117 protein-coding genes (1 of these 117 cut by a window edge) are annotated in these 114,931 nt (G+C 52.7%); 64 read left to right on the top strand and 53 right to left on the bottom strand.

Going from position 1 to position 114,931, the window contains the following annotated elements; translation table 11 throughout:
* Positions 1–820 carry the 3' portion of an alpha-D-ribose 1-methylphosphonate 5-triphosphate diphosphatase gene (locus TH30_RS04895; RefSeq protein ID WP_114096972.1) on the top strand. 323 nt of this gene lie to the left of the window's left edge, so only the last 820 of its 1,143 coding nucleotides appear in the window; its start codon lies off the left edge, out of view; its stop codon occupies positions 818–820.
* Positions 817–1,422 (top strand): phosphonate metabolism protein/1,5-bisphosphokinase (PRPP-forming) PhnN, encoded by a 606-nt coding sequence (gene phnN / locus TH30_RS04890; RefSeq protein WP_114096971.1) that lies wholly within the window; start codon positions 817–819, stop codon positions 1,420–1,422. The genes TH30_RS04895 and phnN overlap by 4 nt, the downstream gene beginning before the upstream one ends.
* Positions 1,423–1,481: 59 nt before the next feature.
* Here the strand turns inward: phnN and TH30_RS04885 are convergent, their stop codons facing one another.
* From TH30_RS04885 to TH30_RS04860, 6 genes are all read right to left on the bottom strand, one after another.
* Positions 1,482–2,180, bottom strand: a complete 699-nt coding sequence (locus tag TH30_RS04885; protein WP_114097186.1) for a DUF1045 domain-containing protein — start codon at positions 2,178–2,180, stop codon at positions 1,482–1,484.
* Between the two features lie 135 nt (positions 2,181–2,315).
* Positions 2,316–2,963 carry an LbetaH domain-containing protein gene (locus TH30_RS04880; protein WP_114096970.1) on the bottom strand — a complete coding sequence of 216 codons (648 nt, stop codon included), beginning with the start codon at positions 2,961–2,963 and terminating at the stop codon, positions 2,316–2,318.
* Between the two features lie 4 nt (positions 2,964–2,967).
* On the bottom strand, positions 2,968–3,780 hold the full coding sequence (gene phnE / locus TH30_RS04875) for a phosphonate ABC transporter, permease protein PhnE (RefSeq protein ID WP_114096969.1): 813 nt from the start codon (positions 3,778–3,780) through the stop codon (positions 2,968–2,970).
* Positions 3,781–3,849: 69 nt separating this feature from the next.
* On the bottom strand, positions 3,850–4,866 hold the full coding sequence (phnD, locus tag TH30_RS04870; protein WP_114096968.1) for a phosphonate ABC transporter substrate-binding protein: 1,017 nt from the start codon (positions 4,864–4,866) through the stop codon (positions 3,850–3,852).
* Positions 4,867–4,934: 68 nt separating this feature from the next.
* On the bottom strand, positions 4,935–5,780 hold the full coding sequence (phnC, locus tag TH30_RS04865) for a phosphonate ABC transporter ATP-binding protein (protein WP_114096967.1): 846 nt from the start codon (positions 5,778–5,780) through the stop codon (positions 4,935–4,937).
* Positions 5,781–6,082: 302 nt separating this feature from the next.
* A complete protein-coding gene (locus tag TH30_RS04860) occupies positions 6,083–7,078 on the bottom strand; it encodes an Ldh family oxidoreductase (protein WP_114096966.1) in 996 nt (331 codons plus the stop codon).
* A gap of 279 nt (positions 7,079–7,357) precedes the next feature.
* Between TH30_RS04860 and TH30_RS04855 the strand changes: the two genes are divergently transcribed.
* Positions 7,358–7,813: an META domain-containing protein gene (locus TH30_RS04855; protein WP_181850154.1), complete on the top strand. Its 456-nt coding sequence runs from the start codon at positions 7,358–7,360 to the stop codon at positions 7,811–7,813.
* Positions 7,814–7,917: 104 nt separating this feature from the next.
* On the opposite strand, the gene TH30_RS04850 is transcribed toward TH30_RS04855, so the two are convergent.
* From TH30_RS04850 to kduI, 6 genes are all read right to left on the bottom strand, one after another.
* Positions 7,918–9,588, bottom strand: coding sequence for a BCCT family transporter (locus TH30_RS04850; protein ID WP_114096964.1), 1,671 nt, complete (start codon positions 9,586–9,588; stop codon positions 7,918–7,920).
* A 66-nt stretch (positions 9,589–9,654) separates the two neighbouring features.
* Entirely contained in the window at positions 9,655–10,068 is a 414-nt protein-coding gene (locus TH30_RS04845; protein WP_114096963.1) for a universal stress protein, read from the bottom strand.
* A gap of 324 nt (positions 10,069–10,392) precedes the next feature.
* Entirely contained in the window at positions 10,393–11,337 is a 945-nt protein-coding gene (locus TH30_RS04840; protein WP_114096962.1) for an alpha/beta hydrolase, read from the bottom strand.
* Positions 11,338–11,409: 72 nt separating this feature from the next.
* Positions 11,410–12,342: an L-lactate dehydrogenase gene (locus tag TH30_RS04835; protein ID WP_114096961.1), complete on the bottom strand. Its 933-nt coding sequence runs from the start codon at positions 12,340–12,342 to the stop codon at positions 11,410–11,412.
* A 318-nt stretch (positions 12,343–12,660) separates the two neighbouring features.
* Positions 12,661–15,129 (bottom strand): hypothetical protein, encoded by a 2,469-nt coding sequence (locus TH30_RS04830; RefSeq protein ID WP_114096960.1) that lies wholly within the window; start codon positions 15,127–15,129, stop codon positions 12,661–12,663.
* 3 nt (positions 15,130–15,132) lie between these two features.
* Entirely contained in the window at positions 15,133–15,963 is an 831-nt protein-coding gene (gene kduI, locus TH30_RS04825; protein WP_114096959.1) for a 5-dehydro-4-deoxy-D-glucuronate isomerase, read from the bottom strand.
* Between the two features lie 192 nt (positions 15,964–16,155).
* Between kduI and TH30_RS04820 the strand changes: the two genes are divergently transcribed.
* Positions 16,156–17,178 (top strand): LacI family DNA-binding transcriptional regulator, encoded by a 1,023-nt coding sequence (locus TH30_RS04820; RefSeq protein ID WP_114096958.1) that lies wholly within the window; start codon positions 16,156–16,158, stop codon positions 17,176–17,178.
* A 41-nt stretch (positions 17,179–17,219) separates the two neighbouring features.
* Here the strand turns inward: TH30_RS04820 and kduD are convergent, their stop codons facing one another.
* The 3 genes from kduD to TH30_RS04805 are packed head-to-tail and all read right to left on the bottom strand — an operon-like array spanning position 17,220 to position 19,829.
* A complete protein-coding gene (kduD, locus tag TH30_RS04815) occupies positions 17,220–17,960 on the bottom strand; it encodes a 2-dehydro-3-deoxy-D-gluconate 5-dehydrogenase KduD (protein ID WP_220150274.1) in 741 nt (246 codons plus the stop codon).
* A 41-nt stretch (positions 17,961–18,001) separates the two neighbouring features.
* Positions 18,002–19,324, bottom strand: a complete 1,323-nt coding sequence (locus TH30_RS04810; protein ID WP_258548610.1) for a TRAP transporter large permease — start codon at positions 19,322–19,324, stop codon at positions 18,002–18,004.
* 1 nt (position 19,325) lies between these two features.
* Positions 19,326–19,829, bottom strand: coding sequence for a TRAP transporter small permease (locus TH30_RS04805; protein ID WP_114096957.1), 504 nt, complete (start codon positions 19,827–19,829; stop codon positions 19,326–19,328).
* A gap of 446 nt (positions 19,830–20,275) precedes the next feature.
* On the opposite strand from TH30_RS04805, the gene TH30_RS04795 reads away from it, so the two are divergent.
* Both TH30_RS04795 and bglB read left to right on the top strand, forming a co-directional pair.
* The gene (locus TH30_RS04795) at positions 20,276–21,250 is read left to right on the top strand and encodes a TRAP transporter substrate-binding protein (protein WP_114096955.1); all 975 of its coding nucleotides are present in this window, start codon (positions 20,276–20,278) and stop codon (positions 21,248–21,250) included.
* Positions 21,251–21,299: 49 nt separating this feature from the next.
* Positions 21,300–22,388 carry a beta-galactosidase BglB gene (gene bglB, locus TH30_RS04790; protein WP_114096954.1) on the top strand — a complete coding sequence of 363 codons (1,089 nt, stop codon included), beginning with the start codon at positions 21,300–21,302 and terminating at the stop codon, positions 22,386–22,388.
* Positions 22,389–22,604: 216 nt separating this feature from the next.
* On the opposite strand, the gene TH30_RS04785 is transcribed toward bglB, so the two are convergent.
* From TH30_RS04785 to TH30_RS04765, 5 genes are all read right to left on the bottom strand, one after another.
* Positions 22,605–23,672, bottom strand: a complete 1,068-nt coding sequence (locus tag TH30_RS04785) for an ATP-binding protein (RefSeq protein ID WP_181850153.1) — start codon at positions 23,670–23,672, stop codon at positions 22,605–22,607.
* Positions 23,662–24,366, bottom strand: a complete 705-nt coding sequence (locus TH30_RS04780; RefSeq protein WP_220150273.1) for a response regulator — start codon at positions 24,364–24,366, stop codon at positions 23,662–23,664. Before TH30_RS04780 ends, TH30_RS04785 begins: the two co-directional genes overlap by 11 nt.
* 112 nt (positions 24,367–24,478) lie before the next feature.
* Positions 24,479–25,873 (bottom strand): efflux transporter outer membrane subunit, encoded by a 1,395-nt coding sequence (locus TH30_RS04775; RefSeq protein ID WP_114096953.1) that lies wholly within the window; start codon positions 25,871–25,873, stop codon positions 24,479–24,481.
* Positions 25,874–25,875: 2 nt separating this feature from the next.
* Positions 25,876–27,822: a MacB family efflux pump subunit gene (locus TH30_RS04770; protein WP_114096952.1), complete on the bottom strand. Its 1,947-nt coding sequence runs from the start codon at positions 27,820–27,822 to the stop codon at positions 25,876–25,878.
* Positions 27,819–29,012: an efflux RND transporter periplasmic adaptor subunit gene (locus tag TH30_RS04765; protein WP_114096951.1), complete on the bottom strand. Its 1,194-nt coding sequence runs from the start codon at positions 29,010–29,012 to the stop codon at positions 27,819–27,821. Before TH30_RS04765 ends, TH30_RS04770 begins: the two co-directional genes overlap by 4 nt.
* Before the next feature lie 857 nt (positions 29,013–29,869).
* Here TH30_RS04765 and TH30_RS04760 point away from each other — a divergent pair.
* Genes TH30_RS04760 through TH30_RS04725 form a run of 9 tightly spaced genes read left to right on the top strand, consistent with a single transcriptional unit; the run spans position 29,870 to position 35,681 of the window.
* Complete coding sequence (locus tag TH30_RS04760; RefSeq protein ID WP_147251935.1) at positions 29,870–30,247, top strand: hypothetical protein; 378 nt, start codon at positions 29,870–29,872, stop codon at positions 30,245–30,247.
* On the top strand, positions 30,244–30,480 hold the full coding sequence (locus TH30_RS04755; RefSeq protein WP_114096949.1) for a helix-turn-helix transcriptional regulator: 237 nt from the start codon (positions 30,244–30,246) through the stop codon (positions 30,478–30,480). Before TH30_RS04760 ends, TH30_RS04755 begins: the two co-directional genes overlap by 4 nt.
* Complete coding sequence (locus TH30_RS04750; protein ID WP_114096948.1) at positions 30,467–31,210, top strand: P-loop NTPase family protein; 744 nt, start codon at positions 30,467–30,469, stop codon at positions 31,208–31,210. The genes TH30_RS04755 and TH30_RS04750 overlap by 14 nt, the downstream gene beginning before the upstream one ends.
* Positions 31,210–31,650 (top strand): hypothetical protein, encoded by a 441-nt coding sequence (locus TH30_RS04745; protein WP_114096947.1) that lies wholly within the window; start codon positions 31,210–31,212, stop codon positions 31,648–31,650. The genes TH30_RS04750 and TH30_RS04745 overlap by 1 nt, the downstream gene beginning before the upstream one ends.
* An 18-nt stretch (positions 31,651–31,668) precedes the next feature.
* The gene (locus TH30_RS04740; protein WP_068518714.1) at positions 31,669–31,983 is read left to right on the top strand and encodes a TrbC/VirB2 family protein; all 315 of its coding nucleotides are present in this window, start codon (positions 31,669–31,671) and stop codon (positions 31,981–31,983) included.
* A complete protein-coding gene (locus TH30_RS04735) occupies positions 31,980–32,279 on the top strand; it encodes a hypothetical protein (protein WP_114096946.1) in 300 nt (99 codons plus the stop codon). The genes TH30_RS04740 and TH30_RS04735 overlap by 4 nt, the downstream gene beginning before the upstream one ends.
* Positions 32,276–34,666 carry a VirB4 family type IV secretion system protein gene (locus tag TH30_RS04730; RefSeq protein WP_114096945.1) on the top strand — a complete coding sequence of 797 codons (2,391 nt, stop codon included), beginning with the start codon at positions 32,276–32,278 and terminating at the stop codon, positions 34,664–34,666. Before TH30_RS04735 ends, TH30_RS04730 begins: the two co-directional genes overlap by 4 nt.
* The gene (locus tag TH30_RS21970; RefSeq protein ID WP_147251933.1) at positions 34,648–34,833 is read left to right on the top strand and encodes a hypothetical protein; all 186 of its coding nucleotides are present in this window, start codon (positions 34,648–34,650) and stop codon (positions 34,831–34,833) included. The genes TH30_RS04730 and TH30_RS21970 overlap by 19 nt, the downstream gene beginning before the upstream one ends.
* A complete protein-coding gene (locus TH30_RS04725; protein ID WP_114096944.1) occupies positions 34,830–35,681 on the top strand; it encodes a hypothetical protein in 852 nt (283 codons plus the stop codon). Before TH30_RS21970 ends, TH30_RS04725 begins: the two co-directional genes overlap by 4 nt.
* 11 nt (positions 35,682–35,692) lie before the next feature.
* Here the strand turns inward: TH30_RS04725 and TH30_RS04720 are convergent, their stop codons facing one another.
* On the bottom strand, positions 35,693–36,112 hold the full coding sequence (locus TH30_RS04720; protein WP_114096943.1) for a hypothetical protein: 420 nt from the start codon (positions 36,110–36,112) through the stop codon (positions 35,693–35,695).
* Positions 36,113–36,124: 12 nt separating this feature from the next.
* A complete protein-coding gene (locus TH30_RS04715; RefSeq protein WP_147251931.1) occupies positions 36,125–36,604 on the bottom strand; it encodes a hypothetical protein in 480 nt (159 codons plus the stop codon).
* On the opposite strand from TH30_RS04715, the gene TH30_RS04710 reads away from it, so the two are divergent.
* From TH30_RS04710 to traI (TH30_RS04640), 15 genes are all read left to right on the top strand, one after another.
* Entirely contained in the window at positions 36,588–37,709 is a 1,122-nt protein-coding gene (locus tag TH30_RS04710) for a hypothetical protein (RefSeq protein ID WP_258548609.1), read from the top strand. The genes TH30_RS04715 and TH30_RS04710 overlap by 17 nt on opposite strands.
* Positions 37,706–37,999 carry a hypothetical protein gene (locus TH30_RS04705; protein ID WP_114096941.1) on the top strand — a complete coding sequence of 98 codons (294 nt, stop codon included), beginning with the start codon at positions 37,706–37,708 and terminating at the stop codon, positions 37,997–37,999. Before TH30_RS04710 ends, TH30_RS04705 begins: the two co-directional genes overlap by 4 nt.
* Complete coding sequence (locus TH30_RS04700) at positions 37,990–38,175, top strand: hypothetical protein (protein ID WP_114096940.1); 186 nt, start codon at positions 37,990–37,992, stop codon at positions 38,173–38,175. Before TH30_RS04705 ends, TH30_RS04700 begins: the two co-directional genes overlap by 10 nt.
* Positions 38,163–38,891 (top strand): VirB8 family type IV secretion system protein, encoded by a 729-nt coding sequence (locus TH30_RS04695; protein WP_114096939.1) that lies wholly within the window; start codon positions 38,163–38,165, stop codon positions 38,889–38,891. The genes TH30_RS04700 and TH30_RS04695 overlap by 13 nt, the downstream gene beginning before the upstream one ends.
* Positions 38,888–39,970, top strand: a complete 1,083-nt coding sequence (locus tag TH30_RS04690; RefSeq protein WP_114096938.1) for a TrbG/VirB9 family P-type conjugative transfer protein — start codon at positions 38,888–38,890, stop codon at positions 39,968–39,970. Before TH30_RS04695 ends, TH30_RS04690 begins: the two co-directional genes overlap by 4 nt.
* On the top strand, positions 39,967–41,058 hold the full coding sequence (locus tag TH30_RS22615; RefSeq protein ID WP_114096937.1) for a TraB/TrbI/VirB10 family type IV secretion system protein: 1,092 nt from the start codon (positions 39,967–39,969) through the stop codon (positions 41,056–41,058). The genes TH30_RS04690 and TH30_RS22615 overlap by 4 nt, the downstream gene beginning before the upstream one ends.
* A 4-nt stretch (positions 41,059–41,062) precedes the next feature.
* The gene (locus TH30_RS04680) at positions 41,063–43,273 is read left to right on the top strand and encodes a hypothetical protein (protein WP_147251929.1); all 2,211 of its coding nucleotides are present in this window, start codon (positions 41,063–41,065) and stop codon (positions 43,271–43,273) included.
* Complete coding sequence (locus tag TH30_RS04675) at positions 43,273–44,226, top strand: ATPase, T2SS/T4P/T4SS family (protein ID WP_114096935.1); 954 nt, start codon at positions 43,273–43,275, stop codon at positions 44,224–44,226. Before TH30_RS04680 ends, TH30_RS04675 begins: the two co-directional genes overlap by 1 nt.
* Entirely contained in the window at positions 44,226–46,019 is a 1,794-nt protein-coding gene (locus tag TH30_RS04670; protein WP_114096934.1) for a type IV secretory system conjugative DNA transfer family protein, read from the top strand. The genes TH30_RS04675 and TH30_RS04670 overlap by 1 nt, the downstream gene beginning before the upstream one ends.
* Positions 46,016–46,264, top strand: a complete 249-nt coding sequence (locus TH30_RS04665) for a hypothetical protein (protein WP_114096933.1) — start codon at positions 46,016–46,018, stop codon at positions 46,262–46,264. Before TH30_RS04670 ends, TH30_RS04665 begins: the two co-directional genes overlap by 4 nt.
* On the top strand, positions 46,257–48,413 hold the full coding sequence (locus tag TH30_RS04660) for a zincin-like metallopeptidase domain-containing protein (protein WP_220150272.1): 2,157 nt from the start codon (positions 46,257–46,259) through the stop codon (positions 48,411–48,413). The genes TH30_RS04665 and TH30_RS04660 overlap by 8 nt, the downstream gene beginning before the upstream one ends.
* 76 nt (positions 48,414–48,489) lie before the next feature.
* Positions 48,490–48,762 (top strand): XRE family transcriptional regulator, encoded by a 273-nt coding sequence (locus tag TH30_RS21965; RefSeq protein WP_147251926.1) that lies wholly within the window; start codon positions 48,490–48,492, stop codon positions 48,760–48,762.
* Positions 48,763–48,766: 4 nt separating this feature from the next.
* Positions 48,767–49,756: a hypothetical protein gene (locus TH30_RS04650; RefSeq protein ID WP_114096930.1), complete on the top strand. Its 990-nt coding sequence runs from the start codon at positions 48,767–48,769 to the stop codon at positions 49,754–49,756.
* Between the two features lie 11 nt (positions 49,757–49,767).
* A complete protein-coding gene (locus TH30_RS04645; protein ID WP_114096929.1) occupies positions 49,768–50,142 on the top strand; it encodes a plasmid mobilization protein in 375 nt (124 codons plus the stop codon).
* On the top strand, positions 50,139–51,263 hold the full coding sequence (gene traI / locus TH30_RS04640; protein WP_114096928.1) for a TraI/MobA(P) family conjugative relaxase: 1,125 nt from the start codon (positions 50,139–50,141) through the stop codon (positions 51,261–51,263). The genes TH30_RS04645 and traI (TH30_RS04640) overlap by 4 nt, the downstream gene beginning before the upstream one ends.
* Before the next feature lie 16 nt (positions 51,264–51,279).
* Here the strand turns inward: traI (TH30_RS04640) and mcrC are convergent, their stop codons facing one another.
* The 6 genes from mcrC to TH30_RS04610 all read right to left on the bottom strand — a co-directional run bounded on the left by mcrC (position 51,280) and on the right by TH30_RS04610 (position 62,329).
* Positions 51,280–52,440 carry a 5-methylcytosine-specific restriction endonuclease system specificity protein McrC gene (gene mcrC / locus TH30_RS04635; RefSeq protein ID WP_114096927.1) on the bottom strand — a complete coding sequence of 387 codons (1,161 nt, stop codon included), beginning with the start codon at positions 52,438–52,440 and terminating at the stop codon, positions 51,280–51,282.
* On the bottom strand, positions 52,440–54,299 hold the full coding sequence (locus TH30_RS04630; RefSeq protein WP_114096926.1) for an AAA family ATPase: 1,860 nt from the start codon (positions 54,297–54,299) through the stop codon (positions 52,440–52,442). Before TH30_RS04630 ends, mcrC begins: the two co-directional genes overlap by 1 nt.
* Positions 54,292–55,530 (bottom strand): GIY-YIG nuclease family protein, encoded by a 1,239-nt coding sequence (locus TH30_RS04625; RefSeq protein ID WP_114096925.1) that lies wholly within the window; start codon positions 55,528–55,530, stop codon positions 54,292–54,294. Before TH30_RS04625 ends, TH30_RS04630 begins: the two co-directional genes overlap by 8 nt.
* Positions 55,523–57,574, bottom strand: coding sequence for a DEAD/DEAH box helicase (locus TH30_RS04620; protein WP_114096924.1), 2,052 nt, complete (start codon positions 57,572–57,574; stop codon positions 55,523–55,525). The genes TH30_RS04625 and TH30_RS04620 overlap by 8 nt, the downstream gene beginning before the upstream one ends.
* Before the next feature lie 343 nt (positions 57,575–57,917).
* The gene (locus TH30_RS04615; RefSeq protein ID WP_114096923.1) at positions 57,918–59,570 is read right to left on the bottom strand and encodes an ATP-binding protein; all 1,653 of its coding nucleotides are present in this window, start codon (positions 59,568–59,570) and stop codon (positions 57,918–57,920) included.
* On the bottom strand, positions 59,567–62,329 hold the full coding sequence (locus TH30_RS04610) for a class I SAM-dependent DNA methyltransferase (RefSeq protein ID WP_114096922.1): 2,763 nt from the start codon (positions 62,327–62,329) through the stop codon (positions 59,567–59,569). Before TH30_RS04610 ends, TH30_RS04615 begins: the two co-directional genes overlap by 4 nt.
* Positions 62,330–62,854: 525 nt before the next feature.
* Here TH30_RS04610 and TH30_RS04605 point away from each other — a divergent pair.
* Both TH30_RS04605 and TH30_RS04600 read left to right on the top strand, forming a co-directional pair.
* Positions 62,855–63,430 carry a BRO-N domain-containing protein gene (locus TH30_RS04605; RefSeq protein ID WP_258548608.1) on the top strand — a complete coding sequence of 192 codons (576 nt, stop codon included), beginning with the start codon at positions 62,855–62,857 and terminating at the stop codon, positions 63,428–63,430.
* A gap of 76 nt (positions 63,431–63,506) precedes the next feature.
* Positions 63,507–65,132: a recombinase family protein gene (locus TH30_RS04600; RefSeq protein ID WP_114096920.1), complete on the top strand. Its 1,626-nt coding sequence runs from the start codon at positions 63,507–63,509 to the stop codon at positions 65,130–65,132.
* Between the two features lie 38 nt (positions 65,133–65,170).
* Here TH30_RS04600 and TH30_RS04595 read toward each other — a convergent pair whose 3' ends face one another.
* The 4 genes from TH30_RS04595 to TH30_RS04580 all read right to left on the bottom strand — a co-directional run bounded on the left by TH30_RS04595 (position 65,171) and on the right by TH30_RS04580 (position 67,738).
* Positions 65,171–65,761, bottom strand: a complete 591-nt coding sequence (locus TH30_RS04595; RefSeq protein ID WP_220150271.1) for an ATPase — start codon at positions 65,759–65,761, stop codon at positions 65,171–65,173.
* Positions 65,761–66,012, bottom strand: coding sequence for a hypothetical protein (locus TH30_RS04590; protein ID WP_114097180.1), 252 nt, complete (start codon positions 66,010–66,012; stop codon positions 65,761–65,763). The genes TH30_RS04595 and TH30_RS04590 overlap by 1 nt, the downstream gene beginning before the upstream one ends.
* 137 nt (positions 66,013–66,149) lie before the next feature.
* Entirely contained in the window at positions 66,150–66,746 is a 597-nt protein-coding gene (locus TH30_RS04585) for a hypothetical protein (RefSeq protein ID WP_114096918.1), read from the bottom strand.
* Positions 66,734–67,738, bottom strand: coding sequence for a helix-turn-helix domain-containing protein (locus TH30_RS04580; RefSeq protein ID WP_114096917.1), 1,005 nt, complete (start codon positions 67,736–67,738; stop codon positions 66,734–66,736). The genes TH30_RS04585 and TH30_RS04580 overlap by 13 nt, the downstream gene beginning before the upstream one ends.
* 438 nt (positions 67,739–68,176) lie before the next feature.
* On the opposite strand from TH30_RS04580, the gene TH30_RS21960 reads away from it, so the two are divergent.
* The 9 genes from TH30_RS21960 to TH30_RS04540 all read left to right on the top strand — a co-directional run bounded on the left by TH30_RS21960 (position 68,177) and on the right by TH30_RS04540 (position 74,866).
* Positions 68,177–68,542, top strand: coding sequence for a hypothetical protein (locus tag TH30_RS21960; RefSeq protein ID WP_143588750.1), 366 nt, complete (start codon positions 68,177–68,179; stop codon positions 68,540–68,542).
* Positions 68,543–68,754: 212 nt separating this feature from the next.
* Positions 68,755–69,468: a hypothetical protein gene (locus TH30_RS04575; RefSeq protein ID WP_063089295.1), complete on the top strand. Its 714-nt coding sequence runs from the start codon at positions 68,755–68,757 to the stop codon at positions 69,466–69,468.
* Positions 69,452–69,685, top strand: coding sequence for a helix-turn-helix domain-containing protein (locus tag TH30_RS04570; protein WP_063089296.1), 234 nt, complete (start codon positions 69,452–69,454; stop codon positions 69,683–69,685). The genes TH30_RS04575 and TH30_RS04570 overlap by 17 nt, the downstream gene beginning before the upstream one ends.
* A complete protein-coding gene (locus TH30_RS04565; protein WP_063089297.1) occupies positions 69,672–70,415 on the top strand; it encodes a nucleotide-binding protein in 744 nt (247 codons plus the stop codon). The genes TH30_RS04570 and TH30_RS04565 overlap by 14 nt, the downstream gene beginning before the upstream one ends.
* On the top strand, positions 70,415–70,852 hold the full coding sequence (locus tag TH30_RS04560; protein WP_063089298.1) for a hypothetical protein: 438 nt from the start codon (positions 70,415–70,417) through the stop codon (positions 70,850–70,852). Before TH30_RS04565 ends, TH30_RS04560 begins: the two co-directional genes overlap by 1 nt.
* Before the next feature lie 28 nt (positions 70,853–70,880).
* Entirely contained in the window at positions 70,881–71,219 is a 339-nt protein-coding gene (locus tag TH30_RS04555; protein ID WP_063089299.1) for a hypothetical protein, read from the top strand.
* 13 nt (positions 71,220–71,232) lie between these two features.
* Positions 71,233–71,538 carry a hypothetical protein gene (locus TH30_RS04550; protein ID WP_063089300.1) on the top strand — a complete coding sequence of 102 codons (306 nt, stop codon included), beginning with the start codon at positions 71,233–71,235 and terminating at the stop codon, positions 71,536–71,538.
* Complete coding sequence (locus TH30_RS04545; RefSeq protein ID WP_083952854.1) at positions 71,535–73,949, top strand: VirB4 family type IV secretion system protein; 2,415 nt, start codon at positions 71,535–71,537, stop codon at positions 73,947–73,949. Before TH30_RS04550 ends, TH30_RS04545 begins: the two co-directional genes overlap by 4 nt.
* Positions 73,931–74,866, top strand: coding sequence for a hypothetical protein (locus TH30_RS04540; RefSeq protein ID WP_143588749.1), 936 nt, complete (start codon positions 73,931–73,933; stop codon positions 74,864–74,866). The genes TH30_RS04545 and TH30_RS04540 overlap by 19 nt, the downstream gene beginning before the upstream one ends.
* A gap of 17 nt (positions 74,867–74,883) precedes the next feature.
* Here the strand turns inward: TH30_RS04540 and TH30_RS04535 are convergent, their stop codons facing one another.
* Positions 74,884–75,723, bottom strand: a complete 840-nt coding sequence (locus tag TH30_RS04535; protein WP_063089303.1) for a hypothetical protein — start codon at positions 75,721–75,723, stop codon at positions 74,884–74,886.
* Between TH30_RS04535 and TH30_RS04530 the strand changes: the two genes are divergently transcribed.
* The 7 genes from TH30_RS04530 to TH30_RS04500 are packed head-to-tail and all read left to right on the top strand — an operon-like array spanning position 75,722 to position 80,388.
* Complete coding sequence (locus TH30_RS04530; protein ID WP_063089304.1) at positions 75,722–76,900, top strand: hypothetical protein; 1,179 nt, start codon at positions 75,722–75,724, stop codon at positions 76,898–76,900. The two genes, TH30_RS04535 and TH30_RS04530, sit on opposite strands and share 2 nt — an antisense overlap.
* 19 nt (positions 76,901–76,919) lie before the next feature.
* On the top strand, positions 76,920–77,231 hold the full coding sequence (locus TH30_RS04525) for a hypothetical protein (RefSeq protein ID WP_063089305.1): 312 nt from the start codon (positions 76,920–76,922) through the stop codon (positions 77,229–77,231).
* On the top strand, positions 77,228–77,938 hold the full coding sequence (locus tag TH30_RS21955) for a hypothetical protein (RefSeq protein ID WP_063089306.1): 711 nt from the start codon (positions 77,228–77,230) through the stop codon (positions 77,936–77,938). The genes TH30_RS04525 and TH30_RS21955 overlap by 4 nt, the downstream gene beginning before the upstream one ends.
* The gene (locus TH30_RS04510; RefSeq protein ID WP_063089307.1) at positions 77,935–78,327 is read left to right on the top strand and encodes a hypothetical protein; all 393 of its coding nucleotides are present in this window, start codon (positions 77,935–77,937) and stop codon (positions 78,325–78,327) included. The genes TH30_RS21955 and TH30_RS04510 overlap by 4 nt, the downstream gene beginning before the upstream one ends.
* Positions 78,324–78,497, top strand: a complete 174-nt coding sequence (locus TH30_RS22065) for a hypothetical protein (RefSeq protein WP_168173425.1) — start codon at positions 78,324–78,326, stop codon at positions 78,495–78,497. Before TH30_RS04510 ends, TH30_RS22065 begins: the two co-directional genes overlap by 4 nt.
* Positions 78,485–79,279, top strand: a complete 795-nt coding sequence (locus TH30_RS04505; protein ID WP_063089308.1) for a VirB8 family type IV secretion system protein — start codon at positions 78,485–78,487, stop codon at positions 79,277–79,279. Before TH30_RS22065 ends, TH30_RS04505 begins: the two co-directional genes overlap by 13 nt.
* Positions 79,276–80,388, top strand: a complete 1,113-nt coding sequence (locus TH30_RS04500; RefSeq protein ID WP_232308418.1) for a TrbG/VirB9 family P-type conjugative transfer protein — start codon at positions 79,276–79,278, stop codon at positions 80,386–80,388. The genes TH30_RS04505 and TH30_RS04500 overlap by 4 nt, the downstream gene beginning before the upstream one ends.
* Positions 80,389–80,471: 83 nt before the next feature.
* Here TH30_RS04500 and TH30_RS22505 read toward each other — a convergent pair whose 3' ends face one another.
* On the bottom strand, positions 80,472–80,672 hold the full coding sequence (locus tag TH30_RS22505) for a hypothetical protein (RefSeq protein ID WP_232308419.1): 201 nt from the start codon (positions 80,670–80,672) through the stop codon (positions 80,472–80,474).
* Here TH30_RS22505 and TH30_RS04495 point away from each other — a divergent pair.
* The 8 genes from TH30_RS04495 (at position 80,671) to traI (TH30_RS04460) (ending at position 93,304) form a co-directional block, all read left to right on the top strand.
* On the top strand, positions 80,671–81,528 hold the full coding sequence (locus TH30_RS04495; RefSeq protein ID WP_232308420.1) for a TraB/TrbI/VirB10 family type IV secretion system protein: 858 nt from the start codon (positions 80,671–80,673) through the stop codon (positions 81,526–81,528). The two genes, TH30_RS22505 and TH30_RS04495, sit on opposite strands and share 2 nt — an antisense overlap.
* A 3-nt stretch (positions 81,529–81,531) precedes the next feature.
* Entirely contained in the window at positions 81,532–83,766 is a 2,235-nt protein-coding gene (locus tag TH30_RS04490) for a hypothetical protein (protein WP_063089310.1), read from the top strand.
* Positions 83,766–84,785 (top strand): ATPase, T2SS/T4P/T4SS family, encoded by a 1,020-nt coding sequence (locus tag TH30_RS04485; RefSeq protein WP_063089311.1) that lies wholly within the window; start codon positions 83,766–83,768, stop codon positions 84,783–84,785. Before TH30_RS04490 ends, TH30_RS04485 begins: the two co-directional genes overlap by 1 nt.
* A complete protein-coding gene (locus TH30_RS04480; RefSeq protein WP_083952850.1) occupies positions 84,785–86,674 on the top strand; it encodes a type IV secretory system conjugative DNA transfer family protein in 1,890 nt (629 codons plus the stop codon). The genes TH30_RS04485 and TH30_RS04480 overlap by 1 nt, the downstream gene beginning before the upstream one ends.
* On the top strand, positions 86,661–86,900 hold the full coding sequence (locus TH30_RS04475) for a hypothetical protein (RefSeq protein ID WP_063089312.1): 240 nt from the start codon (positions 86,661–86,663) through the stop codon (positions 86,898–86,900). Before TH30_RS04480 ends, TH30_RS04475 begins: the two co-directional genes overlap by 14 nt.
* Positions 86,893–89,718, top strand: a complete 2,826-nt coding sequence (locus tag TH30_RS04470; protein ID WP_168173424.1) for a zincin-like metallopeptidase domain-containing protein — start codon at positions 86,893–86,895, stop codon at positions 89,716–89,718. The genes TH30_RS04475 and TH30_RS04470 overlap by 8 nt, the downstream gene beginning before the upstream one ends.
* A gap of 68 nt (positions 89,719–89,786) precedes the next feature.
* Complete coding sequence (locus TH30_RS04465) at positions 89,787–90,146, top strand: hypothetical protein (RefSeq protein WP_063089314.1); 360 nt, start codon at positions 89,787–89,789, stop codon at positions 90,144–90,146.
* Complete coding sequence (gene traI, locus TH30_RS04460) at positions 90,143–93,304, top strand: TraI/MobA(P) family conjugative relaxase (protein ID WP_114096914.1); 3,162 nt, start codon at positions 90,143–90,145, stop codon at positions 93,302–93,304. Before TH30_RS04465 ends, traI (TH30_RS04460) begins: the two co-directional genes overlap by 4 nt.
* A gap of 23 nt (positions 93,305–93,327) precedes the next feature.
* Here the strand turns inward: traI (TH30_RS04460) and TH30_RS04455 are convergent, their stop codons facing one another.
* The 3 genes from TH30_RS04455 to TH30_RS04445 all read right to left on the bottom strand — a co-directional run bounded on the left by TH30_RS04455 (position 93,328) and on the right by TH30_RS04445 (position 96,332).
* The gene (locus TH30_RS04455; protein WP_063089316.1) at positions 93,328–93,882 is read right to left on the bottom strand and encodes a hypothetical protein; all 555 of its coding nucleotides are present in this window, start codon (positions 93,880–93,882) and stop codon (positions 93,328–93,330) included.
* Positions 93,883–94,048: 166 nt separating this feature from the next.
* On the bottom strand, positions 94,049–95,134 hold the full coding sequence (locus TH30_RS04450) for a phosphoribosyltransferase (protein WP_063089317.1): 1,086 nt from the start codon (positions 95,132–95,134) through the stop codon (positions 94,049–94,051).
* Between the two features lie 40 nt (positions 95,135–95,174).
* Positions 95,175–96,332, bottom strand: coding sequence for a hypothetical protein (locus TH30_RS04445; RefSeq protein WP_063089318.1), 1,158 nt, complete (start codon positions 96,330–96,332; stop codon positions 95,175–95,177).
* Positions 96,333–96,682: 350 nt separating this feature from the next.
* Between TH30_RS04445 and TH30_RS04440 the strand changes: the two genes are divergently transcribed.
* Positions 96,683–98,305 (top strand): recombinase family protein, encoded by a 1,623-nt coding sequence (locus TH30_RS04440; protein ID WP_147251924.1) that lies wholly within the window; start codon positions 96,683–96,685, stop codon positions 98,303–98,305.
* Positions 98,306–98,335: 30 nt separating this feature from the next.
* Here TH30_RS04440 and TH30_RS04435 read toward each other — a convergent pair whose 3' ends face one another.
* Both TH30_RS04435 and TH30_RS04430 read right to left on the bottom strand, forming a co-directional pair.
* Positions 98,336–98,572 carry a hypothetical protein gene (locus TH30_RS04435; protein ID WP_063089320.1) on the bottom strand — a complete coding sequence of 79 codons (237 nt, stop codon included), beginning with the start codon at positions 98,570–98,572 and terminating at the stop codon, positions 98,336–98,338.
* A gap of 32 nt (positions 98,573–98,604) precedes the next feature.
* Positions 98,605–99,198, bottom strand: coding sequence for a hypothetical protein (locus TH30_RS04430; RefSeq protein WP_063089321.1), 594 nt, complete (start codon positions 99,196–99,198; stop codon positions 98,605–98,607).
* Positions 99,199–100,039: 841 nt separating this feature from the next.
* Here TH30_RS04430 and TH30_RS04425 point away from each other — a divergent pair.
* The 6 genes from TH30_RS04425 (at position 100,040) to TH30_RS04400 (ending at position 106,178) form a co-directional block, all read left to right on the top strand.
* Positions 100,040–100,459, top strand: a complete 420-nt coding sequence (locus TH30_RS04425; RefSeq protein ID WP_063089322.1) for a LexA family protein — start codon at positions 100,040–100,042, stop codon at positions 100,457–100,459.
* Entirely contained in the window at positions 100,414–100,563 is a 150-nt protein-coding gene (locus tag TH30_RS04420) for a Y-family DNA polymerase (RefSeq protein ID WP_309471196.1), read from the top strand. Before TH30_RS04425 ends, TH30_RS04420 begins: the two co-directional genes overlap by 46 nt.
* 176 nt (positions 100,564–100,739) lie before the next feature.
* Positions 100,740–102,035 (top strand): tyrosine-type recombinase/integrase, encoded by a 1,296-nt coding sequence (locus tag TH30_RS04415; RefSeq protein ID WP_083952846.1) that lies wholly within the window; start codon positions 100,740–100,742, stop codon positions 102,033–102,035.
* Positions 102,028–103,884, top strand: coding sequence for a phage integrase SAM-like domain-containing protein (locus tag TH30_RS04410; protein WP_063089324.1), 1,857 nt, complete (start codon positions 102,028–102,030; stop codon positions 103,882–103,884). The genes TH30_RS04415 and TH30_RS04410 overlap by 8 nt, the downstream gene beginning before the upstream one ends.
* A 37-nt stretch (positions 103,885–103,921) precedes the next feature.
* Positions 103,922–105,787 (top strand): site-specific integrase, encoded by a 1,866-nt coding sequence (locus TH30_RS04405; RefSeq protein ID WP_147251922.1) that lies wholly within the window; start codon positions 103,922–103,924, stop codon positions 105,785–105,787.
* Between the two features lie 7 nt (positions 105,788–105,794).
* A complete protein-coding gene (locus TH30_RS04400; protein ID WP_143588746.1) occupies positions 105,795–106,178 on the top strand; it encodes a hypothetical protein in 384 nt (127 codons plus the stop codon).
* Positions 106,179–106,338: 160 nt separating this feature from the next.
* On the opposite strand, the gene TH30_RS04395 is transcribed toward TH30_RS04400, so the two are convergent.
* The 5 genes from TH30_RS04395 to TH30_RS04375 are packed head-to-tail and all read right to left on the bottom strand — an operon-like array spanning position 106,339 to position 109,472.
* Positions 106,339–107,010: a cytochrome c biogenesis protein CcdA gene (locus tag TH30_RS04395; RefSeq protein WP_231886908.1), complete on the bottom strand. Its 672-nt coding sequence runs from the start codon at positions 107,008–107,010 to the stop codon at positions 106,339–106,341.
* A gap of 32 nt (positions 107,011–107,042) precedes the next feature.
* Positions 107,043–108,470, bottom strand: a complete 1,428-nt coding sequence (gene merA / locus TH30_RS04390; protein WP_062959154.1) for a mercury(II) reductase — start codon at positions 108,468–108,470, stop codon at positions 107,043–107,045.
* Positions 108,463–108,738 (bottom strand): mercury resistance system transport protein MerF, encoded by a 276-nt coding sequence (gene merF, locus TH30_RS04385; protein ID WP_101270210.1) that lies wholly within the window; start codon positions 108,736–108,738, stop codon positions 108,463–108,465. Before merF ends, merA begins: the two co-directional genes overlap by 8 nt.
* Positions 108,739–108,741: 3 nt before the next feature.
* The gene (locus tag TH30_RS04380; RefSeq protein ID WP_062959155.1) at positions 108,742–109,071 is read right to left on the bottom strand and encodes a heavy-metal-associated domain-containing protein; all 330 of its coding nucleotides are present in this window, start codon (positions 109,069–109,071) and stop codon (positions 108,742–108,744) included.
* Between the two features lie 11 nt (positions 109,072–109,082).
* Entirely contained in the window at positions 109,083–109,472 is a 390-nt protein-coding gene (locus TH30_RS04375) for a mercuric transporter MerT family protein (RefSeq protein ID WP_062959156.1), read from the bottom strand.
* A gap of 75 nt (positions 109,473–109,547) precedes the next feature.
* Between TH30_RS04375 and TH30_RS04370 the strand changes: the two genes are divergently transcribed.
* Entirely contained in the window at positions 109,548–109,964 is a 417-nt protein-coding gene (locus TH30_RS04370; RefSeq protein WP_062959157.1) for a MerR family transcriptional regulator, read from the top strand.
* A gap of 64 nt (positions 109,965–110,028) precedes the next feature.
* Here the strand turns inward: TH30_RS04370 and TH30_RS04365 are convergent, their stop codons facing one another.
* The 9 genes from TH30_RS04365 to TH30_RS04325 form a co-directional block, all read right to left on the bottom strand.
* Entirely contained in the window at positions 110,029–110,220 is a 192-nt protein-coding gene (locus tag TH30_RS04365; protein WP_062959158.1) for a hypothetical protein, read from the bottom strand.
* An 85-nt stretch (positions 110,221–110,305) separates the two neighbouring features.
* Positions 110,306–111,046 (bottom strand): cytochrome c biogenesis CcdA family protein, encoded by a 741-nt coding sequence (locus tag TH30_RS04360; protein WP_062959159.1) that lies wholly within the window; start codon positions 111,044–111,046, stop codon positions 110,306–110,308.
* 142 nt (positions 111,047–111,188) lie between these two features.
* Positions 111,189–111,779 carry a thioredoxin domain-containing protein gene (locus tag TH30_RS04355; protein ID WP_062959160.1) on the bottom strand — a complete coding sequence of 197 codons (591 nt, stop codon included), beginning with the start codon at positions 111,777–111,779 and terminating at the stop codon, positions 111,189–111,191.
* A complete protein-coding gene (locus tag TH30_RS04350) occupies positions 111,776–112,225 on the bottom strand; it encodes a copper chaperone PCu(A)C (RefSeq protein ID WP_062959161.1) in 450 nt (149 codons plus the stop codon). The genes TH30_RS04355 and TH30_RS04350 overlap by 4 nt, the downstream gene beginning before the upstream one ends.
* Entirely contained in the window at positions 112,222–112,872 is a 651-nt protein-coding gene (locus TH30_RS04345; protein WP_062959162.1) for an SCO family protein, read from the bottom strand. The genes TH30_RS04350 and TH30_RS04345 overlap by 4 nt, the downstream gene beginning before the upstream one ends.
* A gap of 62 nt (positions 112,873–112,934) precedes the next feature.
* On the bottom strand, positions 112,935–113,195 hold the full coding sequence (locus TH30_RS04340) for a hypothetical protein (protein ID WP_062959163.1): 261 nt from the start codon (positions 113,193–113,195) through the stop codon (positions 112,935–112,937).
* Positions 113,188–113,604 (bottom strand): hypothetical protein, encoded by a 417-nt coding sequence (locus tag TH30_RS22460; protein WP_197467363.1) that lies wholly within the window; start codon positions 113,602–113,604, stop codon positions 113,188–113,190. The genes TH30_RS04340 and TH30_RS22460 overlap by 8 nt, the downstream gene beginning before the upstream one ends.
* A gap of 13 nt (positions 113,605–113,617) precedes the next feature.
* Positions 113,618–114,220, bottom strand: a complete 603-nt coding sequence (locus TH30_RS04330; protein ID WP_258548607.1) for a TlpA family protein disulfide reductase — start codon at positions 114,218–114,220, stop codon at positions 113,618–113,620.
* Positions 114,217–114,822 (bottom strand): DsbE family thiol:disulfide interchange protein, encoded by a 606-nt coding sequence (locus TH30_RS04325; protein ID WP_063093935.1) that lies wholly within the window; start codon positions 114,820–114,822, stop codon positions 114,217–114,219. Before TH30_RS04325 ends, TH30_RS04330 begins: the two co-directional genes overlap by 4 nt.
* Between the last annotated feature and the right edge of the window lie 109 nt (positions 114,823–114,931).

Here is a 114,931-nt window from a genome sequence, read left to right as displayed (position 1 = left end):
AGAACGTATCGAACGTCTGATTGAATCGGTCACCGCCCTTGAGCATGCCCTTGAAAACAAGTTGCTACGTGCAGATCACAAACTGCATCTGCGGTGTGAAACATCCTATGGCGGCTTGATCGAGGCACTTGATAATCTGGTTGATCTGCCTTTGGTCAAGATGCTCTCGGTGATGGATCACACCCCGGGTCAGCGCCAGTTCGTCAGCCTTGATGCCTATTACACCTATTATCAGGGCAAATACGGCATGAGCGACGAAGAAATGCGCAAATTCATCGCATCGCGCAAACGCGATTCCGAACTTTATTCCGTCAAGCATCGTCGTCATGTCGTCGATCTGGCACACGCCAAAAACCTTGCCCTTGCCAGCCACGATGATGCAACCGTCGAACATGTCGCCGAGGCCGTTCAGGACAAGATGACCGTGGCCGAATTCCCGACCACGCTTGAAGCCGCCAGGGCTTCGCACGAAGCCGGTCTTGGTGTGATGATGGGCGGGCCGAACCTTGTACGCGGCGGGTCACATAGCGGCAATGTCGCGGCGGGGGATCTGGCAAAGAATGGCTATCTTGACATCATTTCAAGTGACTATGTCCCGCACAGCTTGCTGCATGGGGCGATGAAACTGTTTGATGATTTTGATGGCTATGATCTGCCGCGTGCCATTCGCACTGTTTCGCTTAATCCGGCAACGCAAGTTGGTCTGACGGATCGTGGTGAAATTGCCGCCGGAAAACGTGGTGACCTGATCCGGGTGCATCATTCACCACACCATCCGATTGTGCGTGGTGTCTGGCGTGAAGGTGTGCGCGTGTCATGACCGATCGCCATGCACAGGATGGCATCGCAAAAACCGGACTTCTTGTCCTTGTCGTCGGCCCAAGTGGCGTTGGCAAGGACACCCTTCTTGATGCAGCACGCGAACGTCTTAAGGGCGTTGGTCATATCTGCTTTCCACGGCGCTGCATCACCCGTCCGGCCGGATCTGTTGGCGAGATCCATATTCCGGTCCGGTCCGAGGATTTCAGCCAGATGGCCCGACAGGGGGCCTTCCTTTTAAGCTGGAAGGCACATGATCTTTGCTATGGCATACCGCGCCATGTGCAGGACGATGTCGCACATGGCAAAACCGTAATCGTCAATGTGTCACGCAGTGTGATTGATGATGCCTGTGCATTGCTTGGACATGATCATGTTCGGGTTCTGAACATTCGGGCCAATCGCGATGTGTTGCGCAAGCGCCTTGAAGCACGAGGCCGCGAAGATGCCCTTGATATCGAACGTCGCCTTGCGCGTGCATCGGCCTATCAGGTTGATGGCAACAATATCGTTCATGTCGATAATGATGCCGACCTTGAAACCGGTATCGCCCGCTTCATTGCCGCGATCGAGATTGATCCGGCAATAGCCAATCGGGCATAGATCCTTCCGCGACGCACTGAACTTGCAAGAATGCTGCAGTTTTTGCTGCAGCATTTTTGTTATCCCCCAAGCGAAAATCTTTTCAGGAAACGGAACGGTTTTCCATCACCCGGATCGCCAAACAGGCAGATATCGGAAACGATAAACGGGTCCTGACAAAGCGGGGCAACAACCGGCCGCAAGGCTGTTTCAAATCTTTGCGCCTGCTCCGCATCAAGTTTGTTGGTCAGGGTCAGATGGAAACGGAATTCCTCCATCACATAGGGATATCCCCACTGCACCAGACAGGCTTCCTGCCGATCCGTAAGCCCAACCGCACGACGCTTGTTCATCGCCGCTTCGTCTTCGGGCTCGCGGAAGTCATCAAGGGCGCGCACCAGTGACGCCGCAAGTTCGCCAAGTTCCCCAACCGGTTCCGTTGGAACCAGCGCCAGAAACCGGCCAATTGCTTTCAGGGTCAATGGTCCGCAGCGAACCGGTGTGAGCCGCACGGCAAGATCGTTGATCGCGACCTCAAGACCAGATCGGGTTTGTCCATCCTTCAGCGCAAAGGGCGGTTTGAGCGTTCCATGAAATCCGTACCGCACCGGCGAGGTTGTTGCAGCAACGATCTCGCCCCCGTCCAGTCCGTCTATTGCAAGATGCGCAATGTCATTCCCCGTCTCCGCATCACGCCCCAGCCAGGTATCCCCAAACCGCCCAAGCGCACTTTGTGACGACGGAGCATAGTAAAGTGCGTAACGCTGATAATCGGACATGATTTCTCTTTGATAGATTGCGGGGCCAAGCCCCATCTTGGAAACAGTTACGACGCAGCGCAATATCAAGTTTCACGAAAAAGCGCCGAAGAATTCCTTCCCGGCGCGATCTCAAATTTTCCTGACTTTGCAACGTCAGACCATATCGTATTTCAGACAAAAATCGCGCACCGGAAGTGTTCGGAAATCGCTTAGTCGTTCACGCAACATCTCATGGGACCAGTCCCACCATTGAATGCGCAAAAGAGCATCAACGATATCGGCTTCGAACCGGGGACGCAGCGGACTGGCCGGAATGCCGGTCACGATGGTGTATGGCGCAACATCCCTGGTCACCACCGCACCTGATCCGACAACGGACCCGATGCCAATTGTGACACCGCCCTGAACAATCGCCCCATGCCCGATCCAGACATCATGTTCAAGTCTGACGCGCCTTTCACGGCGCCAGTCAAAGAAGGCCGGATCATCATCGCCAAGCTCATAGGCGCTTGATCGATACTGAAAATGATGCATCGACGCGCGGTCCATCGGATGCTGTCCGGGGTTGATCCGGGTATGGGCCGCGATATTCACGAACTTCCCGATATCGGAATAGATGATCTCGCTATCATTCACGACATAGGAGTAATCATCCATTTTCGTTTCGCGCATGGATGTCCGTGGGCCAACTTCGGTCCAGACACCCATTTCGCAATCCACAACCGTCGCACTGGCATCAATCGTCGGCGTTTCCGACAGGGACTTCATGGCAAGCTTGGCCTGCGAAATTTGAAATCTCATTTATTCAGGTCACCAGTTTACGCAGACGCTGGGAAACCATATCAAGCAGGCTGACCGAAATGATGATGATGATCATGACCGCAGCCGTTTCCGCATAATAGAAGCCGCGGATATATTCCCACAGCACCATACCGATGCCACCGGCGCCAACAATCCCCAGAACAGTGGCCGAGCGTACATTGGATTCAAAACGGTACAGCGAATAGGAAATCCAGAGCGGAAGCACCTGCGGGATCACCCCGAAAATAACTTCCTGCAGCGCATTGGCACCCGTTGCGCGAATGCCCTCGACCGGTTCGGGATCAATCGCCTCAACCGCCTCGGAGAACAATTTGGCAAGAACACCGGTCGTATGAATCCACAGCGCAAGCACACCGGCAAACGGCCCCAGACCAACCGCAACAACGAACAACATGGCAAAGACCATTTCGTTGATCGCACGGAAGGAATCCATCAGGCGACGCACAGGCTGATACACCCAGACCGGTACGATATTCTCAGAAGACAGAATTCCAAACGGGATGGAACAGACGATGGATAGCGCCGTCCCCCAGATCGCGATCTGGATCGTGATCCACATTTCTTCGACATAGGTCTTCCACATCAGGAAGTCCGGTGGAAAGAACCCCTCGGCAAAATCGACCATATTGCCACTGTTTTCAAACAGGGCCATGGGACGCATATCCGCACCTTCCCACGACATGGCCAGAAGACCAAGAATAACGGCCCAAAGCAGGAAGCTTGACGCAGACCGTTTCAAATCCCGCGGCGGGATGGCCGTCGCGACAGATGATGCGGAAGAAATGCTGCTGTTCATCGTGTTAATCCCGGATGGTAAATGCAAACAGGGAGCACACTTTGCGCGTGCTCCCTGTCAAAAGGCCGATTACTCGTAGGAAACGAGGATATCGAGTTCTGCCAGTTTCTTGTCGATATCAGCAACGCGGGCTGCTTTCTCGTCAGCGGACAGTTCTTCGGTGTTCTGGATTTTCAGCTTGTCTTTGTACAGTGCCAGCTGACGGATCGGGTAAAGCTGTGCATTCGAGCTTTCCATGAATTTGCCCATACCGTCCTGGATACCAGCCAGAACCTTGTTTGCACCTTCAACGTCACCCATACGACCATAACCAAGGAAGAATGCCTTGATTTCGGATTTCAGTTCGCGTGACAGGTCCTTGCGATAAACCATCGGATCAGACGGGATCAGCGGCGAGGTCCAGATGACTTTGACCTTGTCGGTGATTTCCGGCTTGTTCATGTTGGTACGGGCAAGCTGTTCGGAGTTGTTGGCTGCAACATCAACCTGCTTGTTGGCCGTCGCCATCAGATTGGTTTCATGGTTCGCATTACGAACGGTCTTGAAGCAATCTTTCGGATCGACACCGTTCTGGGCAAAAACGTAATAAGTCGGAACCAGGAAGCCCGAAGTCGAGTTCGGATCACCGATACCGAAATTCAGCGAACCATCACATTTCAGCATATCGGCAAGCGTATTGAGCTTGTCGTTATCTGCCTGGGTGATGATGTGGGAATAATAACCATTGGTGCCATCGGATTTCGAGGTCTGAACGAAAACTTCGCCACCCGCACGATCAACGGCTTCCATTGCCGATTTGTTACCGAACCAGCCAACATGAACCTTGCCAAAACGCATGCCTTCGATGATGCCAGCATAATCCGGCGCAAAGAATGCCTCGATCTCCTTGCCGAGTGCTTTTTCCATGTCGTCGATCATCGGCTGCCACTGGGCTTTGAGGTTGGAGCTCGACTCAGTCGAGATGAAACCGAATACCAGTTTCTCCGGGTCCTGTTCGAGCGGCTTGTACTCAACATCAGCCGCTGCAATACCGGATGCAAGCAAGGTTGCAGCCAGAGCTGCGGATGCAATTGTCTTACGGATCATAGGAAGTCCCCTGTCAGATATGAATTGGACGTGTTTCGATGAGGTAAGGCAGTCATAAGGTGACCCGGCTAGCTTTGCGCCACAGCCAGATCCTTTTTCGCAACCGGCTCAGCCGCTGGACGTTGTTCGTCCCCGGAACCATCTGCAAAAAGCTCGGAAGAATATTCGCCGTAAAGTTCGCGCAGGAATTCCGGCGTCAACTGGGTCGAAGGTCCGTCAAAAACGACAACACCATCGCGCATGGCGATGGTGCGTTTACAATAATCCTTGGCGTAGTCGACCTGATGAAGCGATACGATCACGGTGACATTGTCTTCGCGATTAACGCGATCAAGCGTGTTCATCACCTTGCGCGACGAGGCCGGATCAAGTGACGCAATCGGCTCGTCAGCAAGGATCAGGCGCGCACCTTGTGTGATTGTGCGTGCAATCGCTGCACGTTGTTGCTGGCCACCGGAAAGATTGCGGGCTTTTTTGGTCGCATGTGCTTCAATGCCGACACGATGCAAAGCTGCCATGGCGCGCATTTTTTCGGATTTGGTAAACAGACCAAGCGACCCGCGCCAGGCCGGCACCCGCCCCAAAAGCCCCATCAGCACATTGGTTAAAACGGACAGTCGGCTAACAAGGTTGAATTGCTGAAAGACAACGCCGATTTCTGCACGCACCTTGCGCGCACCGCGCGAAATCTTGCCATTTTCCTGAATGGTTTCGCCAAACACGACGATTTTTCCGCCATCGCGATCTCCGCGCAGCAAACCGGCGATGTGACGGATGAGTGTCGATTTTCCTGAACCCGATGCGCCAATCAGCGCCACCATTTCGCCTTCGCGTACCTGCAACCTGACGTCGCTTAGCGCGCGCTTGTCACGGGTAAAGCTTTTGTTCAGTCCAGAGATGTCTACAACCAGCATCAAGAAATCGCCTGCATGTGTTTCGCTGGATGAAGAAACTACGCATGAACGGCGACTCTACAGTGACACTGATGTTACAGTTCGATGATTACGAGGGCTAATTCCCGCCAACAACAATCAAACTTGTCTATACATCAAATATTAAATCAAATTATCACGTCATAACTAAAAATAAATACCGTCACAAATTGTGAAAATTTAAAAATTAAATTATCCCAAACAAGATTAGACGAAAATGTTTTTCATTTTCACCATGATAAACTTCGTAAAATTCACAAATTAATCGTCTGATTCCAACAGTATTATTTTATGTCATTGATCGCTGAAATCACGTCATCTTCGATTTCCAGGCCTTCGGTCTGGGCTGAAAGCTGCGCCAACTTGCCGCGACGCCCCGGAAGACGAACGCCATCTTCGGCCGCGATCTCGTTTGCAATCTCGGCAAGATGATCAACAACCCCAACACCGCCGGTTGCGATCGGGTCTATTGCGATAATCATCTGCCCAAGTGCTGGTGGCTTGCCCTTGTCATCAAACAGTGATGAAGACTGGTGACCAAACTGCGCCCCGGTCAAACCGGCGGCCAACAGTTCCACCATCATGGCAAGGGCCGCCCCTTTGACCCCGCCAGCCGGAACCATCGTACCGTCAAGTGCCTTGACCGGATCAGTTGTCGGGTTGCCATCAGGGTCGAGCGCCCAGTCATCGGGAATCTCGATACCTTTTTGTTTGGCCGCCATAATCTTGCCCCGCGCCACCTTTGACAATGCCAGATCAATGATGATCGGATCACCTGCATCCCCGACCGGGATACCAAAGGCGATCGGGTTGGTGCCAAACATCGGACGACGCCCGCCCCAGGCGGCCATTGCCGCCGGCGCATTGGCAAACATCATTGCGGCCAGGCCCTGCTCTGCCAGCCGTTCAACCGTCAGCCCCATCACCCCCGCATGATGGGACTTGTGAATAGAGGCAATAGCTATTCCCTGTGAGCGCGCCATGTCCGGCAAATGATCCATCATCAGATCAAGTGCGGGATAGGCAAACCCGTATTGGGCATCAATCCGCAGCACCCCGGGTGCCGTTTTCTCCATAACCGGTGTCGCTTGTCCGTCGACCTTGCCTGCACGGGCCTGTGCCGAATAGGCCGGAACACGTCTGAAACCATGCCCGCCCTGCCCGGACGCCTCGGCATTGACCAATGCAGTGGCAACCGATGCTGCATTTTTTTCAGCGACATTGCAGCGCATCAAAGTCGTACGGACAAGGGTGTGGGCATCTGCGAGTGATATCTTCATCGGGATCTGGACCTTGGATTACGGCTTGAGCAGCCAGTGGCGGGTACCCTGACAATAGTCGCAAGCCCCGCCATCAGGCAAAGAAGTTTTAACGGATGATCTTTGCCCCGATCCATTTTCTGTGGCTTATAAATATCTGACTTTGTGCTAAAATCTTGCCGCAAACGTGTTTCAGACTTCCCGAATAACGTGAATATTTACATTCCAGCCGTTCCTGTAACGGGCACAGTTCATTGACATGCAATGACACGGGACAACGATCAACACAGGATACCGAACATGCGCAACATCAAACCAATCATGTTTTCTTCCATGGCTGTGGCCGCGACATTGTTCCTGTCGGCCTGCAACACAACCGGACAAACCGACATGACAGCCGATTGGTCGAATGTAACCGGCAAGAACTGGCAACTGACCATGCTGACAAAAGGGGACAAGACCCTGACCCCGACAGCCCCGATCCAGCCAAGTGCGCTATTTGCGGCTGACGGCAAGGTAAGTGGATCGTCAGGCTGCAACAATTACTTCGGAACATACACCCAAACGGCGGATCAGCTGACTTTCTCCCCTCTGGGGGCGACCCGAAAGATGTGCATCAATGGTGCGATGGAAATCGAAACCGCATTTAATGCTGCAACCGGGCGGGTAGCGAGCTGGACCCTTTCAGACGGCAATCTTGTTCTGCTTGATGGCAGCGGAAAAGCTGTAATGACGTTTGCGCCGACGGCCCCCTGAGCCAATCAGCTTGCCGACGGTTTGTCGTTCATCATCCCCAAAAAGAAGGGCGCCATTTGGCGCCCTTCTGCATTGACTGGCAACATTCCCCAGACGCGACGGTCCTAGTCTTCGCTCGGAGTTGCCTCGGACTTCGGTCCGACCGCATGCGGCTCGCTTCGTAAGCCCTGAATAATCGAATAACAGGCCAGAAGCAGCACGATCGCAAACGGAAAGCCCGTTGACACAGCCATCGCCTGCAAGGAACCAAGCCCGCCGCCCAGCAACAATGCAATCGCCACCAGCCCTTCAAAGGTGCACCAGAAAACGCGCTGGGGCACCGGGGCGTCGACCTTGCCGCCTGCTGTGATGGTATCAATCACAAGCGATCCGGAATCTGATGACGTCACAAAGAAAACAATCACCAGAACGATGCCAAGAAACGAGGTGATTGCATGCATCGGCAATTGTTCAAGCATCGTGAACAGCTTGATCGGAAGGCCCGCCTCGGCAATTGCGGTGACACCTTCACTGACCATATGAACCGCTGTCCCGCCAAAAGCGGTCATCCAGAACACACACACCAGCGACGGAATGATCAGGACGCAGGTGATAAACTCACGCACCGTGCGCCCGCGCGAGACACGGGCAATGAACATGCCGACAAACGGCGACCAGGAAATCCACCATGCCCAGTAAAATGATGTCCAGCCTTGGCTGAAATTGGCATCCGTCCGCCCGACCGGATTTGAAAGGGCGGGCAAATATTCGACATAGGCCACAAGGGAGGTGAAGAACCCCTTGATGATTTCCATCGTCGGACCAACCAGAACAACAAACACCAGCAGCAGCGCGGCCAGCACCATATTGATTTCTGACAGCCGTTTGACCCCGGCATCGAGCCCCGCCAGAACTGAAATCAGTGCGACACCCGTGATCGCGATAATCAGAAAGACCTTTGATCCATCCGTAACCGGAATGCCAAACAGGAAATCAAGCCCGGCATTGGCCTGTTCTGCCCCGAAACCAAGCGATGTTGCCAGACCAAACAAAGTGGCAAACACCGCAAGAATGTCGATCACATGACCGGTCCATCCCCAAACACGCTCGCCAAAGATCGGATAGAATACCGACCGCATGGTCAATGGCAGCCCCTTGTTAAACGAAAACAGCGCCAGCGCCAGTGCAACGGTTGCGTAAATTGCCCAGGGATGAAGTCCCCAATGGAAAATGGTTGCCGCCATACCCAGATCAAAGGCTGCATCCGGATCACCGGCCGCCGCCCCCAGTGGGGCCCAGTCGGTACGCAAGCCGTCATCGCCAACCGCAACCCCACCCATAGAAGAGGTGAAATGCGAGATCGGCTCGGAAACGCCATAGAACATCAGACCAATGCCCATGCCAGCTGCGAACAGCATCGCAAACCAGCCGGAATAGGAATAATCCGGTACCGCATCTGCGCCGCCAAGACGCACACGTCCAAGCGGCGAAACAATCAGAAACAGACACAAAATCACAAAAACATTGGCTGCTGACAGGAAGAACCAGTCAAAAGTCGATGTCAGCCAGCCGCGTAGATCATTAAACATCGGCCCGACACTGCTCTGAAAGGCCAGAGTCAGGAAAACGAATGCGACAATGGCCAACCCGGAAACAAGGAATACCGGGTTATGCACATCAAGACCAAATGGTCCGATTTCGGTCTGAATATTGTCTTGCCCGATTTCATAATCGGTATCGATCGGGTTCGCTGCACCATCCGGGCTTTCAATGCCCGTATCAGCTTCTGACCCCATTTCAAACTCCCTAGATTGGTGAAGAAACAGCTACCCCTAGCCGTCTTTGCACAAAGGCTCGGTTGTTTAACGCACGAGGAACACAGAATGATCCGAGTGCGATGCGACATATCCGCCATGCGATGAAAAAATATGATCCGCAACACTTGGCACATGTGATGCCATCACAATGACATCCGCCCCCAATTCATCGGCCTTGCTGACGAGTATCTTGCCAAGGTCAACGGCCGGATCATGCGCGATTTCAGCAACAGCCGAGGTTGCAATACCCGACTTGCGGCTCACATCTTCTGCAAAGACCGAGATCTTCTGTTCAAATTCTTTGGGATTATGGGCAACCTCGGACGGGGTATTCGTCCCCACGGCAAGAAAGCAAATTTCTGCCTTGTAATGCGCTGCCAGATCAGTGGCCGTCTTTACGGCCTTGTCGAGTTTCTCGATATGGGCCAGATCAACAGGCACCAGCATCTTCTGATACATTCATTCCTCCGTTGTGCGCGCGCCAATATTGGCAAATGGCCTTCGGTCGAAATTACAGTCCAGAGATGATAACAGCTCGTTGAAAATAAATCAAAAATCCTCAAAATTCATGATAATTCGATAAAACTCTAAAAATACCCCGCCAGAGAACGGAATATAAAAGACATCTTTACCCCCGTTTATTTATCAAACATCACAATGAAATCTTGCACAAATAATCCATTAACCGGAAAGAAGCCGACAAAAAATTTTCTAACACCCAAAACATAAAAAAAGACCGGATTTCCGGTCCTTGTCTATTGTCGTGTTTCATTGCCTGAAAGATCAGCCTTGCGCCGCCATGGTCTGGATGGCTGCGCATAATCTGCTAAACGCGTCTTTTGCTCCGGCACTCATTTTTCGGGCCCGAAGCCAGCCATGAACCATTTGCGGCTCCTCGCGATATTGCACTGAAATCCCAGCACGGGCCAGTCTGGCCGCATATTCCCGCCCGTCATCACGCAACGGGTCAAAATAGGCCGCCGTAATGTATGTTGCGGGCAGTCCGCGCAAATCATCCACCGACAGGGCATGGGCATACGGATCATCCATCGGCGCCTTAAGCACATCACGGTAATAGATGACGTCATCCGTGCTCAGCCCCGGCGCATTGGCCATCTGGCCATAGCTTGGCCAGTTCAAATCCCCACCCAATGCCGGATAAATCAGGACCTGCCCCAGAACCCGATCACCAAAGCCATCCTCACGGGCACGGACAGCCAGTCCTGCGGCCAGCATGCCGCCGGCACTATCCCCGACAAGAACAATCTTCCTGCCCGCCATCAGAAAGCTTTGCATCACCCGATGACAATCTTCGTGCTGGGCCGGCCAGACATATTCCGGCGCCAGTCGATATTCGACCGATGTCAGCTCTGCCTCTGCGGCTTGGGCAATGTCGGCACAGATTGCATCATGACTGTCGCGGGAACCAACGACAAAGCCGCCACCATGCATATAAAGAATTCGATGCTCCGATGTGACCCTGGCCGGACGATAATGACGCACCGGAACATCCCCGATCTCATCATCCTCAACCTGCATGCCATCGGGATGAGGAAATGCAAATTGCGCGCATAGCGCGCCATACCACATCCGTTGCTGCTCTATACCGGCGGCAACTGCATCAGGCGGGAAAAAGCTGTCGCATTTGGCAATGAATGCCCGAATGCCGTCTTCTTCGGGCATCGGGTCATAACTGATATCAAATGAAACCGGGCCGGATTCCGACATCGGGAAACCTTTGCGAGTTGGGACATCTCAAAACTAGCGCGGATGCCCGATCATTAAAAGGTTTCTGTCTCCCTAAAGTGCAATGCTCTCGACTGAGCCTTTCAAAAGCCGTGCACTTTTTACCAGTCCTGCATGCTCGTCATCATTCAGATCGGGCATCAGATCGGCACAGATGCCATCTGCCCCGATCACACGCGGGATCGACAAGGCAACATCCCTGACCTCGCCGACCTCATCCGTCACGCAGGACACCGTCAGGACATCACGCTGATCACGTGCGATCGCCTTGACGATACGCGCAAGCCCCGCTCCGATGCCGTAATAGGTCGCCCCCTTGCCCTTGATGATCTTATAGGCCGCATTGCGCACACCATCATCAACCAACGCCCTGACATCCTGGGTGATGGGGGCACCAACCTGTGCAGCAATCTCGGCCAGTGACAACGACCCTACCTTGGCATTGGACCATGCCAGCACTTCGCTATCACCATGTTCGCCCAGTACATAGGCATGAACCGATTGCGGTGAAATCCCAAGATGCCGTCCCAAAAGACTTCTGAACCGCGCAGTATCAAGGATCGTCCCGGATCCGATCACCCGCCCTGCGGGCAATCCGGAAATGCGCTGGGTGATCTGGGTCATGATATCGACGGGATTGGACGCAATCAGAAGGATCGCATCAGGCGCGACACTCAACACCTTGCCAACCACATCCTTGAAGACAGCCGCATTGCGCTCAAGCAACGCCAGACGGGTCTCACCGGGTTTCTGACTGACACCCGCGGCAAGGATCACAATCTTTGCACCGACCAGACCGTCATAATCTGAGGCCTCGACAATTGTGGAAGACATGAAGGGCACGGCATGGGCAATATCCTGCGCCTGTGCAACGGCAAGATCATGGTTCTGATCAACCAACACAACCGAACTGGCAAGCCCCATCAATGCCAGCGCATATCCGGCCGAACTTCCCACCATCCCGGCCCCGACAATCCCGACTCTCATCACCTGCGCTCCTGATTCCCGATTTCTATCAATAACATAATGCCATTCTGCTCCTGAGGGGTCAAAAGAAGGGCAGGTTTTATTGTTGGTTGTGGAGGAGTGCAATTAACCCCTCCCCTTACATAACCGATATATGGTCTACAGTTTCCTATGTTCAGGAAACAAGCCCCGCTCCAACTATCTGGCTGACAACAATTCCGCTTTTATCGTTAGATCAAAAAATATGCCAAAATCTGCAAAGATATAAAAAAGGCAGGAACAGCACTTCTGCCATTCCTGCCTTCATCATTCAGGAGCCGCCGGGAGGCCACAGCTCCCTCACTGAACTATCGGCAATTCCTTGCGGTCGCCCTCAAGCGTCCATTCCGCAGGATCAAGGGTGCGACCTTCTGCTAACACAACGCCGTCCTGGTGGAACAGCACCGTGCCATATTGCGCATCTTCAATACGATATGTGCCGTTGGTATCGATGTGAACGCTGAGATCGTGATTTGCGGCAAACTTTGCCAAATCACGGGCATGCCCCAATCGAACAACCCATGTTCCATCACGGCCGGAAAGACGCAACTCGTGTCCGGCCGATCCGCCTGTTTTCACAAGCTCCAATGCCCCCGAAGCCGATACAAGTAACGCTCCGTCGCCCGAGCGTGCCCACGCACGATGTCCGTCAAGGTGCCATTCATCAAAGGCCAATGTGGGGAACCATGCATGGGTAAAATCGGGTTGCGGTGCAACCCCTTCAAACCGGACTATCGCAAGATCACGATATTGTTGAACACGTGGAACACTTGCTGATCCCCCCCAGAAAGACGGCCGTCCAAAACCGGACTGAACAATTTCGCCGGGATGGTTGATGAATATCTGGGCCCCCGCTTCACGTCCGATCCGGGCCTGAAGAAGCGTTTCCTGATATCCCCAGTCCCCCCAGCGATAAAGTGCCGCACTACCCATCGCTGTTTCACTGGTTTTGTAGTGATACAGCCGGCAAAACGCATTTTCGCCTTGCCAGAAAGTCCATTCCTGCGCGGTATCGCTTTTCTCCCAGCATGCAATATCGGCAAGATCTGGCAACTCAAGCCCGTGATCCCGCAATGCCAAAGCCATCTGGGCCAGACAATTCACATGTGCCCCAAACTGACCTTTTCCCCACAGTAATCTGGCAAGCCCGTTCAACTCCAAAGTATCAGCAACACAAAGTGAATGCTCATAACTTCGGCCTTGCGCCGCGGTAATAACGCCATGATGGGCCGAGTTGGCAATCATGGTGACCAGTCGCGTAATGGCTTTGGATGCCCGGTTTCGAATGACATCGTCAGGCGCAAGCGCAAACAGGGCTGCCAATCCTTTAAGGTCAATCGGGAAATAGGTTCCGGAATTGAATTCCGCCATTTCCGCCGCTTCGAAGTGATCGAACCACGCCATCAAGCGTTCAAGTCCCGCCTGTTTCTGTGCGATGCCGTTACGGTCAGCGCGCCTGAAATGAGACTGCGGCAACAGATCGCCGGCCAGATAGGCAGAAGTATGGAACAACAATGCATGGTTTTCCGAGAAGTACCATTGAACATCATTCCCCGGTTCATCCATCCAATAACGGAATTCCAGAATGGTGGCATCGATACGCTCAATCAAAGCGTCCGACAACCGGTCTGCAAAAACAATGCGGGTCCACAAAAGTGGAACAAGTGCAAAATCAGCACAATCAAAGCACTGCTCGATCCCGGGCAAAGCTTCTTCAATGATAGCCTCGGCGCGCGCCAAAGACATCTCATCCCCGACGGCAGCACAGGCAAGTGCGGTCTCGGTATCGGTTTCACCGTTCTTTGCAATCCATGCAAGGCTCTCGGCAATGCGCGCCTCAAGGCTTTCAGGTGCAGGCCCCGTCACAGAACGCCGACTGACCTCCGCGCCAAGCCGCGCTTCGGACTCAAAACCGCCGCATTGGAACGAAAATCCAAAATACCGATAATCGGCCGGAAAATTACTTGAAGACGCCAGCCGCACGCGATTGGCCCCCGCAGGAATTTCAAACGTCACATCATCATGATCATGCGACATGAAATGACCGGCAACCCTGACCCGGCAGCAAACCTTGTCAGGAAACGGCACTGGCATGACAAGCCAAATATCATCGTTGTCATAGAATTTTCGATCAAGATGCATGACATCAACAGCTGCCTCGACCGCAGACACGGTATCAGCTGCAGCCGGAAAACAATTTCCAGCCTCGGCCTTTGGTCCGCTAATCCAGACAAGGGCAATGCGAATAACCGCATCTCGCTCGCACAGGTCTTCAAACTGAACCGCAATCTCGTTATGGCCCTGCAACAGATTGGCCTCGAACTCGAACTCGTCCATTGCGTTACGGCTGGCAGGTGAAAGCCAGGCGACAGCCTGTTCATTCACATAAACACGCGCGGCCCCGCAAATTCCCAAGCGCAACCTGGCGGGTCCCGCATCAATGGCATTGATCGCCGTTCTGGCCCAACCCTGAATATGAGTTGCTCGAAACCAAAAACCCGAAAGATCAAGGAACGGTGATCCTCCTGGTAAAATGTTTCTCGCCTTGCGCCAGTCAGGAAAAGGTAATTCCACAATCTCTTTCCCCCGGCGTTCGGCAATATAAGCCGTCCGGCAAGGATAGGTATGCGGGATGAAATTCTTCTCCTTTGTGAGGAAGAATGTTGAATCCATCTCGCCTTCCATCGGCATGTCCGCCACATCATATGCCCGTTCCTCAAGTGACGTGACCTGCCAGTAAGGAACAGATGACCCGGATTTAAGCAGCATGACTTAACGCAGCTCCTTAATGGCAACCGGCGAAACATCAGTATATTCCTGATTTTCCCCGGTCATGCCCCACACGAAACCATAAGGTCCTGTACCGGCGCCCATGTGAATAGACCAGGCCGGAGACAAGACAACATCGCCATTAGCTACAACCAGATGGCGGGTATTATCAGGGCGCCCCATAAAGTGCATAACCCGATCTTCATCCGAAAGATCGAAATAGCAATACGCCTCCATACGACGCTCATGCAGGTGCGGCGGCATCGTGTTCCAGACAGAACCCTTTGCGGGATCGGTAATCCCCATCAGCAGCAGGCAGGATGGTGCTACCTCTGGATGAATATACATCGCCAGAGAACGGCGATTACTTTGCTCTGCATCCCCCATCTCAAGGACTTTGGCTTCGGCACGGGTGATCAGACGCGTCGGCACAGAGTGCCCGGCCGGGACAGAGTTCATGTAAAAGCGCGCCGGACTTTTTGCATCAATACTCCCCATCGTCACGACTTCCACACCGCGACCAACATACAAAACATCCCGGTTCCCAAGGTCATAGCGCATTCCATCGACTTCGACCCAGCCTGCACCACCAAGATTTGCGATCCCCATTTCACGTGCATCAAAGAACAAGCTCGTTCCGACATCTTTGCCATCACCAAAGCTAAGCGCCTTCTCTGTGGGCACGGCACCACCAACAACCATCCGATCAAAATGAGTATACGCAAAGCTGATCTGTCCCGGCGTAAAGAGCCGCTCGACCATAAAATTCTCGCGTAACTGGGTCGTGTTCATTCCATTGATCTGATCGGGACCGGCACCATAGCGTTGTTCCATAGCCACGAGATATCTCCTAAGGATGTTCCTGCACGTTCAGCCACTGTTTTTCTCAGCGGCGCACTTGTGAATTAGAAGAAACAGGAAGGTGGCTTCCTGCTCCATACAAGAAAAAAACATCACACCAAGAAATTTTTCGTGCAATATGTAAATAAATTCCACAAACTGATCGAAATCAGGAAAGGAAAGAACATGGCAGTCAGTGGACGCACCAAAATCAGTGACATCGCCTCGCGTCTTGGGGTTTCTACGGCAACTGTCTCACGTGCCCTAAGCGGCAACGGCTACGTCAGGGAACATCTCGCCTCCAGAATCCGCGCAGCTGCCATTGAAATGAACTATGCCGTTTCCAGCACTGCTGCCGGACAAAAAGTCCTTATTGTCTCCTCACAAGAGGCGATGATCGACTTCAAGCGCAGCCAATTCACCATGTATGTTCTCGAAGGGGTACGGGAACGCGCCGAAAGCCGGGATATACGGATAGAATCTTACATCTATCAGCCCAATCAACCCTTCGAAGATCTCTACAAGGCGGCGCAGGCTCCTGATTTGATTGGTCTGTTACTCGTCTCGGTCGATGACGCGACACTCGATTTTGTGCGCGTATCGGATATGCCCGCCGTATTGGTCAACGGTGATGATCCGGAAATGCAGCTAAGCTCGGTCACACCATGCAACCGATCTGCGGCATCTTTGGCAACCAAACATCTGATTAATCAGGGGCACCGCCATATCCTGTTTCTCAACCGTCCCGGCAGACGCACGATTCAGCGCCGCTTTGAAGGATGGCGCGATGCTATGGCCGAACATTACAATCCCGCCTATGTGATCGATATCGATGACTGGACCGCCGAAGCCGCAAGCCAACGCATTGCCGAGGTCATTGAGACCAACCTGTCCTTCAGTGCCATTGTCGCAGCAGGCGATATCCTGGCCGTGGGCGCTGTTTCCGCCCTGCAAGCCAAAGGTTACAACGTCCCCAAAGATGTTTCAGTGGTCGGCATTGATGGCCTGCCGCAAGGCCAGTACATGTCACCCGCACTGACATCTGTCAAAATTCCGATGCAATCAGTCGGTGCCCTGTCTTTGGACTTGCTAATTGAAACCTGCCGACTGACCAACGCCGATATTGATATGCCCGCACGCCGGATTGAACTGGCATGCGAACTGATCAGCCGCGAAAGCGTATGCCCGCCACCGGCAAAACTACGCTGACTGAGATGTCAGGTTAACCGCGATCAGCGCTGCAAACCGCACTAACGTGCAAGCCAACCGCCATCAACATTCAGGATTGCGCCCGAAACATAGTCTGATGCGGGGGCCGCCAGATAAACTGCGGTTTCCGCAATATCATCAGGACGCCCCCAACGACCAGCTGGAATACGATCCAAAATAGCCGCTGACCGCTGGGGATCGTCACGCAATGCTTGTGTATTGCTTGTGGCGATATAACCCGGCGCAATCGCGTTGACATTGATGCCGCGCGCGGTCCACTCGTTTGCAAGAATGCGAGTCAAACCGGCTACGCCGTGCTTGGACGTGGTATAGGACGGAACCCGAATGCCGCCCTGAAACGACAGAAGCGACGCGATATTCACAATCTTGCCCTGCCCTTCTCGCGCAAATATCTCTTTGGCGAACGCCTGCGAGGTAAAGAAGACAGCCTTGGCATTTACATCCATGACCGCATCCCAGTCCTCTTCCGTAAAATCGATACAATCGGCACGGCGGATGATGCCTGCATTATTGACCAGAATGTCGATATTGGCCCCTTCAAACAGGGCTGCACCTGCCATGGGATCCGCAAAATCGACAACAACCTCGCTTGCGACACCGCCCGCATCGCGAACCACCGAGACCGTTTCGCCACAGGTTCGCCGTCCCGCGCAGACAACTTCGGCGCCAGCGCGTGCCATTGCAACGGCAATAGCCTGCCCTATTCCAGCATTGGCACCGGTTACCAAAGCTTTTCGACCGCTCAGCGAGAACGCATTCATGATATAACTCCGCTTGAATAGGATTAGGGTTGGGTGAAGCGTCACATCAGCCCGAGGAAACGCGGCAATGCCAATGTGATCCACGGGACATACGTGGTCAGAAGCAAGGCTGCAGATGTCGCAAAGAAGAACGGCAAGATCGGCCTTACCACCTGATCAATTCTCAGATTGGCAACAGCGCATCCGACAAAAAGTACGCTACCGACCGGCGGTGTCATCGATCCAACCCCAAGGTTAAATATCATGATGATCCCCAAATGCACCGGATGAATGCCAATCTCGGTCGCAATCGGTAAAAAGATCGGGGTAAAAATCAACACTGCCGGTGTCAGGTCCATAAAGAATCCGATGATCAGCAGGCAGATATTCATCACCAGCAAGATCACGATGGGATTATCAAAAGTCAGAATGGCTTCTGCAATAACATTGGGAATACCGGCAATCGTCATGACATAGGACATTATGCCCGATGCCGCGATCAGAAACAGGATTGAGCAACTGGTAACCGCCGACGATTTCAAAGCTTCCAGATATTCCTGCAAGCTTGCCATCCGGTACATTAGCGACAAAACAAATGAATACAGAACTGCAACCGCGGCACCTTCTGTGGCGGTGAAAGCTCCTATCGCAATGCCACCAATGACCAGGATAATCATCAACAGTGGCGGCAGAGCCTGCCATATCACTTGCAGGACTTCCGACCAACTGACACTGCCTTCCGTGCGATAACCGCGGCGCACGGCAAAAAAGGTAATGACCATCATAACCGACAGTCCCATCAAGATTCCCGGAAGATACCCTCCAAGAAACAGGGCAGAAATCGACGTGCCCCCCGACACCAAGGAAAACAGGATCAACGGTCCGCTCGGCGGAATCAGAATGCCCGTCGGAGCCGATGCAATATTCACCGCTGCAGAAAAAGCAGGGTCATAACCCTCTTTTCGCTGCAAAGGTCCCATAACGCCGCCAACAGCGGCCGCAGCTGCAATAGAAGATCCGGAAATCGATCCAAACAGCATATTGGCCAACACATTCGTATGGGCCAATGCACCGGGCATACGCCCGCCCAGCAATTTCGCCAAATTGATCAATCGGATGGCAATGCCACCCTTGTTCATGATGTTACCTGCCAACACAAAAAACGGGATTGCCAAAAGCGTGAAACTGTCGATGCCCGAGAACATCTTTTGAGCACTGACAAAACTGATAACGCTCGACGGCAGATAGGCAAATCCCGTCACGACCGACGAAACACCGATCGCAATCGAAATCGGCGTACCCAAGGCTAAGAGACCGAAAAACAGAACAAACAGGACAATTGCCGCGCCCGCAGGATCAAGCATGAAATCAACAAGGACATCCATTTCAAACTGTCTCCTGCACGTCTTCAACCGGCGCCAGTTGCCCCAGACCGATCAGAACAATATTAAGGGCCTGCAACAAAATTATCAGCCCCGCCGATACCGGAACAGCAAGGTAAACCATCCCCATCGGGACCTGCATGATCGGTGAGAGCTGTGCCATCGCCGACATGCTTGCCCCCCAGCCGCCGATCAGCATCGTAAAACTGGCAAATGCAATGGAAATGATCCCATTCAGCATTGCCAATCCTTTACGCCACCACATCGGCCCCAGAAAAACCAACAGATCAAGTGACAAATGTTTACGGCTGCCAAAACAGTACGCCGCCCCCAGAAGCGCCATCCAGATCATTGTAAACCGAAGCGTTTCTTCCGTGAACAAGGCGGGCGTTGCCAGCACATAGCGGGTAAAAACCTGCCACAGCATCAGGACCACCATGCAGCACAGCGTGATTGAAATAATCACCAGCAGCAGGCGCTCAATACCATGCTTGAGAGATTGCAACACTTCGCGTTTCCTCCGTCGAAGTTACCTGGCGCACGTTCAGGTATTATTTTTATTTCGATTATCTCGAGACCATGCGATGTGAAAAAAGAATCTGCAATCTGAAAATTATTTTCACACCCAACTCATTGCCGGGTTCACACTTTAAAACTGGATGATACAACAGCATCCAAGAAACCATTACGCCCACCATCGCATTCACAACACGATGTAACTGCCTCAAATTTGCAGTCACAAAGATATTGGCGCGCTGCAGCCCATAAATTCGAATGCTGACTGCCGTTCTGAGCTGCTTCAATGCACCTCCTAGCACGCTCCAAAAATGAAAATTTATTACATATAGAAATTTTATTTTCATAGTGACAGTTTTATCCACATGCCATCGATGAAACGCGCTGGCATTTTCGTCACCGCCATTCAGGCGGAAAGAAGCCTAAGGGAGGAAAACAATGAAATATCAAAAACTTGCTCTTGCCTTAACCGCAGTCGCAACCCTTGTGACCGCCCAGGCAGAAGCCAAAACCCGCCTGACTCTGGCCAACTCGCTATCGGCAGACCATCCAACCAGCACGGCCCTGCAGCAATTCGCTGATGAAGTCAAAGAACGCACAGATGGCGAAGTAACCATCCAGCTGTTTTTGAACGCGGTTCTGGGTTCCGAGCGTGAGGTTCTTGAACAGCTTCAGAACGGTGCAGTTGACATGACCCGTGTCAGCGCCGGCAACCTCGAAAACTTCGATCCGGTATTCAAGGCATTCACCCTTCCCTATATCTTCAAGGGCGAAGACCATTTCTACCGGGTCATGACAGGACCGGTTGCAGATGAGGTCTATAACGCCACAAAAAGCAACGGCTTTGTCGGCCTGACCTTCTTCGACAGCGGCGCACGTTCCTTCTACACCGTCGACAAGCCGATCAACACGCCACAGGACCTCGCTGGTCAGAAAATCCGGGTTCTGAACTCCAACAGCTCGATCCGCATGGTTGAAATGATGGGCGGCACGCCCACTCCAATGCCCTATGCCGAAATCTATACTGCCCTGCAGATGAGCGTGATCGATGGCGCAGAAAACAACGTCACGGCACTGACTATCGGACGTCACGGCGAAGTTGCAAAATTCTATTCACAAGACGAACATCTTCGCATTCCGGATTTCCTTGTGATCTCCAAAGCGGCAGCCGAAAAACTCACCGATGAACAGAATACCATCGTCAAGGAAGCTGCTCTTCACGCAACAGAGTCCTTCCGTGCGATCTGGGGCCAAGCCGTCAAAGACGCTTCGGCAGAAGCCGAAAAAATGGGCGTCACCTTTGTCTCACCGGATCAGGCACCTTTCCGCGAAAAAGTCATGCCGTTGCTTGACGAGTATCGCAACGATCCAGATTTCGGCAGCCTCCTGACCCAGATCCTCGAAACAGAATAATTTTCCGCTCCGCGCCGACCAAATTCCTCAAAAAAAGCGAGACACAATAATGGGAACCGATACCGTCAGCCTTCGCGACGAATTGAAAGAGAAAATCTCTCAGATAGTGACAGGCTTGCGTAACCTGCGAGACGAAGGACAGTTCAACGAGCCGAACCTTGATGGAACAGCCGGTGATTATGTCAGTTTCGATAGTTGGGAATGGCCACAGGGTGTCGGTCTATACGGAATTGCGCAACTCTGGCTCCAGACCGGAGATGAAGAGGCGCGGAGCATTCTGGAAAATTGGTACGAAAAACAACTTTCCCTAGGTCTGCCGTCCCAGAATGTGAACACGACGGCCCCCATGCTGGCGCTTTCCATTCTATGGCATAAGACCCGGGATCCTCGCTGGGAACCTGTTCTTGACGATTGGGCCAACCGGCTGATTGCGGAAGCCCCGCGCACCACATCAGGCGGTTTCCAACATGACGTTTCGGACAAGATCAACGATGGGGAACTTTGGGACGATACCCTGTTCATGCTCGCCCTGTTTCTGGCGTCCTACGGTCAGGCTTCCGGTCGAAAAGATCTGGTCGAAGAAGCCAAATTCCAGTTTCTGGTGCACACTCACTATCTTTGCGAACCCGAAACCGGATTATGGTTCCATGGCTGGACCTTCGATGGACATCACAATTTCGCCCGTGCCCGCTGGGCACGTGGGAATTCTTGGATTTCCGCCGGAATACTGGATCTGATTGATCTTGCCGATCTCGATGCAGCAACACGCCGCTATCTACTCTGGGTTGTTAAGGCCCAACTATCGAGCCTGATAGAGTATCAGACGGAAAACGGCACATGGCATACCTTGGTCGATGACCCGACCTCATACGAGGAGATTTCTGCGACTTCTGCAATCGGCTATGCACTGCTCAAAGGATATAGGCTGGGTCTCGGGCCTCAAAGTTGGAAAACAGCCGGCCAGAAGGCTCTGCATGCTGTGCTGGACAACATCGACGGTAATGGTGTCGTGCAACAAGTCTCTTATGGTACCCGTATGGGACATGATCTTGAATTCTACAAAAATATCCCGCTGCACCCGACCGGTTACGGACAGTCGATGGCACTTTTATGCCTCGTCGAAGCACTCAATCACTGACGGCATGAACAAGCCCTGGTCCCTTGATGGAGCCAGGCGCCTTATCTGAAGGAAACGGGTTTCAACAGGACTTCGCGCCTGTTGCCCCTGCCCAACATATTCAGGTTGCCGAAGTGGTAGTTTCCTCTCTAGACGACTTGATACGTTTACAGATCACCCGTTCAGCAAGACCGGCATAGTCATCGGCGTAGTCAGGATTTTTGGACATTGGTACAATCAGACGACAGGTTGCACTTGGCAAGGCAGCCGGATTTCGACGGCAAGACCGGGTTGGTTGGCCGGGAATATCAACGCATCACCCCCATGCGCCTGTGCGATGGCCTTGACAATCGACAAGCCCAAGCCGGAGCCGCCGCTGCTACGTCCCCGCGAATCATCTGCACGCCAGAACCGCTCGAAGGCACGCGCGCGGCTCTCTTTGGAAAGGCCTGGCCCTGTATCCGTACAGCGGAAGAAGACATGCTTCTCGTCCATGCCGGTCTCGACATGAACCGTGCTTTGCGGTGCGTAACGGCAGCAGTTTTCAAGAACCGCCACGAAAGCCTGCCGCAACCGCGCGCGATCAGCACTCAGAACGGCACTGGATAATTGTCGCGTTACTGTAATCCCGGCTGCATCGAAATGCCCCTCAAGCGAAGCAAGTGCCGCCTCGGCCTCCGTCGCAATGTCCAGAGATGAATACTGCAGATCCAGCTGTCCCGCGTTACTCAGCGCCAGTGTTCGCAACTCCTCTACGATGGCCGACAGGTCATCCACATGGTTAATCAAACGACCATACAGTTCGGGACTGGGTGTAAAGGCGCCATCGAGCAATCCCTGTAACCTCCCGCGCAAAATGGTCAAGGGTGTTCGCAATTCATGTGCTATTGCCGAGTTCGAGTATTTCAACTCGGCTTCTGCCCGCTGCAGTCGCCCTGCCATCTGATTGAAGTCATCGACGAGGTCGCTTGCCTCTCCAAAGTTGCCCCGCCTCAATGAAGCGCGTGCCGAAAAATCTCCGTTCGCAACCTTGCGCGCAGCCGCAGCAACGGATTTCAGTGGATCGGCAATCCGTCGCGCAAGTACCCATCCCATCAATGAGGCGGTAAATAAACCGATCCCCAGCAGGAGGCCCAAGGTGACAATATCACCGGTGCGCAATACATCGTCGTCAGTAAATTCGGGATAAAGCCATTCATAAATGAAGAAAAAATATGCAATCAGCCCGAAATAAACGACGGCAAAAGCAAGCAGGGTAAGCATAATCATCGCGCGAACGATGCGGGAGTTCAGACTATTGGCCATGTGCGTTGTCCAGTCGGTAACCGACACCACGAACACCTACAAGCATGCCATCAGCCCCGGCAGCAGCCAGTTTGCGACGAAGATTGCTTACATGGCTGTCCACTGTTCGATCGAGAGCCTCGCCCTCCGGCAAGCAAGCATCGACCAGTTCCGAGCGCTCGAACACTCGACCTATCCTCAATGCCATAAACGCCAGAATACGAAATTCGGTTCTGGTAAGGCCAAGTGTAACCGCGCCGTCCGCGCTTTCGACCTCGACCCGATAGGCTTGCGGATCGATGGTTAACGGTCCAACGCGCAACATCTGCCCGGTATCGCGGGCGATGGTTCGCCGCAAGACCGCCTTTACGCGTGCGACAACCTCAAGCGGGTTGAACGGCTTAACCACATAATCGTCTGCACCAATGCGTAGTGCTTGTAACTTGTCGAGATCCTCCGCGAGCGCCGTGACCATGATGACGGGCGTATCGCCCCGGCGGCGTATCGTCGCAAGCACCTCATAACCGTCCTGCCCCGGCAGCTTGATGTCCAACACCACAAGGTCTGGTCGCAAGCGCTGGTGATGAGCAAGCCCGACAGTGCCATCACCAGCGGTGACCACCCGGAAACCTTCGCGTGACAGATACGTCCCGATAATTTCGGCAATCTCGGGTTCGTCTTCGATGATCAGGATTAAGGCATTGTTCATGACCATATTTTCAATCTTTGGCTTTCGACTCACAAGAATTCAATTGATTGAGGTGCGTTTCATTTCAAGGTTTTTGGCGTTGATACGATAAATTCTCTGTCTTGAAGAATGCACTTCATCACCGTGCCGCCGCAACCTCGTCATTAGCGACTGCTGTACTCCCCCCAAGAGCGCGATACAGGGTTGATGCGTTCACGAACTGCGCAAGCCGAACGTCGGCGAGAGCCACTTCAGCGGACCGACGACGTTCCTGTGCATCAAGCCAGATGCGCAGGGTTATCGCGCCTGCCCGATAACGTATCTCGGTCAGCTTCTCTACTCCCTTCGCGGCCTCATAGGCACTATTCAACCGACGTGACTGCTCGGCATAGTTTGAGCGCGCACCCAGCGTATTGGCAACGTCTGCAAACGCATTGAGCAAGGTGGTTCGAAACGTAGAGACAGCCTCTTCATATTGTGTTTGCGAAACCGCAATCGTCAGATTCATGTCCTTCAGGTTCAGGAAGGACAGAACAGTCCCTACCCCCAGTGTCGCGACCGGGTTGGAGATGAAAGATATGAGCTGATCGCTGCTCGTCCCCAAGCCACCAGTCAACGATATCCCCGGATAGAAGCTGGTCTGCGTCGCATCGACATTCTTCAACGCCCCCTTCAACCGTGCTTCTGCCGCACGAAGATCTGGACGGCGGGCAAGAAGATCAGCAGGCAAACCTGGCGTGATCTCTGGCAACTTCTGCCGTGGCAATCTGTGTAGTTCGGGAACCGGATTTGGCCCACCGTTCAAAAGAACCGTAAGCACATTTCGCAAAACAAGGCGTGCCTGCTGCAACTCGGATACGCGCGCAGCCTGTGTCTCGACTGTCTGTTCAACTTCCCAAAGCTCAAGTTCGGAAACCCAGCCAACAGCCATCTGTTTTCGGACGAGGTCCTGTATTTGCCTTACATAGTCAAGGCTGCTTTCGGCCGACGCAATCGCTTCATTCGCGTGAGCAATACGAAAATAGGTCTCGACGGTCATGCCGATAATTGCAAGGCGAGCCGCCTCATAATCCTCACGTGTTGCCTCGGCCTCAAAGCTCGAACTATCTCGCTGCGCTGCAAGTTTCCCCCATAAGTCAACTTCATAAGATAGCCCGATTGACGCAGACGAGGATGAGGTTGCAGCGACATTTCCATCGAGAGGCTTTGCTCTGGAACTGTTAAGATTCCCGCTCAATTTCGGGAACAGGGCATTCGCCGCAAGATCAGCTTGCAAGAGCGCTCTGCGCGCCCGAAGGGTCGCGGTGAAAATGTCATTGTTACGAGCGACCACCTCTTGGATCAGCGTGGTGAGTTCCCGATCTCCGAAAGCGATCCACCACTGATCTGTACTTACTTTGGCAGTGTCTGAGGAGATCGGGGCAGACCATGTCGGCCCTTCTGGCAAATCCGGGCGCAGATAGGCTGTCGACTGGCTCGTACAACCGACAAGAACAATAAAAAGACAAGGGATAATCAATCTGACGAAAACCATGACTACTCTCTGGAAAGCGCATCGACCGGATCGAGGCGTGAGGCATTGCGGGCTGGCAGAAAACCGAAAACGAGGCCGATGAGAAGCGCAACCAGACAGGCTGAAAGGATGGCGTCGAAAGAAATGATCATCGGGAACTGGCTGCCCTGTCCACCAAACGCAATGGCTGCACCAAGTGCCAGCCCAACACCGAGGAAAGAACCCGCAATACAAATCGTGACGGCCTCAATCAGGAATTGAAGCATGATGTCGATACGACGAGCACCGACTGCCATCCGCAGACCTATTTCACGGGTACGCTCGGTGACGGAAACCAGCATGATGTTCATGACGCCAATGCCACCGACGATCAGAGAGATCACCGCGACAGATGAAATCAGCAGCGTCATGGTCTGCGACGTCTTTTCCATGATCCGGCGCAACTGGTCACTATTGAATACAAAGAAGTCCTGCGTACCGTGACGGCGTGTCAGCAGGCCAACGATTGCACGTTCGGCAACGATTGTGTCGACATCGTCAGAGATACGAACAGTCAGCCCGGCAAGGCTTGTTGCCGCCCCAAGCAACCTGCCGGTCACGGCAGTATAGGGAAGGTAGATTTGCAGGGTTTTGCCGGACATCCCGGACCGCTGCGCAACCGTGCCAATGATCACCACCGGCACCCGATCGATCATGATAACCTTGCCAAGCGGAGATTCATCTCCCGGAAAAAGCGTAGATGCGGCTCTTTCCTCGATAACAGCCTCCTGCCGGCGTTCAGCGATACTGTCGGCCGAGAAGCCGGTGCCCAGCACGATTCTGAGGCCGTTTACCCGAAAGTAATCCTCACCAACACCGTCAACATTAGCTGACATGGTCGTGCGACCGAGCCGAATGCGCGTACTCGTCGATACCAGAGGTGTGACGCTGTCGATATAGTTTTGCGCAGACAACACCTCAGCATCGGCCACAACCAGAGAGGTAATGCTTTCGGCACGTTCATCGTCCCAGCCATGTCCGGGAAAAATCGAAAGTGTGCTGGCACCAAGTTCGCTGATCTCGGCAAGCACCCTCTGGCGCGTTCCCTCGCCCAAACCAACGACTGAAACCACGGCAGCAATGCCAATGATGATCCCGAGCATGGTAAGGAATGTGCGAACCCGATGTGCCGCCATGGAGCGCACCGCCATGGGAAAAGCTTCTGCAACCCGTCGATGGAAACCTGCCAGAACACCAACAGAATCTGAGTTTAAAAAGGAAGGTAAAGGCGCATCAACGACCGGTTCGCGGCACCGCTTGTCAGACAGAACAAGGCCGTCACGGATTTCTATAATACGATCGGCGTGGGAGGCGACCTCCATATCATGGGTAACCATAATGACTGTATGGCCGTCCCGATGAAGCTCCTTGAGGATCTCGAGAACAGTTTCACCGCTTTTACTATCCAGCGCACCGGTCGGTTCGTCGGCAAGGATGATACGCCCGCCATTCATAAGCGCGCGCGCAATGGACACGCGCTGCTGCTGACCACCGGAAAGCTGACCTGGACGGTGATCTATACGTTCACCAAGGCCAAGGCGCTCCAGAAGTAAATTTGCCCTCTCTCGTCGGGTCACAGAATCAATGCCTGCATAAACAGCCGGCATCGCCACATTATCGGCCGAGTTGAGCGTGCCTAGCAAATGGTAGCGCTGGAAGATGAAGCCGAAATGCTCTCTTCGCAATGCCGCCAGTTCGTCAGCGCTCAAACCGGCCACACTGTGGCCTCCGACACGGTAATCACCCGCAGTCGGCTGATCGAGGCAGCCAAGAATATTCATAAGCGTCGACTTGCCTGATCCGCTGGCACCCACAATCGCAACAAGCTCGCCGCTGTCGATACGAAGGTCTATCCCCTTGAGGGCGGAAACCGTCTCTTCGCCGGTTTGAAACAGCCGCGTGACGTTCTCTATTTCCAGTAAAGAGCTCACATCATCTCCATAGCGTTTGCGTTTGAGTCTGACGCCTGACCGTCGGCCGGAATGACAACTTCCTCGCCAATCTCAAGACCATCAATCACTTGCGCTTTGATCCGGTCCGTCAGTCCTACTGAGACAAGGCGTTCTGAAATTTCGCCGGAAGGAGAGCGCACTTGAATATGATAGCGACCGTTCTGATCTCGCTCGGTCAGTGCTGACCAGGGCACAAGCGGGACGTCCTCTGCATGCCCCACCACAATGGTTACAAGAGTTGTCATCATTGGGCGCAGTCGGCCATCAGGGTTTGGTGTTGTAAATAATCCGTTGAAATAAACAGCCTGTGCCACCTGCCCACCGGTTGTGGAGGCGGTCGCGGAATCCGTCGCGATCGATGTCGGGGCAGGCGCAATCTGCTCCAATCTGCCAACTGTCGGAAAATGGGTTTCGCCCATTATTGTGAAACGCACCGTCTGACCGGGTTTTACGCGGGTGATATCGGCCTCTGATATCCTTACCTTAACCTGCATCACGTTCAGCTGAGCCAGCACAATGATCGTCGGTACGGCCAGATTGGAGTTCAGGGTTTGGCCAGCCTTGGTCACGACCGCAACCACCACACCATCCATTGGTGCGACAACCTTCGTGTAGCCAAGGTTGGCTTTTGCATTCTCAACCTCCACCGCGGCTTGGGCGATCTGCGCTTCCAATGCCTCAATATCAGCCGCCAGGACATTGAACGCCGCCTCCGCCGTCTCAAGCTCAGCCACAGACGCAGCACGCTGAAGAGCCATACTCTTCTGTCTGTTATAGGCTTGCTCGGCGCGTTTGAATTCAAAGCCGCGGGCCTTGCGCTGGGCCTTGACGTTGGCAAGCGCTGCCTCTGCGATGCGCAGGGCGTATGCCTGCGCTGTCGGATCAATCTCGGCGATCAGGTCCCCGGCCTTGATTTTCTGGCCCAATTCAACGTGTAGCGCTTTCAACTGGCCCGAAACCTGTGCACCAACGCTTACGACCCGGACAGGTTCGAGTTCTCCGTTCGCAAGAACCGTTTCCTCGATCGTGCCGCGCGAGACACGTTCGGTAAGCACAGATGCCTGCGGCTCTTCTTCGAAAACACCACTGGCCGACGCAATTGCGACCAGTGCTACAACAATTATGCCTCCGATGATCAGAGGTCGACCAATGCTATCCAACAGTTTCATTCTTGCTGTTACCAACCGAAGTTTATTTACCAGGGAAAATGCCCATCGCCCCATCAGCTCCACTCTCGCCACGACGTGACTGATATGGCCAACTGTGGACCGGTCCTTTGCAAGATTTAAAAGTTCCCACGAAGATGATCACTTTCTTCACGCACCATCCCACGCCGCAGTGAAAGTTAGGTCGACATTGTGTGGAGATTTGGTGGACGCGCACTTATTCGCCCCGCCCACCAACTCCCAGGCTGGTGTCCTCAGGCGAAGAACCCAGGGTTTGGTCGACAACATTTGATGATCAATGTGCGGAGGAGAGGGCTTCAAGATTGAGAATATCCTGACGAGACCTGATATCTCGCGTCCTGGCAGACGCACCCGAAACTCAAACAGAGTATTTACGAACTGTGCAGCAAGCGCTGTTCAGATATCGATAGGCCTCTACTCTCGCAGACGAGAGCCCACACTTACACGTACAGGCACAGACATTTAAACCCCGCAACGAGGGCGAGCTGGCAACGGCTAGATATCTTGATGCCTCACGACCGCAGTCTGCGCACGGCTGTCGCCGTGCTCAACCTTCGAGCTAAAAAGGTGCCACTGGCACCTTTTTCATACGCTCTCAGCCTTCAGTTATGAGAAGGCTCACAACCAAGGAAAGCAACAGGTTCGAAGACTGTCTCTGCGGGCAATAAAAAAAGCGGCCCCATAAGGGACCGCCTTTTTTTATTGGTTGCGGGGGCACTCATTGTTGCCCAATTCTGATGATCGAGAGACAGACGCTGTCTGAACCTCTAACACAGAATTGAGACCATACATTTCCGATCCTTGTCAAGTGGTTAACGCTTATGACAAGGAGCGCGCCAATGCCCGCAGAATGGGGTCAGGCTAAGATCGAAATCCTTGCTTTGCGAGAAGAAATTCTCGGCAAGATTGAGCAAGGCATTCTGGTCCGAACAATCTACGAAGAACTAAGTGCTTCGGGACGTATCACGATGTCCCGCCGGTCGTTCTATGACCGGGTTAAACAACTGCGTTCTGGGCGTACCACAACAAAAACCCAAGTGCCTGCAAAAGCACTCAGCCAGTCTTCTGCAACTACCCCCACCCTACCGCCAAGCAACACTCAAGCCGCCAGTTTCTTGCCAACTCTCAAGGCGAAGGAACAAGCAGCATTGGATCGCCTATGGGGCGGGGATGACCCAGAAGACGATGCCTCCGACGAGACGGAGGAATCACAATGAGCTCCTGGCAATCAGATTACCTCACCCTTCACACCCGCCTGCGGCAAGCCCGCGAGAGTAAACACCTCACCCAAGCTGGTGCAGGTGAATGTATCGGCGTGTGCGAACGCACCTATCGAGACTTTGAGGCTGGCAGGACGGATCTGTCTGCAGCCCACGTGTTCCGCCTCGCCACTGTGCTGGGCATCAAAATTATCATTTCAGATGGAGTTATCGCCGATGGCGTTGATTAATCTTACCCTTCAGGGCAAGGGCGGGGTCGGCAAGTCGTTTGTCGCAAGCCTGCTCGCGCAGCATTACCTCAAACGCGAAACCCCGCTTCATTGCTATGACACGGATCCGGTCAACCAGACCTTTGCCGGATACAAGGCATTTCCGGTCGAGACCATTCGCCTGGGCGAACGTCCTGATGAAATCAACCCGCGTTATTTTGATGCGCTGATCGAACAGATCATGACTGGCCCGGAAAACGGTGTTGTGGTGATCGACAACGGTGCCAGCACCTTCTTGCCGCTACTTGGCTATATGGTCGAAGCACAGGCACTGCAGATGCTCGCAGGTGCCGGTCACGAGGTTCGCCTCCATACCGTGCTTACCGGTGGGCAGGCGCTGAATGACACGATGCAGGGGCTCCATCAGGTTCTGCAGAGCGTTCCCGATATTCCCGTTGTCGTTTGGCTTAACGAATATTTCGGGCGGATCGAACGCAAGAACGCATCTGGCGAAGTCGAGAGCTTCGAGCATTCCGGGCTTTATAAAAAGAACAAGAGCCGCATTCATGCCCTGGTGCGCCTACCCGAGGTTCGTAAAGAAACCTTTGGCCACGACATCGAGCAAATGATGCGTGCCCGCCTGACCTTTGATGAGGCAGGTAAACATGCCGACTTTCCCCTGATGTCGCGCCAACGCCTGCTGATGACCTGGCGCAGCATTGGGGCTTCCATGGAACAGGCGGTGCTGTGATGGCCAGCGTTCTTGACGAGGCTCCGCCGCCGCCCCTGACGATGGACAGCATTGAAGAACTGCGCACCCATTTGTGGAAAGTTCATCAGGTCACCGTTGAGGACGGTGACCCGGTGCTCATGATCTACACCATCCACAAGGTCGTGCTCGACGAGCATCGTCGCCTGATCGATCAGCATAACCGAACCCTATCCGGGATTATCCAGGCACAGTCAGAAACCTTCACCAACGATGTCACTGCCGCCATCGAGGACTTCAAGAATGAAGCTCTGACCGATGCCGTGCGGGAACGTCTTTCTGCCATGCAGGAAGCCGCCCGCCTTGCCGATACGGCTCAGGATCGCTTTCGCAAGATGGTCAAGCTGATCTCCATCCTCACCGCTCTCAATCTGGTCGCCGTCGTCTTCACGCTGGGCGTCCTCACCGTTTTGACGATTTGACGACAAGGAAAACAGAACATGGATAAACGCAACCTTCTCAAAATCGCTGTCATCGCGGGTCTTGCCACATTGGCAATGACCGAACCGGCTTTTGCGCAAGACACTACAGGTGGCAACTGGTGGGATCCGGTTGTCTCCTTCCTTGAACTTCTGGCCGAAGGCTTTGGCAAGATCTTCGCCATCGCTCTGGGTCTTGGTTTGGTCGTCTATGGCGGTTGGGGCGCTTTCACCGGCAGACTGGATCCGCAACGCGGCATCATGATGGTGATTGGCGGCATCCTGGTCACCGCAGGACCAGCCATTGCTTCGGGTCTTCTGGGGGTTCTCAAATGAAAGCCGCCAGTGCCGTTCTCATCCAGGTCCAGCGCCAGATGACGCTGATCGGTCTGCCGATCTCGCTTCTGCTTGTGGCCGGTCTCGTTGGCGTTCTGGGTTTTGTTCTTCCCGTCGTGTTCGACTTTCCTGCTCTGGTTATTCCAGGCGGGATCGTCGGCTTTGTCGTCGCATGGGTCTATCTCGTCAAACATCAGCGGATCAATCCGAACTATGACCGCGACCTGCTGGTGACCCCGATGTTTTGGGGCAGCCGCAAAGCCGAGCGCCTTCTGACCACAGGAGGACGCAAATGATCTGGACCGATGTGATCACCACCGGCCTTGTGACCGGTATGGCCGGGGGGCTGATCGTTCCGGCAGGTCGTCGCTTCTTGCTTGGCGATATTGAGCAAGACTGGCTGCAGGACGAACTTGAACTCGACGGGATTGATCCGGTCGATGGCGTCACGGTGCGTGGCAAGGACGGGTCGCTGTCGCGTATCTGGCACCTGCAAGGAACCAGCTATGACGCCCGTATCGAGAGCGAGCAGCAAACTTTGTTGCTCGGTCGTCAGTCTCTGTTCCAAGAGCTTGGCAAACGGTCGGTCACTGTTCGGCTTTTTGCTGTCAAACGCCAGCGCGAGATTGCTGCTCATGCTAAGTGGCCCAATAGCGTGCTTGATGAGATCGGCACGGCAGAAGCACGACAATATAAATCAAGTTACTTCATCGACTGGTATCTGATGGCAACGGCTCAGACCATGCAGCCTTTGCTAGATGCCGAAGAGAAGATCCCGGCCATTCTTTCGGAATATCGTCCAGAGCTTCTTGTGCGCTCTGATGACGACCAGCCTTGTTTGCTTTCCGGGTTTCTCAATGGATTGGTCAGTGGCGATTATCGCCGTGATCTTCCGGCGACCAGTCATAATCTATCTGCAAACCTTCCGGCATCTGACCTTCATTGCGACAAGGTGACCGGCACCATCACAACCCATGTTCCGGCCCGCCAGTTCCACAAGGTCATCACGGTTACACTCTGGCCGGAAACAGTGTCGGGCCATCTGATCGGCGAGATCCTCGCTCTGCAGGGTGATATCGAGATCTGCCAGATCTGTGATCCCTGGGGCAGTGATCAGGCGATGCTGGTCAATAAACGCCGCATGGCTGGTGAGTCTAATTCGTGGTTTGGCAATCCGGCAGCAGCGGCAGAAGTCTCGACCCTGCTCGACCTTTTGGCCGAAGGCAAAACGGCCCTTTTCGCCACGCAGTTTCAGATCATTCCACGCGCAGAAACCGAGGAAAAACTCAACAGTCTGATCCGCGAGATCACAGAGATCCTTGGCAACAAGCGGATCGGCTATGCCCTGCAAACCAAGGGCGCACCGGTTTGCTGGTTTAACCGCTTGCCTGTCGTCTCCAAACGCAAGATCAGATTGCCTGGCAGTCAGTTTATGGCTCCGCTGGATCTGCGCGATCAGAACATCGCAGCCCTTTGGGCTTTACCGCATTCCGCAACCGGCATGTTGGCCAGCCAGTTCGGCCCGGCACCAGTGCGCTGGTTTAAAACACCAACCGGGCAGTCCTATGCATTCCAGTTTCAGGTGGTGAACAAGCCGTTCTCGCTTGGCAACTTTCTGGTCTTTGCGCCGTCCGGGGTCGGCAAGTCCACCCTGATCATGCATCTGATGGGTGGCCTTGCGAAGTTTGAGAATGTGCGGTCTTACATCTTTGATTCCAAGGAAGGCACGCGCTTCATGGTCGAAGCCATGGGCGGTCTTTATCAAGCCTATGACGGATTGTCGCTTAACCCGCTGGATGTTGGGGACGACACGCCAAAGAACCGCGAACGTGTCTATGCGATCCTCAAGTCACTTGCCGGGATTGATCTCGAAGATGGCGACATCGATGCGCTTAATCATGCCGTTGATTTGGCGTTTCAGATTGAGCCACCACATCGCACGCTCAATGCGATCTATCCCTTTGCCTTTGCCCGTCGCTCCGCCCTTCGGCGTGCCTTCGCGCAGTGGGTGACTGACGACAAGGGAAACACCGGCCTTCGAAGCCACATCTTCAATGCACAACATGACAGCCTCGGCGGCCTTCTGAACCAATCCCACATGGTTGGCATCAATATGAACGAGGCACTGGCTGACCCGGCTCTTGGCGGGCCGGTGGTTGGTCATATCTCGGAGGCCATCAGTAAATCTGTTGCCGGGCGTAATGGTGGCTTTGTCATCTTCATTGATGAAGCGGCCAAGCTGCTGTCCAACCCCGGCTTCCGAGATCTCGGTGCCGAGATGTATCGCGAATACCGCAAGCTTGGTGGTGCGGTTGGCATGGCGTTTCAGGATCCGGCAGGTCTGGGCAAAACCGGGGCCGCTGAAGCGATCATCGAAAACACCGCCACAATGATCTTCTTCCCGAACTCCAAGGTGACGGAAGAAAGCCTCAAGCCGTTCAACCTCAATGAAGAACAAAAGCTGTTTGTTCAGGGCCGCACCCGCGCGCGCAAGAAAGATGATCGGCGTGTTCTGATCATCAAGCGTGACGAGGCCAGTGGCTTTGAGGAAAGCGCCATTCTTGATGTCGATCTGGCACCGCTTGGCGATGCCGTCCGTTTCTATCGCTCCGGGCCGGATGCCAATAACGATCTGGCCACCATTCAAGCCAAATGGGGGGACGCATGGCAGAGCCATCTGTAACCCCTACCAATCATCCGGACATGATGCAGATGCCTTTGGCCTCTATCGCCGTTGCCAGTTTCATTGGTGTCATCGGCCTGATTGGTATGTTGAACTGGCCAATCATCACCTGCGCAATCCTGATCCTTTTGCTTGTCGTCATTCTCCGTGCAGGAGGTGCGTCATGAACAGGCGTCTGCGTTCAGTAGCTCTGGCGGTCGGAATTGTTCTGGCAACACCGGCAATCGCTTATGCCACCTATCCGGTGATTGATGTGTCGGCCATCGCCAAACTGGGCGAGCAGTTGAGCAAAATGCAAAAGCAGATTGATCAGCTCAAGCAGCACACAGAATGGCTGACCAAACTCAGTGCCCAGGCACAGGGCACGATTGATGCCATCGGGGCAGCCGGACAAGTCGCCCTGCCGGTCCTCAACATGCAGAAGCTCACCAACCGGATCATGCGCGACATCCAGTGCCTGACACCAGATCTGTCGGGCCTGATGCCTGGCATCGATCTCGATGATCTTGACTTCTTCAGCATCTGCGAAGGGCGCAGCATCTATCGCAAGTCACTGTGGTTTGATCCGAACGATCCCTCGACCTGGACTTTCCCGGAAGGCAGCGAGTTTGCCGGTAGCAACAATGGCTCTGGTTCCGGCAGCGGTGTCTGGTCCAATCCGGATCACCCGGTCAACAAAGCCAAATGGCAAGCACAACAACAAGCCCGTGCCATGGTCGAAGCCAGACGTGAAGAACTGGCCAAAGACGCGGTTACAACCGGCTTGGCTCAGAGCGATCTGACCGTTCAAAGCGCAGAAGAAATTCAGCAGGCCATTGAAGAGCTCGAAGCTGGCACCAACGGTGCGGCGGATATGAAACGTCTTCTAATGGCAATTGCCAAATGGATGGCGATGTCAAACCGCCAGCAGGTTCAGCAACAACAACTCATGGCGCAGTTGGTCAAAATCCAGTCGACCATGTTGCTGCAATACCTGCCGCCCCAGCAGCGTGAAGGTGGGGAGGACGCAGAATGATCGTCCAGAAATTACAAATCCCCGCCCGTGTACCAGGGATAGTGACCAAAGGTCTTTTTGATCTTTCGTGCTCGCTTGATGCGAATTGGGTCTCCGTCAAAAAGCATAATCTCTGCTACGCGAGAGCCGGTTATCGGAACGGCATTTTTCTTGTCCGTTCCTGCATCGCCTTTTGTGGATTTTGGGGCTTTTACATTCTCACCCCTGTTATTCGCACCGTTCTTAATTTTTCCAAGGCCGAAGAGCAAAAGGCCTACGAGAAATATGACCGGAACAAACGGGTAAAGATATCCGACATAAATGCCTCCGGTAAAAATCGATGCTGCAATGAATACCCGCAGGGGAGTTTTTTTGTTCCATGCGTTCGTTATGAAAATGCTGAGAAAAAGAAGCCCTGTGATGCAGACGCCGTAAAGGACGAACTCAATCATCGTATTCACTCTCTACTGCTGTGTTTCGGTAAATATTGCGTTGTCCCGTTTCACATCATTTTTCGTGCGCCAATCAGGAAGATCACGACACGAATGCGTGAAAACATTGCGCTGCTCCATTACCCAGCACGACGCACCGGCTTTCCATTCGTTCCAGGCAAAGGCTTTGTCCTTGTAGGTTACAGCACGATAGACGTGTTTCCAAACCTCATAGACACGATGCAGATCGTGTCCACGTTTGATCAACTCTCCTTCTGGATGCTTCGCGAGGCTCTCAAGAATTTCCTCACGCGAGCCAGAAACGAGGGCTTTGTTCGCTTCATACGCGGGCATCACAAGATCCCATTCAGCGACAGCTTCTGCGCGGTCGTAACTTGTCCAAAGAGACACCGCGTAATCCCAGTCCAAGTAGTCAGACTTCTGGGAATAAATCTGCGCGCTAGCAGTTCCCCAAAAAACCAAAAGGAATACGGCGATGAATGACGACGACATCACATGCCTGACATGTGACGTGGTGACGGAGTATGTCGATCTGGCAAACAGTTTCACCCAGAACCTGAGCACTGTGCTGCTCGAACCCATGTGGTTCATCTATCTCTCCGTGGTTGGTCTGTGGATCGTCATTCATGGCGGCAAGATGATCATGGGTAAGGGCGATCTAATTGGATTCGCTCATGAATTCGCGTTCATCATTATAGCCGGTCTGCTGCTCGGCGGGCAAGGGCCCACTCTCGTAAATTCCATCTATCAGATGGCTTTATCAACGATGGGTAGTGCTGCTGGCGTCGTTCTGTCTGCCGGCATGGAAGGTGGGATTACTGCCGCCACAATACCGAGTGAAGCCACATCTCTTGGCGGCATGGCGCAGTTGGTCTATGTCGCAGAGCAAGGCTTGATGAGCGTACTTCGCATCGCCTTTGAGATCTGGGCGTCGATCTCGCTCGGCAATCTGATGGCCGGGGTCTACGGCGTCATGCTCGCCCTGCCCTACATCATCCTGATCATTGTCTATTTCAGCCAGGTTGTTGTCAGCATCTTCCGCGTGATGATGTTCTCCGCCCTCTCCCCGATCCTGATGCTTGCCGTTGGGTTTGGCTGGGGACGCGGCATGGCAATCACAGGGGTTCGAACCGTCTTTGCCGCCTTCATGGTGCTATTTGGCTCAACGCTGGCTCTGGCGTTGTGTCTCTATGGGGCCGCCTCCCTTGAAATCCATAATACCGAAAATGTACGCGAAATTACCTCGATCAATAATCCAGCGCTTTGGGTTGCCATCGTTCTTGGCTGGATGGGCACAGCCTTTATGGCCGAGGCTACCGGCATGGCCAACTCGATTGCCGGATCCCAACTGACCAATCAGGCCGCTGCCGTCATTACAGCTGGCATGACCGCAACAGGCCTATCTCTTGCGAAGGCTGCGAAAAAATATGCACCAGGTGGCGCTTCCACAGCCCTTGATGCCGTTCTCTATGGAGCAGGAGCTGCCCGCAACCCGGTTGGGGCTGCAGGGGCTGCCAAAGACAGTCTCGTTGCCGCCAAGAATGCCGTCATGGAACGCCTCAAGACACCGACCTTTGATCGGGGAGGCAAGCCATGAATCGTCTCAAGAAATTCCTGCGGGATGCCCTTGTGACCATCGCCGTATTTCCTCTCATTGCACTCTGGCTGCTGGTTCTGACCGGCATGTTTTCGCCAGAAAGCGTGATCGTCTTTGTCATGGCTCTTCGCGAAGTCGATGCGGACCAGTTGGCCGGTCTGATGCGCAGTGCCGTTCATATCTGGATCGCGCTTTCCATCACCCTTGCCCTTGCCAAGCTTGTTTTTGGCTTGGGCGGTTCATCCTCCCCGACCGCCACCAACCAGAAAGGATCGCAGCGATGCGCCTGATCCCCAAACATTTCGTCTCAATGCTTTGCCTTGCCGTTTTCCTGTCCGGCTGTGTCTCCGTTTCAAAAGACCGTGAAATCCCCAAAGACGGTACCGGAACCGATGAGATGAAACTCAGCCCCTGTGTTTGCGATCCGGTTGAGTTCAATGGCGAGGGCTTCTCATGGCTTGGCTAGGGCGCATCGGCAAACGCGATAACGGGCGCAAGTCGATGGTCAAAGCAGCGTCAACGCATAAAGCCACCGTTGCTGCAGATCCGTTCAGCTTTCAGGCCAGCCATCGCAGGCTCGCCTGGATGCTGCGCCTGTCTGCCGGGACCAACATTGTGCTGGGCGCTGGCGTCGTGGTTCTGGTGCAAACAGTTGCACATCTCGTACCGCTCAAGGAAACCGAGATTGCCCTGATTCGGACCTATGGCCCCGATGACCGCACCTATGTTGTCGAACCGGTCAGCAAGAAGGTCGAAGGTTTCGAGGTGTTTCTTGAAGCCCAAGCCAAGCGCTTTGTGCTGATCACCAACGAGATCGATCCGGTCACACAACAAGAACGCCAGCGCGAAGCCTCCCGGCTATCGGATGCCAGCTTCTGGGAACGCTTCAAACGCGAGCGGATCGATAGTGGCCTGATCACCGAGGCCCTTGAAAAAGGCATTGAGCGCGAAGTGCGGATCGTCTCCATCGATCCCATAGCCACCTTGTCCTCGGACCATAAATACGCGGTCGATTTCATCCAGGTCGACCATCGTCGCGGCAAAGAGATCTCGCGCAAAAACTTGCGCGCTTACCTAACGCTGGCCACCCGCCCGCAGAACGTCTCCGAAGCCGACAAATACACCAATCCTTTTGGCGTCACCGTGCTCGACATGGTGCTTAGAGAAAGAGGCGCGTCATGAAACGCCTGATCAATCTTGTTTTCCATCTCGTCTTTGGCAGCCTCATTCTGGCCGTCCTCGTTCTTGGCTATAAGCAGGCGAACGCGCAGACCGCTGCACGCCCGCCCATGCCAGGACAATCGCAGCAACCATTCTCTGGTGCACAAACCGCTCCGCAACAATCCGCATCAGCCATGCCGGTGCCCGATAGCGTTGTCAATCAGGCTCGCGATCAGAATGAGGGCTACTTCAACGCAATGAGCCGTCCGCGTACCAGCGGACAGGTTCAGGACGTTTGGGATGATGCAGATCCGAGTGATGCGGTTTATGCGACCGATCTGTGTGATGATTGTACTTACAAGATCCGCACCCGCGAGTTCATGGTCACCGTGCTTGAACTGCCACGCGGTGAAAAGATTGAAGCGGTCGATCTTGGCGATGATGGCGGATTTTCTGTCAAACCACGCGGTGAACGCCGCTTGGCTGTGCGCCCCAGCGGATACGGTTATGACACCTCACTTGTCGTCTACGGCAAGTCCGGTGCGGTTTATCCATTCTATCTGAGGGCCGAGAGCTTCAACTCGGTCAATGTCCCCGATCTCGTTGTCCGCATCGAGGGATCTGTGCAGATCGATGAGGATCCGGCAGTCCCCGGCTTTGCCGGTGTTTTGGACGACACAGGAGAACCGGCTCTTCCGGCGATGTCTGTTCCAGGACAAGGCAATAAGTCTGCTGCCATCGACAATGCAGTTTCTGGGCTGAGTGACACCAATCCGGGCACGCCTGAAGGCGACTTTGTTGCACAATCCCCGTTCGATCCGAACGCCCTGCATGGCTGGGGCGACTATGATCTTTGGGGCGATGAAACGCTACGCCCGGAGACGGTTTTTAGGGATGACCACTTCACCTATATCCGCTTTGGCAAGCGCTGGAAGGATATCGAACTGCCGACCGCCTATGTGGTGGTCGATGGCATAGATGAATTGGTCAATACCCGTGTGCAGGGCGAGACCTACATCATTGAAAGCACCCGACCGCTGATCACGCTCAAAAGCGGCAAGAGCTTCCTCTGTGTTGAATATACCGGGGACGCGGCATGAGTGCATTTTGTGATGTAGCACTGGTGCTTGGCCTGACCTTTGGGGGTGTATGTGCCGAACCGGTCGTCAATGAAGCGCCAACCCTTCCAGCAGATGATCCATCAGTTTGGGCCCTTCCGGCACCGCCGCCACCAGCACCAGTTGCCCCTGCCCCTTTGATGCCGCCAATCATCATCAAGGAAGCCAAACCGGAACCAGAACCTGCTCCGGCGCCCGAGCCTATGCCGCAACCTGAGCCGGTTGTCGATGCACCCGCGCCGGATCCCTATCGCATGGCATTGGAGGCCGCTTGGCAACATCGCGTTTCCTTGTCATCAGACTGGGGCACCCCGGCGTGGCAGTCTTCTGATATGGCAGGGGCTTCGGGTCATGCTGTCCTGCCTGGCATGGTACCCCCTGCCGCGCTCGATCCGCTCGATCTGCCTGTCAGTGAGGACGAGAAAGCCGACTATGAAGGCCCGCGCCGGACATCCACACTTCCGGTCGATAACAGCCGGATCATTACGGCGGATCGCTATATCACCGTGATCCTTGAAACCGGGATCAACAGTCAGGTCGGCGGTGACGCAACCGGCACCGTGATCGTGCAGTCGGCGCGTGATGTTTATGGCTATCACGGGCGCAATGTTCTGATCCCCAAAGGATCGCGCCTGATCTGCAACTATGATCCACCCAAGGATATGGGCAGCTCGCGCCTGTCGATTGCCTGTGAACGGATCCTGATTGCCGGACATCGGGCCGAGATCCGCCAGCTCGCCTCCCCGATCAGTGACATTCAGGGCAGGCAAGGGGCTGCTGGTGAAGTGGATCGCCGCTTCTGGGAACGCTATGGCACCGCCTTCATGCTGACCGGAATTTCGACGGCCGTCCGCTATGCCGCTGCCACAACCAAATCAGAAGAAAGCGACGGCGAAGTCGCGACGGCGGCTGCCGAGAAAGCAGCCGAAGAACTATCGACCCGCTTTGGCGAGATCAGCGCCAGCGTCCTTGAAGAGACGCTGTCACTGCAACCCATCATCACCATCCCCCAAGGCACCCGCCTTCATATCCGTCCGGCAACGGACTGGTACATTGCAAATGTGGAGTAAAAGCATGAACAAACGAACCCTTTGGTGTTTGCTCCTGTCGTCCTGTCTTGTCTCACCCGCACTGGCGCAACTGGCCGAGCCAACCACAACCACCTCGCAAGCCGAGCCCGGTATCGAGGAAATGGTGCGCAAGGTGAATATTGTCACCCGTGCCAAAACCCGGACCGCCGTCTCAGAAAACGAACCAATGGCTATTGATCTTGGCTTGGTCGATGTGCCCGGTGCGCCTCCCAAACTGACCGAAGGTGTCACCGCCAAGGCTTATGCCCGCTATGTCACCTTTGAGGACAATTTGATCGCGCAACTGGTGCTGACCGGCGTTGAAAAAGACGGCAAATCCGAACCGCTCGATTCAAACGATTTCGTCGCCCAGTTCAATATGGACAGCCCCGAGCTAGATCCGGCGTCACCCGTCACCATCGAGGGCAATCAGGAAACGCTGCTTGCGGCTCTGCAGCGCTTGAATGACGTAGAGGAAGAAGACGACAAGGAAGAAAAGGAGACGGAAAGCGCTGAAGCTGATACCGGTGCCTCAAACAATGTCGGATCAAATGCATCAAAGAATGCCGATGCGGCTGGCTATTCGACACCATCAGCTCTTGATGTTGAGGAAGATACCAGCTCGCCGACCGTGCGTGTCACGACCGAAGGCTGCAACATTCGCGTTGATCTGGCCCAGCTCGTCGCTGTCCAGCAAAGCCGGGTTGAAACCACCGAAGACGGCAATGTGAGCGCGGGAACCTGTGAGGATGGCGCAGATCGCTATCCGCTGGATCGCAGCTATTCTGTTTGTGGCGATACCATCGACATGGAAACACGTCAGGCAACCGCACAGTATTTGCTTTTTTACACCGATGGCGGCGGCAACCGACGGGAAGTCACTGACTGCCTGAAGGATGAAGATAAGGTCTTTGACATCACAGAGAAGACCTCGGCCTGCTCGGTCTATCTTGACTATAACGAGATGATGGCCGTTCCGCAGGCGTCCCTTGTCTATGTCAATGCCAGCAACAATGAAGTCCAGGTCAGAAGCTGCGAACCTTCAGAAGAGCTGGCCGCTGTTCCACTTGTCTCGGTCACTGATGGCTGTTCCATCCGGCATGATTTTGCCGCTGGTCGCTCCTATCAGACCGGTCGTCATATCTATGAACTGAATGGCACCACCTGGCAGGCTGATGCCTGTTCGGACAATGGCACGGAATACCCTCACGAAACCGTCTACAAGAGTGCCGCTGGTCAGGAAGTTTGCGCGCCAATCATTAATCAGGCGGCTGGCACCGTCACCCGCCAAAGCCGCAAACAGATCGTGGTCAATGGCGTCGAGCAATTCATCACCGAATGCAAACCCGACAGCGCCAATATCGCAATCCAATCCACCATCGACGGCTGTGACAATCCCTCACTCTGGAACCATGATCTTGCGGCTGGCACCAGCTATGGTCGCGAGCGGTTTTACTATCTGCTCGATGGCGTCCCGCAATATGTCACCGAGTGTCAGGATAGCGAGGTTGCCTATCCGCATCATGTCGAGACCACCGGCTGGCAAAACCATGATGACCAGTTGTTCGCCTATCGCCTGACCACGGTCTATATCGAAGGCACACCCAAAGGTCGTTACAACATCAAGACCAGTGAAGTTCTGCCGGGTGAACCACAGACCGCCTATGTCTATGATGGTCAGGGACCGAAACCCAATGGCGATATCTGGTATGAGGACTGCACCCGCTTTGAAGGGCGCGATCTCGTAAACACCTATAAGCGTCCGGATGGCACAACCTACGGCCTGAAAGTCGATGAAGCGACACCAGCCAATCTGGGGAATGTCTGCAGTGCGACGGTCCAATGGGCAGATCCGACGCATTCGAGTTGGACTGCTCCACAGAACCATACAGGCGGACCATGCGGCAATGCGACTGGTACCGTCACTGTCCGGGTTGGAGGTTCTGACGGCTATAACGAAAATCGCACGGTCTACAACTCCAACCATTGCAACTATTCAGCAGCCGTCGGCACCCGAAAAACAGTTCGTGAAGATGGCGTAACAATCGGCGAGCCAAGCAGCAAGACTTGCACCGCGCTCTCTGCACAAAGCTCAATCCATCAGAAGCGTTCCGGCAACGATTACTGGACGCTCTATGAGCCGAACAAATACAACTATCCTGCACATACCGACAGCATCAAGAGCGGTTGCATGGGCAGTTGGGGGTGGTGGTAATGAACGCCCTATCCCCCAATCCTTTGTTTGAGAAGATCCTCGGCCCTCTGGCCACCTATTACGGCGATCTTTCCACGGTCGAAATCCGCATGAACCGCCCCCACCGCGTCGTGACTGAACGACGCGGGGAAGGCAAGCGCGAGATCGAAGATCCTGCTCTCACACTGGCCGCCATCGAGCGGATTGCCATCAGTCTCGCCAACCAGCGTGGTTTGAAGTTCAATCCCGATGACAATCCAAAGCTCTCCTGCATCCTGCCGGGCAATCACCGCTGCGAGATCCTGGTTGGGGCATCGGTCAGATCACATCTGAGCCTTGCGATCCGCTGCAAGCATCCCTTCACCCCATCCTGGGAGCAGGCTGGGGTGACATCGGCTATCCGCGATTATCTGATCGAGAAGGTCACGGGTGATGCCAACATGATCATCAGTGGCGCAACCAACACCGGCAAGACCACCTTGCTCAATATGTTGCTCGCCACCATTGATCCAGCCCGGCGTGTGCTGGCCATTGAGGATACGCCAGAGCTGCATATCGAACAGTTCTGGGATGGCAATGGCTTGATCGCGGCGCGTGAGGCTGGAACGGGCAGCGGTATGGTTGGCTGGCGCGAGATCTATGATCATCTGATGCGGATCACGCCCGATCATATTCTTTTTGGTGAGATCAGCACCCAGAATGCCTTTGCCGCACTGGCAGCACTGAATTCCGGTGTCACCGGCTTTATGTGCACCATCCATGCCGAAAGTCCGTGGCAGGCCATTCACCGCAAGTTCGATCAGAACATCGCCTGGGCCGGTGAAACCATGCCCCGCGTGCCTGAGTTTCTGGCGGAGCTGGTTGACGTCGTCGTTCAGATCAAACGCAACGCCGATGGCTGGCGGCGCATCACCGATATCTGGGAACCGCGTAATGATCGCTATGTGCTCAAAGACGGCAAGGAGGTGGCATAATGACTGCTCTTTACCGCCTCTCTCTCCCTTTCATCCTGCTCGCCATGATCACTGCCATTCTCTGGCAATGGCATCTGGCTGTTGGCTTTGACGCACTGGATCTGCGTTGGTGGCGATGGTCGCTCGATGCCGCCACGCATCCAGCAGGCCTACCTAATGAAATGCTCTATCCGGCTCTTTGGATTGGCATCACTGGATTGCTTTGCATGTTCGGCGTGCTGGCGCTGGCCGCACGGGCCAATAACAGCACGCTCAAGGGGAACCGCAAAGGCGACGAACTGCATGGCTCGGCCCGCTGGGCAAAGCTGAGGGATATCAAGAAAGCACGCCTGTTTCGTAAAGACGGCGTGGTTGTTGGCGGCTGGCCATCATGGTTTGGCCGGATCCGCGAACTGCGCCATGACGGGCCGGAGCATGTCCTGGTCTGGGCTCCAACCCGTACCGGCAAGGGGGTCAGCCTGATCCTGCCTACCCTGCTCAGCTGGCGCGAGAGCATTCTCTGCCTTGATATCAAGGGTGAGAACTTCGCCAAGACCGGCGGCTGGCTTGCCAGCATCGGGCACAAGGTCTTGCGCTTTGAGCCCTCCGCCAGCACTGGCTCGGCCCGCTTCAACCCGCTGGCCGAAGTGCGCATTGATACCGAACAGGACATCGCCGACTGCCAGAACATCGCCGCCATGATCATCGATCCCGATGGCCAGGGCATGAAGGATTACTGGCGACAGGAAGGTTATGGCTGGCTTTCGGTCGTGTTGCTTCATGTCATCTATCGGGTGCGGCGTGATGAACACCGTACGGCCTGTTTTGATGATGTGAATACCTTTCTCTCGGGCATTACCGGCGACGGCGACGCGGAAGAAAGCGACGATAATTTCGAGCATATTCTTGCCGAAATGGCGGCCTTTGATCATGGCAAATCCCATGTGAACAAGGAAGTTCGGCGCGGGGCCAACAGTATGATGATCAAGGCCCCGCAGGAACGCTCTGGCGTGCATTCAACCGCCAAAACGCAGCTGACCGTCTTTGCCGATCCGATCATCGCACGCAATACCGCGACCAGTGACTTCCGCCTGCATGATCTGATGAATGGCGATGCGCCAATGGCATTGTTCCTTGTCGTTTCACCTGCAGACAAGGATCGCTTGCGGCCCCTGCTGCGCATCATCCTCAATCTCTTTATGCGCCGTCTTACCGAACGCATGGAGTTTGGATCTGGCCAAACGCTCGCCGGATACAAGCACCGTCTGCTTTTGATGCTCGATGAGTTCACCTCCATCGGCAAGCTGGAGATCTTCGAGGAATCTCTCGCCTTCATGGCGGGCTACGGCCTCAAGGCCATGATCATCGTCCAGAACACCGAACAGCTCTTCAAGCATTACGGTCGTGATGAATCGATCATGGCCAACTGCAAGATCCGGGTGGCCTTCACGCCAAACAAACTCGAAACCGCCAAGCTACTCTCGGACATGACCGGCAAAGCGACCATCGTGCAAAAGCGCCGCTCGCGCTCTGGTCGAATGGGCGATCTCGGATCTGTATCCGACAATCTGGCTGAAACCTCCCGCCCGCTTCTCACCCCTGATGAATGCATGCGCCTGCAGATCATTGATACCGAGGGCCGCAAACCGGTCCCCGGTGATGCGCTGATCTTTGTTGCCGGTCTGCCACCCATCCTTGGCCGTCAAAAGCTCTATTTCCTGGATCGCGAACTGTCCCGCCGTTCGCAAATGACGCCGCCCCAAATGGCGTTCTCTTCCATGCCCTCTGCATCTCACAAAGGAACCAAACCATGAAGACACCCAATACACCCGACAAAACCACGCCTGCGTCCGCAGCCCTGACTGACCAGGACTATCTCACCCTCGCCTCTTCCATGATCAACGCCGAAAGCCAGATTGGCCCTGTGCCGGTCGATCCGGACATTGCCGACGCCATGGGGGCTTTTGCTGAGGACGCGCTCTCTGCTGATGATGCGCTGGACAGTCATTTTGACGGCATCGACCCGACTGCTGATGCGGAGGGTTCGAACCATGGCTGAGAAGAAAAGCTACCGCGATCAGGTGGTCGAGGAACTGCTTGGCCATATCGAGGCTGGCACCGCCCCCTGGCAAAAGCCATGGGAACCGGGAAAGGTCCGCATGGCCCCGTTCAATCCGGTTTCTGGCAAGGATTATCGCGGCATCAATGCCCTTTGGCTTGAAATGCGCGGGCGCTCCGATCCGCGCTGGATGACCTATCGTCAGGCGGCGGCCCAGGACGCGCAAGTCCGCAAGGGCGAAAAAGGCACCATGATCGAATATTGGAAATGGTCCGAACGTGAGAAGGTGCTGGATGAAAACGGCAAGCCGGTTCTCGACGACAAGGGTATCGCCAAAACCCGCGACGTAAGGCTGGACCGTCCCCGGGTGTTTCATGCCGTCGTCTTCAATGCTGAACAGATCGATGGCCTTGCCCCCTATATCGCGCCAGAACCGACCTTTAGCCCGGTTGAGCGGGCCGAACAGATCCTCAAGCAGGGCAATGTGCCGATCTTCCATGATCAGAATGACCGGGCCTTTTATCGGTCCTCGACTGATCAGATCCACATGCCTCATCAGGCCGCGTTTAAGGGCCAGTATGAATATTACGCCACCGCCCTGCATGAGCTTGGTCATGCCACCGGCCATGGATCACGCATGGCGCGTGAGTTTGGGCCGTTTGGCTCAGAAGTTTACGCCAAGGAAGAACTGCGGGCCGAGATCGCAAGCTACATGCTGACCACCGAGCTTGGTCTTGGCCATTACCCGGAACGTCATGCCAGTTATGTCGGCTCATGGATGAAAGCCATCAAGGAAGAACGCAATGCGCTGTTCGCTGCTGCGCGGGATGCAGAAAACATCCGCACCTGGATCATGGAACCGGATCTGCGTCAAAGCCTGATCCCGGTGAAATCCCAAGAGACAACCAAATCCATCACTCAAACCCCGGCTGTTGAACGACAGAAGGAAAATGCCATGAATGGTGAAATGTCACAGGCTCCTAATCAGGACACCAACACCGAACGCAAGCGCATCTATCTCAATGTGCCCTTCAGTGAAAAAGATGAGGCCAAGGCTCTTGGGGCAAAATGGGATCGCCGGGCCAAGGCCTGGTATGCCCGCGATGATATGGAGCTTGAACCCTTCAAACGCTGGCAGGAGACCAAGGCCAAAGCCCCTGAACCCAAGATCAGCCCGGAACAGGAATTTGCACAAGCGTTGAAGGAAAACGGTCTGATCCTCGATGGACCGCCGACCATGGATGGCAAATGGCATCGGGTTGCGGTCGAAGGAGATCGCAAGGGCCAGAAAAGCGGTTCCTATCGCGGGTTCCTTGAAGGTCTTCCGGCAGGCAATATCACCAATTACAAATCTGGGCAGGATCCGGTCAAATGGGTCGCGACCGGCACCAAGATCGACCCAAAGGAGTTGGAACAGTCCAGAGCCGAAGCAGCAGCCCGAAAGGCCGCCCAGGAACAGGAACTCCGTGCGCAATATCGCGCGGTTGCCAAGCGGGCCTACGGGATTTTCCAGAACGCCGAACCGGCTCCCGCCAATCACCCCTATTTGCAGAACAAACAGGTGCCTGCTGGCGATCTGCGGATCGATCAATCGGGCAACCTTCTGATGCCGATGGCCAATGACAAAGGCTTTATCGAGAACATCCAGACCATCCATCCCGATGGCACCAAAATGTATCTCAAGGACGGCAAAAAGCGTGGCCTGATGCATGTGATCGAAGGTGATCCCAAAGGCCCGATGATCGTCACTGAAGGCTATTCCACCGGTCAAAGCCTGCATATGGCCAGTGGTCTGACGGTGGTGGTCGCACTTGATTCCGGCAATCTCGCCCCCGTGGCAGAAGCAATTCACAAGAAGCATCCAGATCGGCCACTTGTGATTGCCGCCGATGATGATCACGCCAAGAAGATCAATGCCGGGATCAAAGGGGCGGAGCGCGCCGCCGAGTTGACCGGGGCGAAGATCCTCCGCCCGGATCTGAGTGATGCGGAGAAAGCCAAGGGTTTGACCGATTTTAACGACATCCATCGGGAACGCGGGATTGAGGCGCTGAAACGTCTCGTCACCGACCAGTTGGGTCTCAGCAAACCGAAGTCCCGAACCAGAACACGGGGACGCGAGCAGCAGGCCGCAAGCTTGGCGGTCTGATCCCCCGAAAGCCGGTGGCGCGAAGTACGCCACCGGCACCTCTTTCCTCTTTGCCATTTTACCAGGAAATCACCTCATGACCGAACAGCATGTGACGGACATTTTTAACAAGCGCGCCAACCTTCAAGAGGCTCGCGACCTTGATTGCAGTGAATGCGGCCCGGCATTGGTCTTCGCCCTGCAGGCAGGCGAAAATACTTTCTCGCTCGATCTGCCGACCCTCCTGCAATGTCTCTACCTTGCCGAGCAAAAAGCCTCCGTTCCCAAGCTGGGTGCGGAATGGTGGAACAGCGTCATAAACCATTATAACATTGGCTCTTCCATCCGTGAAACAGTCGCCGGGAGATAAGATAATGCACGTCTATAAATTGCAGGCGCAGACTTTCGACGAAAAAGAGATCGAGCGCACGGCCTTTGAACGCGACACCAGAAAACTCGAACCCTGGTATCAGGTTTCCGACGACAAACAGCGCGAATATGCCGTATGTCCAGCCTGCGATAATCCTATTCAGATCATAGGACTTTATGAAGAACTCCGTCATACTGACCGACCTTATGGACGTCACACTGGTAAACCAGTCACCGGGTTTGATTATTTCAATGCCGATAATTTTGAATGGTGCCCCTATGTGCGAAAGAACCAGAGCAAAGGCAGCAGTCGCAAGCGCGGCATGGAAGGCATCTCGCTCAAGATCCTCGGCATCGTTCTCACCCAGTTTGACCGCGTGATCTACATCATCCGCAAAGAGACCGGCGTCAGGATTTCGTCGAAAGTTGCGCGCACCATGCTGGAAAACTGGATTGAAGCGGAAGGCTACCGCTTCCACGATGCGACCTTGCGCAACATCCCCTGGATGTTTGCCTATCGTTCCAAGGGCCTCTCAATCTTCGGACAACAAATCATCAAAGGACAAGACGAACTGCGTCTGGCCATCACTGATCGCATTCCCGAAGCTCGTTTCGACGAAAAAGGTCATATCACAAGGGGAAATAAGTTTTACGAAGTGACCTGGTGCTTTGTTGATTACCGTCGCAAGACCGAAGAAGACAGGCTGATTGAAATGGTCGAGTTTGAAGTCTGCGATGGGGGTCGCAACGTGGTCTTCGCCAAAACCATCACCTTTGATCCACGGTATTTTGCAAACCTGATCAATTACAGCAACCCCGACAAACGAGAGCCGCATCTCATCGCAAAAGCCAAAGAGGTGTATGAGCGCAAGTTCGGTGCCGATTTTACACGCAGTATCGTCAATCTGGTTGGCGGGTTTGATGCCACCCTCCCCGAGAGTATGCGGGCCGAAATGATGCCAGGTGGTTCTCCCACAGAATCTTCCGGGCAATAGCGGAACAAGAAATGGCCACCGAACGTCACGTCATCAAAACCTATCTCAACGACGAAGAGAAAGCCCGCATCGATCAGCTTGCCCACCAGCTGCGCCTTTCACGCTCGGAACTGCTCAAACGGTTGTTGATGAACACAAAATTGCCCAGTGTCAGCGACTTTGCCGCATGGCAGGGCATTCGCGACCTGCTCAAGGTCAATGCCGATCAGGCCCGCTTGGGTAATCTGTTCAAGCTTGCGCTAGATGAGCCACTCTCGGCTGATCTTTTAAAGAAGTTCGACAGCCTGAACCGCGATATAGAGGCGACGCAGACCGAGATCAAAGCAGCCATTGGCGATATCCGGATGCAGCTTCAGCCCGGCAAGAACCTGCAGGACAAATCATGATCGCAACTAAGATCGGCAAGAAATCCGGTGTGCCGGACAATTATACCCGCCTTGGTGAGTACATCGCCGCCGCCGAAGAAAAAGGCGAGAAGCTCGATCAGTTTTGGATCCGCAATTGCGATGCCGGCACAAATATCGAGGATCTTGACTTAGCCCTTTTGGAGATCGAAGCAGTTCGGCGACAAAAGCCCGATATTGCCGACAAGACCTATCACCTTGTCGTTTCTTTCCGCTCTGGCGAGCAGGACAAACTGACCAAAGAGGATCTGATGGCCATTGAGGCAGAATATGCCAAGGCACTTGGCTACGAAGATCATCAGCGGGTGGCAGGCACCCATATCAATACTGATAATTTCCACATGCATATTGCCTTTAACAAAGTGCATCCGGAAACGCTCAAGGTTGTCACCCCGCATCGGGATTTTAAGATCCTCGCCAAGGTCTCGCGCGAGATGGAGAAGAAATACGGTCTTGCCATCGACCCTGGCATGACAGATGGCAAAGAGCGTGATCCAAACATGCTCTCACCTGCTGCGCGGGACTATGAGGCCCATACCTGGCAAGAATCATTCCAGCGGCATGTGTTGAAACATCGAGAGGAAATACTTGAGGGTTTAGGGAAAGCCACGAACTGGGAGGAAGCACACGAGGTTCTGGCAGGATATGACATCAGCCTCAAGCTGCGCGGCAATGGCATGGTTCTGATGAGCCCGGATGGACAGGCGATGAAGGCCAGCCAGTTGGATCGATCTTGCAGCAAGAAGAAGCTTGAAGAACGGTTCGGAGTGTTTGAAGCAAGACAAGACAAACAACGTACGAAAGACGGACGATGGGCCATAACTAAATACCACTACAAGCCTCGTCCGCTTGTTCGACATCCCAACACCCCCGCCCTCTGGCGACGCTACCTTGGTAAACGAGAGATCCTTCCTCGGCAGCCCAGCCTATCGACACGGGCCTTGCGAAACTGGAAGATGTTTCTGCTATTGGAAGCCCATCAGGATCCGTTAGCTATGGTTTTGATCTTGGCGCACAGAGAAGTGCTAAGTATCTTAACGCCGAAAACCTTCATAGACCGGGCCAACCTCCCCAACTCAATGAAGTTTCCCAAAGGTTTGTAGTGCTATCCGTTAGGAGTCATCCGCGATGAGAAACAGACGGCGAGATAGGGCGGCTCAAGCGGCTTTCCATGGGAATGGCACGCAGGCGCTGGCTCAGTTCTAAAGCTGGCAGCATAAGGTCGATAGTCGCGAAACGGATATGATGCCCCTGTATCTCAGCCGACTCATCAATATTGGCATCAATCGCCGGGTACAAAAGAAGACCTTCCGAGAACAGAGAACGCGGTTCATCGTGCCGTTCCTGGCTACGAAGATAGGCGTAGAGCTGGTAGATATGTGCCGTTTTAAAGCGTAATGCCCCTCCATGCTGCGAGCGTGTAAACACGTTCGTAAACTTGGTATCAATGATGATCCGCCGATCCTCTCTCTCATTTTCGAGAATAATGTCTGTAACCATGCTCGGCAGGAAATGTTGAATCCCAGAAGAAGCAGCATCAATAGGCCATTTAAATTTCTTACCAGGGTAAACACGCCAACCATCTTCACGAGACAGTTCAGCGTTAAAGAAATTTCCGATAGCGCTTTCAAAGAGCTTCCGAAACTCTGTCTCTGCTCGATCTGCATCCAAAACAGAACGTGTGCCCGTTTCCTCTGTCGGCAACACGAGATCGAAGACCGCGCGAGCGAGTGAAACCATAAGCCGATCTTCGGCTTCATGTCGTCCGATTTGATCCGTGGCCATATCCGCACGTGACGGGTTTACTGCGCTAACGCCAGATCTGCCAAGTGCCCCCGCTAGCATTTTTGTACGATGTCTCAAACGGTCATTATCGAGCACCCCACCGACGACGCTCAGGGCTGCACGAACCAAACGGTTGCGTGGAGTGTCGATGGTAAGCTCTTCAAACCGGCACGCGATCTCACCTCGACTTAGCAACGCACGCGTCTCAGTCTGTAGCATGTCGATACGCCCACGCACGCGCCGCAGCGTGTCCTCACGGTGTCGATATCCGAAGCTGAGGTTGTGCCGGAGACGATTTTCTACTGTGTAACAAAGTAACCGCGCGATCAGCGATTTGAAGTCGGGTGAGGCCTCGATCTCTGCATCAAATTTCCCCCGAAACTTGACCAAGTCATGCGCATAGAGAAATAGGAACCAAACATTGCGCACCGGTATCTTGTCGTAAACAAGACGAATATCGGTCGTATCAGAAGACGTGAACGTCGCGTCCATCATCACATCGCCTGCAACAATCGGTCCCTAGAAGCAGCGGCCTTATCTAGATTATCAAACCAATATTCTTCCAGAAGCGGATAGATTTCCGTCTCGACGATATCCTTAAACCAGAGGGTTCCATCACGAATTTCATCGTCAGTGCCAGGAGTGACATAACTATGTCCAATGCAAAATTGCGGACCAAGTGACTTATCCGCCGCAATCTCGGCATTTAATTCTTTCATCGCAATCTTGATGCGATCTAGAACCGCTACGTCCATACCAGTCTGCTCACAACACCATTTGTGCCAAATATCGTTAAGATTGGTATCAAGAGACACGAAGGCAAAACGGCGGCGTAAAGCGAGGTCAACAAGCGCAAGCGAACGGTCGGCGATGTTCATTGTACCGATGACAAAGAGATTTTGTGGAATGAAGATACGCTCACCCTCGGCGCGCGAATAGGCCAATTCAATTGCCTCCTCCTCACGACGCTTGTCCTTTTCCAGCAGGGTAAGCATTTCACCAAAGATCTGGGCTGGGTTCCCGCGATTGATTTCCTCAATGATAACGACGAAGGGAAGATCAGGCTCGGCGCGAGCAGCTTCTATAGCCTCTAAAAACATGCCATCAATCAACGCGAGATGCCCGTCTCCATCAGGACGCCACCCCCGCACAAAATCTTCATATGACAAAGAAGGGTGGAACTGAATGGACCGCATACGTTTGCGAACCATTGCACGATCCCGCGTACCAATCAGCGCATAGCCTAATCGTTTGGCCAGCCATGTCTTTCCTGTTCCTGGAGGGCCTTGAAGAATTAGATTCTTCTTCGCTTCCAGACGTGAAATCGCGCCATCAATATCGCGCTGTGGCAAGAAACAACCATCAGCAACAATGTCTCCGAGCCCGTAAGGAACGAACTCGGCTGCGTCGTTGTCGAGCTCCACTTCCTCTTGCTCAAGATCGATTTCTGTCTGACTGGATTCCGACTTTCTATATCGTTTCACCCAATAAGGCTGTCGCAACCAAAATTCATAGTCCTGCTTATGTCCGGCAAAGGTGAATAGGATCAAACGGCGAGCGTACTCATCCGATGCATCTGCTTTGACAATGGTTATCCGATAGGTAAAGAAATACCATTCGAGCGGCGGTTCCAAGGGTTGCCAAGCAACCTTAACCGTTCGGCCATCTGTGGAGGCATGCGTAATTGTGCCCAACGCCTTGATCCGCATACACGAGACAGGCTTATCGTGGTTTACAAATGGCAACTTGTATTTCTGAACATAGGTGGACTTGATCGCGATCCGATCTCCGGGTCGCATACGTGCGACATGACCGGAATGCCTGTCCGTATATCCGTTTTGCCAGACACCTTCTGAGACGAAACGCTCCAGTTGATCTTCATTACCGTTCCAAACCGCGCCAACAAACCAAAATTGTCGCTTCGGATCATCAAAGATATCGTGTCCTAAATCGTCTGAAGGCGCTTCCTCGTCATCATCATCGGAAGCGGTTTTATAGCGAGCATGGACATCCTCAAACAGTTCGAGCGCCGCCTCATGGTCAAGCTGCGTCTCTCGCCCCTCATTTGTCAGTTCCCAAACGCCTCTCTTCTTACTTGTGACCAGTCCGGCCTTGCCCAGATAAAATTTCGCCCATCCAACCTGGTTTTCGTAATTCGACAGACCGTTTTTGTTGGTAAGCTTCAGATCATCTTCAGAAACCACAGAGCTCTTTGCGACTTCCTCGAAAACCTGCTTGGGTTCTGCTATGCCCCCTAATGTACGAAGGGCATCCAGTGTAGGGCCTAGCAACCGCACGAAACGTGGCCCACGCTTTTTCCGTTTAGGCTTATCCGTTTGAGAGGTCTTATTCATGACCGGCCTTCCCGTTAGATTTGCCATCGGTGGAAGCACTTGCGCCACGTCTTATCAAAGAAGCCTGCTGCGGGTCGTAAACGTAGCCAGAAATAGAGCCATCCTTGATCCGCTCGACTGCCTCTTCGATCACAAATAGCGGAACAAGGAACCATTCGCGTGGCACAACGGGCCTGCCAAAGCGGTCTGGGACCTCAATTTCAAGCCGGGCAGGCTCAAAGATGCGATGAATGAGGTTTTCCAGCTTCGTGCGGTTAATATTGAAGAGGTCATATGTCGCGACGATTTCGACATCTGCCATCAAGAAAGTCGGTTGAAGTCGCGCACCCGCGATACGCTTCTCGACACTCATATTCGTGACGCCAATCTTGTGCACCAAGTCGCGGTTTTCAGAGACAAGCGGATGATCCGACCCGCTCCTCAGCACATAAATGGTCCCGCTCGCTTCATCGCCATCAATCGTTTGATCTGCAAATAGCGGTCCCGCCGTAGGCTCCGTAATACGCCGCCCTGCTTCATCTTTGTTGAGCGAACGCTGAAGAGAACGCAACAGCATGTTGCTCTCAGTACCGTTGTCGAAAATCACCCGTAACCGGGCATCTGTTCGCCCCTGATCCGTAAGCGTTGTTTCGCCTTTTTCAGCCACAAACGCTTTCTGACCACCGACGATGAAAAAGCGACCTTGCTCAATTTCGGCCTTCATCTCAAACGGGCGCGTTTCGCGCAACCCGGTATCAAGCTCCTTTTGAACCTGCTCAAAAAGCGGCTTGAACTTATCGAAATCTTCGCAACGGTCCCGATTTGCAACTTCTTCTGCTGCGCGTCGCTCAGCCATCGAACGCACATGTCGAAGTTCGGTAATCGAGGGCGTTTCGGCATCAACTCCAAGCTCCGCAAGAAGTGCATCATCATCAAGATCTTCGTTTGAAGCTGCATCCACAGCAGCACCATCGCTCAGCAGCCCCTGATGATCTATCTCCTCGACCACTGTACGCACATCTGCCTGCTCGCGGATACGGTCAAGACGAACCGCATACAGACGTTCAAATATATCGCGGTCTTCACCGTGTTGCGGAGGTCGGCCGTGCTCATCAACAAACCGCTGGATTTCCTCAAAGCCGGCAATAATGCGTTCTTCGCGCGGTGTCCGACTTGGGGCTTTCTTAGCTTCAACCTCAACACCAAGCTCGGCAAGTAGAGCATCATCGTCGTCAGTAAACGTCTTACCCATTGGACGCTTCCTGTTTCATACGAGCCAAAAATGCCACGCCTTCTGCCATGCGCTTTTCCCAAGCATCTGGCGATGTAATAGACGGAAGCCGCCCACGCTCCTGCTTGAATTTCAGTGCACGCTTGGCCAAGTCCCGTGCCTCTTCTGGGGTAAGCTGAACCTTCTTTGCTGAAATCACAGCGGCAACTTGCTTCAAACTTTCTTCACTCATCGCCTTGGCAAGGATCGCATAGGCCTCACTGAACGGATTGATACGATCAATCAGGTCGATATCAAGCTCGCGAACATCCATCGCAAACTTTCGCACCCCCTGAATCAGTGCATTGTTTCCTGCCTTGTCAGCGACACCAGCCTCCAGTGCTGCCTCCTTAGCCTTCTGTGTAAGGTTAAGAGCTGCAATCGCATGCTGACGAACAGCTTCCTGATCATGATCGTCAAGTTCGGGATATCGATCTTTAATGATCTTGCCCATGCGCACCTGGGTCAGTTCCTCTGGCACAAGTTCTTCGTCAAAAAGCCCGCGCTCCACCGTTGGCTTGTCCTGAACAAAGGTTGCGATCACTTCATTCAAGTCTTCCTGACAAATCCGCTCACCTTCTTTAGTCTTCGGCGTTACCAGCCCCTTGATCTCAATCTGGAACTGCCCGGTATCTTCATTAAAACCCACATTACAGCTGTTTTGATCGTATCCACCTTCGCCGTAGTCATACCCCTCTTGCGGGCCGCTCGTAGTTGACTTGGGGGTAAAATTGAAGCGAGGTGCAAGTACCTGCTCCATTAACAAGCTGGCAGCAATCGCCTTTAACGTGTCATTCACTGCCTCTGTCACCGCCTCTTCCGAAGCATCTGGCTCGGCAATCAGGTTGGTAAAGCGCGCACGCGTTTTGCCTTCTGCATCGCGTGTCGCACGACCGATAATCTGCACGATTTCGGTCAAACTCGATCGATAGCCAACTGTGAGCGCGTGTTCGCACCAAATCCAGTCAAACCCCTCCTTGGCCATACCAAGGGCTATGATAATGTCCACATGATCACGGTTGTTCTTCCGGGCCGGGTCTTTGAGTGCGGCTGAAACCCTGTCGCGCTTAGACGGATCGTCATCCACAAGATCAGCGATCCGCAAGATCCTACCATCACCGCTTTTCACAAGCTGAAAGCCCGTAACCGGATCAGTACCCTGCCATTCACCAAGCTCTTCGATGATGTGCTCGACTTCGCGGATTTTGTCCTTGGTACTTTCTCGCGAGTTAACAGACGGGATATGGATGATCGTCTTCTCCGTCGGGTCAAGCACCTTCAGAATGTCATCGGCATAAGCCCCGGTATAGAAGAAATACCCGATATCAAGCGACTTCAGGTACTTATAGCCATTGAGCTGTTCATAATAGGTATAGGTAACCGTATCAAATTTCGCCTCGTCACGGGGCATCAACACTGCTTCGGCATCGCCCCTGAAATAGCTGCCGGTCATTGCGACCACATGCACTTTGTCGCGGGCGATCAGTTCGGCCAGGTGCGCACCAAGCTTGTTGTCGGGATTGGCAGATACATGATGAAATTCATCTATCGCAATCAGACAGTCATCAAAGGCTTCTATTCCGAACTTGTCGACGGCAAAGCGGAATGTCGCATGGGTCGCGACCAGGATACGGTCATCGCTGTCAAGAAACGTCTTCACCGCGCCAACTTTACCCTCATCCCCGCCCGGCGCATTGCAAAGGTTCCATTTGGGCACCACTTGCCAATCCGCCCAGAAACCGAACTTCGATAATGGCTCGTCAGCAAAGCTGGAACCGATCGACTTTTCCGGAACAGTAATGATGGCCTTGCGCAGGCCCTGATTGTGCAACTTATCAAGCGCAATGAACATCAAAGCACGGCTTTTGCCCGATGCCGGGGGCGACTTGATCAAAAGATATTGCTCGCCACGCTTCTCATAGGCACGTTCCTGCATGGGGCGCATGCCAAGTTCGTTGGATTTGGTCGAGTTGCCGCTCTGTGCATAGGTGACAGAAACAGAAGGGACGGATTTGGTCTGGTTCATTTTCTTACGCTCCTGCCTTGGCGGTTTACGTCCCTGTACACGACGATCTTTGCATTTGAAGCCAATAGCCTGCCTGACTGTTTTGAACTGTTGCGGACGCGGCGACCGATTAAAACGTGATCAACAACAATACCGCCCCTCAAATCCGCACAAAACATTGATATCTCATCATGTTCAAACCAAACCGCCATATTCAGCCTCTGCAAAATCAAAACCCGATCAACAAACTTTTTTGCATCTCATCTTGTTGGAATACCAACGGATTGCATTTAATTCCCATTTATCAAATTGATATTTAATGATTTTTTTGTATCCACAATTAAATCTACAGATTTAATTCGTCTCAATTGTTCCGCTCTCGTTCTGCTTTTTCCAGGAACCATCTGGCACCCTTGGTTTTGCCCTTGACTCTGATCTTGCCCGCTTCCTTGAGACGTTTGAGGAGCGCACTGATCTGCGGCCGTGTCTTGTCGGGCAGCACCTGTTCGAACTCTGTCATGGAGGCACCAGTCTCCCCGCAATTCCTGATATGCTGGAGAACCAGTTGCTGATTATGCCCTTCATCGAGCCCCTTGCGACGCGTGTATGCACCGGACTGTCCGACATGCTGGTATAAGGCATGTGACAGCACATGGGTCACGCCACGACCACGTCCCGTCTTCTCGATCACACCCTGCTCAATGAGATGAGCAAGGCGATCCTTCAGTTCATCCGGCACCGCTTGGCCTTTTCGCACCAAATCAAGGACAAGGAAGTCATTGATGTTCAGGCTGATGCCACGTTCTCCTGCGAGGCGATCCAGATATTGAACAAAGCGTGGATCGCGAATCTGACCATCAAGGTTAAGGATAACGAGGGCTTCGTCAGATCCTGCAAAGTTTGGCCTGTTTTTGCCCTCTTGAATGCACACGCGGAACATGCGGTCAGCTCCCTGGCCTGACCGTTCGACAAGACCGCAAAACTGGAGCGCCTCGGCAATTCGCCGGTTGCGAGGATGCTGTCGATAAATGATATTTTCCGCTGTGACCCCGTCCGGAAAGCCGCCGGGGCTTGTGATCTCAAGTCGGTTCGGATATTGGCGGACGAAGATCGAACGCCCATCGCGATATTCGCGATGTGTTACCGCATTGAGCAACGCTTCGCGCACGACATCCTCGTTGAAGGCCGGGATTTCATAGCGGAACAGGCCCTCCCGGTAGGAATGCTTTTCGTTGCGGGCGTTGATCTTCTCCCAGATGCTGTTAGCCCACAGGAAGAAGCCGGCCCTGTATTCAACACGGTCCTGATATTCGATGGACGCATCATTTTGGCGATATTCGAAGATCAGTTCAGCTTGAGGCAAAAATCGCGTCAGGCTTTCCGGCTTGCCAAGCAGGATCATAGCCGCAAGCGTAACGCCGCCATTGTCCAACAGATGCGCATCCGCCAGGATTTGGCTATTGCTCGCCCCCTCCAGGGCGCGATTGCCACTCTTGCGCACCCAGCGGGCGCGGAATTCAGCGATCGCCTCGGTCGAAAGATCCTCAATCGTCGCCCCCGTGCAGACTTGACGTGAATAGTCCGGTTGGGATTCGGCAAATATCCGTTCAAGCACCTCGGCCGTCATGGGAATGAGGGACTCCCCCGATCGCATCATATACTTGCCTTTATAGGCACGGGGCGTCCCGACCGGACGAGACGGGCAGTTAAATACAAGTACCCGCTTGCCGCTGGACATGATCTCGAAAACATCCACACGGAAGTTCAGCGTATCCAGAATGCGGGTTTTGATTTGCGCAATGTTGGGAAAGCACGATGTACCGACAATGCGCCTTGGCTTCTTGTCAGTCACACCAAGAATGAGATTGCCGCCACCCTCGTTGGACAGCGCAACGCAATATTCGAACAAATCCTCGCTCGCAAACTTGCGTTCCGCCGCCTTGAACTCGAGATGCTCGAATTCGTCTGCCAGCATCACGTCTTGCAACTGATGTTCTGTCGTGATCAAACCGGTCACGTTACCATCCCCGCCTTGCTTTTCTTGTCTGCACCGCCTGCGGTCATCTTGGTGTAGAGTTCAAAGAGCTTTTCAAGCCGTTCGGTGTCGTTGCGGAAGCGACGGCCGATATAGATGCGCTCAAGGGTCTCGTCATTGCGATCATGTGCCGCGCGCAGGTCGGTGGGCATCTTCTCGGGATCATAGAGATCAGCGATTGTTGCCGGAAAATGGGCCTCGCGGGCCAAGAGGACATTCTCGGCGGTGCGGTTCAGGTCTTCCTTATTCTTCTCAGTAAGCTTAGGGACGGGGAAAGTATTCCAGCCAAGGGTGTTGGAGTAGCTGAAGTCTGTTCTCATCCGCACACAGACTGTTCCGATCCACACCCAATGAAGACGCGACACGATCAACGCCATATTCCAAAGGGGAGCGTCATAGAGAGCAAAGAGCTTGTTAGATGCAATAGCGCTTTCATCGCAGTGATCGCACGGAAGATACTCTCGATTTTCGGAACTGACACCAGGCACAAGAATCTGTGTTTTTCTCGCGACGCCTGCAATTTGAACAAAACGATAGGGCTTTGCGGCAAAGTCACGCGTTGAGGCTGCTTGCGAGGCCTGCCTGCTTTCACTGACCCTTTTCAAACGTCCCGCTATGAATGGATGGCTGGCAGCGATGTCAGCTTCTTTTTCTTCGATCCATAGACAGTAGCGCTGTTTTCCATTGATGAGCTCTTCAGAGCCCAAAAAGCGTCGCACCATATGGCCCACTGCCGGATCTTGTTTCAAGACTTCGGCCTCATCAGAGGTTACGAACAGGTTTCCTCCATCTCTCGGCATATTCCCAAAGAGCATTTGTGACTGCTGACCAACAGGTGACGTTGACTTCGCCACCACTTCGGAGCGATTAGGAACCAAGTATGGACCAATAACCGTGCAGCTTTGCACGATATCTCCGTTAAACAGCTTCTTGGCTGAATTCGACTTCTTCCCTAAGCCAACAATGATAACGGTCACGCCCGCGTTATAGTTAGCCAAGTTGCTCCATTTGAAGGGAACATGTGCAAATGAAATTTCAACATCCTGCGCAAAAACATGCGCCCAAATGTCGGATGCCTGCTGACCTTGGCAAATGCTATTCGTTGCAACAAAAGCTGCAACTGCCTCTGGAACAGCTTTTGCGTAGTCTAAGTAGCGCGCAATCCATCCACTTACGAAATCAGTGGTTTTTGCAAGGCTAGGCTTTGAACTCCAAGCGTTAGCCATATCTGATTTCTGTTCAGAAGTTTGCCACTTGCTGCCTTTGTATGGAGGATTCCCGCAAATATAGGTCTCCCCGCCCTCGTTCTCGAAGTCGATCTGCGCCTGATCAACTGGTGATTGAAAAAGATCATCAGCATGATGTTTCACACCAGTTCCTGTGGGCGGACAGATACTCAGCCAGTCGAGCCGCAGGGCGTTGCCACAGGTAATCCAGTTCTTGGCGTCAAGCGGCAAGAATTCCGCCAACGCTTCCTTCTGGCCGCGATAGAGCACGTCGCACTGATACTCGGCAATGATCAGCGCCAGACGCGCGATTTCGGCGGGGAAGTCGCGAAGCTCGATCCCGCGAAAATTCGTCAGCGGAATTTCGGTACGGCGATCAGGGTCACCGCACCGCTTGTTTATTTCGGCCTCAATCGCGCGCATTTCTTTATAAGCGATGACAAGGAAGTTGCCAGACCCGCAGGCAGGGTCAAAGACCCTGATCCGCGCCATGCGGTTGCGCAGATTGCGGAGCTTTCGTGCATTGTCGCCAGCCTCCTCCAGCTTCTCACGCAGATCATCAAGGAAAAGCGGGTTCAACACCTTTAGGATATTCGGCACGCTGGTGTAGTGCATACCAAGTGCGCCACGTTCCTCGTCATCGGCAACGGCTTGGATCATCGACCCGAAAATATCAGGGTTGATCTGCTTCCAATCGAGATTACCGATATGCAAAAGGTAAGATCGTGCAATCTTGGAAAAGCGCGGAACATCCGTACTGCCCGAGAATAAGCCACCATTGACATAAGGAAAGCCATCGACCCAGCGCGGTAGATTTGCTTTCGCCTTATCCTCGGTCTTCGTGTTCATTGCCCGGAAAATCTCGCCAATCACCTCGTGGGTGTTGGACGAGTTACTAGCACTCATCCGCTCGACCGTCAGCGTAAAGCCATAGTTCGGATGCAGGATATCAGTATCCTCTGCGAAGAAGCAGAAGATCAGACGCGCCATGAAATGGTTCATATCGTGGCGGCGTTCGGCAGTCCCCCATTCAGGGTTATCTTTTAGAAGCTCGACATACAGGCGATTAAGACGCCCTGTCGCCTTGATATCGAACGCACTTTCCCTGATTTGCTTGACGGTCGAAATACCCGCAAGCGGCAGAAAAAAACCGAAATGATCGGGAAAGCCGGGATAATCGCAGACAACGACCTCCCCGCTGGCCAGGTCTTCCGCCTGAAATTCGATGCCATCGGTGGCAAGCACAAACTTCGCCTTGGCGCGGGTGGTTGCTCCGCTCGCCCGAAGCGCGGCCAGAGTGTCAGTTACCTCACCAGCGGCGCAGGTCTTGATATGGATGTTGCTGGTCTGAAGGACACCACCAAGGTCGGATTTGTTCGAACTGCCCGCGCGCAGGCGCTTAATGGTCGTGGCCTTGTTCCCGAAGGCTTCAAGAAAGGCGTAAGGGAACTCATCACCGTCAAACGGTGCTGCTGCAAGTGCGGAAATAGCTTCTTCAATCTCGACCGCGTTCATACACCTCTCCCCCGACATTTTTTAACGTCTGTCATTTTTGCAGGGCATAACAGCAACTGCTCACCCCAAGTCAACCAACAGAACTTAATTCCCATCACGATTTCAATGACGCCTATCCAACCTTCACACGCACAACGAATCATGCCCGTGAGTTCTAGCAAATCCGGAAGCTGTTTGTCTTATTCCTTTGTCCGTTGAGCATGGCACCGCCATGCGAATAAGCAGGAAGCCCGTTTGGGCTGTTTGGTGGGCCCACCAAACCTATCCTGCCCCCATCACGACAGGGTAAAGTTGTGCCATCTCGTGCACTATCATGCAATCTTTTGCATTTTCGTGCAATCTTGTGCACTCTCATGCATTCTTATGCAATGTACTGTTATTGCTACATTTTTTGAGAAACCTATTCTTGCGAGAACATGCCTTTTTACCCTTGCGCAGTAGTCACCAGGTCGAGTAATCAAAAGAATCCCGATGCGTTTCTACAACCAGAACGAAACACGCATCATCGACAGGCAAGGGGCAGAAATGAGCGAAATCATTACCTTTCACTTCGATAACGTCGATTTTCGCGCCATCGAAATTGACGGCCAGATCTGGGCTGTGGGTACAGATGTCTGTAAAGCACTTGGCTACCGCGATGCCGAAAAAGGTCTGCGAATGCTCGATGACGACGATAAGGGTACCCATATTGTGGGGACAGCTGGCGGTGATCAGAGTTTGCTGATCGTCAATGAAAGCGGTCTCTACTCCCTGATCCTTCGGAGCAGGAAGCCGGAAGCAAAGCGCTTCAAAAAGTGGGTGACATCCGAAGTCCTGCCATCCATCCGCAAAACCGGCGCATATCATCATGCTGACACGACACTGGCAGCCCAAGGCACCGACCAGCATGAACTGATCGAAGCGCTTCGTGACAAAATCAGCCTGCTCGAAGAGAACCGTTCATTGGTTAAAGGGAAACTCACCCACGACAAGTTTAAGGGCGTTGCCCGCCAGCTTTTCGAAAAGACTGATTTCAATGACGAAACCATAGCCGAGATCCTCGCTCCCGGCATCGGAACCTACATGCCGGAATGGGTCAGTTGGCAAAGGCGATTGCATTAATCCCCTTCTGCGTATCTCCAACGCTGCTCCCATCTCTTCATCCATCACAAGAACATAACCAGAATACGAGGCTTCCTTGAGAGCTGGAATTTACGCTCGTCACTCGACTGACAAACAAGGAACGAGCTCAGAAGATCAAATCCGTCGCTGTCAGGAATTCTGCCGTATCAAGGGATATGATGTCGTTGAGGTCTATCGCGACGAAGCCCTGTCCGGAGCGCACATCGAAAATCGGCCCGGCATTAATGCCTTGTTGATCGGTGCGCTTGACGGTCGATTCGATGTTGTCATCGCAGAAGATTTAAGCCGCATCAGTCGTGATCAGGCCGATACGGCCAATTTCTTCAAGAAAATGATCTTCCTCGGTGTCCCGGTGGAAACTGTCGCTGATGGGCTCATCAACGAGCTTCATATCGGCTTCAAGAGCACGGTGAATGCACTTTACCTCAAGGATCTTGCCGACAAGACCCACAGAGGCGTTGTTGCCGCTGTCCTTCGTGGTGGCGTACCGGGTGGCAAACTCTATGGCTATGATCTGGTCCACGCGCTTGATGAATCAGGTGAACCAATACGCGGTAAAAGAACCATCAATCAGCGGCAAGCTGCAATCATACGCGATATCTTCGCAGCCTATGCTTCGGGCCAGAAACTCAAACATATCTGTGAAGACCTCAATCGACGCGGTATCGAAGCACCAAACGGCGGCAAATGGGCCCCAACAACACTTGTCGGTTCTTTTGTCCGCCAGACCGGTCTGCTGCGTCAGACGCTGTATAATGGCACCATAACGTTCAACAAGATGCAGTATCGCAAACACCCGGAAACCGGCAAACGGCTCTCGGTGATGCGTCCGGAAAGCGAATGGGTAACAGTGCCGATCCCGGAACTGGCCATTGTCGATGAAAACCTGTTTGCCAAGGTACAGCGGGCCCTTGATGCACGTTCGACCAGGCAACGCGAACGCAAGCTGACGCCGAAAGTCACGACCGCCGACGAAAAGCGCGAACGGGCGATCAATCGATCGCGGGAATGGCGACGCAATCAGGCCATCACCAGCAAACGCGCCAATGCGGTCTTTGGTGGCAAGCTCTATTGCGGCAAGCATGGTGAGCCGATTGTTGCCACCTATGCACGACATTACTCTTGCAAAAAGAAAGGTTGCCCCAACCGAAGCCTCAACTATGACGAGGTTATCGCGTTCGTGATTGACGCCATCAGCACACTTGATCGCAATATGATTATGGCACATTTCGACAGCGCGGAAATGGCAAAGAAACGCTCAGAACTTGAACGCGAGATCAAGCAACTGAATAAGGAACTTGAGGCAGTCCGCACCGGTCTGAACAAGGTCATCGATGCCTTGGGCCCCGATGCCAGGTCTCACGAAATCCGGGCATTTTTTGACGACAAGTCGGAACAGATTCACCGTCTGAAACTAGACATCTCCCGATGTGAGCGGGAACTGGCCGAAACAACACTACCCAAAAGCATCGACCGCATTGTCACTCGCCACAACAAGTTGGTCGCAAAGCTGCAAACCTGGTCACGCGATCCGGAAGCCGTCGTCCCGCTGCGCCAGATCATCGACAGACTGATCATTCACGCCATCTGGAATGAGGCAGAGGAATGCTGGGAGCGGAGCTGTGAAGTGACGTTCGACTTTCCTGCGATCATCGCAGCCGACAAACGAGTTTCGTCCTGACTGTATCAAGACTATACCGGCAAAATTCTGCCGGTTCTTCACATGGACATTCCCCGGTCGATTTTCTGAAAAGCACGCGGAACAGCTGTCTTGAGCCAGGACGGTAATTGGCTTGCAACCTTACGTGTACGCCCTTTTACCCGACACAAAAGCAATCTGCTGCGCTCGCTCGAATTATCAAAGATATAAACCCGATCCGCCACTCCGATAAACTCGGCAAGCCTTGTAAGGCTTCGCGGATAACGACGTTTTACATCCTCAGAGGGCACATGATGCCCTCCGGCTGCGACGCGCTGAGCGATCCTGGCAATTGACAGCGACGGATCAGGCAATCCGACATAAACAAAATTTATGCCATAGCCTTTCGATCTCGCCGCCTTGACCAGTTGCAGCTCACGCTGCCCGGAAAGGGTCGTCTCTATGATGAAAGAGGTGCCAGAAGAAAGGTGGTTTTCCTGCTGCAAAATAGCTTCACGGCCCGCATAAACCCTGCCACGCTCTGGATAAAGTTTATGAATATTATCCGGATTAACCACCGGCAAGGATTGCGGTTCTGCCGGGTTATATCGCTCGACCAGCGTACTTTTGCCCGCACCGTTCGGACCAGCAACAATCCAAAGCTGAGCCATCAGATGGCGCGAAGCACTTCAACAGTGCCATCATCATTGACAGACACGAGTTCGCAACGGCCATCGGGCCATTTCCGGACAATACTGCCTTCATGTGCCGGATCACAATAGAATACCGGTCGTCCAGCTTCGAGATGGGCTTTTGCTGCCCGACCATCGTCATTGGCAAGCTGCTTCTCAAACTCCAGCCAGAGCTTGCGGCTGTCCGCCCCTCTGGCATTCGTCACCTGCTCAAATGTGATTTCCGGCATGAGATTTCCTTGCTGCACTTCGTCTGCATGTTTGTAAGACATGGATTCTTATACAGCATTGATACGTGTTGAAAAAACGCAATATCGCACTTATCGATCCGTTGCCGCCATTTCCTCAAGATCAGGCCCTGGCAAGATCAATTCTCTCCTGCCAATGGGCGAGCTCGCAGTTCACCCGCATCACACATTGCCATACTTGGCAGAACGGCATGCAGCCGTTTCATAAAGACATTTTCAGCCTTGGTCGCACTCCAAGGCAACATGTAATCCGGATAGGGTTCGGAAAGATCCCTGGCGGATAACCTTACCAGCGACAAGTCGACACAATCGCGATACTCGGTTGCCTTGAGCCTCTGGTCGATCTCGTGAACTTCTTCGATTACACTTTCCGGCCAAGGCCATTCCAGACCAGCCAACAACGTGAACCGTCGCCGGATCGGCAGGACAATCTCGACTTCAAACCGCTGCCAGACGCCTAGCGCACGCATGGTATTCTTGACCGGGGTCGTGATATCGCCGGTATCAAACTCTTCGATGTCGTGAATCAGGGCATAACCGGCAGCCTCCGGGGACGCCAGATCGCAAGCCTGCACGCAATGCTGGGCGACGGTCACATCACAGGCACCGTTCCAGCGTCGAATGCGAGACAAGCCAGCCACCTGATGACGAAACACCTCAAGCCGCACTTCAAACGACACGGAAATATGATCAGAGGACACCATCAGCTCACGCATGACACATCTCCGATCAGCAATCCCCGGCGTCCAGCAACGGTTTCTATGACCGGCATCAAATGATGGCGCACCATGTCCTGAACGCAGCGGCTCCGGGCTTTTAAGTCGATTGTGCTGCCATTAACAACCGCGCGGATCTGCGACAGCCAAAGACGCGGATTGCGACAACCGGGAATGTCAATCTGAGCAACAACCTGGCTTATCTCTTGCCATACTTGCGGATCGGAGGGATCGCAGGGATCAGGAATGGCATCTGCCTTTTCCTGCGCGGAGCATTCCGCAACCAACCCATCAAGAATATCCAGCACACCAAGCCGTGATGGCCTTTTTCCCCGTCGTTTAACCTCTTCCAAAGCCTGCTGAACGGCATCAAACCCGACACGGTCAATGGCCTCATTCACGCGCAAACAGGCATTGGCCAGCGTCCAGGGATCGGCACAAAGGCGCTGCCACTCTCTTGCCAGGATCAAGCATTGATCATCGACGGAAGGCAGGATGACGGCCCCCGTGCCGCTTGTGGCGTGGGCCTGTTCCTTCTCATCCGTGTTACCCTCTTTATCCGTGTTCATATTGGAACCGGCACCACATGCCGGTTTAACACCGGAATCAGGTGCCGGTTTGAGGGAACCAGATGCCGGTTTAGCTCCCAGCCCGACCAACTGATAGGCGTTGCGATTGCGCAGCCGTCCGGCACTCCGTACCAGACGCCGGATCAGACCAAGCTGTTCAAGACGTTTAAGAGCCTGTCGCACCTTGCGCTCTGACAACCCGGCTTCGCAGGCGATGGTTTCAATTCTGGGGAAGCAGTCCTGGGTTCGGTCATTGACGTGCGATGCCAGAACCACGGCAACGCAGATCTCCGAAGTGCTAAGATCGTCGTGATCGAAGATCTCGTTCTGCACCCATTGCCAGCGGGCAACGGCAGATGTTCCGACGGGTGCGGACGCTACGGCACCCTTGCGGATTTCGGCGTATGTATGAAGGGATGTCATGTTTGGTATCGGCGGAGTTTTGCTCTCGCATTTGCACTTGACAAAGCGATCCCGTTACCTAAACTGGTACTCAGATTTCGATGCTGAGGCAGTTTAAGCCTTCTCAAGAACCCGCTGCGCCAACAGCGGGTTTTTTGTTGCCTAAATTCTTGAAAAGTCAGGAAAAACTAAAACTCGGAACTGCCGCCTCCTCTTTTTGAGGAGTGTCCCCGAACTTTTTCTCTTGTTTCGCGAATCCGTCGAGTCTATATCTCAAAACTCGACGGATCGGAAAGATTGGTTGCGGGGGCAATCGCCGATGTTTGATTCACTTCCACGGGATTTGCATATTTTAGCTCATTAGAGCCAGAAGATCGCATACCCGTGATAGATTGGGATCATATCTTTCTCTTCCTTGTCAAGTCGTTAATGACCGAACGATGTATGATGGGGAAGTCTATGCAAGCCGCTTGGGGACAGGCAAGAATACAGGTTCTGGCGTTAAAACCAGAGATAACAGCCGCTCTGGAAGCAGGCCAATCGGTTGGTGCCATCTATGATGATCTGAGCACCAGTCAGCGCATTTCCATGTCACGCATAACTTTTTACCGATGGTGCCGCCGATTGCGAACACCCGCCATCTCGAATGCGTCATCCTCATCAATTCCTTCGACACAAAAATCACCCCAGGCACCTTCTGTTGCAGATGATCAGCAACGGCGACCTTCACCCGATACGAAAGCATCGCCTCGTGACGGCTTGAGCAATGAAGAACGCATTGCCGGAAAAATCGCCGAAGGAAGGGAAGCAGGTGAACTTATTTGAGGCCGAGCAATGACCAGAAAGGTTACCTCCTGCGGCAACGATCCGCCCACGCGTCATATCGATCACCGCCGGATTTTGGTTCCGGTCTGGTGGATGTAAATGCCCCAACACCTACGCCCGTTACCCGATTTTTTTGAAGATTATCGGGTCGGGCTTTTCGGGTAGGGGCCGGTGTTGCTGGCCAAGTCAGTGTCAGTTTGTGGGGATACAGTATGGATTGCGAAAAGCCGTCAGAAATTGACATCACGGCACCTGCGACAACAGCTTTCATCTTTAAGGAGGTGAACCGTCGCGACTGGTACCTACGCTTGTCAGCTCTGGCCAAGGAACTTCCATATATCGACTTTAAATTTGCCCAAGTTTCGAAAGGTTATCCGCTTGATACCCGTTCGAAGCTTCGCCTGGCGCGTGTGATTGCTAAAGCAGAGGTCGTATCAAAATATCCGGCCTGCCCTAATAAATGGGACGATATTACCGAAAATTTCGTATCTGATGGTTACGCTGTTGCAGTTTTGGATCTGGTTCTGGACGTTCTCGCCCAAGAGAACATTCACCTTGTTCCCCGTCGCATTGAAACTGGCCCGGTCGATGATATTCACTTGCTAGAGTTATCGTCTGGCAAGACTGAGAAATCCGGTTCAGTAAATAACATTCCGAGCTTGCTTGCGGGCAAAGAAACTCTGGCTACACTTCTGGCAATATGTCTCGGCGGCATTCTTGGAAGTTTTCTTGGTGTGCTATTCGGCCATTTGTTGGTCGTGCTATTCCTTGCTGAGGAACCTCCCCAGATATATTGGGAGCCCCCCGGATTTTCGCTCCGGCATTGGGAGAGATTGAAGAGTTTGATCTCCCGCTACCGCTTGATCAGCCCGACACCCTCAGTAAGCCGGTTCGACCAATGGAGGTCGAATGAACTGGCAATCTGATTATCTCGTTTTTCACCGTCGTATGCACGAACAGCGCAAAGCGCTTGGCCTGTCTCAATTAAAGACCGCCAGCCTTATTGGTGTGTCTGAAAGAACTTATCGCAATTTCGAAAACGGTACCGGGGATCTTGAAGGTGCAAAGCTTTTCAAACTCGCCAGTTCGCTCGGTATCAAAATCATCATTTCAGACGGAGTTATCGCTGATGGCGTTAATTAACATCACTCTGCAAGGCAAAGGCGGCGTCGGTAAGTCCTTCGTCAATACGCTGCTATTGCAATATTACCTTCAGCGCGGTGTGCCGGTTCAGGGGTTTGACACCGACCCGGTTAACCAGACCCTTGCCGGTTTTGAGAAACTGCCAGTCAAGATCACGAAGCTTGCGGATCGCGATGATGAAGTCAATCCGCGTTATTTCGATACATTGATCGAAGATCTGGTTGCTCTGCCCAAAGATGGCGTTGCCGTCATCGATAACGGTTCGAGTTCGTTTCTGCCACTTTTGTCCTATCTCGTCGAATCTCAGGTGCTGGAAATGCTGACGGATGCCGGTCATTCAGTCCGTCTACAGTCGGTCATCACGGGCGGTCAGCCGATGATGGACACTATCACGGGACTTGATCGGGTATTACGCTCGATCCCAGACATTCCTGCCATTGTCTGGCTTAATCCGTATTCTGGCCAGATTGAACATCGCGATCCCGGTTCTGCGCCCAAAGGGTTTGAAGATTTCAAAATCTACAAAAACCATAAAGATCGAATATACAGCCTGATCCAGATCCCGCCTGTGCGCCAATCAACTTTTGGCGAGGATATCAAGGCGATGATGGCAGCCCGCCTGACTTTTGATGAAGCGATCGCATCCGAAACCTTCAACATTATGGCCCGTCAGCGTCTCAAGACAACTTGGGGCACCCTTTTCAACATCATGGAAGAGGCGATGCTCTGATGTCTGCACTTGATGAAACCCCGCCATTTCCAAACAGCATTGAGACAATCGATGAACTGCGCACATTTTTATGGAAGCAGCATGGAGTAACTGTCGGAGAAGACGATCCGATACTTTTAGTCTTTACAATGCACCGGGTCGCTCTTGCTCAACAAGAACGCCACTATGACAGGCAGCGAAAGCACTTCATCGAGGCCATCAACCAGTCGATCAGTCATTTCACATGTGATGTCAAAGGTGCGATTGAAACCTTCAAAAATGAAGCAATCGGCGATGTCGTACGCGAACGCATAGAGGCGATGAATGAGGCCTCCCGACAGGCTGACAGAGCCTCGGCAAACATTCGCAAATATATGTTTTACCTAGGAATCTTAACGGCCGTGAACTTGCTGGCTGTGTTCTTCAGTATCGGCCTCCTGTTCTCAGTAACCAGATAGCTTTCACCTTTATCCCATAGAGGAAAACATGAAGAAAATTGACCTCAACACTCTGACCTTATCTGCATTTATTTCAATGACCATGATCGCTCATCCGGTCATGGCCCAAGTTGATCTTGGGGACACATCAGGCGACGGCGATACATCCTGGTCCGGCTACCTCGTAGATGGCCTGACCGGGATTCTGGATGGTTTGGTAACGATTGGCGCTGTCGTGCTTGGGATCGGTCTTTGCGCATGGGGGATTGTCGGCGCGATCAACGGCAAACTTGATCCTATGCAGGCATTAACCCGAGTGGTCGGTGGTGTTGTCGCTGTGGCTGCACCGTTTATCGGCCCCGCGCTCCTGAACTTTATCAACAGTTGATAAGGAAGAGCGAATGAAGGCGGCAAGTGTCGTGCAGGTTCATGTCCAGCATCAGATGACCCTGGCAGGTCTTCCTATGAACCTCATTGCGTTTTCGGCAATAGGGGCTCTGGTTGCTCTGATTATTCCACTTGCCTTGCAAACAGTGGTTTTGCTGATCCCGGCACCCTTGGCCGGACTGATCATCACATGGGTTTTCCTCATGCGCAGATTTCGGGCTAACCCCTTCTTCGACAAAGAATTGATCCTTGCGCCGAAGTTCTGGTTCAAGCGACGACACAAAGTATCTGTGCTAAGCGCAGGTGGAGGTCATCAATGATCTGGCCAGAAGTGATTTCTACTCTAGGTGTCTCTGCGATGGCAGGTGGTCTAGCTCTACCAGCCACCCGCAAACTGTTACTCGGTGATCTTAACAACGACTGGCTCCAGGACGAGCTGGAATTTGACAGCATTGATCATAATGATGGTGTTACAGGTCGTAATAAAGACGGTTCATTATTCCGTGTCTGGTCACTACCTGGAACGAGCTATGATGCTCGCGTTGAGACCGAACAGAACAATCTCCTTCTGGGGCGCGGTAATCTTCTGCAGGATCTGGCAAAGCTGGGGGTCGCTGTTCGTTTCAGCGGTGTCAAACGTCAGCGTTCAATTGGAAGTCATGGAGAATGGCCCAATTCGGTTCTTCAGGAGATCGGCGACGCCGAAGCTGAGCGACACAAATCGAGTTACTTCATTGATTGGTATCTGATGCTGTCGGCAACGGACATGCAAGCCCTGTCCGAGGCCGACGACAAGATTCAGGCATTGTTGGCAACATATAATGTTACTCCAGTCCGGATTGCAGAATATCCAGATGAACCATGCTACCTCACAGGATTCCTGAATGGTCTGGTATGTGGTGAATATCGCCGCGACCTGTCCGTTGCCAGCCACAACATTTCCGGACGCTTGCCAGCGTCAGATATCAGTTTTGATAAACTGACAGGCCAGATCGGCACACATGTCCCTGATCGTAAACTGCAGAAAATCATCACTATCACGCACTGGCCAGAAATTTTGAATGCCTTGTTCCTTGGCGAGATTCTTGCACTGGAAGGCGACATTGAAGTCAGTCAGGTATGTGAACCGTGGGGCCGCGATCAGGCAACACTATTCTTCGAACGGCGTCTGATATCAGAGAATGGACGGATCTTTGGCAACCCGGCCGGCGCAAAAGAAACATCTGCACTACTGTCGCTTTTAAAAGAAAATGCCACGGCACTGTTTGCAACTCAGTTTTGCATTATTCCGCGTGCAGCATCTGAAGAAGCACTTAACGAACTTATCCGCGAAATCACAGTTATTCTTGCTGACAGGAGGATCGGTTACTCAATCCAGACAAAAGGTGCGCCTGCCTGTTGGTTCAACCGGATGCCCAAGCCGCTCAAAGGCGGGATGATGCCCCCCGGAAGCCGGATGATGGCCAGCCTTGACCTGCGCGATCAGAATATTGCAGCCATCTGGGCTTTGCCCCACACACCTAACGGTATGCCAGAGAGCCCGCTCGGCCCGGCACCTGTGCGACTTTTCTCGACACCTTCAGGGCAGAGCTATTCATTTCAGTTTCATGTCGTAAACAAACCTCTGACGCTGGCAAACTTCCTCGTATTTGCTCCGGCCGGAAGTGGCAAGTCCACCCTGATCATGCATCTTCTCAGTGGCTTGGCCAAATTTCCCAAAGTGCGTTCATATCTGTTTGATTCCCAAGAAGGGTCACGCTTCATGGTGGAAGCCATGGGAGGTCTCTATCAAGGTTTTGACAGCCTGGCACTCAATGCCCTGGATGTCGGTGAGGACACCCCTGAAAACCGCGAACGCATTAGGCACATCCTGTATTCCCTCGCCGGAGGGATAGAAGATCGCGAAGACAGGAAGGCGATTGATCTCGCTGTCGAGACCGCCTTTCTTATTGATCCGCCGGAGCGGACATTGAACGCCATCTATCCTTATGCCTTTGCGCGTCGATCATCTCTACGAGATGCATTTGCGCAATGGGTTGTCGATGAGAAAGGCAACAAAGGCATCCGCAGCCACATCTTCAATGCTCCGCACGATAGCCTTTCTGGGATGCTTGATCAGTCTTTCAATGTCGGGATCAATATGAATCAAGCATTGAAAGACCCGACACTGGGCGCACCGATTGTCGCTCACATTTCCGAGGCGATTTATCACTCTGCTGTGCAGATGGCTGCAACCAATGGGGAAGTAGATGGCGGGTTTGCCATCGTTCTCGAAGAAGCGGCAAGACTGCGCCAGAACAAAGGCTTCCGGGATCTCAGCGACGTCATGTATCGCGAGTATCGAAAGCTTGGCGGCATTGTCGGGATGATCTTCCAGGATCCAGCCGCCCTCACGGACAGCGAAGGGTATGAGGCGATCATTGAGAATACTGCGACCTTCATTTTCTTCCCAAACTCCAAAGTCACCGAGAAAAGTCTCATTCCGTTCAATTTGAACGAAGAACAAAAGCTGTTCATTCAAGGCAAAACACGCAGTCGCAAGAAAAAGGACCGCCGTGTCCTGATCGTCAAACGTGATGAGACCACAGGTTATGAAGAAAGTCTGATTCTGGACGTGGACCTGACTCCTCTTGGTGAACCCGCACGCTTCTATCGCAGCGGCCCGGCCGCCAATGCGGTCCTTGAAAGTCTCAAACAAAAATGGGGGGCGACATGGCAAAGCCACCTGTAACGCGAGCGCGGCTTAAGGGCATGATCATCGCTGGCATGTTGATCATGACGCCTTCATTTGCATACGCCACTTATCCAGTCTTTGACGCGACCTCTTTTGTAAAGCTCACAGAGCAATTTAACAGTCTGCAAAAGCAGCTCGATCAATTGATGGAGCAAACCCAAATCCTTGGGAAAATCAGCAAGGCTGCGCAAGATCAGATCAACGCCATTGGGAAAATGGGTAAAATTACCATGCCCATCGTCAATATGGCGAAGATGGTCCAGGCGATTAACAAAGACGCTCGTTGCCTTTTACCCGATCTCTCGCGACTTCTGCCGAGCATCGATCTCGATGATCTGGACTGGGAAAGCATTTGTGCTCGTCGTGCCTTCTATCAGGAAATGTTGTGGTTCGATCCCAACGACCCGGAAAGCTGGAAGTTCAATGAAGGAACAGCACCTGAAGACTGGTCGAACCCTGATGGTGGCAGTTGGGGAGGTGCGGGCAACGGTCCAGATTGGCAAAATCCTGACAGCTCCCCTGAAGCAGATTTTGCGTTCCGAAAGGCAAGAGACCTTGCCCGGCAGCAGGTTCTTGCCAGGCAAAATGCAGTGGTTAAGGACGCGATCAATACAGGGTTGTCTCAGTCGGATCAGATTATTGATCAGGTGGACGAAAACCAGCAAACAGCGGATGAACTCGAAGCAGAGGCAGATGCCGCCGAAGATCTGAAAGCCCTAATGCTCGTCTTGATCAAAGCTATTCTTCATCAGGACAGGCAGGAGATTCAATCCCAACAACAAAGAGCACAGTTGATCCGTATTCAGGCGGCAACCCTGCTCAAACTTATGCCGCCTGAAGCAACAATTGAGGAAGCTCTGGGTGGAGTGGATTTAGGAGAAGAAGAGACAGCAGAAAATGGGGGCAACCAATGATCGCCCTCACCACACCTTCAGTTCAGTTGTTTGAGCATCGTCTCCAGGGCCTTACGGTCTGCATCACTAAGCGTATCCCCGTGATCGCTCAGATAGGCCTCGATCACCTGACGGCTTTGAGTGCGGGATTTGGCGTTCTTCTTCGCTTCATTTTGCTGACGGATCACGTTGTTCAACAGTGCCGTGTCGTAATTCGCCACTTCTTCCGGAGATCGCCAATCAGGAAGTTCACAAGTGTTGGAGAGAAGAACCACATCGTCACGCCCAACTTTTTTCTGAAGGCTTTCACATATAGCGTTGTCCCATTCGTTGTAAGGAACGCGAATCCAGTCAGTCCTGGGCATCATAGAGAACTGTCCACCCATTGCCGTGGATGCATATTCAAAGCGCCATTTTTCGTAAGCCCTCGACAAATCATGGCAGTATTTGATGGTGTCAAGGTCGGAATTGACCAATTCCATTCCCTCAGTGCCATATCTGCCAAGAATATAGTCAAGAGTGAATTGGGCACGGTTTGCTTCATACTCAGCTTCATATTGACTGCGAAGTTTTCGGTCACCGGCTCCATTAATTGGATTCCAAACACGGCGAATAAAGTCGCGCGTTTTATTTCCGTATCCGCCATCCCCTCCTCCTCTTTCTGTATCAAGCCAGACACGGTTCCAGTAATCGAACGCTTGGTTATCTACACATCGTTCATACGCCTTCTCCAGCTGGAGAAACGTGCGGTCCTCCTCCCAGAAGTTTCTCGCCCTATCAACATCGAAGAAGGCCGTCCGAACAGGTTCTTTGGCAATTTCATACAGCCCAGGGGTTTCACCCAAAGCGGGCAAGCTCACCAAAAGGATCAGCATCATGGAAAACGCTGAAACAATAGACTGTGCGACCTGTACTGTCGCGCAAACCTTCATCGGTCTTTCCGAGAAATTCTTTGGTTCGCTGTCCACCGTACTTTTGGACGGCATGATCGATGTTTTCATCGCTGTAACCTGCCTCTGGCTGTGTGTTTCAGGTCTAAAGATTCTACTAGGTCAAACAGATCTTGCAAGCATAGGTAGAGAACTTTTCTTCGTAATTCTGGCAGGAGCACTACTTGCTGGAAACAAAGCCGGTCTTGTCATGGGTTTTTATATGATTGCGACCGAAACCATGAATGCAGCGGCAAAAACAGTGCTAGTTGCCGCTCAAAATATAAACGACAAATCTTCTCTCATTGATGTGCCGGGCAAGTACACAAAAGCGGCCGCGTTAATATATGTGGCAGAACAAGGGTTCTTCAAAGTCCTTGATGTAGCTTGGGAACTCTGGAAATCGTTTTCGGTTGGCAACATGACCGGCCCACTCACGGCTGTCCTGATCGTCATTCCGTGGATGCTTCTGGTCGTCGTGTATTTTGCTCAAGTTACAGTCACGCTTTTCCGTGTTGGCGTAATTGCCGGGCTTGCCCCCTGGATACTGTTGGGAGTGGGATTCCAATGGAGCAAAGGGATGGTCTGGCAGGGAATCAAATCACTGATTGCAGCGGCTATGGTCCTTTATGGAGCAACCATGGCAGTAGGTATCTGTCTATGTGCAGTTGCCTTGCTCTCCTCAGGAGATACCTTCTCCGCCGCCAAAATGAGTGGTGGAACCTTCTTCACCAGCTCGGGCTTCCTTGCAGTTGTTCTTGGCGTGATGGGAACTGTCTTTGTCACCGAAGCGACTGCTGTCGCCAATTCTATAGCTGAATCGCAATTCACCAACACTGCAGCCGCAACTATGGCCGGTGCCGCGCTCGGTGCTGCCGCCACATTGGGCAAGAAGTTTGCGCCTCCCGGAGCAAAAGCTGCGCTGGCGTTTGCGGATAAGGCAACCGGTGCAATCCAGTCTGGCATCGGCTCAGCCCAAGACGCTTATGCGAACAACTCCGACATTCTTGGCTCAGCCAAAAGCAGTCTTGGCGGAGATATCCGCGACCTAAGCCGGGGCAACCATACCAAAAACTTTGATGACTATCTCGACAGCCTCCGTCGTGGCGGCATTTCACGCAACTGACACAGATTAGGTGAGGATAATGAAAATCCTGATTGAAATTTACAGCCTGCTGTTTCCGGTCGCCGGTTTTATCGCCACGATGATCAGGCAAGCAAGTCTTCTAACCATTTCTGCACTCGTCTTGGCGCTTGTTTTCGAACCGGACAATCTGGTGATGATTATTCGTGCGTTTCTCTCACTGGAAATTCGGGATCAAGCCCAGATTTTGCGGCAAGTCACGCTCATGGTCTTGGGTGTTTCATTCATCGTCCAGCTCGCGCTTGACCTCGCAAGTCTCAAATCAAGCCGTGAAACCAGCAGCTCTGTTGACGGTGAGAAAGGTGCATCATGACCGGCCCCGGCAAGCTCTCATCCGATGGACAGCATGATAGCTCCCACCATCCAGAAAATAATCGGGATGAACAACGGAAGTGCGACAGCGGAAAGTGTGAGTACGGCAGTTTTCCGCATGGATTGCTTAAGCGGGACATTGTTCAGAAAACCCCAAACAACCAGGACCAGTCCAACAATCAGAAAAGTGAGGATACCGCTGAGCGCAGCCGGTTCACCACATTCCTGTACCATATGGGCAAAGAAGTCGGGATCAGGGGCAAAGTCATTAGGGGAAAGTGCTCCTTGCAGGAATTCCGTGCCGACAAGGGTGTGATGATCAAGACAGGTTGCAATGCTCACCCTGATTTCCTTCCGTCCTTTATGGTGTCACTTGCAAGCTTTTCCCTCTGTGCTGCTATCACAGAAGGTGCAGGTGGTGTGTATTACATCTTCTACGCCACGCTGGCCTTTTTTTCGAGCTTGGTCTGCATCCTGTTTTACAGGATGTTTTCAGGGCGGCCGGTCTTCAATCTGATTGAAAAATGCCTGCCAATGCGCGGCATATGCCTTGTGTTTCTCATGGCATTCGCAGTCCTTCCCGACAAAGAACCCTACTGGGGGATCCTTTCAGTCGCGATCCTGCCCTGCGCTGCGATCAGCGCCTTCCGGGACGTTTCCATTCTTTCCATGAAGCTTGTCTCCCTCCGCAAGAAAGGTTCGTCATGAACAATTTTGATAAGAAAGCGCAGCTCAAAAATGTGCGTCATTACATCCTTCCGGAAATCGCAAATTGGCTTGGTTTTGTTTTGAGGATGGGTGCCTCCTTTCTGGCATGCGTCTCTGGCTACATCGGTGGCAGTTTTCTGCTTCTGATCTGTTTCGTTCCGAATGAAGCTATCTATGCATTTGAGATTTTGGCAACGACCACGCCAGAGACCTTGCAGAGTGGAGCTCTCGAATTGGCTCCCATTCTGACCGGCTTGTGGTTCATGCATATGGGCTTATTTGCTGCCATCTCCGGCAAATTCCCGTTTTCAGCTAAAGCTTCGAAGCACCCTGAAAAGATAGGCGCAGCACGATCTGCCTTCCCCTCTATCGAAGGAGAAAGCAAGTGAAACATCTGATCATTGTTATCTCCACTGTCGTTCTTCTTACCGGTTGTGCGGTCACCAAAAAAGATGTGGAATTGCCCAAAGAGGGCACAGGCACAGACGAAATGAAAAAGAGCCCGTGTGCCTGTCAACCGATTGAATTCAACAGCGGAGGCTTTGAATGGGTCGGTTGAAAACATTCCTTGAAAACCGTCGCTTTCGCCGCGCTGCCAAACTCGCGAAGAAGAACCGTGTCAAGGCAGAACGCGAGGACAAACGAGCTGCAGCTGCAGCACTCGCCCCTACCGGTCGGCACGCTGCAGTTGCCACGGCAGATCCGTTTGCCTTCGAGGCGTCTCATAAACGGCTTGCATGGATGTTCCGCCTTTCGGCCGGCGGAAACATCGCGCAACTATTCGCCATTGTTGTGCTGGTCAATGTGATCGCCGGCATGGTGCCCTTGAAAGAGAAAATTCCCCTTCTGATCCGACCGGTAACAGACGATCAGCTGCGCTTTCGCATTGAGCCTGCAACAGAGGATGTCAAGGGCTTTGATGTCGAACTTGAAGGCACCGCAAGACGCTATGTCAAAATGCTTCTTGAGATCGATGCGGTTTCACAAGAGGCCCGCCAACGCGAAGTCTCGAAGATGAGCGAAAGAAAGCTCTGGAACACGTTTCATTCCGAGTGGATTGAAAGCGGAAAGATCAGCGATGCGATTAAAGAGGGTCGTGATCGCGAAATCAAAATCGAAAGCGCAAACCGCATTTATAGCAGCGACAACAAATACCGGTTCGCTGTCGATTTCACGCGCATTGACAAGATCAAAGGAAAGCTTGTCGGAGATCCTGTCAAATTGCGTGCCTACCTGTCGATGGTCTCGGTTCCGACCGTCGTTTCCCTTGAAGACAAATACACCAATCCGTTCGGCATCGTCGTGACGGACCTGTCTCTGCGTTCCCGAGGTGGATCATGATCATCCCTAAAATCCTTCGCATATTTATTCATCTTGTTGCGGTCCTGTGCCTTATCGGATTTATCGTGCTGATGGGACTTGACGCGATGGCACAAACCCCAGCACGGCCTCCAATGCCAGGGCAAAGTGCGCCATTCGTCGGCTCGCAGGGTTCCCCCACCACGCCGAACGCCGCACCCCAAGCGGCGATGCCGGTTCCTGACAGTATCGTCGAACAGGCAAAACAACAGGCAGAAGGCGAGTTTGGCGTTCTTGAACGTCCTCGCACGTCTGGACAGATTCAAGAGGTGTGGGACTACGCCACAAAAGACGATGGCGTTTATATCACCGATCTTTGCAAGGACTGCACCTACCGTATCCGGACCCGCGAGTATGCCATCACAGTCATTGAACTTCCGCAAGGCGAAGTCATCAGCAGAATTGACATTGGCGATCTAGACAATTGGACAGTCCAGGAACGAGGGGAACGGCGTATTGCTGTTCGCCCAAAAGGATATGGATATGACACCAGCATGGCTGTCTATGGCGCGTCTGGCCACGTGTATCCGATCTATCTACGGGCAGAAGGTGTTAATTCGACAAATATCCCCGACTTAATGGTGCGGATCGCTGGCGTCGTCCAGATAGATCGGAATATTGCGGTTCCGGACGTCGGGAAAACGTCATCTGAAACGACTGTTACCTCTCCGACCGATGAATCCACCAAGACATCTGCCAAGCTTCCGAAACTGGCAGTGTCGGGAAATGACAACGTTTCCGATGCTGTGACAGGTCTTACGGAAACCGCTCCTGGAACAGCTGATGATGATTTCGTGGCAGAAGCCAAATTTGATCCCAACTCACTGCGCGGTTGGGGAAAATACAAGTTGTGGGGTGATGAGGAACTGGAACCCGAAACCGTCTTCAGGGATGACGAATTCACTTACATTCGCTTTGGCGACAAGTGGAAGGATGTGGAACTTCCCACGGCTTATGTCGTCGTCGATGAATTTGACGAACTGGTTAATACCAGAGTGCAAGGACAGACGTTCATCGTCGAAAGCACTCAGAAGCTGATCACGCTCAAGAGCGGTTTCAAGTTCATGTGTATTGAGTACACAGGGGCATAGCAAATGAACGGCTTTTGCGATATCGCCCTGGTACTGGGGATGACTTTCAGCGGGATGTGCAGTGACGCTGGACAAGGGGCACATCAGCCAACCTTGCCCGAAGATGATCGATCTGTCTGGGAGTTGCCAGCTGCACCGCCACCACCCCCGCCAGCTCCGCCCCCGGCCGCGCCGAATTTCCCGCCAATCATCATCAAACGGGAAGCTCCGCCACCTGCCCCTGCACCGGAACCGGAACCAGAACCAATGCCAGAGCCAGCACTCGAACCGGCGCCACAAGTCATGCCGAAACCAGATCCCTATCGGTTGGCATTGCAAGCAGCCTGGTCACGGGCGCAACAAAGCACTGCGCGGAACGTTGCGCTTGCTGCCTACAGCAACCCTACCGTTCCGATGGGACCAGATGAACCGCCATTGATCGGTACCGATCTACCCAAAATCGGTCGCAGAATTTCGCCCGATCCGCTGGACCTGAAGCAGATCGGTAAAGAGCCAGAAGACTATTCCGGCCCGAGAAAGGTTTCATCTCTGCCCGTCGATAACTCACGCAAGATCGCGCAAGACAGATACATCTCGGTCCAGCTTGAAACCGGGATAAACACGCAGGTCGGCGCAGATGAGCCAGGATCCGTCATTCTGCAAACCACTCGTGATGTCTATGGCTACCATGGACGGTTGGTGTTGGTGCCGAAAGGCTCCCGCCTTGTATGCACCTTCATGGCCCCAAGTGACATGGGGAGCAGCCAGATCGGGATCAATTGTGAGCGCATTCTCATGGCTGGTCATCGAGCTGAAATTGTCGATATCGGATCAAATGTGACCAATCAGCAGGGTTGGCTCGGTGTTTCTGGCGAAGTCGATAACCGGTTCTGGCAGCGATATGGAAATGCCTTCTTGCTGACCGGCATTTCCACAGCCGTTCGATATGCCGCAGCCAGCACAAAAAGCGAAAACGATGATGGCGAGGTCGCAACGGCCGCTGCCGAGAAAGCATCAGAAGAACTTTCCAACAAGTTCGGCGAGATAACGGCTGACATGCTTGAGAAGACCATCGATCTCAAACCGATCATCCAGATACCACAAGGTACCCGTCTTCAGATCCGTCCTGCAACGGACTGGTATATCAAGGAAATGGAGTAAACCATGAAGAGCAAACTGCTAGCGTTGCTTTTGCTGTTGTCCTGTCTTGACCTGTCGGCATCAGCGCAGGATATCAGCAATGACACAAACACCAATGCGCCTATATCGACTGCCGCTCCCGAAGATACGGCCGACATCGATGCGATGGTCGAAAAGGTAAACATCATCACCCGTGCGAACAGCACAACGGAACTGCCCGAGAACGATCCGATCCCGCTTGATCTCGGACTTGTCGAAGTTCCGGGAGTCTCCACGGATCTGACAAAGGGTGTTACGGCCAAAGCATATGCACGATACGTTTCTGTTGACGGCATGAAGATCGGTCAGCTGGTGCTGTCCAGTGTCGAGAAAGGTGATCGTGTTGAAGCCCTGAACTCCGACAACTTTGTTGCACAGTTCGATCTCAATCAACCGGCTCTGGATCCTTCTTCACCAATTTCGGTTGAAGGTAACAAGGAAGAACTAACTGCAGCTCTCGAACGTCTTGCAGCAGATGAAGAAACATCAGAACAAGTCAAAGAAGAAGAAGTGGCTGATTCCGGTGTTGGCGCAACAGGTGGAGATCCGGGTTCAAACGCAAGCTCCAATCCCGACGCATCAGGCTATAGCACTCCGGCCTCTCTTGACGTAGGTGACGCACCCAAAATTTCGTCAAACATCACTACAGAAGGGTGTGAGATCCGTGTCGATCTAGATCAACTTCAAGCGATTCAACAAACCCGGGTGGTCACAACGACAGACGGCACCCCGGAATATGGCGAATGTGCTGATGGTGCGGAGCGTTTCAAGATTGATATGTCGTTCGCTGTATGCCCCTACGATGAAAATATCGAAACGATGAAGGCAACCGCCCAGTTCATGTATTACTACACGGATGGCGGCGGAAACCGAGAAGAGATTGGCGATTGTCAGCCAGACTCTGAGAAAGTCTATGACATCGTTGAAGACCGTAACGCATGTCGTGTCTATCTCGATTACATCAACCTTCAGGCCATCCCGCAAGGCAAGCTGGTTTACACCAATCATAATGGCAAAGTTGTTCCTGTAGCCGATTGTGCTGCATCAATTGAAATCGATCCGGTGCCGATGATCGAAACCACCGAAGGCTGCGATATTCGCGATGACTTTATCGCCGGAATGTCATTTGGTCGTTCGAAATATATCTACAATCTTGAAGGTCAGGATTGGGATACGTCCTGTCAGGATAACGATGAAGAGTATTCACACACCACGATCTATAAGACAGCCAACGGCGATCAGGTGTGCGAACCGATTATCAACAGGGAGAGCGGGAAAGTTACTCTTCAAAGCCGGGTGATGATTAATGTGAACGGCTTCGAGCTTTATCGCTCGCCATGCACGCCGGACACCTCTGCCAAGGATATCCAGTCAACGACGGCCGGCTGCGAAGATCCATCAAAATGGACCCACAATCTCAGCACCAGTCAAAGTATCGGGCAGGAACGGTTTTATTATCTTCTCGATGGGAAACAGGAACCCGTTACTGAATGCCAGGACAACGGTGTCATTTATTCTCATCAACAGGAGTTGACCGGCTGGCAACCTCACGATGTGCAGCTTTTCGCTTATAGGCTCGTAACGGTCTATATCGAGGGCGTTCCAACCGTTACTGGTCGATACAACGTACTGACATCCCAGGTGCTACCTGGAGACCCCCAAATTCCCTACACATATGTCGGCGTCGGGCCTGCAACAAATGGGGAAACCTTTTATGAGGGATGCACCCGGTTTGACGAACGGGACGAAGTGGAGACCTACAAGCGTCCTGATGGGTCATCGCATAAAGTCATAGTTGGTGATGCGCTACCATTAAATCTTGGCAACAAGTGCATCGCGAACTTTGACTGGGCCACCCCGACCAACTCGAGCTGGACAGCCCCCCAAAACCATACTGGGGGTCCTTGCGGTAATGGCTCTGGAACCACCACAGTCAAAGTGGGCGGATCCGACGGCTACTACGAGAACCGAACGGTCTACAACTCCAACCATTGCAACTATACCTCGTCAGTAGGAACAAGAACGACTGTGCGCGAAGACGGGGAACTCATAGGAGAACCGCAAAGTAATACCTGCACAACACTCGCGGCACAAAGCTCAGTCCACCAAAAACAATCAGGCTGGGAATATTGGACCCAATACGAACCAAATAAATACAATTACCCCACACATTCCGACAGCGTGAAGAGCGGTTGCATGGGCAACTGGGGGTGGTGGTGATGAACGCCATAACCCCACCAATTAACCCTGTTTACAGGCAGATTGTCCTACCTCTTGCCCAATATTATGACGATCCAAACACTGTGGAGGTCCGGCTGAACAAGCCGGGCCAGATCATCGTGGATCGCCGAGGAGAAGGCAAACAGCTCATCGTTGATGAGAACCTTACACAGGCAGCTATTGAGCAGCTTTGCAAAAGCCTGTCGAATGTCCGTGGTCTTAATTTCGATCCGGACAACAATCCAATCCTCTCAACGGCATTGGATGAAGGGCATCGCTTTGAATGTCTGGTCGGACCATCCGTCCGGTCGGGTCTGAGTCTTGCAATTCGCTGCAAGCATCCTTTCGTTCCGACATGGGATCAGCTCATCAAGGCAACTCGAAAAGGCAATCGGGATGCACTGGATGAAGCTCTTGAGCGCCGAAAAATCCGGTGCGAAACCGAAATCCGCGATGTTCTGATTGAGGCGATGGTAAATGGCTGGAACATCATCATCTCGGGCGGCACCAATACCGGTAAAACGACCCTCCTAAATCTACTGCTTGCTTCTCTTGATGACGATATCCGTGTGATCGGTGCGGAAGACACGATGGAGTTGGCGCTTGAACGGTTCTGGGACGGCAACGGATTGCTCGCAGCCCGTGAGAGTGCAGCAGGAACCGGCATGGTGGATTGGCGTGTTCTGTTCGATCACACCAACCGCATCACTCCGGACAGAGTTTTGTTTGGTGAAATCAGCACCAGAAATGCCTTTGCCGCTCTGGGCACGCTCAATGCCGGCGTAGAAGGTGTGACCTTCACGATCCACTCTGAAAACCCGAGACACGCCATCCATCGCAAGTTCGATCAGAATATTGCCTGGGCGGGGATGAAAATGGACAGGGTTCCAGAATTTTTGACCGAACTCGTTGATGTTGTCGTTCAAATCAAGCGGGACCGTGACGGTTTCCGACGGATCACAGATATCTGGCAGCCCAAGAACGACAATTTCATCCTCAAAGACGGGAGGGCAGCGTGATGAGCCAGCGTTTCGGTCACTTTCTTCTTGTCGTCATTTTGCTAGGGACCATTGCTGGCATCCTGCTTGAATGGCATCTGTCGGTCGGCTTCGATCCCAGAAACCCGGATTGGTGGAAATGGCTGGGTGCGACTTTGGTTCACCCGGCCGGCCTTCCTAAGGAAATGCTTTTTCCAGCCTTTGGGATCATCCTTGGCGGTATCGCGCTTATGGGCGTTGTTGGTTTTGTTATGAACCGCGCTCGCAACGATACGATGGCTGGGGGGCGTAGCAGCAAAGATATCCATGGCTCAGCTCGCTGGGCAACCATCAAGGATATCCGGAAAGCACGTCTTTTTCGCAAAAACGGTGTGGTCATTGGCAGTGTCAAAACCGGACTTGGGAAAGTTCGGGAACTCCGGCATAACGGGCCTGAACATGTGCTGGCATTTGCTCCAACTCGTACAGGTAAAGGTGTCAGTATCATTCTTCCAACACTTTTGAGTTGGACGGAAAGTGTTCTCATCCTTGATATCAAAGGTGAGAACTTTGCCAAAACAGCGGGTTGGCGAGCAAGCCTCGGACATCGTGTATGTCGTTTTGATCCCACCAATCCCGAGCCAAGCGAGACAATCCGTTTTAACCCGCTTGCCGAAGTCCGCATTACATCGCGGCGGGATATTGCCGACTGCCAGAATATCGCAAACATGGTCATTGATCCGGATGGCAAGGGAATTGCTGGCAATTACTGGCGTGAAGAAGGTTGGGGATGGTTATCAGTTGTCCTTTTGCATGTGCTTTACAAGGTCATGAAAGAGGAAAATCGCATCGCCTGCTTTGATGATGTGAATATCTTTCTTTCCGGCATATCGACAGTGAAGCCGCCCGCAGAAGCCTTGGAAGCTGCAAGGGAAGGAGCATCCAGGGAAGTTTCAGATGATCAGATGTCAGCACAAGACAACTTTGTAAAGATCCTCGAAGCGATGGCCGAATATGACCATGGTTATGCACATGTAAATAAAGAGGTGCGTCGTGGAGCGAACAGTCTTGCCATTAAAGCTCCACAAGAAAGATCTGGCGTACATTCGAACGCGAAAACCCAGCTAACACTCTACGCTGACCCGATCATTGCTGAAAACACCGCTGTCAGTGATTTCCGGCTTGATGATCTGATGAACGGTAAAACACCAATGTCGCTTTATCTGGCCTTCTCGCCGGCGGACAAAGACCGCCTGGTGCCATTGATCCGAATTATGATGAACTTGTTCTTGCGCCGCCTCACCGAGAAAATGGAGTTCGAAGACGGCAAGACGAAGCGTGGTTACAAGCATCGCCTCCTGCTCATGCTTGATGAGTTTCCGGCAATTGGCAAATTAGAGATATTTGAAGACGCTCTCGCCTTCATGGCCGGCTACGGCATCAAAGCCTACATCATTATCCAGAACATCGAACAGCTCTGGAAAAAGTATGGCAAAGATGAATCGATCTTTGCGAACTGCCATGTTCGAAGCGCGTTCACTCCGAATCAATTTAGCACTGCCGAGCTCCTGTCCAAATTGGCCGGCAAGCAGACGATTGTTCAACGAAAACAATCACAGTCAGGGAAAGCCGGCTCAATTACCGGTTCAAATTCGGCAAACATTCAAGAAACTTCACGGGACTTGCTGACGCCTGACGAAATCATGCGCTTGCCTATGCTCGATGTCGATGAAGACGGGAATAGACCACCCGTGCCGGGTGACAGCTTGATTTTCGTGGCTGGTCGCCCCCCGATTTATGGGCGTCAGCGTCTTTATTTCCTCGACAAGAAACTGTCCGAAAGATCGAAACTCGCACCTCCACGGATGAAACAATCGGGTGTCGCCAATCTAACGACCGTAACTATGGAGAAACAGCATGACGCAGCCTGAAAACATCAAGGGCGCAAACGCCCGGTTAAATGAAACAGAGTATCTCAAGCTCGCTTCCTCCGTTGTTGTGGCTGCGAGTGTCGGCGGGCCAGTTCCAGTTGATCCGGATGTTGCAGACGCGATGGGAGCCTTTGACGAAGAGGCGTTGTCTCTTGATGACGCCTTGGACAGTCACCTCGATGGCGAAGATCCAACCGCATTCGAGGAGATTCTGGGCAATGGCTAAAATGAATTTCCGCGAGAACGTTGTTAAAACGCTGCTTGATCAAATGGAGGCTGGCACCGCCCCCTGGCAAAAACCTTGGGAACCCGGCCGCTTCCGTCAACCATCGTTCAACCCTGCAACTGGAAAAGCCTATCGCGGCTTGAACCAGGTGTGGCTCGAAGCACAAGGCTATGCAGATCCGCGCTGGGTAACTTACCGCCAAGCCCAGTCGAACGGATATCAGGTCCGAAAAGGCGAAAAAGGAACACAAATCGAATATTGGCAATGGTCTGAGCGCAGCCCAATGCGAAATGAGCAAGGGCAACCAATGCTCGATGCAAACGGCAAACAACGGTATCTGGAAACCCGGCTGGATCGCCCAAAGGTATTTCACGCTGTCGTCTTCAATGGCTCTCAGATTGACGGTCTTGAGGCGTATGTCGGCCGCGAACCAGAGTTTAACCCGGTTGAACGCGCTGAACAGGTGCTTTCAGGGTTGAATGTCCCGATCCATCATGATCAGCGAGACCGTGCCTTTTACCATCCACTCAGCGATGAAATCCATATGCCCCCGAAAGGCTGGTTCAAAGGACAATACGAATATTATGCAACGGCCTTGCATGAAGGTGGCCATGCCACTGGCCACCCTTCCCGTCTTGCCCGAGACGGTGGACCATTCGGGTCTGAGGATTACGCTCGCGAAGAGCTGCGAGCCGAAATCGCAAGCTACATGATGACGACTGAGCTCGGCCTCGGTCACTATCCGGAACGTCATGCGCCCTATCTAAAGAGCTGGATGGCTGCGATCCGTGAGGATCGCAATGCTTTGTTCCAGGCAACGCGAGACGCAGAAGTCATTCGAACGTGGGTTATGGAGCCTGAAAAGCGCTTGGAACTTGCCCAGGGCAAGGAACAAACAAAGGAAATGTCCCAAGTGCAATCGATGTCGCCAGGAATGTCCGTTGATCAACGGATGGACCAGAGACGACGAGAAGCCATAGACAACATGTTTGAAAAACATCCCGAAGCCCATCCGACCCTGTGGGCTATGCATCTGCAAGATTCTCTGGTTTTGACCGGTTCTCGCGAAGATACACAATTGTTGCCTGTAAACGTGTTGAAAGAACGGTTGTACGCAACAGACCTGTCCACAGACAACCTTGTGCGATTTATGGGGCAGTCCGCCGAAATGGCGAACTGGGCAAATGTCGCCTTAGGAGATTTACCAAATCAGGACGGTGGCACGCCCAGCGCCCTCCACCAACATTACAGCCGGTTGGCGGAGAGGTTTAACAAGGTCGATTGGCTCTCTGATATAGCCGCCTCATCAGAACGCAAAACCATGGGTGCGGCCTATCGAGCCGAGATTTTAGCTGAACTTGAAAAAGAATCCGGCAAATCTGCTGCCCATCAGGAGTTTCTGTCAGCCATGTGGGATCTGGACGGCCCCAAAGAGACAAGCCGTATCGAGAAGCCTTCCTGGTATATCGAAGCGGAGGAACGCAAGACCGGCTTTCTGATGCGCTTGTCTCTGCCGATAGCGACAGAAAATACCAAGATCTCTGAACAGTCCATGTCCCCGCAGCAGAATTCGAGCCGGGAGGAATTGCAGATGTCTGAAGCTGACAAAAGCCAAATTTCTAATGATCAAGCATTCGATCATTCAGAAAACAAACGCATTTATCTGAATGTCCCATTCCGGGAAAAGAATGAGGCCAAGGAAGCTGGCGCAAAATGGGATCGTCGGCATAAATCCTGGTATGTCAATGATGGCGAGGATTTGAAGGCCTTTACCAAATGGCAGCAAAAGATCGAGGTCAACGAACAGGAAATCGATCCGATGCAGGAGTTTGCAGCTGCCTGCAGGTCAGAAGGTTTGTTGATCGACGAACCTGTCATGGATGGTAAATGGCATCGTGTTGCCGTCATCGGAGATGCAAAAGGCAAAACCAGCGGCTCTTATCGCGGTTTCATTGAAGGGATACCAGCTGGCCAAATCATGAACTTCAAAAAGGCGTCGGAACCCGTCAAATGGGTCTCAACCGGTTCCAAGGTTGATCCTGCAGATCTCGAACGCCTCAAGGCGCAGGCTGCGGCCCGGAAAGCAGAGCAACAGCAGGAACTGCAGTTCCAGTACAAGCAGGTGGCCAAACGCGCGTATGGCATCTTTGCAAATGCGATTGATGCCTCAAATGACCACGGATATCTGAAGAAAAAGCAGGTAACTGGTGAAACGCTTCGTGTGGATCGATCTGGAAACCTTCTTGTGCCGATGAGCAATGAAAAAGGCTTCATCGAGAACGTCCAGAACATCTCTTCCGATGGTACAAAAATTTATCTGAAGGACGGACGAAAACGCGGCCTGATGCATGTCATTCCTGGCAAAAAGAATAGCCCGCTTATCATTGCCGAAGGCTATGCGACGGCAAAAAGCCTCAACATGGCCACCGGCTTTAGTACCGTAGTAGCCTTCGATGGTGGAAACCTCCCGGTTATCGCGGAAGCCATGCGGCAACAGAACCCCGACCGGCAGATCCTCATCGCCGCTGATGATGATCACAAGCTAGTTGAAAAACTGGGTTTCAACCCGGGCCTGAAAGCAGCAGAACGGGCTGCAGATAGGTCACAGGCCCAGATCCTCAAACCCATCTTTACGAATGAGGAAAAGCTGCAAGGTCTATCTGATCACAATGATCTGCATGTTGCGCGAGGCTTTGATGTGTTCCGGCGCGAGATCCGCGAACAACTTTCGGAACTGGGTATTTCGACCAGCCGTGGCAGATCAACGCAGATCTTGTCCAAGAAACAAAAGACCCAATCAAGCCAGATGTCGGTTTGATTTCTTAAACGTGCCGACGGTCCCCGGATCGTCGGCACCCTCTCATCGATTTGCGACAGGATTGGGCATTGGCAACAAACAAGAGAAGACTTCTGGTCACACTTCCAGACGAAGAAAGCAAGTATCTTGATGATCTGTCTTCGCAATTGCGTCTTTCCAGATCAGAAGTTCTGCGACGTTTGCTTATGAACTCGCCGTTCCCGAATGCTCGTGATTTTGAAGCAGCCCAAGCGGTCCTTGATTTACTGCAAGTCAATGCAGATCTCGCTAGGCTCGGAAACCTTCTGAAACTCGCGCTTGATGAGCCACTGAGCGCCGATCTCTTACGTAAATTCGATGAATTGACGGTCTCCATCAGTTCCACCCGTGATGAACTGAAAGATGTCGTACGAAAGATTGATCGAACTATCGGCCGCGGTGCGAAATGATCGCCAAGAAAATCCCTAAACGACCGGATATACCTGACAATTACAAAGAACTTGCAGAATACATTGCAGCGGCTAAGGAGCCGGGTGAAAAGCTGGATAAATTCTGGATCGAAAACTGTGGTGCCGGCGAAACACTCGATGATCTCGAACTGGCCTTGCGAGAGGTCTACGCTGTCCGTCTGATGAAACCCGAGGTCACAGACAAATCATATCACATGGTAGTGTCATTCCGGCCGGGTGAGAAAGATCGACTTGCAGAACAAGATTTGAAGGATATCGCTTCAGCTTATGCGGAAGGCCTCGGCTTTGCCGAACATCAATATGTGGCTGGTACGCATATTAATACTGACAATTTTCATATGCATATCGCCTTTAACAAGATTCATCCCCGAACGCTTCAAGTCGTCAATCCTTTTCGGGATTTCAAACTGCTTGATCGCGTCTCGCGAAAACTTGAAAAACAATTCGGCCTGTTTATCGACCGGGGCATGGCACAGCGAGAAAAGCACGGGCCTAAATTGTCGCCTTCAGCTCGTGATTATGAGGCGCAAACCTGGCAAGAAAGTTTCCAGAATCACGTTCTTCAACATCGCAAAGATCTGCTCGAAAAAATCAATGGGGCGGAGGCATGGCAGGATGTGCACAAAATTCTTGACGAACATGACATCGAGCTTAAAAAACGCGGCAACGGTTTTGTTCTGGTCGGCCCTGACGGTCAGGGCATGAAGGCCTCAGCACTTGATCGTAACATGAGCAAATCCGCCCTTGAAAAGAAGCTCGGCGATTTTGTGCCACCGATTAGAGAAACAGTCGACAAACCCTCCCTTCCGAAGCCAACTAAACGACGCTACAAGCGTCGGCCAACAATGCGTCATCCACGCATGTCCCCACTTTGGCGTCGGTATCTGAACAGTCAGAAACCCGTGCATCGACGCAGCTCACTCCTGTCACGCACGATTTCAAACTGGAAACTGTTTCTGCTCAGTGAGGCGTATCGAGATCCTTTGGCCATGGTGTTTCTACTCGCCCAACAGGAATTCTTTCACTTGGTGTTTGGTGATGATCGTCCCACACCTGTATCCAAACTTACCGCTCCTGCACTTGCCGCCTGGCGTGAAGCCGGAAAGTGGGCGGACGCCAAAACACTAAACTGGCTCGCAGATACTCGTTCCACTGGACGCGGTTGCCGACTGGATGATGCCGGCAATCTTCTTGTGCCCTTTAAAGACGAGAACGGCTTTATGCAGGCTGTCCGCATATATGCGCCTGACCAAAAATCGATGTCAATCGGCAATACCAGTGCAAAAGGCTTGGTTCATGTCATCGATTCAAGAAAACAGATCAGTTCCGGGCCGGTGATCTTCACAACCGACTATGCCGAAGGGGTTAAGATTCATGATGCAACCCGCCGTCCAGTCGTAATTATCGCAGATCCACGTGAACTGCAGCTGGTAATCAACCGCTATCGGAAAACCAATCCTATGATTAAACCGGTTGTCTCAGGAACGGTCGATGCCAAGTTACCTGGTATCGGGTATGTTCAAATGCCGAACCAAGACGATCTTACCGAGATCCGACGCGCATTTTCCCGTGCGACAGGGGACGAGGTGTTTCTCGTCTGGGATGCCTGCCAGGAATGGGCAACCCCCGGCAACTCATCGTGGCTCAGATCCGCCGGCATTCGCGGCTATGGCGTAAAACTAACAGCAGATGGTAAGATCGCCGTTCCTCTCAAAGATCGTTCAGGCCGCTTGGAAAATCTCATTGTGATCGATCAAAAAGGGAACCAGAGAACCGTCAACGATCCGGTTGACGATATGCCCCTCTCCCATGTGATTGATCCCGCATGGCGGAACGAAAAAGATACCATCATCGTTGCGCGTGATTATGCCGATGCAGCAGCCATCCATCGGGCAACAAGGTGTCCCGTTGTTGTTCCAGAAACTCCGGACGACTGGCAGGCCACCCTTGAACAAACCCGCCTGCGATACAGTGACGCAACGATCATACTTGCTCTGGATAAACAGGAAGGTCCGTGGGAAAAGATTGCGACCGAAAAACTCTCCGCTCAGATCGTTCGGCCAGCACGCGCTAATACGTTCAAGGAATATGCCTTGCATGAGCCCTCCCGATCAGCTGCCCGTCTGATTGATCTGGGCCATGATCATTTCAATTTCGATCCCGATAAATCGAAATCCGAATTTGTAAAGCTTCAAGAGCAGGATGGCTCGGAACGTTTCGTCTGGGGTGTTGATATCACCAGCGCTGTCTATGAATCTGGTGCAAAAGCGGGCGACTGGATCACACTTGATATTTCGGAAAAGAAGAAAGTTCAGGTCTTGGAAAAACATCGTGATGATCAAGGCGTCCTTCATAGCCGCATGGTCACTACACACCGCAACGTCTGGAAAGCGGAAATCCAGCCTGATCCGGATCGATCTCCATCAATGACTGCGTTGCGCAATGAAATGGCCCTTCCAATTGGCGATGACGGGTGGCTCGCGTGGCAGGAAGCTGTTGCCCCGGACAAAAATGTAATGTCCGCACGGGTCGAAATGGGCTCTGAGAAGGCTTGGGCCGGTTTCCGTGTGGATGGTGCAGGAAATGTCCTTATCCCTCTCAAAGACGCTGGAAATCGCCTCTCTGCCGTCCAACGTGTTAACAATAGCGGATATGTTGAAACGCTGGTCGGTGTGGGCAGCGTTCAAGGGCTACATCACGTTATTGGGGGAGCTTTGTCAAAGGATCCGGACGATCCCATTCTTATGACTGATGACCTGATTAGTGCCATAGAACTCAATCGTCTTACAAAAAAGTCCGTTGTCTGGGCTGTTAAATCGGAAAATCTGGAAATTGTTGGAAAAAACCTGCGCAGACATAATCCAGATCGGAAGATTGTCATCGCTGCAACCGATGCGCATATGGCCATCGAGAACAGGCCGCTCGATCAAGCCAGGAAAGCAGTTATGGTCTCTGGTGCTGATTTGCTTTATCCGCCTCTATCTGATCCAGACAAGAAGCAAAATAAGATGTCATTCGGAGATCTTATTAAATCGGGACAGACCAAGGCTGTCAAAGCCGCCCTTAAGAAAGCGGGCATTGATGTCGAAAACAAGAAAAAAAGGCGGTCAAGAAGTCAGGGACAGGCTATCGATTAAGAAATGGCGATAGCCCATATTCCCTACTGGCCGGCCCTTCCGAAAGTTATCCTCATTCTTTCAGATATCTCTCGAAGGTGCCTTAAGGCTGGCGGGTTCATAATGTCGTTAAGACGACGGATTTGTTCGACCTGTTGACGGAATGCCTTTGCCCCCGAAGCTTCGAAAATTTCATCATGCACTCTGGTAACATTTTTGGCTTGTTCCAAGGCCTGTTGAAGACCGGCAGGCCTTAAGCTGTCGTTGATATGCTTCGCATACGAATGAAGACCTGATATCTGGTCAAGAACATTGACAGGCTCCTGATATCGTACCGGAGTAAGCTCCAGCAAACGTTCCCGAGCGGCTTCCATGCGCTCCGAACAGGTCACGCGCCATTTTCGCTGCAAACGTCGTCTGATGCTGGCTTCCTGCTCTGTCGTAATAGAGCGACCGTACTCAGAACCGATAACTCTATTGATTGCCGAAGTTGCACTTTGGCTAGGATTCTTCACCATTATGTCTGCGACACGCTCCAGACGTGCGGCATCGTCTATTCCAGTACCCTTTGGTCTTCCGCGAGCACGCTTCTTAGTCATTCAGACCTCCTGTATTCAACTGGGGTGGTTCAATTCCCAAAGGCTACCAAGGAGACGGGCCGCAATTCTATCGACAATAATTCCGGATGCAAAATTTCTTGCGACAAAAAATGATCTGGCCACGACAATAAATGCGCCCTGTAGCGACAATAATTCCTGATTGAAGCTAGATGTCCAGCTTTGGCCCCGGATTCTTCTTCACAGGATGCTTGATCGCTTTTTCTTTTGCTGGTGCCGCCTCACGCGCTATCGCTGTCGTTGAGGCGCTCATGATTTTGCGTGCCTCTTCATGGGCGGCTTCGCGGATCTTGCCGGCATAAGCACCAGGGACATCAAGATCACCTGCTTCATGAAGATTTCTTGCTATAGCAAGCTTGCAACGCGCTACGATTATCTCATGCTCTGGTGCAACTATGCTCTCAAGCTTCTCTAATGCCTGATAATAGGGCAGCAATGGCCGGGCAATTTCAGGTGTTACGCGCTCTGTCTGTTCGGGGTCGTGCTGTCTTTCTGCAACGCCCGTTCTTGCATGCGCTTGAGAGAAGATTGCATGTCTTGCTTCAATGATTCGAGCTCGGATGGCGTCAACCGAAGGGGACTTTCGGAGGTGTCCGGCTTCGCCTTGAGTGAGCTGATCGATACCATAACCGAAAGTCTCCTTCCAAAAGTCATCCATGGCAGGGCCATGCTTCTGATTGATTGCCTCCAACATACCGGGTTTAACGGAAATGTTCAATGCACCTGGATGCGCGGTCATCACAGCAGCAGCCATAACATTCCCACCTCTGTTTTCGAGAAATCCACGCAAAGAGGCGATGGTGCCACCCATTGTAAGTGTATCGTCGAAAATCAGATACTGCCCGCCTTGCGTTACAGGGCCGTCGAAGGATGGGTTGAATGCGAGGCGATAATCCGCACCCTCGCCTGTTCTGGCAACACGCTCGGCTTGGTATATTGACACATCGACTTCCAGCCCCAACCTGTTGCCCACCTCAAAAGCCATTGCCAGAGGTATTTTGTTATGTCCGGAAGCTTCTTCGGCGAGTACTGGAACGATACGAGGCCTGTTGTTGCCTATCACGCTTTGTATCTGCTCAAGCGTGCTGTCCCGTACCAGTCTAATGGCCATATCTTGCGCGGCCTCTGTATCCCCACCTTTCGCTAAGGAATATTCAGGTTGCTTCTGCAGCTCCCCCAGCTCTCCATTGCGGATTACTGGCGGGAAGTCTTTCCATGGTGCTCTTTCTGCCAAGCCTGTACCTCAAGCGCTATTTGATCTTGGATAGTTGCATTCATCTACCAACCAAGACTTGTCTACTTTGCCATCGATCATAAATTGGTGTTTCAGGCTTGCGAAGTTGCCATTTCATTTTTTCGGAAGTTTTTACCTTTCGAGCCCCGTGATGCCCGCCGTAAAGACTCCTGATGGTCAAGTTCTTCCACGCCCAATATGCACCCTCATTGTTGAGATATTCTTTGGTCTCGTCTTTATTCAGGAAAATCACTCCCTGCTTTTTCAGCTTGCGGACGATCACCTCCTGGACATCGCTAAGAGTGCCTGCAGGTAATGCAGCTACCCCTTGCAGGTCGGTATTGTTCCCCGGCGTCCAACCCTCTTCATCGCAATAGCTGCTGTCCCAGATATTTACGCGCTTGTTCCAATAACAATCCGTCCAGCTTGGTAAGAAAATTATATCCGTACTCAAACGACAGTTTGATGGGAGCTTTCTTCTTTCGGCTGCTTCAATAGCTTTCTTGTATATATCTGCCTGTTCTTTCGATGACAGAGTTTCAAATCTTTCTTTTGCGCGATTAAGCATTTGAAGACTGGGCCTGTCCTCACTGTTATCGCTGATATCGGTTCGAAGTAAATCTACCAGATCGAGCATGAGCTCCCAATGTGGTGAATTATAACTGAAGCGAGCCTGACGGTTCATCAAACCTCTCGCTATCCACTGGAATTCCTCAACGAACTGAGGTCTCTTCTCGTCCGGATCTATATCCAGCAGCGTGCAGATCCGTCGATAACGCGGATCATCCCAATCATATCGGGTTTCTCTAAGGTCGAGTATGGCGTCCAACAAATCAGAATCACCATAAAGATCCTCATACCTTGGATAGCCGACTGTTTCAGTCAATTCCGGATCAAGCAGCAATATACAGCATCTGTTCCGGAATGGAGCGACGTAGAAATGAAGCACCCGCCCGTTCTTCATTCGGATTTCAGTCGTTGGTCCATATTTGCCCTGGGCAACCCTGAAAACAGTGCTTGAGCGTGGTTCATGTGATGCCATGCGTGGCTCGGCGACCTCTCGCTGTATCAGCATTCGGATTGTTTGGTTTCGCGTCGCAAATAGCCGCGAACTCAATTCATCAAGCTTCGCCACATCGTCGTCATCCAGTTGCAGCGGTATCCTGTTTGTGTTCGTTGGCCCGTGACCGTCAGACATAATCCACCTCCATTATGAGAGTATGATCAGAATAGAGGTGCATATAAATGTCAACCCTTTTAACCGTTGAGTACGACTTGTCGTGCGAATAAGGCAGGATGATCGCGAAGTGATCGTTTGGTGATATCACCAAACCTATCCTGCCCAAGAAACGACAAGGTAAAGTTGTGTCAAAGTTGGATACAGATTGGCAACTCATGTCAATCTCGGACAAACTCCTGTAAAGAGACAGAAATCCTTCAAACTGTTGCAGTCCATCATTTTTTAGGCGAAAAACCTCCGCTTATATATTGCTTGCACACCTGTTTCTGCGCCGTGTAATCAAAAAAGAGAAAAGCAGGGGACCTCACGTGAGAGTAGCGATCTACGCACGTCATTCGACAGACCGCCAGACCACCAGCAGCCAGGATCAGATACTCAGGTGCGAGGGCTATTGCGAAGCCAAACAATATACAATCGAAGATGTGTATTTCGATGAAGCGTTCTCTGGTGCCCAGATAGAAAATCGTCCTGGCATAAGCAATCTTCTCATGGGTGCCTTTGATGGTCGCTTTGACAGGATCATTGCAGAAGACCTGTCACGCATCAGCCGCGACCAAGCAGATACGGCGAACTTCTTTAAAAAAATGGCCTTCCTTGGCATCGATGTCGAGACCATTACCGAGGGTGTGATCGGGGAGCTGCATATCGGCCTGAAAAGCACGATGAATGCTCTTTATCTGAAGGATCTGTCAGATAAGACGCATCGCGGCATGATTGCTTCAGTGTTACGCGGCGGCGTTCCCGGTGGCCGGACTTTCGGATACGAGATCGTTCGGGCGTTTGACGGGAATGGTGAATTGATCCGGGGTAAGCGTCGCATTGTCGAGGAGGAAGCCCAAGTTATCCGGGAGATTTTCGGACTGTATTCGACTGGCAGTAAGCTTCAGCATATTTGCACTATTCTTGACCGAAAGGGGATCGCGGCTCCTTCGGGCGGCAAGTGGGCACCAACGACATTGGTAGGCTCGCGCATTCGCAAAACCGGCCTGCTCCGTAACACGCTTTACAAGGGCGTAGTGACGTTCAACAGGATGCAATATCGCAAGCACCCAGACACGGGCAAGAAGCTCGCAGTGCTTCGTCCGGAAAGCGAATGGATACAGGTCCCTGTTCCCGAACTGCAAATAATCGATGAAAAGGAATTTGACGCAATTCAGGCGCAACTGGATGAAAGATCATCCAAGGTGGCGGAATATCGGAAAACCGCCAACCTGCGATCAGCTGAAGAAACTAACCAGATTTCGAAAACACGGATCAAGCACTGGCGACAGAGACAAATCAAATCGAGTGGAAAAGTTGTTGCTGTGTTCGCTGGCCGTCTTCGATGTGCCGAACATACAACCACGATCACAGCATCTTGGGCGGATCGATATTCCTGTAAGCAAAAGGGATGCCCGAACCGGGCGATCCGCTATGAAGAGCTATGCGATATCATCATTCGTGAGGCCATGCGCCTGACTTGTGCGGACATCGAAGCACATTATGGCCATGAAGCCATCACGAAAAGACGGAACGACCTGGATAAGCAGATCCGCAATGCGGAACAAAGACTGCAGGGAAAGCGTGATCGAGCAGCCCATGCCCTGAACACCTTCAAGGTGAACAGCGACAGTGCCGAGTTAAAGACGTGGTTTGAGGACAACACTGAACAAATGCGCCTTGTAAAGCTGGAGATCGCGCGGCTTAAGAGGTCACTTGAAGAGATAAAGGCCCCCGCAAATATCGCCGACATACATAAACGATTTCTCGCCCTGATTTCCAGATTACAGGTCTGGTCGCGTGAGCCTGAAACTGTTTCACAGCTCCGGCACGTGATGAAGAAATACACCATCACCGCGAAGTGGGATGATTCAGACCTGCGCTGGCATCGTACCTGCGAAATTGAATATGACTTTGAGGCCATGGCCCGTGTGCTTGGTAAAAAGAAATAGAACCGGCAAGATTTTGCCGGTTCTATTTCTTCACTCTGACTGACCGTGTGGAAATGTACTCGCAAGCGAATGAAACCAGCGATCTGGTTCATGAAGAAATGCGTCATATTCCGCAAGCTGTTCTCGCATGGTGCTGCGGTCGTCATCGGAATAAAAATGCCGCTCGATCTTGGAAGCCCGTTCAAAGTCTTCACTTACCTTCTCGCGAGCTTCCAGCATTCCCCCGATAATAAGCTCACGCAGATTGCAATCCTTCAGAATGGTCATGTCTTTTTCTCCTGTCGTCTTTAACCGGTCGATCAAAACTGAAAGCCGATTTGGCCTTTGTTGTCGGTCTGCGTTGGAACGCCTTGAAATGACGTACAGGAAGACCTTGCAAAATCAGGCATAGAGTTGCTCCTGCGTTGCCGATATTCGATCTCTATATTTGTCATTTTTTCGGCTTCGGCATATTGACAGAAGATTGCGGCAGCTGCTTCTTTGACGCTGAGTGGTGGCCATTCCGTGTAGAAATGCGAGCGATATCCTGTCTCGGAAATAAAGGGCAGACCGAGATCGATAGCGGTAAATCCAAAGCTGCTGCAGACATCCAGTGGGCAAGTAAAATCAACCAATGCCCGGCCATGTCTGGTTTCCAGAACAAACAACCCGTTCTGCCCCCAATGCGGAACTAGTCCTGCTTCTGCCATAAGTGCAGCTGTGATGGCAGTTCCAGCCCCATCCTCGGCAAAACTGCCAAAGCTGCCATTTTCCCCATTGGTCGCCGCAATGAGAGAGCGGAAAGACCGTGCCGCCGTACTTGCGGCATCCCCATCATTTGTCCGAACTGCATTATCAAATTCAAGAGCAATGCGCTTGGCTTCCTTGATATCTCTGTCTGTTACGTGGTGCATTATTCTACCTTTCCCGGTGACAACTGACTGACCGATCTGGCCAGTTCAACTTCTTCCCGTCGTCTAAAAAGGGTGAATGCCGTCAAGCTGAATATGGGATGTTCGCGCCCTTCCAGGGGCGAACAGGGACCCTGATTCTGCTTGACGGCAGAGGGCAAAGCCCTGATGCAGCAGCGCCACATTTACGGTGTTTCTATTATTGAGCTGTGTGGATCTGTGATCTGGTGGGCATCGCTCTATGCCGGCATTGCGTGAACCGTTACCCGAAAGGGCGGAAACCGCTTGCGGGTTCCGTGGAGGTTGGCCGGGGTCTGCTCCTGGGCGATAGCCCAAGAGCGGGCGGCGACCTACCGGAATAGAGTGAACCTCAACCCGTACCCGTTACCCGCCGCACTGACCTGCCCTGACTGGATTGCACAATCCAGAAGAAAATAAGCCATTGAAATTGTTGCGAATGTTGATTGCGCAAACATTCGCCAGAACAGTTCACGATATTTGCCTCTGGCAAAAGTGGCTAACCTGCACACCACAGATACCGGCAATCAACTAAATAAGTATCAAAAAAGTATTATATTGATATATTGCTAGTTCTGATTTGTGGAATGCACAATCCACAAATCATGCAGGCAGATCTTGCGGACGGTGTGTGATTCGTCCTTGTTCATGATCACAGAACAAAGCTTTATGCCCCTGGAACTGACGTTTGCCGAAGTCGGCATAGGATCTCACCAAGAAAATTCGCATGTAAGCTGAATGACTTGCACGCTATGTTGTTCATTGCCGCCTTCGTCTCATCATGCTCCATATTGACAATGAGAACACTTAGGACAATGTTCCTGTTATGTTCTCATTCATCGCCAGATATACACCGCTCAGATTCTTGCCCCGGCCGCTTGCCCTCGCCCGCGTGCCGGCAGGCTTCCCGTCTCCGGCCGAAGATTATATTGACCGGCAACTGGATCTGAACGAGTTCATCGAGCACCCGGCTGCAACCTTCTTTTTCAGGCTCGAAGGTGACAGCATGGAGCCCGTCATGCGCGAAGGCGATCTTCTGGTTGTTGATCGCGCAAAGACGGCCCGGAACGGCCATGTTGTTGTCGCTGTACATAATGGCGACCTGACAGTGAAACGTCTGCGTCGATCAGGCAACAACGCCTGGCTTGAACCTGACAATCCGAACTATCCCCGCCTGCCCTGCGCCGATGACACGGAAATATGGGGCGTTGTCCTGATCAACCTTCATTGGCCATCTCTATCATGATCGGTCTTGTCGATTGCGACTGTTTTTATGTGAGCTGCGAGCGCCTGTTTGACCCCAGTCTGCGTAGCCGCCCCGTCATTTGCCTTTCGAATAATGTTATATGACATTACTAACATTGTTCACATACACAAACTTCCTTGCTAACATGGCTGTTTAGCTGCCACAGTGCCCACAGACCTTACCTGCCCCGCCAGCATGCTGGCGGTGCAGGTAAGGTCTGATATCACAGCCTCAAGATGACAAACAAAACCCGGTGCCCGACATTTGGAATGAGGGAAGCATGCGGACAGTTCCCTACTACACGGTTGCCAAAGCAGCGGATATCGTTCGACCTGCAACGATCACCCGCGATACCGAGTGGGATCAAGTGAAGAGCCACAGTCTCCCTATCGGTTTCCACTATCTTGTCTATGACGGATGCAGAATTGTTGAGCCGGTCTTATTCTATCTCCATGACAAATGCGTACGGTCCTCGAGAATTCCCTCGGTAGGAAACACACAAACAGCTTTAACCTATGACCTGTATGAGTGGTTCTCATATCTAGGCTTGTTTCATAGGGACTGGGACGCTGCTTGTTTCGATGACATCGAACTGTATCGCGACAGGCTTTTATGCAGCAAATCACCTAAAACCGGTAAACGATATGCTGTTGCAACAATACGCCGCAGGCTCGGCACCATAGTTGACTTCTATGAATGGGCGACCAGACAAGGCTTGATTGAATTTGATGCGAAAGAGTTTTACGAAGAACGTATCAAACCCCGAAATTATGCAATTACCCGGATGGCCCATGTCCAATCCGGCGACAATACGGTCAAAACGAGTAAACTGCTTCCGAGAACCTATAACAGTGAAACGGCTGAGGCATTTTCTCCCGAAGCTCTTCAACGAGTGCTCGCCGAACTTGGTTCGATCCCCGGAGACAAAGCTGATCGTCGTCCATGCAGAGACCGGCTCATTGCCAGCCTTGCTGTCGCCACAGGAATGCGACTTGACGAATGTGCCAACCTCACTCTGTCGCAATACAAGAATCTCAAGAAAGATGGTAGCTACAGCAACGTCGCATTGCCTCTGTATAAAACCAAAGGCCTGAAGCCGCGCACAGTTGTCATACCGGGCATAATCCATGATGATCTGCGACATTACGTAAAAACAGAACGGGCCCGTGCGGTTCGACGCGCGAAAACATCTGTCGAGGCTCTTTTTGTCAATCACGCCCATGCCAAAAGAAATCCGGGTGAAGCAATAACAGCTCATTCCATCTGGCGCCACTTTCAGCACGCGGTTCTGAAAGCCGGTCTTGTGTGCTCTTCCCATAAAAACGGCACCACCAGCCCCTCAGACAGACCTGAAGCCCTGCACAGCTTTCATCACCTCCGTCATACCTTTGCGGTTACCATGTATTTTGAACTGGTTCGCGCGGGCAAAGCAGAACCCTGGCTCAGCCTGCGAACATTGCTTGGGCATAGTCACATAACGACAACAATCAATACATATTTGCGGAGTGTACAAATTCGGGAAGCACTTATGACAGATACCCTGAATACGTATCTCAAGGCCCTACGCGATGGCTAGAAAGCGCATGGACAGATATTTTCTCACGCATCGTCCGGGTGAGGTACCTGCCTTCGACAGGAACAACCTGGCCAGTCCGGAAAAAGAAGAGAGAGAATACGGGGTTATTCAAAAGCTGGCACCTGACGGAAAACTGTGTCAACTCACGCTGAACTGTCCCCGTACTGCAAAATCCAACCGCGGCAGTGCAGAGATCAAGGTCAGTGACGATTGGCTCAAAGCCGAATATCTGTCTGTCCCGTTTGCTACGGCCATTTTTTCTCACATTCGCAAGTTTGGTCCCTCTACCCAAACCAACAAGGTTCAAGCTCTCAATCGCTTCTTTGCTTTTATTTGCGAACAGGGAAAAGCACATTTTGAACTGTCGGATCTGACCACAACTCTTTTTAATGAGTACATTTTCTGGCTCGACACCCAACAGCTTACAAGTAAAACGAAAGCCGGGCTAATCTCCCCACTCCGTGTTGTGTTGCGCTATCTCAAACAAAATCCACAATATACAAGAAAAGTCCCCGGGGATGCTTATATTAAGCCAAACCCTTGGCCGGGCGTAAACGAGCAGGTTTCTCATCGATCAATTTTAGCTATCACCGATCTTGTAACGATTGAGCGCGTCTGCATCAAAGAAATGCAGACATGGATGATCAAATGGGAAGAAGGAAACCATCTCATTCAATCTGGCAGGGAACGATTACAGGCTGGCGCGTCGCCCACTGAGCACAAGCTTGAGACACTGCTGGCAGCTATTGAAGATCAGTATGATGGCTATGTCACGAACAGCAAACAATTCTTTGCTGACTGCGAGGGCCGGAGACGACAAATCGAGTTTTTCGGAGGAATCAAGGGTATTGCCCCGTGGCTGTATGCAACGAAGCGCGCTCTGGTCCCGTTTGTCGTGATGATGGCAATCAGGACGGCCTTCAATCCGGAAACCATACTGGCTTTACGAAAATCCGCCCTGCGGGAGAGCTCTTTACTTAAAGGAAGTGCCGAACTGGCTCCGAGATATCGGGTGGTCGGCGGGAAGAAACGTGCGAGAGGAGACCAGGTCCGAACCTATCCTCAAGACAGCACAGAGATTGATAGCCCGATTTCCATTTTCAACAATGTCAAAAAGCTGACCCGACGACTACCAAATGCCGAGCACGATCCCGACCATGATATGCTCTTCATATTTCAGGGCAGAAATTACGGAAGGGTTCATCATTATCTCAATGCAACCTGCACCTTCCCTAACGCACTTTCTGCTTTCAGGAAAGATAATCAACTTCCTGATTTCAGCTTGTCGAACATTCGCCCCACCATCTCGGAGATCGTCAATCAACTCAGTAACGGGGATATCAAGGCACAGCAGGCAATTCTCAATCATTGGCGCACAGAGACAACGGAAACGCATTATGTGTCGGAAGCGGCCCGGCACCGCAGACGGGAAACATTGGGCAATCTTTTGAACCGACGGGAACGATATATCCAGACATCCGGAAAGTCCGATGACCGTATCAATATTCCAGACAATACAGGTCGCGCCGCAACGCCGGGGTTTGAATGCACCGACCCCTATGATTCTCCTCTCGCATCCCAGTCCACAGGACAACTCTGCACCGCCTGGGGAGAGTGTCCGCTATGTCCTCGCGCCGCCGTGATCCCCGACAATTCACACGCTTTGGCACAACTGCTTCATCTCCACAATGCCATTGAGAAAGCACGTCACGATTTACCGCCAGGTCGCTGGCTATATTGGTCAACGGTACAAAAGGCCCTGAACAATTGGCTCAGCAAGTTCCCGGCCAAGAGTGTTTGGCATGGGGCCAAAAACATTCAAAGAACCCACGCCATTCTGATCGAATGACATGAACCCTATACAAACCGCTACAGCATATCATCTCATGGCAGCGGAAGATCTGCGGGAAACGAGGATCAACCGCCATTCCCGCTGGTCTGATGACAGATGGTTCTTCGACAATCTGACGCCAGGTCACGACGCTGCAGCCAGCACCATACGCTGGGATTTCATCATGCCGGACGGCAGTAAATTCGTTGATCCTAAATGGGCGATATTGCTCGACGCGCATCGTCGACTGGTCTGGTCATTGATTGTCGACCCAAGACAGCGACATAGATACAAGCCGGGCTCAATGGGCAAGCTCTCCCGGCGGGTTCATTATCTTGCCCGCTGGATGGGCAAATCCGGCTACGCTCATTTCGGCGCGCTTGATACCTGTGCTTTTGACCAGTATCTCGACAACCTGCTCATCGACAAGCAGAATAAAGCCAATCTCAACGCCGTGTATCTTATGGAACATCTCGCATTGCCTGTTTCTCTGGGATATCAGGCCCCTGTTCTGGCAAAGGCGGGAATTCCTGTACCGGGCAGCGCCCCCTGGCATGGCATGACAGCGTTCGAGGTCGCGAAACAGCTGGCAGGCCGGGAACAGGGATCCGTCCCGCCAGTCCCCGACCCCATATTTTTGCACATAATGACCAGCGCCTTGTGCATGCTTGACGCGGCAGAGGATATTATTTTACAGGCTCGGCATTTCGCGGACACCAAAGACCTGCAGGTTGCCGAAAAACATGCACCAGACAGGAAGCATTTACGCGATCGCATGAACTCTCTGACTGACGCGTGCCTGATCCTCATCCAGGGATTGTCGGGTATCAGAGTGAGTGAATTGCTGGGACTGCAAGCCTCTGATACGCCACTGGCGCAAAATGCCTTGCCCGATTGCATAAAAATTGAACCGTCGGCCAGCGGTCTTCATGAGATATTTTACCTTTCCGGTCATCTCTACAAGGCAACGAAGTCTCCCCGCCCCGTTACCTGGGTCACCGGACTGCGCCCGGTCGGGAGTGACCACCTTCCAGTTCCGGTCAAGGCAATATCTGTCATCGAAAGGTTGTACGCCCCCTGGCGCACTCGAAGAAACATCAACGAACTGATTATTGGTTTTAGCCGAGCAAAAAGCCTGACCAAAGATGTGAAAGCCCATACTTTAAGTTGGGTCAATCGCTGCCAGAGAAGGTTCTTTGTCAGAAGCGGTGTAAAGGATTGGACTGTGACCTCTCATCAATGGCGCAAATCCTTCGCCCAATATGTCATCCGAAGCGACAGTCGCATGCTCCCGGTGCTTCAGGAGCATTTCAAACACATCAGTATGGCGATGACGGAACAGGGATATATAAATGCGGATCCAGAACTGAAACAGATCCTTGATGATGCTGCGGTTCAGTCAACGGTCTCTCTCATTGGCGAAATGATTGCCGGCAGAAAAACCGTCTCGGGGGCCCTCAGTGGAAAACTGAAAGAGACTGCGAATCAACTCGGAAAATCTCTGGACAACCGTCCGGAAAATGACCGCCCACGCGATATTGAAGAACTCGTTCGTACCTCGGGTATACGGGCACATGATATTCGCTGGGGAAAGACATCCCTCGGAACCTGCCTGTTTCGACAGGGAACCGGGAATTGTACCATCGGTTGCTCTGCCCGATGGGTGATCAGTGCCCCTCTATGGTCGGCCGCACGCCCGGATTTATGTTGGGAATGTCAAAATCTTGTCCTTGACGAGACTCATTTGCCCTTCTGGAAAGACCGCCGGGCCAAATTGCAAGATGATCTGAAAACGGCAACAACCAATGATGACTTTGCTCTCGCGCAACTCTGCAAACAACGCCTCGAACAATGTATTATGGTGCTAAACAAGCTTGAAAATACTGAAACGACAGCTACAGAAAACAGCAATCCTGGGTAATCGAACCATGTCCTCTACATCTGTTGAAACAGCATTCATGATGGCGATTGATCGGCTACTCGCCCGCAATGTTCTCAAAGCGAATTCCAGCGATGTATCCAAAATCAGTAAAAGTGTGGTTGCGCGCGAAGCCGGGCACAGTAGGACAACGCTGTACAAATATCCAAACGTGCTTGCACGATTGAAATCACTTGAAGCCACAACGAAACCGTCAAAGCAGAGTAAAATAGTGAGGCTGCGCCAGGAAAATGCCCGACTGGAGCAAGAAAGCAGAATGGCCAGAGACCTGATGGCAACAATGCTGCTTCAAATGCGCGAGATGGAACGACAAACAGATTCAGGAATTCGTCAGGCAGTACGTATGACACAAGCAGAAGGTTCTGATAAGTAATGGCTTTCCACGACACAGGAAGGCCCTTAACAAGCCTTTTACATTAATCATGGTGGCTACGCCAAGCCTCTGCTAAGGCACATGTCTCCCATCTTCCATAAATCATCCCCACGTACGACAGATCACTTCCTCAGATCAGTAGAGAGACGCCTCCCCAAATTTATGCCTCTGCCCAGTCTGCCAGATTGACAAACAGCCCGAACCAGATTGACCATAGGCCAAGGGCGATGAAAACAAAGCCGGTCAACCAGCGGCGCGCGCGCATCCAGTCGGTAAGCCCGACCAGAAACGAGGCAAATCGCGGCACGACAGAAAACGGCACCAATGGAAGTGATAGCGACAGAGCAAAGACGGTCATCAGGACGAACCCCATCGCGGCGGAACCTGTTGCAGTTGCCGCTCCCATCAGGCCAAACAAGATCGGTGCGGCACAGGCTGGAATGTTCAGGCCGAACGCAATGCCCTGAACCCACGGGTTGCGCGTAACCCGCCAACCATCCGGTGCTATGCGGATACGCTGAAGCAACCGTCTGCCTGCACCGGACAGGAAGACAATCCCGATGACCATATAGATCCCCCCGAACACCAGCCATACGTTGGTCTGAACTCCGATCATGCGTTGTCCCAACATCACGGTCACACCACCGAAACCGCCCATGACCAACAGGCGTGCGAGCATGAATGCTGACAAGGCTCCGATCCGCCTACGCATTGGACGGTCGCACTGGCTGTTCAGAAACAGCATGTGTGCGCCAATCGTGCAGGGTTCGATAAACCCCAGCAAACCCAGCCCAAAAGCAAGACCGGTCAGATTGAACAGGTCCGGTGTCACGATTGCAAATTCCTCATTATCGCCACATGGCATCACCCGGCACAGCAAGACAGTTTGGCAACATCCTTGCCAAAACCCTGGGCGGCAAGTTTCAGTCCCTCGACGGTCGTCAGATACGGAAAGATCGTGTCACCAAGTTCTTTTGCAGTCATGCCGAAACGTAAGGCGATGACCATTGTCTGAATGCTGTCACAGCCCTCGGGTGCCAGTATCTGAGCGCCCAGCAAGCGGTCAGTTGCTTCATCTGCAATGAGTTTTATCAAACCGCGTGTATCATGGGCGGCAAGTGATCTGGGCACCTGATCAAGCGGTACGACAGATGTCTTGACCACAAAGCCCCGTTTCTGTGCCTGAACCTCGGAGAGACCTACTCCTGCAACTTGTGGATCGGTGAAGACAATCCAAGGCATCGTTGTGTTGTCATATGTCCGTTCGTCATGGTTATAGGCATTTAGTGCCGCAAGTTTGGCTCCGTAAGCTGCCATATAAACGAACTGGTCGCGTCCGGTCACATCGCCCGCGGCATATACATCAGGACGCGTTGTCCGCATATAAGCGTCCACAACAATTCCGCCATTCGAATTTACTTCAATTCCGGCCGTTTCGAGTCCTAATCCGTTTGTATTCGGCTTACGGCCCGTCGTTACCAGGATATGTTCAGCAGAAAGAACCTCAGCCTGGCCATCAACGTTAATGGTCAGTTCCGTTTTATCATTCTTCCGTTCAACCCGCTCATAGGTGAGGCCCGTGCGAACGGATACCCCTTCATTCCTTAACTCCTGAGTGAGCGATGCAGTAATTTCCGGTTCTGCTTCGGGAAGAAGCCGTGACCGTGTCACCAGCGTAACCGAGCTGCCGAGCCGTGCAAACATCTGAGCCAGTTCACAACCGATATATCCCCCGCCAATCACGAGAAGTGATTGTGGCTGCTGATCAAGTTCAAGTGCCGTTGTGCTGGTCAGACAAGGGACATTCTCAATGCCCGGAATATCGGGAAATGACGGGGATGTGCCGGTTGCAATGATTGTCTTTCTTGCAACAAGCTTTTTGCCGTCAAGCAGAAGACCGCTGTCATTAAATACAACATCCCCTTCGAGATAATTGATGCCATCATATTCGGGCAGCAGATCGATATATTTCTTCTGACGCAAACCGGAAACCAGTTCATCCTTGGCTTTGATCAGCGACCGCCAGTTGGCAACATGGGCGTTGCCGGCAAGGCCGGGAAACCGCGCTGCCGCCCCGGCACCATGCACGGCCTCTGCGGCCCGGATCATGGTTTTAGAGGGCACGCACCCGACATTGACGCATGTGCCGCCAATCATCCCCTTGCCGATAAGTGCGACCCTTGCGCCCTGTTCAGCGGCCGTAATCGCCGCCGAAAAACCGGCCGAGCCCGCGCCGATGACAGCAAGATCATATTCCTGACCCTGTTTGCGGGGCGTGCAGCAATCATTCATGTCGTTCCCCTTTCCGGGAGGCTGGTTTGTGTGGGACTGGTTGCGTATCGGTGCTGCAGCAGATGCGTGCCCGGTTGCGTTGCCGATAGCCGTAAAGCACCAAGGCGATGAACAGGATCAATCCGGGTATGAGGACATAGTCGATCCAGCCCAGCCATGCCGAGAGGCCGAAGGCCCCGAACGTGACAACGAGGATGGGCGTAAAACAGCAGATCGCGGTAACAATTGTTCCGGTGACCCCGGTTTTGAAAATGGTGTTGTGGTGCAATGTCTAATCCCGCGCCCTGGCCGGATAACCGGCATTTGTCGAAGCGGTCCCAATGGTTTCACCACTGGCAACGGATGGATCGAAGATGACCGTTGCGGTTTTGGCATCGAAATTGATCTCGACTGCCGCTACGCCGGTGACAGCTTCCATTGCGGTTTTAACCGTTACCGGACACAGGGCACAGGTCATGTTTTCGATGTCGAAAACGGTTGTTTGTTCAGCCTGCGATGTGGCACTGGCTGCTTGTGCCGCAGTCGGAAGAAGACCTCCCGGATGCATGGCAGCCAGTCCCAGAGCAAATGCCCCAGCCACGATAATGTCTGTTCGTTTCATGTCGATTTCTCCTAATAGAATAGCGATGCCCACCAGTTGATTGTCAGGGCCAGCCCCACCAGCACGGTTGAGAACCACAGGACGGATTTGGTGATCAGGGCGGATTCGGGGCGGGCGCAGTAAGATCCTTCGTCGCACGCCGGTTTTGTCTTGAAATAGACCTGCCAGAACCCCAGCCCGATGAATATCAGTGCCACCGTCGCGAAGAGGGGTTTGTAAGGTTCAAGGGCCGTCAGATTGCCGATCCAGGCCCCGGATACACCCAGCATCAGAAGCAGGAGTGGTGCGACACAGCAGGCCGATGCAAGAATGGCCCCGGTCACACCGCCAGCCGCAAGCAGACCTCTTTTTGCCTGTTTCCCGTCATCGGGCGATAAAGGGTCCGGTTTGATATCGTTCATGTGATTTGCCTCAAGCTCGTTCCTGATCCAAGCTACAGTCTGTAGTTGCTACAGGCTCAAGAGGGTTTTGACCTTATGGACGATCACAATTCCGGGAGGCTATTGAAACGTGCCGAACTGGCGAAGGTGACGGGCTGTCACCCTGAAACCATCCGCTATTATGAAAAGACCGGCATGATGCCCGATCCGCCACGCAGCAAAGCGGGTTACAGGCTGTATGATGAAGCACATGTTTCCCGGTTGCGGTTCATTCTGCGCGCCCGCGAACTGGGGTTTTCGATTGAAGATATCCGGGGATTGCTTGATCTCATGGATGGTGAGCTGCAAACTTGCTCGGAGGTCAAACAGCGTACGGAAAGCCATCTTGCTGACGTGCGCGTAAAAATCGCCGACCTGAAACGGATCGAACAGCTCTTGGCGGAGACGGCTGCACGATGTTCGGGAGAAGACGTACCGGAATGTCCTGTGCTGGAGGCACTGTCATGCACTTAGGACAACAGCATTTGATGTCGGCAATGCCGGAAGTGAAAGAAGCAAGATATCAATTCTTGCGATGTTACAGGCTAGACGTCAAATCGCGGTACGCATCCATCAACGGACGATCCTCGGAGACATAGTCCGTATGCTCCTGATCAAGTTTTTCAAGTGCTGCCAGCATGAATTCGGCAATATCAAGCCTTTCCTGCCAGCAGGCATATCTGAAAGCATGTAAAATGACATGCTCCAATGGGTCGGTTTCGGAAGACATTATTCTGCACCTCCTTCATATCGAGGTTAAAGGCTACGCTATCCAGCAAAAGGAAGGTCAACAGAATTCTTCCGGACAGGCGGGATCAGCCGATAGACGACAGAACAGGAAATGTTTCCAGCAGCCAGAACGCAAAGGCGGACATATAACCGGTCACCATGGCCACGCCCATGACAATCATGATCAAGGCCGCCGCGGCACGAAGGAACCGCCCGAAACGCCCTATGGATTTCAATCTGGCAGACAGGCTCTCGGTGAACAGTGCCGCCAGGAGAAACGGCACACCTAGCCCCACGGAATATATGGTCAGCAATGCAATACCATCGCTGACCGTTGCCGACGCGGCGCTGACGGTCAGAATGGCGCCGAGAACAGGACCGATACACGGCGTCCAGCCGAACGCAAAAGCAAGTCCAAGAGTATATGCCGAAACCACACGCCCACCAGGCAGATCAAGATGAAAGCGCGCTTCCCGCATCATCCACGCCGGACGGAGCGTTCCCAGCATGAACAGCCCGAACAGAATGACAATGCCGCCACCAATCAGATTCATCTCGAACCGGTATCCGAGCAGGAACTGACCAAGTGCTGTTGCACTGGCCCCCAGAAGGACGAAAACCGTGGTGAAGCCCAAAACGAAACACAGGCTGAAACCAAGAGATGACAATCGACCAACTCGGATTGCCTCCGTTCTGGTCGAAAGAGAGGCACCACCCGCGATATAGGAGATATATCCGGGAACCAGAGGCAGCACGCATGGCGAGAGAAACGAGATGAGGCCTGCGGCGAACGCGCTTATTATGCCGATATTGGAAAGTTCAGGCATTAATCTGTATTCCGTAAAATCAGGAACCAAGTATTCAGAGAACAGGAAGGTCAGCTAACCAAACAGTGCTAAGCCTATCTTTGTTCAGGGCTCTTTTCCTACTTTTGAGAACCAGTCTGTTAACTGATCCAGCCACCCCTTTTCAACAGGCGGCTTTGGGGGGGTGGGCAGCGTTTGTCAATCCGTTCACGTAAAGGATCAGATTCATCTGATTGAAACTCGTGCCGTGAAAAATACCGGCATGGCGGGTATTCCGATCGATAATATGAATCATCGGTGCAGACCCGTCACGCTGGCTCAATTTGGCGAATTTATCGGCAACAGTTACAGCACTGATATCCGAAGACGGCATAACAGGCCGCCAGTTCACCAGATCCCAAGAAGGAGTATCTGAAAAATCTTCGGAATGAACGGTAATGAACGTGACCATTTCCCGCATCGGGCTAATATTCAGCCTCGCCTGAGAGGACGCCAGTAGGGTTTGCTGTTCTGCACAGGCTGCACCACAATCCCTTGGCACAAAACTTAAAATAAGTATCTGATCATCAAGGTCGCTCAAATTAAAGCGACCTTGATTTTGGTTGAAAAGTTCTATCTCTGGAACCTTTCCGGTGTTTGTCACCTCAAAATATGGCTCTTTATCCGCCATCACCTCGTCAAGGTCTTCACCGGGATGATTCGCAAAAGCAGGTGAGGCCGTCAACGCCAGGATCAAAAACAACCACCGGATCATTCTGTTTCCCCCTGCGGCCCGGCGGCAGCTATGCCAAGAATGGCGACGTCAATGCTAATCTCGCCTGCGTTTTCAAAGCGCAATGTCATGGGAAACTTCTGTCCTTCACGGAGTTTTTCATGCAATCCCGCCAACATGAGATGCATTGCCCCCGGCGCCAGAGTGACTGGGCGGTTGGCGGGAACATCCAGAGCCATGACATGTCGCATCCGGCGAACATCATCGACCTTGACGACATCATGTATCATCACATGGTCTGCCACAGGTGTAGTGATTTCCAGAAGGCGGTCGGCCGCAGCACTTGTGATCGTAAGATATGCCACCCCCGGACGGGATGTCAGGATCGTGGCACGTGCCCAGGCGTCAGATATTTCGACAAGGCTCTCGGCAGAAACCGGTAGTGCTGTCAGCAAGGTCATAACGAGGGCGATGGCGGTTCTTTTCATATTGTATTCCCGTTCATGATCGCAAGAACCCGGATTGCCATGTCTTCTGCCGACTGGTCTCCTTCCCGAAAGACAGTCTGGTAACGGCCATCCGGTGCCATCAGATATATATGCCCGGAATGGGCCATCAAATAGCCGTCCGGTGCGGTATCGTCGTCCAGCTTTTCGGAATAGACCCGGAAGGCTTCGGCGGCTGCGGCAACATCCTTTTCGCTGCCGGTCAACCCGATCAGGGCCGGATGAAAGGCCCCGACATATTCCGCCATGACGTCAGGCGTATCGCGTACCGGATCAATAGTAATGAATAACGGTGCCACGCGGTCTGCTTCAGGCCCCATTCGGTCAAGCGCATCTGCCATATAGGCCAGTGTGGTCGGACAAACATCAGGGCAGTGTGTGAAGCCGAAAAAGACAAGTTGCCAACGCCCCGGGAAGCTTGCTTCGGTTACACGGTTTCCCTGATGATCGGTCAAGGAAAAATCGGAGTGAATTGCGGCTTCTCCCGTCCCTTCGGCCCCCGACGACATCTGCTTGTGGTCGGAAGCCTGAAAGATATATGCGCCGCCAAAGAGTAGGGCAGCAAGAACAACCATCCCCCATAATATAGAACGGACGAAACGTAACCGGTTGAAATTATGCGATGTCATGAAACGATCCCGTGGAAAATCCCGCCCGGGTATTTGTCCCGGGCGGGTGCCATGTCACGATGTTATTTGTCGGAAGGCTGCGGCATGTGATCGGTCATAGCAGCCATCATTTCAGTACACTGCTCCATCATCGGCCCCATCTGGCTCATCATCTTCATCATACCCATCATGCCCTGCATATCCCCCATGCCTGAATTGCCATCATGCTCCATCATCGGGGATTGCTTGTCCGGAGTTTGGGCTTCCTGGGCATATAGGGCTGTTGTCGCCAGTCCCGCGACCATCATTGTGGCAAACGCGGTGAGTTTGATTGATTTACGCATCTCTAACATTCCTTTCGGTTGTGGACTCATGTCCCGACTGGGGTGTTACAGACGCTATATTTGCGCCTGATGCAGCCGGGGACCTTCCGGCCTCGTTGCCGGGAAGACTGTTTTTCGGGGTTTCATCGGATGAAGGGGCGATATCGCTGGCGCTCTTTTGCGATGAACAGGCCTTTTTGTTCATGCACAAACCCAGCGCACACATCGCCACGCACGGCAGAACGGAGACGAGCAATGGCGCGATACCGGCGGCAACCAGCCAGCTCCAGTTAAATGCAAGCCCAGCGACAAGGGCAGTTCCAGCCAGCACAAATACACCGCGACGTCCCTTCAGGTAATATCGAACGGCATGAACCACGTCATGCCCAAGCGAGGTATTACCGGATTTGGCTTGTTGTATCTCGGTCATAGGAGTTCCTTCCTCAATCGGTGTAGATGTGGGATTTAAGAAAATCTATCATCTCTGCTGTCGCCCATTCGGTCGGTCCGACAAGTCGACCAAGCTCGCGGCCGTTCCTGTCAATCAGAAGCGTCGTCGGTAAACCGGGGATGCCCAGAGCCGTCGTGGTTTTCATGGTTGGATCGATGAAGAGGTCCAGATTCCGGATGCCGATTTCGGTATAGAAATCCTGCACGACATCCACTCCGGCCCGGTCGATCGACAAGGCAACGACTTTGAACTCCGAACTGCCGAGTTCGGCCTGCAGGGCATCCAGAGTCGGCATTTCCTCCCGGCATGGAACACACCAAGTAGCCCAGACATTCAGCAAGACGACCGTTCCCTCGAAATCACTCAATGTCATGGGTTGACCTTCGACGTTTTCGAACCCGAACTCGGGAAGAGGCCGGGGAGCATCATGCATGACAAACGAGCGCTGTTGACTCTGCCTTACATTGTCCGCTGCCTGATCGGTGACATTCTTCTCGTTGCGTAACGAAACTATGGTCAATGTGGTAACAACCACCAGTATGATGCCAGCGGCAAACCCCACTTTCAGGTTCATATACACCAAGAGGCTCTTCATCGAGGTGCCTCCGCAGTTCCGGCACCTGAGGCCTCATTACGCAATTTTTCGACCCTTGGCAGAATGGTCTCGGCCATCACTTTTTCCGTCACCGGCCCGACATGCTTGTATGCAATGTTCCCTTTCGCATCGACAACGAAGGTCTCGGGGACGCCATAGACGCCCCAGTCGATCGCCACACGTCCATTAATATCCGCGCCGGTTCTCGTATAGGGATCACCAAGACTATCGAGCCATTCTGCAGCGTCGTCAGGTTGATCCTTATAGTTCAGGCCATGCAGTGGGACGGTGCCGTCGCGAGCCAGTTTCATAAACACGGGATGCTCTTCGCGACACGCAACACACCAGGAGGCAAAAACATTGACCAGCGACACCTCACCTCTGATATCTGTACTCGACAAACCTTGTGTTCGACCTTTTACCGGTGGAAGGTCAAATTCCGGGACCTGTCTACCCAACAGGGCAGAGGGGAGTGTGTTGGGATCAAGAGTTAATCCCTTCGCTAGGGCCACACCCAATATCAATGCTATGCCAAGCGGTAAGAAATAGATCAGCCGGTTGAACCGTTTCTGCGGGCGATGTTCTTTGGGGACTGCAATCATCTCGCCCTCCCGTCTTTAAGATTGAGATTGTGCTGGAATTCGCGTTCTTCGTCCGACCAGACACTCTTGATATAACCGAGTACCGCGATGATCTCCTCATCACTCAGCA

Source organism: Thalassospira profundimaris, assembly GCF_003326795.1.
In the GTDB taxonomy this organism is placed as follows: domain Bacteria; phylum Pseudomonadota; class Alphaproteobacteria; order Rhodospirillales; family Thalassospiraceae; genus Thalassospira; species Thalassospira profundimaris_C.
The sequence above is the reverse complement of the archived record's forward strand: the minus strand, read 5'-3'. Positions and strand labels throughout refer to the sequence as shown.

Coding starts and splice junctions, on each gene's coding strand:
- phnN (WP_114096971.1), top strand. CDS start 817: ATGACCGATCGCCATGCACAGGATGGCATCGCAAAAACCGGACTTCTT.
- TH30_RS04885 (WP_114097186.1), bottom strand. CDS start 2,180: ATGTCCGATTATCAGCGTTACGCACTTTACTATGCTCCGTCGTCACAA.
- TH30_RS04880 (WP_114096970.1), bottom strand. CDS start 2,963: ATGAGATTTCAAATTTCGCAGGCCAAGCTTGCCATGAAGTCCCTGTCG.
- phnE (WP_114096969.1), bottom strand. CDS start 3,780: ATGAACAGCAGCATTTCTTCCGCATCATCTGTCGCGACGGCCATCCCG.
- phnD (WP_114096968.1), bottom strand. CDS start 4,866: ATGATCCGTAAGACAATTGCATCCGCAGCTCTGGCTGCAACCTTGCTT.
- phnC (WP_114096967.1), bottom strand. CDS start 5,780: ATGCTGGTTGTAGACATCTCTGGACTGAACAAAAGCTTTACCCGTGAC.
- TH30_RS04860 (WP_114096966.1), bottom strand. CDS start 7,078: ATGAAGATATCACTCGCAGATGCCCACACCCTTGTCCGTACGACTTTG.
- TH30_RS04855 (WP_181850154.1), top strand. CDS start 7,358: ATGCGCAACATCAAACCAATCATGTTTTCTTCCATGGCTGTGGCCGCG.
- TH30_RS04850 (WP_114096964.1), bottom strand. CDS start 9,588: ATGGGGTCAGAAGCTGATACGGGCATTGAAAGCCCGGATGGTGCAGCG.
- TH30_RS04845 (WP_114096963.1), bottom strand. CDS start 10,068: ATGTATCAGAAGATGCTGGTGCCTGTTGATCTGGCCCATATCGAGAAA.
- TH30_RS04840 (WP_114096962.1), bottom strand. CDS start 11,337: ATGTCGGAATCCGGCCCGGTTTCATTTGATATCAGTTATGACCCGATG.
- TH30_RS04835 (WP_114096961.1), bottom strand. CDS start 12,342: ATGAGAGTCGGGATTGTCGGGGCCGGGATGGTGGGAAGTTCGGCCGGA.
- TH30_RS04830 (WP_114096960.1), bottom strand. CDS start 15,129: ATGCTGCTTAAATCCGGGTCATCTGTTCCTTACTGGCAGGTCACGTCA.
- kduI (WP_114096959.1), bottom strand. CDS start 15,963: ATGGAACAACGCTATGGTGCCGGTCCCGATCAGATCAATGGAATGAAC.
- TH30_RS04820 (WP_114096958.1), top strand. CDS start 16,156: ATGGCAGTCAGTGGACGCACCAAAATCAGTGACATCGCCTCGCGTCTT.
- kduD (WP_220150274.1), bottom strand. CDS start 17,960: ATGAATGCGTTCTCGCTGAGCGGTCGAAAAGCTTTGGTAACCGGTGCC.
- TH30_RS04810 (WP_258548610.1), bottom strand. CDS start 19,324: ATGGATGTCCTTGTTGATTTCATGCTTGATCCTGCGGGCGCGGCAATT.
- TH30_RS04795 (WP_114096955.1), top strand. CDS start 20,276: ATGAAATATCAAAAACTTGCTCTTGCCTTAACCGCAGTCGCAACCCTT.
- bglB (WP_114096954.1), top strand. CDS start 21,300: ATGGGAACCGATACCGTCAGCCTTCGCGACGAATTGAAAGAGAAAATC.
- TH30_RS04785 (WP_181850153.1), bottom strand. CDS start 23,672: ATGGCCAATAGTCTGAACTCCCGCATCGTTCGCGCGATGATTATGCTT.
- TH30_RS04780 (WP_220150273.1), bottom strand. CDS start 24,366: ATGGTCATGAACAATGCCTTAATCCTGATCATCGAAGACGAACCCGAG.
- TH30_RS04775 (WP_114096953.1), bottom strand. CDS start 25,873: ATGGTTTTCGTCAGATTGATTATCCCTTGTCTTTTTATTGTTCTTGTC.
- TH30_RS04765 (WP_114096951.1), bottom strand. CDS start 29,012: ATGAAACTGTTGGATAGCATTGGTCGACCTCTGATCATCGGAGGCATA.
- TH30_RS04760 (WP_147251935.1), top strand. CDS start 29,870: ATGCCCGCAGAATGGGGTCAGGCTAAGATCGAAATCCTTGCTTTGCGA.
- TH30_RS04755 (WP_114096949.1), top strand. CDS start 30,244: ATGAGCTCCTGGCAATCAGATTACCTCACCCTTCACACCCGCCTGCGG.
- TH30_RS04750 (WP_114096948.1), top strand. CDS start 30,467: ATGGCGTTGATTAATCTTACCCTTCAGGGCAAGGGCGGGGTCGGCAAG.
- TH30_RS04745 (WP_114096947.1), top strand. CDS start 31,210: ATGGCCAGCGTTCTTGACGAGGCTCCGCCGCCGCCCCTGACGATGGAC.
- TH30_RS04740 (WP_068518714.1), top strand. CDS start 31,669: ATGGATAAACGCAACCTTCTCAAAATCGCTGTCATCGCGGGTCTTGCC.
- TH30_RS04735 (WP_114096946.1), top strand. CDS start 31,980: ATGAAAGCCGCCAGTGCCGTTCTCATCCAGGTCCAGCGCCAGATGACG.
- TH30_RS04730 (WP_114096945.1), top strand. CDS start 32,276: ATGATCTGGACCGATGTGATCACCACCGGCCTTGTGACCGGTATGGCC.
- TH30_RS21970 (WP_147251933.1), top strand. CDS start 34,648: ATGGCAGAGCCATCTGTAACCCCTACCAATCATCCGGACATGATGCAG.
- TH30_RS04725 (WP_114096944.1), top strand. CDS start 34,830: ATGAACAGGCGTCTGCGTTCAGTAGCTCTGGCGGTCGGAATTGTTCTG.
- TH30_RS04720 (WP_114096943.1), bottom strand. CDS start 36,112: ATGATTGAGTTCGTCCTTTACGGCGTCTGCATCACAGGGCTTCTTTTT.
- TH30_RS04710 (WP_258548609.1), top strand. CDS start 36,588: ATGAATGACGACGACATCACATGCCTGACATGTGACGTGGTGACGGAG.
- TH30_RS04715 (WP_147251931.1), bottom strand. CDS start 36,604: ATGTCGTCGTCATTCATCGCCGTATTCCTTTTGGTTTTTTGGGGAACT.
- TH30_RS04705 (WP_114096941.1), top strand. CDS start 37,706: ATGAATCGTCTCAAGAAATTCCTGCGGGATGCCCTTGTGACCATCGCC.
- TH30_RS04700 (WP_114096940.1), top strand. CDS start 37,990: ATGCGCCTGATCCCCAAACATTTCGTCTCAATGCTTTGCCTTGCCGTT.
- TH30_RS04695 (WP_114096939.1), top strand. CDS start 38,163: ATGGCTTGGCTAGGGCGCATCGGCAAACGCGATAACGGGCGCAAGTCG.
- TH30_RS04690 (WP_114096938.1), top strand. CDS start 38,888: ATGAAACGCCTGATCAATCTTGTTTTCCATCTCGTCTTTGGCAGCCTC.
- TH30_RS22615 (WP_114096937.1), top strand. CDS start 39,967: ATGAGTGCATTTTGTGATGTAGCACTGGTGCTTGGCCTGACCTTTGGG.
- TH30_RS04680 (WP_147251929.1), top strand. CDS start 41,063: ATGAACAAACGAACCCTTTGGTGTTTGCTCCTGTCGTCCTGTCTTGTC.
- TH30_RS04675 (WP_114096935.1), top strand. CDS start 43,273: ATGAACGCCCTATCCCCCAATCCTTTGTTTGAGAAGATCCTCGGCCCT.
- TH30_RS04670 (WP_114096934.1), top strand. CDS start 44,226: ATGACTGCTCTTTACCGCCTCTCTCTCCCTTTCATCCTGCTCGCCATG.
- TH30_RS04665 (WP_114096933.1), top strand. CDS start 46,016: ATGAAGACACCCAATACACCCGACAAAACCACGCCTGCGTCCGCAGCC.
- TH30_RS04660 (WP_220150272.1), top strand. CDS start 46,257: ATGGCTGAGAAGAAAAGCTACCGCGATCAGGTGGTCGAGGAACTGCTT.
- TH30_RS21965 (WP_147251926.1), top strand. CDS start 48,490: ATGACCGAACAGCATGTGACGGACATTTTTAACAAGCGCGCCAACCTT.
- TH30_RS04650 (WP_114096930.1), top strand. CDS start 48,767: ATGCACGTCTATAAATTGCAGGCGCAGACTTTCGACGAAAAAGAGATC.
- TH30_RS04645 (WP_114096929.1), top strand. CDS start 49,768: ATGGCCACCGAACGTCACGTCATCAAAACCTATCTCAACGACGAAGAG.
- traI (WP_114096928.1), top strand. CDS start 50,139: ATGATCGCAACTAAGATCGGCAAGAAATCCGGTGTGCCGGACAATTAT.
- mcrC (WP_114096927.1), bottom strand. CDS start 52,440: ATGATGGACGCGACGTTCACGTCTTCTGATACGACCGATATTCGTCTT.
- TH30_RS04630 (WP_114096926.1), bottom strand. CDS start 54,299: ATGAATAAGACCTCTCAAACGGATAAGCCTAAACGGAAAAAGCGTGGG.
- TH30_RS04625 (WP_114096925.1), bottom strand. CDS start 55,530: ATGGGTAAGACGTTTACTGACGACGATGATGCTCTACTTGCCGAGCTT.
- TH30_RS04620 (WP_114096924.1), bottom strand. CDS start 57,574: ATGAACCAGACCAAATCCGTCCCTTCTGTTTCTGTCACCTATGCACAG.
- TH30_RS04610 (WP_114096922.1), bottom strand. CDS start 62,329: ATGAACGCGGTCGAGATTGAAGAAGCTATTTCCGCACTTGCAGCAGCA.
- TH30_RS04605 (WP_258548608.1), top strand. CDS start 62,855: ATGAGCGAAATCATTACCTTTCACTTCGATAACGTCGATTTTCGCGCC.
- TH30_RS04595 (WP_220150271.1), bottom strand. CDS start 65,761: ATGGCTCAGCTTTGGATTGTTGCTGGTCCGAACGGTGCGGGCAAAAGT.
- TH30_RS04590 (WP_114097180.1), bottom strand. CDS start 66,012: ATGCCGGAAATCACATTTGAGCAGGTGACGAATGCCAGAGGGGCGGAC.
- TH30_RS04585 (WP_114096918.1), bottom strand. CDS start 66,746: ATGCGTGAGCTGATGGTGTCCTCTGATCATATTTCCGTGTCGTTTGAA.
- TH30_RS04580 (WP_114096917.1), bottom strand. CDS start 67,738: ATGACATCCCTTCATACATACGCCGAAATCCGCAAGGGTGCCGTAGCG.
- TH30_RS21960 (WP_143588750.1), top strand. CDS start 68,177: ATGCAAGCCGCTTGGGGACAGGCAAGAATACAGGTTCTGGCGTTAAAA.
- TH30_RS04575 (WP_063089295.1), top strand. CDS start 68,755: ATGGATTGCGAAAAGCCGTCAGAAATTGACATCACGGCACCTGCGACA.
- TH30_RS04570 (WP_063089296.1), top strand. CDS start 69,452: ATGAACTGGCAATCTGATTATCTCGTTTTTCACCGTCGTATGCACGAA.
- TH30_RS04565 (WP_063089297.1), top strand. CDS start 69,672: ATGGCGTTAATTAACATCACTCTGCAAGGCAAAGGCGGCGTCGGTAAG.
- TH30_RS04560 (WP_063089298.1), top strand. CDS start 70,415: ATGTCTGCACTTGATGAAACCCCGCCATTTCCAAACAGCATTGAGACA.
- TH30_RS04555 (WP_063089299.1), top strand. CDS start 70,881: ATGAAGAAAATTGACCTCAACACTCTGACCTTATCTGCATTTATTTCA.
- TH30_RS04550 (WP_063089300.1), top strand. CDS start 71,233: ATGAAGGCGGCAAGTGTCGTGCAGGTTCATGTCCAGCATCAGATGACC.
- TH30_RS04545 (WP_083952854.1), top strand. CDS start 71,535: ATGATCTGGCCAGAAGTGATTTCTACTCTAGGTGTCTCTGCGATGGCA.
- TH30_RS04540 (WP_143588749.1), top strand. CDS start 73,931: ATGGCAAAGCCACCTGTAACGCGAGCGCGGCTTAAGGGCATGATCATC.
- TH30_RS04530 (WP_063089304.1), top strand. CDS start 75,722: ATGGAAAACGCTGAAACAATAGACTGTGCGACCTGTACTGTCGCGCAA.
- TH30_RS04535 (WP_063089303.1), bottom strand. CDS start 75,723: ATGATGCTGATCCTTTTGGTGAGCTTGCCCGCTTTGGGTGAAACCCCT.
- TH30_RS04525 (WP_063089305.1), top strand. CDS start 76,920: ATGAAAATCCTGATTGAAATTTACAGCCTGCTGTTTCCGGTCGCCGGT.
- TH30_RS21955 (WP_063089306.1), top strand. CDS start 77,228: ATGACCGGCCCCGGCAAGCTCTCATCCGATGGACAGCATGATAGCTCC.
- TH30_RS04510 (WP_063089307.1), top strand. CDS start 77,935: ATGAACAATTTTGATAAGAAAGCGCAGCTCAAAAATGTGCGTCATTAC.
- TH30_RS04505 (WP_063089308.1), top strand. CDS start 78,485: ATGGGTCGGTTGAAAACATTCCTTGAAAACCGTCGCTTTCGCCGCGCT.
- TH30_RS04500 (WP_232308418.1), top strand. CDS start 79,276: ATGATCATCCCTAAAATCCTTCGCATATTTATTCATCTTGTTGCGGTC.
- TH30_RS04495 (WP_232308420.1), top strand. CDS start 80,671: ATGCCGAAACCAGATCCCTATCGGTTGGCATTGCAAGCAGCCTGGTCA.
- TH30_RS22505 (WP_232308419.1), bottom strand. CDS start 80,672: ATGACTTGTGGCGCCGGTTCGAGTGCTGGCTCTGGCATTGGTTCTGGT.
- TH30_RS04490 (WP_063089310.1), top strand. CDS start 81,532: ATGAAGAGCAAACTGCTAGCGTTGCTTTTGCTGTTGTCCTGTCTTGAC.
- TH30_RS04485 (WP_063089311.1), top strand. CDS start 83,766: ATGAACGCCATAACCCCACCAATTAACCCTGTTTACAGGCAGATTGTC.
- TH30_RS04480 (WP_083952850.1), top strand. CDS start 84,785: ATGAGCCAGCGTTTCGGTCACTTTCTTCTTGTCGTCATTTTGCTAGGG.
- TH30_RS04475 (WP_063089312.1), top strand. CDS start 86,661: ATGACGCAGCCTGAAAACATCAAGGGCGCAAACGCCCGGTTAAATGAA.
- TH30_RS04470 (WP_168173424.1), top strand. CDS start 86,893: ATGGCTAAAATGAATTTCCGCGAGAACGTTGTTAAAACGCTGCTTGAT.
- traI (WP_114096914.1), top strand. CDS start 90,143: ATGATCGCCAAGAAAATCCCTAAACGACCGGATATACCTGACAATTAC.
- TH30_RS04455 (WP_063089316.1), bottom strand. CDS start 93,882: ATGACTAAGAAGCGTGCTCGCGGAAGACCAAAGGGTACTGGAATAGAC.
- TH30_RS04445 (WP_063089318.1), bottom strand. CDS start 96,332: ATGTCTGACGGTCACGGGCCAACGAACACAAACAGGATACCGCTGCAA.
- TH30_RS04435 (WP_063089320.1), bottom strand. CDS start 98,572: ATGACCATTCTGAAGGATTGCAATCTGCGTGAGCTTATTATCGGGGGA.
- TH30_RS04430 (WP_063089321.1), bottom strand. CDS start 99,198: ATGCACCACGTAACAGACAGAGATATCAAGGAAGCCAAGCGCATTGCT.
- TH30_RS04425 (WP_063089322.1), top strand. CDS start 100,040: ATGTTCTCATTCATCGCCAGATATACACCGCTCAGATTCTTGCCCCGG.
- TH30_RS04420 (WP_309471196.1), top strand. CDS start 100,414: ATGGGGCGTTGTCCTGATCAACCTTCATTGGCCATCTCTATCATGATC.
- TH30_RS04415 (WP_083952846.1), top strand. CDS start 100,740: ATGCGGACAGTTCCCTACTACACGGTTGCCAAAGCAGCGGATATCGTT.
- TH30_RS04410 (WP_063089324.1), top strand. CDS start 102,028: ATGGCTAGAAAGCGCATGGACAGATATTTTCTCACGCATCGTCCGGGT.
- TH30_RS04405 (WP_147251922.1), top strand. CDS start 103,922: ATGGCAGCGGAAGATCTGCGGGAAACGAGGATCAACCGCCATTCCCGC.
- TH30_RS04400 (WP_143588746.1), top strand. CDS start 105,795: ATGTCCTCTACATCTGTTGAAACAGCATTCATGATGGCGATTGATCGG.
- merA (WP_062959154.1), bottom strand. CDS start 108,470: ATGAATGATTGCTGCACGCCCCGCAAACAGGGTCAGGAATATGATCTT.
- TH30_RS04380 (WP_062959155.1), bottom strand. CDS start 109,071: ATGAAACGAACAGACATTATCGTGGCTGGGGCATTTGCTCTGGGACTG.
- TH30_RS04375 (WP_062959156.1), bottom strand. CDS start 109,472: ATGAACGATATCAAACCGGACCCTTTATCGCCCGATGACGGGAAACAG.
- TH30_RS04370 (WP_062959157.1), top strand. CDS start 109,548: ATGGACGATCACAATTCCGGGAGGCTATTGAAACGTGCCGAACTGGCG.
- TH30_RS04365 (WP_062959158.1), bottom strand. CDS start 110,220: ATGTCTTCCGAAACCGACCCATTGGAGCATGTCATTTTACATGCTTTC.
- TH30_RS04360 (WP_062959159.1), bottom strand. CDS start 111,046: ATGCCTGAACTTTCCAATATCGGCATAATAAGCGCGTTCGCCGCAGGC.
- TH30_RS04355 (WP_062959160.1), bottom strand. CDS start 111,779: ATGATCCGGTGGTTGTTTTTGATCCTGGCGTTGACGGCCTCACCTGCT.
- TH30_RS04350 (WP_062959161.1), bottom strand. CDS start 112,225: ATGAAAAGAACCGCCATCGCCCTCGTTATGACCTTGCTGACAGCACTA.
- TH30_RS04345 (WP_062959162.1), bottom strand. CDS start 112,872: ATGACATCGCATAATTTCAACCGGTTACGTTTCGTCCGTTCTATATTA.
- TH30_RS04340 (WP_062959163.1), bottom strand. CDS start 113,195: ATGCGTAAATCAATCAAACTCACCGCGTTTGCCACAATGATGGTCGCG.
- TH30_RS22460 (WP_197467363.1), bottom strand. CDS start 113,604: ATGACCGAGATACAACAAGCCAAATCCGGTAATACCTCGCTTGGGCAT.
- TH30_RS04330 (WP_258548607.1), bottom strand. CDS start 114,220: ATGAAGAGCCTCTTGGTGTATATGAACCTGAAAGTGGGGTTTGCCGCT.
- TH30_RS04325 (WP_063093935.1), bottom strand. CDS start 114,822: ATGATTGCAGTCCCCAAAGAACATCGCCCGCAGAAACGGTTCAACCGG.